Consider the following 83,541-nt stretch of genomic DNA (forward strand, 5'->3'; position numbering starts at 1 on the left):
ACCCCCACCCGCCTCGACTGACCGGATTTCAGTGGAAATCCGACCCCCGATCTCCACTGAAATCCGGTACCCCGGGGACCGGACTCCCACCGAACCCCGACACCCGCGACCCGAGGCCCGATTTCCACTGAAACCGGGTGCCTGATTTCCACTGAAGTCCGGTACCTGATTTCCACTGAAATCCAGTCATGGGCGTGACGAAGCCGAGGCCGCGGCTCCGGAGTGGAGTCGCGGCCTCGGCTGGTCGTTCTGGGTGTCAGGACTGGGTCTTGGCGTCCTTGGTGTCCGTCTCGGACTTCGTGGCCTCGCCGTCGTCCTGCTTCGAGGTGGTGCTCGGTTCCGCGGGCACCTCGTCGGTTTCCTTCGACGCGTCCTCGTCGCCGTCGGAGCCCTTCGACTCAGCCTCGTCGGCGTTCTTCGACTCGTCCTCGTCGGAGTTCTCGGGCTCGTCGCCGTTGTTGCGCTTCGGTTCGGGATCGTCGCCGTCAGCGGTGCGGTCCCGGGATTCCGCGTCGGAGTCTTCGGTTCCGCCCGACTCGCCGGGGGCCGTGGTGGAGGGGATGTCGTCCGGATAGGGCTTGCCCGCCAAAAGGGCCGGGTCTTCTCGCTTGCCGCGGACGACGAGGAGGTAGATGACCGCGCCGAGGAAGACCACCAGCGAGGTGAAGACGTTGATGCGGATGCCCAGGATGTGCGTGGCCTCGTCGCTGCGCATCATCTCGATCCAGACGCGACCGGCCGTGTAGCCAGCGACGTAGAGCGCGAACACGCGGCCGTGGCCCATCCGGAACTTGCGGTCGGCCCACAGCACCAGCAGGAAGACGCCGACGTTCCACAGCAGCTCGTACAGGAACGTCGGGTGCACCACGGTGATCGGCGTCGGGTCGACCGCCACGCCCGCGATCGGGTCGGCGAGCCCGGTGTCCGGGTCGATGCGCCGGTAGATCTCCAGGCCCCACGGCACGTTCGTCGGACCGCCGTAGAGCTCCTGGTTGAACCAGTTGCCCAACCGGCCGACGGCCTGCGCGAGCACCAGACCGGGCGCGACGGTGTCGGCGAACGCGGGCAGCGGCACGCCGCGCTGGCGGCAGCCGATCCAGGCGCCGACGGCACCGAGCGCGACCGCGCCCCAGATGCCGAGGCCGCCCTCCCAGACCTTCAACGCGTCCAGCGGGTTCCGGTCCGGGCCGAAGTACTTGTACCAGTCGGTGGCCACGTGGTACAGCCGCCCGCCGATGAGGCCGAACGGCACCGCCCACACGGCGACGTCGACGACCGTGCCCTCGCGACCGCCGCGGGCGATCCAGCGACGGCTGCTGATCCACACCGCGAGCACGATGCCGGCGATGATGCACAGCGCGTACGCGCGCAGCGGGATCGGTCCGATGTACCAAACCCCCTGCGGAGGGCTCGGAATGTTGGCCAGGAGCGGACTAGCCGAAGCGGCAACCGTGGCATTCACGACGCTTACGGTATCGGGCGCCCCACCACGGGTGAGCACCCCCCGTGCAGCATCACGGCAGGACAACGAACCCGTGACCCGTTGGCGAAGAACGTTTCGCGATCACGTCCCGCAATGACTTCGCCAAGCCGGCCGGTCGCTCAGGTGGGGGCGAGGAGGAAGCACCTCCTCGCCTGGCGTTCAGCCTCCGCGCACGCCCGATGCGAGGTCCGCGGCGAGGGCACGGACGCCCTCCGGGCCGTCCTGCTCCGCCCTGGTCACGAACGCCGAGCCGACGATCACGCCGTCGGCGAAGCGCGCCACCTCGGCGGCCTGCTCGCGGGAGCGCACGCCCAGACCGACGCCGATCGGCAGGTCGGTGTGCGCGCGGGTGCGCTCCACCAGGCCGGACGCGGCGGAGCCGACGGAGTCGCGCGCACCGGTCACGCCCATCACGGAGGTGGCGTAGACGAAGCCGCTGCTGGCCTTGGCGGTCAGCGCGAGCCGCTCCTCGGTGGACGACGGCGCGACCAGGAAGATCCGGTCCAGCTCGTGCTCGTCGGTGGCGGCGATCCAGTCCTCACCCTCGTCGGGGATGAGGTCCGGGGTGATCACGCCGAGCCCGCCCGCCGCCTTGAGGTCGCGGGCGAAGGCGTCCACGCCGTAGCGGTGCACGGGGTTCCAGTAGGTCATGACCACCGCGTTGCCACCGGCCTCGGCGATGGTGGAGACGATGTCGAACACCTGCCGGACGCGGAAGCCGGCGCGCAGCGAGGTCTCGCTGGCGGCCTGGATGGTCGGCCCGTCCATCACCGGGTCGGAGAACGGCAACCCGACCTCGACGAGGTCGCAACCACCGTCGATCATCGCCTTGAACAGCTCGTGGCTGTCCTCGACGGTCGGGTAACCGGCGGGCAGGTACCCGATCAGAGCCGCCCGGGATTCGTTGCGGCACGCCTGGAAAACCTCACGCAGGCTCATCACGCCTCCTCGTCGACGAGCCCGAAGTACTTCGCCGCAGTGTCCATGTCCTTGTCGCCCCGGCCCGAGAGGCTGACCACGATGAGCCCGTCCGGTCCCAGCTCCTGGCCGAGCTTGATCGCCCCGGCCAGGGCGTGCGCGGACTCGATCGCCGGGATGATGCCCTCGGTGCGCGACAGCAGCTGGAACGCCTGCATCGCCTCGTCGTCGGTCACCGAGCGGTACTCGGCCCGGCCGGTGTCCTTGAGGTAGGAGTGCTCCGGGCCGACGCCCGGGTAGTCCAGCCCCGCCGAGATCGAGTAGGCCTCGATGACCTGCCCGTCCTCGTCCTGCAGCAGGTAGGAGCGGGCACCGTGCAGCGTGCCCGGGGATCCCTCGCCGAGGGTCACGCCGTGCTCGCCGGACTCGATGCCGTGACCGGCGGGCTCGTAGCCGACCAGCCGCACGTCGGCGTCGTCGATGAAGCCGTGGAAGATGCCGATCGCGTTCGATCCACCGCCGACGCAGGCCACGACCGCGTCGGGCAGCCGACCGGCCATCGCCAGCGTCTGCTCGCGGGCCTCGTCACCGATGACGCGGTGGAAGTTGCGCACCATCATCGGGAACGGGTGCGCCCCGGCGGCCGTGCCCAGCAGGTAGTGGGTGTGGTCGACGTTGGCGACCCAGTCGCGCAGCGCCTCGTTGATGGCGTCCTTGAGCGTCGCCGAACCGTTGGCCACCGGGATGACCTCGGCGCCCAGCAGCCGCATCCGGGCGACGTTGAGGGCCTGGCGCTCGGTGTCGACCTTGCCCATGTAGACCACGCACTCCAGGCCCAGCAGCGCGCAGGCGGTCGCGGTGGCCACGCCGTGCTGACCGGCACCGGTCTCGGCGATGACGCGGCGCTTGCCCATCCGCTTGACCAGCAGCGCCTGCCCCAGCACGTTGTTGATCTTGTGCGAGCCGGTGTGGTTGAGGTCCTCGCGCTTGAGCAGCACGCGGGCCCCGCCCGCGTGCTCGGAGAAGCGCTTGGCCTCGGTCAGCAGCGACGGGCGACCGGCGTAGTTGCGCAGCAGGTCGTCGAGCTCGGCGAGGAACTCCGGGTCCTGCTGGGCCTTGGCGTACTCGGCCGCGAGCTCGTCCTGAGCCGCGATCAGCGCCTCCGGCATGAACCGGCCGCCGTACTCGCCGAAGTGCCCGCGCTCGTCCGGATCGTGCCCCTCGGGCACGGGTGTGCCCTGGCGGTGGGCGCGCGCGGCGTCAGCCCCGACGGTCATTGCCTTACCTCCTGTGCTTCGCACGCCGCACCGTCGAGCCTCAGCGGCTCGGACGCGGACATGCCGGGTGCGACCCGGCCGTCACCAGCTGGTTGACCGCCGATTTCGGGTTGTCGCTGGTCACCAGGCCCTCGCCGACCAGAACGGCGTCGGCGCCCGAACCCGCGTAGGCCATCAGGTCGCTGGGGCCGCGAACGCCGGACTCGGCGACCTTGAGGATGTCCTGCGGCAGCCCCGGAGCGATCCGGCCGAACACGTCGCGGTCGACTTCGAGGGTATGCAGGTTGCGCGCGTTGATGCCAATGATTTTCGCCCCGGCCTCCAACGCGCGGTCGGACTCCTCGGCGGTGTGCACCTCCACCAGCGCGGCCATGCCCAGCGACTCCACCCGATCGAGCAGCGCCTCCAGCACGTTCTGCTCCAGGGCGGCCACGATCAGCAGCACCATGTCGGCGCCGTGCGCGCGGGCCTCGTGCACCTGGTACGGGCTGACCACGAAGTCCTTGCGCAGGACCGGCGTGGCCGGAACCCGCTTGCGCACCGCGTCCAGATCGGCCAGCGAGCCGCCGAAGCGGCGCTGCTCGGTGAGCACGCTGATCACGCGGGCACCCGCATCGGCGTAGTCGGCGGCGAGATCCGCCGGTTCGGCGATCTCGGCCAGCTCGCCCTTCGACGGGCTGCGCCGCTTGACCTCGGCGATCACGCCCACGCCCTGCGATTTGAGCGCGGCCAGAACGTCGTGCGGCGGCGTCGCCGCCGCGGACAGCTGCTTGATCTCGTCGAACGGAATCGCCGATTCGCGCACCGCGAGATCCTCGCGAACGCCTTCGATGATGTCTTCCAGAACGGTCACGCGAACACCTCGCCGGCTGTGCCCCGAACACTCACCCGCAATGCCCAGACCTTGCTGAATGCGCAGTTGAACTCATTGCGCTCGATCACGACACTCCCCTTCCCGCCGTGCCGTCGCATGGCCGATGCTAAACCTCACCGACCGACCCCCTTACCAAGGGGTGGGCCGGGAGTCCCAGCGCAGCAAGGACCTTTGGCCCTGTCGCGAAGAGGACGCACCGGCTCCGGACGACGTCGAACAGCAGTTTTGGCAACCCTGGAGATCTTTCAGCGATCGTCTTCGTCCGTGGGATCGCGACCGGCGTCCAGTTCGTTCCACAGTTGCGTGTCCGGATCCTGGGATTTCTGCTCCTTCGCGGCCCCCGGCGCCGAGTAGCGCGCGCCCATCGCCGGCATCCGGCCCGCACGCACGATCACTAGCACACCCGCGATCACCAGCAGTAACGCACCCAGCGCCATGAGCAACGGCCCGATCGGCGAGCTGGAGAGCTCACCGATCGGCGTGCTGCCCGTCGGGAGGTCGCCGCCCGCGTGGGTGAACCAGCCGACGCTGAAGCTCCCGAAGGCGCGCCAGGCCAGCAGCGCACCGGCCAGCGCGATCAGCACGCCGACCAGCCGTCGCAGCAGCCCGCCGGTGGCCAGCACCGCGGCGACGGCGGCCAGCGCCGCCAACGCCATCGGACCCAGTTCCGGGCGGAGCACCGCGCCGGTCATGCCGCTGGTCGTCTCGGTGCCCATCGGCGTGCGGAAGCGCTGGCTCAGCCAGGTCAGGCCCGAGGCTCCCCACAGCGCACCGGCACCCGCGAGCACCAGCAGCAGCACCGACCACAGCAGCCCCTTCGAGGGCGGCCGGGGCTCAGACTCGCTGGTCAACGGCCGCCTCCCGGTCGCTCGGCGCCGCCAGCGTCTCGGCCGTGGCCACGGCGTTGAGCACCGCCCGGGCCTTGTTCAAGCACTCCTGGTCCTCGGCGACCGGGTCCGAGTCGGCGACGATGCCGCCACCGGCCTGCACGTAGGCGCGGCCGTCGCGGATCAGCGCGGTGCGGATCGCGATCGCGGTGTCGGCGTCCCCGGCGAAGTCCAGGTAGCCGACCACACCGCCGTACTGGGCGCGCCGCGTCGGCTCCAGCTCCTCGATCAGCTCCAGCGCGCGCGGCTTCGGCGCGCCCGACAGCGTCCCGGCCGGGAAGCAGGCGGTGATCGCGTCGAACGCCGTCTTGTCGTCGGCCAGCTGACCGGTGACCGTGGAGACGATGTGCATGACGTGGCTGTAGCGCTCGATGCGGAAGAAGTCGACCACCCGCACCGAACCCGGCTTGCAGACCCGGCCCAGGTCGTTGCGGCCCAGGTCGACCAGCATCAGGTGCTCGGCGCGCTCCTTCTCGTCGCTGAGCAGGTCCTTCTCCAGCAGCGCGTCCTCGTCCTCGTCGGCGCCGCGCCAGCGGGTACCGGCGATCGGGTGCGTCGTGGCCTGCCCGTCGTGCACGGTGACCAGCGACTCGGGGCTGGAGCCGACGATGTCGAAGGGCGTGCCGCCGTTGGGGTCGTCGAGCCGCAGCAGGTACATGTACGGGCTCGGGTTGGTGGTGCGCAGCACTCGGTAGACGTCCAGCGCGTCGGCCTGGGTGTCCATCTCGAAGCGCTGCGAGACGACCACCTGGAACGCCTCGCCCGCGCGGATGGCCTCCTTGGCCTTCTCCACCGCCGCGTGGTGCTCCTCGGGAGCTCGCTTGCGCTGGAAGTCCGGCTTCGGGCGGGAGAACGTCGCCACCGTGGGAGCCGCCGGGGTCTGCAGCCGCTCGGTCATCTCGTCGAGCCTGCGCACCGCGTCGTCGTAGGCGGCGTCCACCCGCTCCGGGCTGTCGTCCCAGTTCACCGCGTTGGCGATCAGCGTGATCGTGCCCTCGTGGTGGTCCAGCGCCGCCAGGTCGGTGGCCAGCAGCATCACCATCTCGGGGATCTGCAGGTCGTCCTCGGTCAGCTCGGGCAGCCGCTCCAGCCTGCGCACGGCGTCGTAGCCCATGTAGCCGACCATGCCGCCGGTCAGCGGCGGCAGGCCGGGAAGCGGGTCGGTGTGCAGCAGGCGGACGGTCTCGCGCAGCGCCTGCAGCGGGTCGCCGCTGCAGGGCAGGCCCACCGGCGGGGTGCCGGTCCAGTGCGCCTCACCGTCGCGGACGGTCAGGGCGGCGGCGCTGCTGGCTCCGATGAACGACCATCGCGACCAGGATCGACCGTTCTCGGCGGACTCGAACAGGAAGGTGCCGGGGCGGTTCCCGGCGAGCTTGCGGTAGACCCCGAGCGGGGTCTCGTCGTCCGCGAGCAACCGCCGCACCACCGGAATCACCCTGCGGTCCGCCGCCAGGGTTCGGAACTCCTCGCGTCCTGGGCTGATACTGCCGATCTCACCATCGCCGACCATGGGTGTCATTGTGCCGCGCACCCGTCGGGCCCGGTGCGGGACCTCCGCTTTGCCTCGCCGGTACCGGTGCCGCCAGGATGGGTGGGTGAGCACGACCGAACCGAAGCGGCGGGGCCGCAGGCCCAACGGCGCCGACACCAAAGCGGCGCTGCTGACCGCGGCGCGCGAGGTGTTCGCCGAGCAGGGCTACGACGCGGCCACCGTGCGCGCCATCGCTGGCAGCGCCGGAGTCGATCCGGCCATGGTCAAGCACTGGTTCGGCGGCAAGGAGGGGTTGTTCACCGCCGCGGTTCAGATCCCGATCAACCCGGCCGAGATCCTCAAGCAGGTCCTCGACGGACCACGGGAGGAGATCGGCGAACGGATCATGCGCCGGTTCGTCACCTCCTGGGACACGGTGGGAGGCGGGCAGTTCGCGGCGCTCATGCGCAGCGTCGCGGGCAACGAGCAGGCCGTCACCATGCTCCGGGAATTCGTGCAGAACGTGCTGTTCAACCGTCTGGTCAAGGTCCTGGACGTCGACAACCCGGAGCTGCGGGTGGCGTTGTGCGGCTCCCAGCTCGTCGGCCTGGGCATGGCCCGCTACGTGGTCCGCATCGAGCCCCTGGCCTCCGCCAACGCCGACACCGTCGCGGCCACCATCGGCCCCAACCTCCAGCGCTACCTCACCGGAGACCTGGGCGGCCTCACCTGAGCCCCACCCTCGAATTTCGCGCGAAATTCGAATCCCGAGCCGGAACAGGGCCTTGACCTGCAACGACACACCCGAACGCGGGGGCGGATTCGCACTTCGCGCGAAGTTCGCGGGTGGAGCTCCGGACTTGAACTTCGCGCGAAATGGGGAAACGCCTGGTGATCAGCCCTCGGGCAGCAGGACGTCGGCGTCGAAGCAGGTGTGATCGCCGGTGTGGCACGCAGCTCCCTGCTGGTCGACGACCAGCAGCAGGGTGTCGCCGTCGCAGTCGAGGCGGACCTCGTGGACGTGCTGGGTGTGCCCGGACGTCTCGCCCTTGACCCAGTAGGTGCCGCGGCTGCGGGAGAAGTAGGTGGCGCGGCGGGTGGTGAGGGTGCGGTGCAGGGCCTCGTCGTCCATCCACGCCATCATCAGCACCTCGCCGGTGCCGCGCTGCTGCGCGATGGCGGCGACGAGCCCGTCGGCGTTGCGCTTGAGCCGGTCGGCGATCTTCGGGTCGAGCTCGCTCATCGGACCGTGATCCCTTCCGCCCGCATCGCGTCCTTGACCTCGCCGATGCGCAGTTCTCCGAAGTGGAAGACGCTGGCGGCCAGCACCGCGTCCGCCCCGGCGTGCACGGCGGGAGCGAAGTGCTCGACCGCGCCGGCGCCGCCGCTGGCGATCAGCGGCACGTCGACGACCTCGCGCACCGCGCGGATCATCTCCAGGTCGAAACCGGCCTTGGTGCCGTCGGCGTCCATCGAGTTCAGCAGGATCTCGCCGACGCCCAGCTCCTCGCCCTTCGCGGCCCACTCGACGGCGCAGATGCCGGTGCCCCGGCGTCCGCCGTGCGTCGTGACCTCGAAGCCCGACGGCGTGGGCTGCCCGCCCTCGGGAACCCGGCGGGCGTCCACCGACAGCACGACGCACTGCGCGCCGAACCGCTTGGAGGACTCGTTGAGCAGCTCGGGCCGCGCGATCGCCGCGGTGTTCAGGCTGACCTTGTCGGCCCCGGCGCGCAGCAGCCGGTTGATGTCCTCGGTGCTGCGCACGCCACCACCGACGGTCAGCGGGATGAACACCTGCTCGGCGGTGCGCCGGACCACGTCGAAGGTCGTCTCGCGGTCCGAGGAGGACGCGGTGACGTCGAGGAAGGTCAGCTCGTCGGCGTGCTCGGCGTCGTAGGCGTTCGCCAGCTCGACCGGGTCACCGGCATCGCGGAGATCGGTGAAGTTGACTCCCTTGACGACCCGGCCCTGGTCCACGTCCAGGCACGGGATGACACGCACCGCAACACCCATGCGTCCAGCCTACGGCGACGGTCCGCGAACTTCGTCGTGGCCCCGACCACGCATGATCGAGGCCACGACGACCGATCGTCACCAGGGTGCGGTGGGGTTTCCCGCCGAACTCGCCCCCGCGGGCGCCTCCGGATCGACAGCCGGGCAGTGAGTGCCTTCGGCCGGCATGACGCCGTCGATCAGGTAGGCGTGGGTGGCGTCCAGGGTGCACCGGCTGCGGTCGTAGACGCCGTGGCCCCAACCGTCGTAGGTGAGCAGCGTGGCCTGCTCGATGTGGGAGTCCACAGTGGTCGCCCAGTTGTACCCCGTGGCCGGGTCGTGCAGGGCGTTGAGGATGAGAACCGGTGCGTCCGTGCGGATCTGCGGAACGTGCTGGGGGTTCTGCACCGGAGCCCGCCAGCCGAGGCAGGACGGGGCCACCACACCGCCCACTCCGGCGCGCACGTGCGGGGCCGCCTGCTGCTGCCGCCGGAACAGTTCGGCGTAGTGCTCGGCGGAATCGACCTCGATGCGGTGGTCGTTGCAGAACGCCGCCGCCGGGTTCGGGACCGGTTCCTGCTGCGCGGGGGAGATCGGCGCGCTGTCGCGCAAGGCGCCGAGCTCGGTGGCCAGCGCGTGCCAGTCCGGCCCGTAGAAGCCGCCGACGGTTCCGCGGGAGAGCTCGACCGGCGTCATCGGCCCGGAACCGCCCGGTTTCTGCAGATCACCGGCCTCGGCCCGGGCGTAGAGCCCGTCGTAGACCGCGCCGACGTCCTCGCCGTGCAGCGCGCACGCGGTGTCCCGGTCGCACCACTTCGCGAACTCGCGGAACGAGTCCTCCGCGGCCTCGGCCTGGGTGAGGAGGAATCCGGTGGCGTCCTGGCTGTGGTCGAAGACGCTGTCGAGCACCAGCGAGCGGACGCGCTCGGGGAACTGCTCGGCGTACATCTGCCCGGTCAGAGTCCCGTAGGAGATGCCGTAGAGGTTCAGCTGCTGCTCGCCGAGAGCTGCGCGGAACGCGTCGATGTCGCGGGCGACGCTCGCGGTGTCCATGTGGTCGACGATCGCGCCGCTGCGCGCCCGGCAGTCGTCGGAGGCGCGGCGGTTGTGGTCGAGCAGCCGCTGGAAGTGCTCGGGCCCGTCCGGAAGGGGGTCCGGCGCTTGGTCGATCAGCGCGGGATCGCACTGCACCGGGTGGCTGGCGCCGAACCCGCGCGGGTCGAAGCTGACCACGTCGAAGCGGGCGGCCAGCTCCGGCTCGAAGGGGTTGGCGGCGACCAGCGGATCCACGCCGGTGCCGCCCGGGCCGCCGGGCATGTGAACCAGCGTGCCGACGCGGTTGGTCGGATCGGTCGCGGGACGCCGCGCCACGGCGATGTCGATCTGCTCGCCCTGCGGGTTCGCCCAGTCCAGCGGGACCCGCACGGTCGAGCACTCGACCTCGGCGTTCTGCGCGCAGGGCTGCCAGTCCAGGGCGGGTTCGGCGTAAGCGGGTGCAGCCGCGCCCGCCGTCACCCCGACGGCCAGCAAAGCCCCCAGTAATCGTCGCATCGAGTTCCTCCAGCGGTGGTCGGATCCGTGTTTCGGATCACGACCACCACCGTGGTGATCTCAGGCGACGAAGTCGATCAGGGGATTCCCGGAGAAGGCCCGGGGTTTCAGCGAACGGCCGCCAGCGCTTCTTCGAGGGTGAAGTTCTGGGCGTAGAGGGCCTTGCCGACGATCGAGCCCTCCAGGCCGGCCGAGGCCAGCTTCGACAGCGCGACGAGGTCGTCGACGCTCGACACGCCGCCGGAGGCGATCACCGGTGCGTCGGTGCGGGAGCAGACCTCGCGCAGCAGCTCGGTGTTCGGGCCCTGCAGGGTGCCGTCCTTGCTGACGTCGGTGACGACGTAGCGGCGGCAGCCGGCGGCGTCGAGGCGTGCCAGCACTTCCCACAGGTCGCCGCCGTCCTTGGTCCAGCCGCGCGCGGCCAGGCGGTGGCCCTGCTCGGTGATGCGCACGTCCAGCCCGACGGCCACGTGGTCGCCGTACTCGGCCACGACGCGGTCGGCCCACTCCGGGTTCTCCAGCGCGGCCGTGCCGAGGTTGACCCGCGCGCAGCCGGTGGCCAGCGCGGCTTCCAGGGAGGCGTCGTCGCGGATGCCGCCGGAGAGCTCGACCTGCACGTCCAGCTTCCCGGTGACCTCGGCCAGCAGCTCGCGGTTGCTGCCGCGGCCGAACGCGGCGTCGAGGTCGACCAGATGGACCCACTCCGCACCCGCGCGCTGCCAGGTCAGCGCGGCCTCCAGCGGATCACCGTAGGAGGTTTCGGTACCGGCGGCGCCCTGCACGAGGCGGACGGCCTGCCCATCGGCAACGTCAACAGCGGGAAGCAGAGTGAAGCTCACGCCCACAACCCTAATGACGCCGCGCCGAGCCCGAATACCCGGCCACCACCTCCGCCTCCCCCGAACGGACGACGAATGTCGAATTTCGCGCGAAATTCGAATGATGCGACGTTTCCGCAGGTCAGCGCCGGGATCGCTCGCTGCGAACGATGGCCAGCAGCGGGACCGCGAGCACCAGGAGGCTCAGCGCGATCACCACGAGCAGCGGCACCCCGGCCTGGACCAGGTACGGGCCGCCGACGGTCGAGGCCATGCCGACCGCGAGCACCAGCGCCACCACGCGCACCGTGTTCGGGCCCATCAGCCCGTGCCGGCGGGTCACAGGGCTTCCAGCCAGTTGCGCAGCAGCCGGGCACCGGCGTCGCCGGACTTCTCCGGGTGGAACTGGGTCGCCATCAGGGCTCCGTTCTCGACGGCGGCCACGAACGGCTCGCCGTGTTCGGCCCAGGTCACCTGGGGGGTGGCGATCGTGTCGGAGCTCTCCAGCTCCCACTTGCGGACCGCGAAGGAGTGCACGAAGTAGAAGCGGGTGTCGGCGTCCAGGCCGGCGAACAGCACGCTGTCGCTCGGCGCCTGGACGGTGTTCCAGCCCATGTGGGGCAGCACGTCGGCGTGCAGCCGCTCGACGGTGCCGGGCCACTGGCCGCAGCCGTCGGCCTGCACGCCGTGCTCGACGCCCTGGCCGAACAGCACCTGCATGCCCACGCAGATGCCCAGCACCGGTCGACCACCGGAGAGCCGCTGATCGATGATCTTGTCGCCGCCGACCTCCAGCAGCCCTTCCATGCAGGCCGCGAACGCGCCGACGCCCGGGACCACCAGGCCCTCCGCCTCGACGGCGGCACGATGGTCGGCGGTCACCTCGACGTCGGCGCCCGCGCGCTGGAGAGCGCGTTCGGCGGAGCGGAGGTTGCCTGATCCGTAGTCCAAGATGACGACTCGTGCCACGGGTTCAGGCTACCGGCCTCACGCGACCCGTTTCCCGACCCCGTGCAGGAAGTGCGCCACCTCGCCCGCGATGCCGGTCGGGCCGAGCCCGTGCGCGGCCTCGTGCTCGTCCGCGGTGCCGTAGGCGCGCAGCTCCCGGTCCCGGCGCACCCCCAGCGACAGCACCCGGTGCGGGGTGTCGGCCAGCGCCTCGTCGACCTCGTGGGTGGAGGTGCCCCGCAGGTAGGGCTCGACGAGCACGACGTCCGGGCTCGCGGCGCGGACGGCGGCGCGCAGCCCGTCGGCGTCGAAGGGCCGGATGGTGGCGGTGTAGAGGACGGTGACGTCCATCGCTGCGGTGGCCGCCAGCACCGGCGCGAGCATCGGGCCCACGGCCAGCACCACGCCGTCGCGACCGTGCCGCACCGGGTGCCAGCCGGGCCCGGTCACGAGCGGTTCGGCGTTCGCGCGGTCGGAGAGCCGCAGGTAGACGGGGCCGTCGTGGTCGAACTCGCGGCTCAGCAGGGAGTCGACCTCGTCGGGGTGGCCGGGCACGTGCACGGTCCAGCCGGGCAGCGTGTCGATCAGCGCGACGTCACCGGGGGCCATGTGGGTGCGCCCGGCCGTCGGGTAGTCGTAGGAGGCGCCGGTGCTGACCGCGATCGCCCCGACGCCCTGGTGGCCGAGGTCGAGCTTGAGCTGCTCGAAGGGCCGTTCCACGACGAACGGCGTGATCGAGTGCAGCACCGGCCGCATCCCCGCCAGGGCCAGTCCCCCGGCGACGCCGACCATCGCCTGCTCGCGGATGCCGACGTTGAACACCCGGTCGGTGTGCCGGTCGAGGGCGTCGGTGAAGCGGTCGGCGGAGATCTCAGCCAGCACCAGCGCGACCCTCGGGTCGGCGTCCATGGCTTCGGTGGTGGTGCGCACGAACTGCTCGCGCATGCTCATCGGTTCCCTCCTCGGGGTTCGACCTCGGCGACCACCGCGAGCGGGCGGTCGGTGAAGGTGGCGCTCAGCGCCTGGTGGAGCGCGGTGTGATCGCGGCCGTCGACCACGCGGGTCGCCCAGCCCTCGCGCGCGAAGCGGTCGGCGATGCCGCCGGGCCAGCCGGTGCTGGACGAGCGGTTGTCGATCACCACGGTGGTCAGCCGGCCCAGTCCCCAGCGCCCTGCGACCTGGATGGCCTCGTGGTTGCTGCCCTCGTCCAGCTCGGCGTCGCCGACGAGCACGACCACGCGCGGCCGGTCGAGCCCCCGCGCCCGCAGGCCCAGCGTCACGCCGAGGGCGAGCGGGAGACCGTGCCCGAGCGAGCCGCTGCCGATCTCCACACCGGGAGCGAGCATCCGGTCGGGGTGGAATCCCAGCCGCGAGTCGAACTCGCCGAAGCGGTCGAGTTCGGCCGGGTCCAGGAAGCCCTTGGCGGCCAGGACCGCGTAGTAGGCCATCGGCCCGTGCCCCTTGGACAGCAGGAACCGGTCGCGCTGCGGGTCGTCGACGCGGTCCGGGCCGACCGAGAGAACCTGGTCGTAGAGCACCCACAGCACGTCGAGGGTGGAGGTGGCGGCGGAGTCGTGCTTCTCGTCGCCGGTCATCCTGGTCATCAGCGGACGCAGGTCCGCGTACTGGTAGTCCGTCTTGATCGCCATGCGCACCAGGATGGGACTTCGAGTTAAGTCGAAGTCAAGGGCGGAATACCTCCACCAATCTGGAGGTTTTCGGCTAATCTGGCCAGCGTGACGAAACTACCCGCCCTGCTGACCATCGGGGAGGTCGCGCACCGCAGCGGAGTCGCCCAGACCGCGCTGCGCTTCTACGAGGAACGCGGCCTGATCAGCTCCACCCGCACCACCGGGAACCAGCGCCGCTACCAGCGGGCCGTGCTGCGCCGGCTGGCGTTCATCCGCGCCGCGCAACGGGTCGGCCTCAGCCTGGAGCAGATCTCCGAGGCCCTCGCCACGCTCCCCGACGACCACGCGCCCACCAAGACCGATTGGGCGCGCCTCTCCCGCCGCTGGCGCGACGAGCTCGATGCCCGCATCGACGGCCTGCAACGCCTGCGCGACAACCTCACCGGGTGCATCGGCTGCGGCTGCCTCTCGCTGCGCACCTGCATCCTCAACAACCCCGACGACCGCCAAGCCGAGAACGGCCCAGGAGCTCCCCTCCTCCGCCCCAAGACCGACCACGCGGGATGACCCCGGAATACCGCCGTAATCCGTCCCCCGACTACGGCGGTAATCAGGCACCCCCACGAGACAGGACGGTTCCCGGGGCCAGGACACCCGGATTACTGCCGCAATCAGGTACCCGATTACGGCGGTATTTCCGTCCCCTGATTACTGCGGTGATCAGGTACCCGCCACGGGACGGGAGGGCTCGAGCCTGGGGGTTCACGAATACCGCCGTATTCCGGTACCTGATTACGGCGGTATTCCGTTCACTGATTACGGCGGTAATCGGGTGCCCCGTGCGGGACCGGGGTTCGTGGGTGGGGTTCGTTGCTGACGGCGGGTTTCGATGTGGTCGGAACCCGCGGGGGTGGTCAGGATTCGCCCGTCCAGGTGTAGGTCATCTCCGGGCGACCGACCGTGCCGTAGGTGGGGAGACGTTCGACCATGCCCGTGCCGGAGAGGTATTCGAGGTAGCGGCGGGCGGTGACTCGGGAGACGCCGGCCGCCTCGCCCACGGCGCCCGCGGAGCCGCCGGAGGGCATGGCGCGGAGGGCGGTGACGACCGCGGCGAGGGTTTCCTCGCCCATGCCCTTGGGCAGGGCCGCGCGATCCACTCCCCGCAGCGTGGAGAAAGCGCGGTCGATCTCGGCTTGGCCCTGGACCTCGCGGTCCTGGCCGAGGGTGGCGCGGAAGCGGGCGTAGTGCTCCAGCTTCTCGCGCATGGCGGCGAAGGTGAACGGCTTGAGCAGGTACTGCACGACCCCGCTGGACACCGCCGCGCGCACCACCTTCAGATCGCGCGCCGAGGTCACCGCGATGACGTCGATGGGCAGTCCGGCGGTGCGCAGCGCGCGGGCCACCTGGAGCCCGTCCATGTCCGGCAGCCGCAGGTCCAGCAGCACCAGGTCCACCGAGGTGTGCTCGACGAACCGCAGGGCGGCCTGACCGGTGCGGACGCGCCCGGCCACGGTGAAGCCCTCGACGCGGTTGACGTAGGCCTCGTGCGCCTCGCCTGCGACCGGGTCGTCCTCGACCACCAGAACCGAGATCACCGCGACGCCCCCGGGAGCCGGACGGTGAACACCGCACCGTCGTCGCCGCCGACGTCGACGGTGCCGCCGTGCCGCCGCACGCTCTGCCCGACCAGCGCCAGCCCGAGGCCGCGGTCGCCGGACTTCGTCGACCAGCCGCGGCGGAACAGCTCGGAGGTGTCGGCGGGGACACCGGGCCCGTTGTCGGCGACCCGGATCAGCAGTCCGTCCGATGTGGACCGTATGGTCACCTCGACGCGCGGGCCCGGCCGGTCGGCCACGGCCTCCACGGCGTTGTCGATCAGGTTCCCGAGGATGGTCACCAGGTCCCGGGAGTCGAGGTGCTCCAACGTGGTGTCGTCGACCTCGGTGTCCTCGCTGAGCACGACCTCGACACCCCGCTCCCCCGCCTCCGCGCTCTTGCCCAGCAGCAACGCGGCCAGCACCGGTTCGCCGACGGAGCCGACGACCTGGTCGGTGAGCCGCTGCGCGAGGTCCAGCTCGGCGGTGGCGAACCCGACGGCCTCCTCGGTGCGGCCGAGTTCGATCAGCGAGACGACGGTGTGCAGCCGGTTCGCCGACTCGTGGGCCTGGGAGCGCAGCGATTCGGCGAAGCCGCGCATCGAGTCGAGCTCACCGCTGAGCGCCTGCAGCTCGGTGTGGTCCCGCAGCGTGACGACGCTGCCCAGGTCGCGGTCGCCACTGCGCACCGCGGAGACGTTGACCAGCAGCACGCGGTCGTCGGTCAGGTGCACCTCGTCGCGGACCGCGCGGCGCCCGAGCGCGTCCACAAGGGACGGTGGCAGGTCCAGCTCGGACACCTGCGCACCTTCGACCTCGGCGGAATCCAGCGAGAGCAGCACAGCGGCACCATCGTTGCACAACGTCACGCGGCCGTCCGGCGCCACCAGCAGCAGGCCTTCGCGCACCGCGTGCAGGATCGCGTCGTGGTACTCGTACATCCGCGACAGCTCCGCCGGGCGCATGCCGTGGGTGTGCCGCCGGATCCGCGCGTTGACCAGGTAGGTCAGCGCCCCGCCGAGCAGCAGCGCGCCGCCCGCGACGAGCACCAGCACGGTCACCTGCCTGCTCAGCTCGGCGGTGATCACGCGCACGGTGATGCCGTCGGCCACCAGTCCCACCATCTGGGAACCCCGGTGCACCGGCACGACCGCGCGCACCGACGGGCCCAGCGTTCCGGTGTAGGTCTCGACGAGCGTCCGCTCGGGGTCGATGTTGCCGCGGAACGGCTTGCCGATGCGCGACGGGTCGGGGTGGGTGTAACGGATGCCCTGCGGGGACATGATCGTGATGAAGTCGACCCCCGCTTCGGCCCTGACCCGGTCCGCCAGCGGTTGCAGGCTCGCGGTGGGGTCGGGCGCGACCAGGGCGTCGGCGACGGCCGGCTGAGCGGCCAGCGTGCGCGCCACGGCCACGACCTTGTCGCGCGCGGCGTCCTCGGTGCGGCGCCCGGCGTCGTACCAGGCCAGAGCGGCTCCGGCGAGCACGACGAAGGCCACGACGAAGATCTGGAGCACGAACAGCTGACGTGCCAGGCTCCACCGCGGGGAGAACCGGTTCCGGTATCTGGACATCACTTACTCATGTCGACGATGTGAACACAATGAACAGAAGCGAGACGGGGTCGATACAAAGCTCGCATAGTCTCCGTCCAGATCTTCCCGTGACCTGGGACACGCACGGTGAATCGTATGTGACCCGGAGACACCGGCCCCGCAAGGAGTTCAACAGTGGCTAGCAATGATGCTGCGCCGACGCAACGTCGGGACAGAACGCACTACCTCTACATCGCGGTGATCATCGCCGTGGTGGCGGGCATCGTCGTCGGCTTCGCAGCCCCCGATGTCGGCAAGGCGCTCAAACCGTTGGGCACCGGGTTCGTGAACGTGATCAAGATGATGATCTCGCCGATCATCTTCTGCACGATCGTGCTCGGCGTCGGCAGCGTCCGCAAGGCCGCCAAGGTCGGCCGGGTCGGCGGTCTGGCGCTGGCCTACTTCATGATCATGTCGGTGGTCGCGCTGGTCATCGGCCTGATGGTCGGCAACGTGCTGCACCCGGGCGAAGGGCTGCAGATCACCGAGGAACTGCGCGGCTCGGGCGCCGAGCAGGCCGGTGAGGAAGCGCAGAGCACCACCGAGTTCCTGCTCGGGATCATCCCGCAGACGCTGGTGTCCGCCCTGACCGAGGGCGAGGTGCTGCAGACGCTGCTGGTGGCGCTGCTGGCCGGTTTCGCGCTGCAGAGCATGGGCGAGAAGGGTCAGCCGATCCTCCGCGGCATCGAGCACGTCCAGCGCCTGGTGTTCAAGATCCTGGCGATGGTCATGTGGGCCGCCCCGATCGGCGCGTTCGGCGCCATCGCGGCCGTGGTCGGCGCCACCGGCGTGGACGCGCTCAAGGGCCTGGCGGTGATCATGCTCGGCTTCTACACGACGTGCGCGGTGTTCATCTTCGTCGTGCTGGGCGCGGTGCTGTGGATCTTCGCGCGGGTCAACATCTTCTCGCTGCTGCGCTACCTGGGCCGCGAGTTCCTGCTGATCGTGTCGACCTCGTCGTCGGAGGCGGCGCTGCCGCGGCTGATCGCGAAGATGGAGCACCTCGGCGTGAGCAAGCCGGTCGTGGGCATCACGGTTCCCACCGGCTACTCGTTCAACCTCGACGGCACGATGATCTACCTGACGATGTCGTCGCTGTTCATCGCCAGCGCCCTGGGCGACCCGCTGTCGATCGGCGAGCAGGTCGGTCTGCTGCTGTTCATGATGGTCGCGTCGAAGGGCGCGGCGGGCGTCAGCGGCGCCGGTCTGGCGACCCTGGCCGGCGGTCTGCAGTCGCACCGCCCGGAGCTGCTCGACGGCGTCGGTCTGATCGTGGGCATCGACCGGTTCATGTCGGAGGCCCGCGCGCTGACCAACTTCGCGGGCAACGCGGTGGCCACGGTCCTCATCGGCTCGTGGACCAAGGAGCTCGACCGCGCCCAGATGCAGCAGGTCTTCGCCGGCGACTCGCCGTTCAACGAGCAGACGTTCGTCGACGACGGTGGCGTGACCGAGGAGAAGACCCCCGAGAAGGTCTGACCCCCTCGCTCGGAACCGCCCCTCGCCCAGCGCGAGGGGCGGTTTCGCGTTTCCCGGGTACTACTCGGCTTTGCCAACGATCCTGCGGTGGAAGGACTCGTCCTCGGCAGCGGTGACCTCGAGGTCGTAGTGGCCCTGCGGAGCGGGCCAGAACACCGGCAGGGCTCCGCCCGCGGCGATGCGGATGCTCTTCTCGTGCTCGGCGTGGGCGAGGGCGCGCAGGTCGAGCTGGAGCTCGTGCAGTCCGTTGTTGCGCAGTTCGAGCCTGAGCCCTCGGTCGGTGTGGCGGGCCTGGACGTCGATCGCCGCGGCACGGCCGTCCACCGAGCCGCTGAGCACCATCCGGAGGCCCTCGGGGCCGTCGATCGTGCAGTGGTAGTGCGAGGTGACCGGGACCGGCACGTACTTCTCGCCTAGCACGTCCACGTGGTGCGGCTCGCCGTGACCGGTGCGGATCGCGAAGCGCGCGAAGCCGGGGCCCACGCAGCCCAGGCGCAACGAGAGGGTCTCACCGACCACGACCCCGCCGACCTGCGGCTGAGCAGTCGCGGCGGCGAGCCGCCCGGTCACGTGGGTCTCGGAGGAATCGCGCACACGCCCGATCGTCACCCCGCCCGGACACGACCAGGAGACCTGCCGGTGTCCTGGAGGTGAACCGGATCTCCCCGCGAAGCGACATGACCCTCCGTCACGACGCGACGACCTGCGGTGACGCTGCGGTGCACTCGAATTTCGCGCGAAATTCGACCCCCGAAGTTCAGGGTCGAACTTCGCGCGAAATTCGAAACGTGCCCCGTCGGAGTGACGGTGGTCGTTACAGGGCGCCCTTGGTGGAGGGGACGACCCCGGCGAAGCGGGGGTCGGGTTCCACGGCCGCGCGCAGGGCGCGGGCGATGGCCTTGTACTCGGCTTCGGCGATGTGGTGCGGGTCGCGGCCGTGGATCACCCTGGTGTGCAGGTTGATCTGGGAGTGGAAGGCCAGCGACTCGAACACGTGCCGGTTGAGCACGAACGGGTAGTTCCCGCCGATGGTGAAGGAGTTGTACTCCTCCGGCTCACCGGTCATCACGCAGTAGGAGCGGCCGGAGACGTCCACGGCGGCGTGCGCGAGGGTCTCGTCCATCGGGATCCAGGCGTCGCCGAAGCGGCGGATGCCCTTCTTGTCGCCCAGCGCCTGGCGCAGCGCCTGGCCGAGCACGATCGCGGTGTCCTCGACGGTGTGGTGGGCGTCGATGTGGATGTCGCCGGTGGACTTGACCTTGAGGTCGAACGCGGCGTGCGTGCCCAGCGCGGTGAGCATGTGGTCGTAGAACGGGACCGTGGTGTCGATGTCGACCTGCCCGGTGCCGTCGAGGTCGAGCTCGACCACCACCGACGACTCCTTGGTGGTGCGCTCGACGCGACCGACCCGCGTGCCTGGCTGAAAACTCACCGTTCGATCTCCTCAATGACTGCCTTGCTCGCCGCCAGGAACGCGTCGTTCTCGGCGGGCGTGCCGATGGTGACCCGCAGGTGGCCGGGGATGCCGACGTCGCGGATCAGCACGTCGGATTCCAGGTAGCGCTCCCAGGCGCGGTGCGCGTCGGTGAAGCGCCCGAACAGCACGAAGTTGGCGTCGCTGGGGGCCGGGGTGAACCCGAGCTCCCGCAGCGCGGCCACGACCCGCTCGCGCTCGTCGATCAGCGCGCGCACCGAACCCAGCGTGGCGTCGGCGTGCCGCAGCGCGGCGCGGGCGGCGGCCTGGGTGACCGCGGAGAGGTGGTACGGCAGCCTGACCAGCAGCAACGCCTCGATCATGGCCGGAGCCGCCGCCAGGTAGCCCAGCCGTCCGCCCGCGAAGGCGAAGGCCTTGCTCATGGTGCGGCTGACGATGACCTTCGCCGGGTAGCGCTCGATCAGCTCGACCGCGCTGGGCTGCGCGGAGAACTCGGCGTAGGCCTCGTCGACCACGACCACGCCGGGCGCGGCGTCGAGGACGGCCACCAGGTCGGCCGGCGAGATCGACGCGCCGGTGGGGTTGTTCGGGCTGGTCACGAACACCACGTCGGGCTGCTTCTCGGCGACCAGGCGGGCCGCTTCGGCACCGTCGAGGCTGAAGTCCGCGCGGCGCGGCGCGGGCAGCCAGTCGGTGCGGGTCCCGGCGGACAGGATCGGGTGCATCGAGTACGAGGGCTCGAAGCCCAGCGCGCTGCGCCCGGGGCCTCCGAACGCCTGCAGGATCTGCTGCAGAACCTCGTTCGAGCCGTTGGCGGCCCACACGTTGTCCATCGCGAGCCCGACACCGGTCGCGGTGGACAGGTAGGCGGCGAGGTCGCCGCGCAGCTGCCTGGCGTCGCGGTCCGGGTACCGGTGCAGGTCAGCGGCAGCTTCCTGGACCGCCGCGGTGACGTCGGCGACGAGTTCCGGCGGCGGCGGGTAGGGGTTCTCGTTGGTGTTCAGCCGGACCGAGACGTCCAGCTGCGGCGCGCCGTAGGGGCTGCGACCGCGCAGGTCGTCCCGCAGCGGCAGGTCGGCCAGCGTCGTGTCGGCGCCGAGCACGTCACTCATGGGTGTCCTTCGTCGTCATGTCGCCACCTCGGTCAACGGAGGTTCTCACCTGCACCGTTGCGGCGGCCGAGGTCTGCATCGTCTCTAGAAGCGGGCGGTCACGGCTTGGCCGTGGGCGGGCAGGTCCTCGGCGTCGGCGAGTGCGACGACCTGGTCCGCGACGTCGCGGAGCGCCTGCTCGGTGTAGGAGATGACGTGGATGCCGCGCAGGAAGCTCTGCACGCTCAGGCCCGAGGAGTGCCGGGCGCAGCCACCGGTGGGCAGCACGTGGTTGGAGCCGGCGCAGTAGTCGCCGAGCGAGACCGGCGCGTACGGACCGACGAAGATCGCGCCCGCGTTGCGCACCCGCGCGGCGACCGCGTCGGCGTCGGCGGTCTGGATCTCCAGGTGCTCGGCGGCGTAGGCGTTGACCACCCGCACGCCGTCGTCGAGGTCCGAGACCAGGATGCAACCGGACTGCTGCCCGGTCAGGGCCGTGCGGATGCGCTCGACGTGCTTGGTCCGGCCGACCTGGCGCTCCAGCTCGGCGTCGACGGCGTCGGCCAGCTCCGGCGAGGTCGTGACCAGCACGCTGGCGGCCAGCGTGTCGTGCTCGGCCTGGCTGATCAGGTCGGCGGCGACGTGCACCGCGTCAGCGGTGCCGTCGGCCAGCACCGCGATCTCGGTGGGACCGGCCTCCGAGTCGATGCCGATGAGGCTGCGCAGGTGGCGCTTGGCGGCGGTGACGTAGACGTTGCCGGGGCCGGTGACCATGTCGGCGGGCAGCAGCTCGCCGTCGTCGGTGTCGCGGCCGCCGTAGGCCAGCAGCGCGACGGCCTGCGCACCGCCGACCGCCCACACCTCCTCGACGCCCAGCAGCTGCGCGGCGGCCAGGATCGTCGGGTGCGGCAGACCCCCGAACTCGGCCTGCGGCGGGCTGCACACCACCAGCGATTCGACACCGGCGGTCTGGGCCGGGACGACGTTCATGACGACGCTCGACGGGTAGACGGCGAGGCCGCCGGGCACGTAGAGGCCGACGCGCCCGACCGGCACCCAGCGCTCGGTGACGGTGCCACCGGGCACGACCTGTGTGGTGCTGTCGGTGCGCTGCTGGTCGGCGTGCACACGGCGAGCGCGGGCGATGGACTCCTCCAGCGCGGAGCGCACGGCCGGGTCGAGCTCGTCGAGCGCGCGGCTGAGCTCCGCCGCGGGCACCCTCACCCGTTCGGGGCGGACTCCGTCGAACTTGTCGGTGTAGTCGAGCACGGCGTCGACGCCGCGGTCGCGGATGTCCTCGATCACCGGACGGACCCGATGCAGCACGTGCTCGACGTCCATCTCGGCGCGCGGCAGCGTGGCGCGCAGCGTAGCGGTGGACGGAACACGACCGCGCAGGTCGGTACGGGTGAGCATGAGCATCCTTCCAACACCTCGGGACTACACCTACCAGGGTAATCGCAGCCCACCCCACCCGTCCGCGAACCCAGCCCAGGGTCACAGAAGCAGAGGAACAAGCAACCAACGTCAGGCAAGCACCGAAGGTGCTTTCTCAGTACCCCACCTGAGCAACCGGCACCGCCGCGGGTTCTGACACGTCTTCTGGGGAGGACAGCCGTAGCGCCGTGTGTTGGACATACATCAGTCTCGGATCCCGGAGCCAGAAGGCGTGTCAGGTTCCGCTACCCGCACCGCCACGCAAGAAGACCACTGAGTAGTTGCAGGTGAAAGCCCCCAGAGATCCGCCGAGCTTCCCCGGCCAACAGAACCACCGAGTATTTGCAGGTGAACCCCCGAACCGACACACGGACGAATCGCGGACCACCGATCCCAACCGGGAAAATGTTCAACTCCGACCAGAGTTCGCCAGACAGTTGCTAACGGTCACAACCTCCTGGACTCTGCCAACGTCACCTCCAGTGATCGATCGGAGATCCGATGTTCAGTTCCCGGCGCAAGGCAGCACTGGTGGCCGCGGCCGCCGGTCTGGTCCTGCTGGCACCGGTTCAGGCGGGCCTGGCCGCAGAACCGACCGGTGCATCCGCACAGGACCGTGCGATCTACACGGTCCCCAACACCGACAGCGCATCCCGCACGGAGATCAACCGCAGCGGCGCGGAGGTCCTGGGCGTCACCAAGGACCGGGTCGCCAGCGTGGAGGCGACGGCGGCGGAGGCCGAACAGCTGCGCGCTCGCGGCTTCCAGCTCACCGAGCAGACGAAGGTCGCCGACGCGCTGCAGCGCCGCAACGGCGTGCTGCCGAAGGCTCCGGGCGATTTCCCGCCCGGTGACGAGGCGTACCACAACTACGACGAGATGGTCGCCGAGCTCGACAAGACCGTGGCCGACCACCCGAACATCGCGGCGAAGGTCAGCGCGGGCAAGTCGTTCGAGGGCCGCGACATCCCGGTGCTCAAGGTCAGCGACAACGTGGCGACCGACGAGGACGAGCCGGAGGTCCTCTTCGACTGCAACCAGCACGCCCGTGAGCACCTGACCACGGAGATGTGCCTGCACGTCGCCCAGCGGTTCACCGACAACTACGCGGACCCGGCCGTGAAGGACTCGGTCGACAACCGCGAGATCTGGATCATCCCGTCGGTCAACCCGGACGGCTCGTCGTTCGACGTGGAGTCGGGCGAGTACCAGGGCTGGCGCAAGAACCGCCAGGACCAGGGCACCGACACCAACCGCAACTGGGGCCACAAGTGGGGCTGCTGCGGTGGTTCCAGCGATGACCCGGCCGACGAGACCTACCGGGGCACCGCGCCGTGGTCCGCGCCGGAGACGGCTGCGATGCGCGACTTCATCGACTCGCGCGTGGTGGGCGGCACCCAGCAGATCAAGGCCGCGGTGGACTTCCACACCTATTCCGAGCTGGTCCTGTGGCCCTTCGGCCACACCCCGGACGACGTCACCGAGGGCATGACCCAGCAGGAGTACGACCGGTTCGCCAAGGTCGGCACCGAGATGGCGCAGACCAACGGCTACACGCCGCAGCAGTCCAGCGACCTGTACGTCACCGACGGCGACAGCCTGGACTGGATGTGGGGCCAGCACAAGATCCTGGCGTTCACCTTCGAGATGTACCCGTCGAGCAGCGGTGGTCTCGACGGCTTCTACCCGCCGGGCGACGTGATCGAGCGGGAGACCGCCCGCAACGACGCCGCAGTGGACATCCTGCTGCGCGAGGCGGGTGCCTGACCCGTCCAGGAGGGGGATCGGGAAGGCCCCGGGGTGTGCGCACCCCGGGCCCTTTCTCTCGCGATAATGAGGCCATGAGCACCGCGACGACGATTCATCCCCCCGCGCTGGTGCGCCGGGGCTCGTGGATCTACTGCCCGCTGCTCGGCGCGGTGGCGGGGTTCCTGCTGCGGATCGTCGCCGCGTGGGTGGCGGGCCTGCCGTGGGCGCCGTTCCAGGGCGTGTTCGAGCTGGCGGCTTCCGGGGCGGACCCGTGGGGGATGTTGGTGGCGATCGCGCTGGGCCTGATCATCGGCCTGGGGTTCGCGGGGTTGTTCGCGCAGGAGCGGCTGACGGTGACGGTCGGGCCTGAGCAGGTGGTGCTGGCGACCGGCCGCAACGCGCACGAGATCGCCGGCGCCGAGGTGGACGCGGTGTTCACCGAGCGCGGGCACCTGGTGCTGCTGGACGGCACGGGCGCCGAGCTGGCCCGCCGCAAGTCGGGGCTGGACCGGCTGGCGCTGCGCGACGCGTTCCGCGAGCACGGCTACGCCTGGCGGGAGTCCGACCCCTACGCGGGCCGGTACGTGCTCTGGACCGAGGACACCGGTGAGCTCTCGCTGCGGGTGAACGCGCTGATGACCGAGCGGGACCGAGCGTTGCGCAGGCGCGACCACAAGGAGGCCGCGCTGCTGCGAACCCAACTGGCGGAGCAAGGAATCGTCCTCAGAGACGGCCACCGCAAGCAGTACTGGCGCCGCATCGACTGAGAAGTGCCCAGACACCAGGCAACGTCAGGCAAGCGACGAAGTCGCTTTCTCAGTACCCCACCTGAGCAAACGGCACCGCCGCGGGTTCTCAGACGTTCTCTGGGGAGGACAGCCGTAGCGCCGTGTATTGGCCATACACAAGTCTCGGATCCCGGAGCCAGAGGACGTCTGAGGTTCCGCTACCCGCACCGCCGAGCACGCCGAGTCTGGAACGGAGAATCAGGAAAGCATCAGCACGATCGAGCCGATGACGATGCCTGCTACCACCACTGCCGCGGCCACGATCATGAGCATGCGCATCTGGGGGCGGTCGTCGGCGACCTCGCTCTGCGCGCGCTCCCGCCACTGGACGAACGTGGTGCCTTCTTGCTCGCTCACTTCAGCTCCTGAGAGTCGTTCGTACGTCTTCGAAGCGGCTCCCCGAATACCGCATTGCGCCACGATGTCATATCAACTCAGATACGGAAACCACACGGTGCGCCCAGCGCTCCAGCAGCGCCTCGTCGTGGCTGATGGCCAGGACTCCGGTGCCGTTCTCCCGGGTTCGGCGGTCGACGACGCGCACGAGCGCGGCGGTGGTGGAGGCGTCGAGCATGGCCGTCATCTCGTCGCACACCAGGTAGCGGGGTTGCGGGGCGAGCGCGCGGGCCAGGCAGGCGCGTTGCAGCTGGCCGTCGCTGACCTCGTGCGGGCGGCGGGTGAGCAGTTCGGCGGTGAGCCCGACTTCATCGGCCAGTTCGGCGATGTCACCGGCTTCCCCGCGCGCGAGCAGCGGTTCCGCGATGATGTCGCGGAGCGTGAAGCGCGGGTCGACGGCGGGTCTGGGGTGCTGGAAGACGATTCCGATCGCCTTTCGCGTTTCCGGGGGTGTGCGGTGCCGAAAACCGCTGATATCGCCGCCATCGAGGGACACCCGTCCGGACCAAGGCCGGTGCAGCAGCGCCAGAACACGTCCCAGCGTCGACTTGCCCGAACCGCTGGGACCGGCCAGACCGAGCACTTCACCTGCGGACACGTCGATGCTCACGCCGTCCAGGACCGGCTCGCCGCGCCGGTAGCCGACGACGACGTCGCGGGCGCTCAGCACGGCGTGTGAGCGGCGATCCACCGCTCGCCCCGGGCGAGAAGTTCCGGATCTCCCGTGCAGGGCGCGAATCCGGGCTGGTCCGGACGGCGTTGGCAGTACACGCAGCCCCACTCCTCTTCGATGCGGTCTAGTTCGGTCAGCGACGGCGGGTGGCCCGGGATCGGTTCGAACCCGCCCTCCGGCAGGGCGGCCAGCAGACCGGCGGTGTACGGGTGCCAGGGATCGTTGAGCACCTCGTCGGCGGGCCCGGCTTCGACGATGCGGCTGGCGTACATCACGGCCACGTCGGTGGCCACCCGGCGGGCGGCGGCGAGGTCGTGGGTGATCAGCAGGACCGCGCGACCGTCGGTGGCGGCCTCGGCGAGCAGGTCGACGGTGCGGTGCACCAGCGGCCGGTCCAGGCCGGTGGTCGGTTCGTCGGCGAGGATGATCCGCGGGTCCCCCGCCAGCGCCAGCGCGAGCGCGACGCGTTGCGCCATGCCACCGGACAGCTCGTGCGGGTAGCGGTCGAGATCGGCCGGGTCGAGCCCGACGCGGCGAGCGAGGTCGTCGGCACCGCTGGGGCCGCGCAGGGCGTCGACGGTCTCGACGAGCTGCGCGCGGGCCGTGCGCACCGGGGTCAGGTGGGTGCTCGCCGACTGCGGCACGAGCCCGATGCGACGACCACGAATCCGCCCTGCCAGCACCGGTTCCGGTGCCGAGAGCAGATCGGTTCCGTCGTCGAGCAGCGCGTGGCCGCGGGTTTCGGCGTTGCCGGGCAGCAGACCCAGCAGCGCGGAGGCCAGAACGGACTTGCCGCAACCGGATTCGCCGACCAGCGCCAGCACGCGTCCGGGCCGCAGCCGCAGCGCGGCGTCGCTGACGGCGCGCACCAGCACACCGCGCGGCAGCCGGAAGCGGACCGAGAGGTGTTGCAGCGTCAACAGATCCGTCACCTCGGGTGCTTCGACATCGGTCACAGCGACAGCTCCGATCGTCGTCGCGGCACGATCCGGTCGCGCCAGGTCGCGGCCAGCCCGGACACCGCCAGCGTGGTGGCCACCAGCAGGCACGACGGGAACAGCACGATCCACCAGGCGCCGAGGAGCACGGCGTCGCGACCGTCGCCGAGGATGTTGCCGATGCTGGCCAGGTGCGGCGGCAGCCCCAGCCCGAGGAAGCTCAGCGCGGTCTCGTGCCACACGGCGTGCGGCACGAGCAGCACCGCCGACAGCGCGGCCTGCGGCACGATCGCCGGCAGCAGGTGCCTGCGCAGCACGCGCGTCCGCGACGAACCACCGGCGATGGCGGCCTCGACGTGGGGGCGCTGCCGCAGCGACAAGACCTCGGAGCGCACGACGCGCGCGACCGTCGTCCAGTGCGTCAGGGCGATCGAGCAGATCACCGCGACCAGGCTCCCCCTGTACAGCGCGACGATGACCACGCCGAGCAGCAGGTGCGGCACCGAGTTGACGGTGTCGACGAGCCGCATCAGCAGCCGGTCGGCCCAGCCCCCGAGGCCTCCGGCCACCACGCCCACCAGCGAACCGAGCACTGTGGACACCAAGGCGCTGAACGCGGCGACCAGCAACGACACCCGCAGTCCCGCCATCGACTGCACGAACAGGTCGCGGCCGTTGGAGTCGGTGCCGAAGGGGTGCGCGAGACCGGGCGCGAGGCGGATCTCGTCGTAGCTCACGGCCTGGCCGCCCATGAGCATCGGCACGAACACCGCGCCGAGCACCAGCAGCACCAGGACCGCCAGCGACGCGCGCAGGCGGATGTGCGGGCGCGCGCGGGCGATTCCCGCGCGGCCGGCCGGTTTCCAGGTCAGCTCAGCCATCCGCGGCCACCCTCGGGTCGAGCAGGATCGCGGCGACGTCGGCCAGCAGCGAGCCCAGCAGCACCGCCGCCGTGGCCACCAGGGTCACCATCGCCAGCAGCGGGTAGTCCACGGCGGTCGCGGCGGTGACCACCGCACCCGCCAGCCCCGGCCAGGAGAAGACCTCCTCGACCAGCACCGTACCGGTGACCAGCTCCGGGATGCGGGCGCCGATGAGCGTCACGAACGGCAGCAGCGCGGTGGGCAGGGCGTGGCGCAGCACCACGACCCGCTCGGCCAGGCCGCGCGCACGAGCGCCGGTGACGTGGTCCTCGGCCAGCGAGCCCAGCATCGACTGCCGGACGTGCAGCACCAGCCACGGGGTCTGGGACACGCCGAGCACGAGCGCCGGCAGCGCGAGGTGCTCGGCGACCTGCCCGAAGGAGACGTCCTCCCCGGCGTCGGTCAGGCCCGCCACGGGCAGCCAGCCGAGGCCGAGCGAGAACACCGCGATGGACAGCAGCGCCAGCACGAACGGCGGGACGCCTTCCAGCGCGTGCCCGACGGCGGTGATCAGCCGGTCCACGGCGCCGCCCTGGCGCCACGCGGCGATCGTGCCGCCGACCAGCGCGAACAGCACCGCCAGGACGAGACCGGTGGCCGCGAGCAGCGCGGTCCACGGCAGCCGTTCGGCGACGACCTGCGCGACGGGCTGGCGCAGCGACCGGGAGATCCCGAGGTCACCGGTGAGCACACCGCCGAACCACTGCCAGAACTGCTCCAGCACGGGCCGGTCGAGGCCGAGCTCGGCGCGCACCCGGGCCACGTCAGCAGCCGATGCGGTGAACAGCCGCACCCCGAAGTACTGGTCGATCGGGTCGAACGGCGAGGCCGAGGCCAGCAGGAACACGCCGAGCGCGACGATCACCAGCACCGGGACGGCGAACGCCAGGCGCCGCAGCACCAGGCGCGAGATCGCCCGGGTCATGCGCTGGGCTTCCAGGTCTCGACGTTCCACCACGGACCCCAGGTGGTGCCGTGGGTGTGCGGTTCGACGGGCGCCTGGTAGCCGGTGAAACCGCCGTCGCGCAGCACGTAGCTGTGGTCGATGAACGCCAGGTAGACCAGGCCGGGGTCGGCGACGTAGGCGCGCTGGACCTGCCGGTAGAGCTCGGCGCGCTTGGCCGGGTCCAGCTCGCGGCGGGCCGAGTCGAGGGCGGCGTCCACCTCGGCGTTGCGGTACTGGCCGGGGTTGTTGTAGGTGCCGGTGCCGATCGCCTTGGAGCTCAGGCTGGAGTAGACCTGCGGGTCCGGATCCATCGGGTTGCCGCCGCCGAGCACGATGCCGTCGGTGGCCAGCCTCCCGGCGACCGCGGAGCGGTCCACCCCGGCGAGTTCGACCTCGATGCCGACCTTGCGGGCGTCGGAGGCGAAACCCGTTGCCAGGTCGCGGCGGAGGCTGTCGTCGGCGAAGTACATCACGGTGAACTTCGCGCGGACGCCGTTGCGCTCGCGGATGCCGTCGGCGCCGACTCGCCAGCCCGCGTCGTCGAGGATCCGGCCCGCCTGCTGCGGGTCGTGGGCGAAGGTCGCCGCGGGCTCGTGGTGAGCGCCCATCGACGGCGGGATCGGGGCGTAGGCGGGCTTTCCGTGACCGCCGAGCAGCGCCTTGATCATGCCGTCGCGGTCCACGGCGAGGTTCAGCGCGGTGCGCACGGCGCGGTCACCGGCGACGGGATGGGTGTTGGGCAGCGCGATGCTGCGGTAGTCGGCTGTCTCGTGGTGCACGACGCGGAACCCGTCGCGCGCGGCGCCCTCGGCGAGCACCGGGGGCAGCACCGTGCCGTCGAACTCGCCCGCTGCTAACCGCTGCGCTCGCGTGTTGTCGTCCTTGGCGAACACGACGGTGATGTCGTGCACGGCCGGTGCGCCGCCCCAGTAGTCGGGGTTGGCGGCCCAGGTCATCTGGTCGCCCTGGCGCCATTCGACGAGCCGGTACGGGCCGGTGCCGACGGGCCGGGTGTTGAGCGGTGAGTTCTCCTGCGAGGCGGGGGTTTTCAGCGCCTCGTTCGGGACGATGCCCAGGACCATCTTGGAAGGCCAGGCGGAGTAGGGGAATTTCAGGTCGAAGCGCACGGTGCGCGGATCGACGGCCTGGACCCCGGCGAGCATGTCGTAGTCGGAGGAGACCGTGGAGGCGTAGGCCGGGTCGATGGCCGCGCGGTAGGTGGCGGCGACGTCCTCGGCGTCGAACGGCGTTCCGTCGTGGAACTTCACGCCGTCGCGGAGCTTCACGGTCCAGCTAGTGGCGTCGGCGTTGGCCTGCGGCTGCTCCACCGCCAGGGCGGGCCGGAGCTGCGCGCGACCGTCGAAGGTCAGCAGTCCGTCGTAGAACTTCGCCGCTCCCTCGGCTCCGTACCCGAGCAGCGGGTTCAAGCTCTCCGGCTCGTACCCGTCGGCGAGCAACATCGCGCCGGACTCCCCGGGCTGGGAAGGCGCAGCGCACCCGGCAGCCAGGACCCCCACCACGACCGACAACCCGACGACCACACTCCGACGTTTCAGCACTCAGGCACCATAAGGGCTATTGCAATACATTCTCAATAACCTGAGATCTTCCTCGCCACCTCCACCAACACGCCCGACCGCAGGCGGGGAACCGGATCACGGCGGTGTTCGGAACCCGGATCACCCCCGTGATCGGGGGACGGAATACGGGAGTAATCCGTCCCCCGAGCCGGGAACGCTCCGAAGGCGACCGGTCCCGGCGGTCGTCAGGCGACTGGTTCTGGCATGACTTCCACCGCGTAGGTGCAGGTGATCGTGTCGTCGGTGCGGGGGTCGGTGAGGTCCACGCGCCAGGTGGTGGCGAACTGGTCGACGTCGGGGGTCATGGGGATGGTGCCCGAGATCAGGACCGTGCCGGGCTGGGCGAGGCCTCGGGCGCGGAGCTCCTCCAGCCAGTAGTGCGGGGTGAGCAGGTCGGCGAGGGTGCCGTCCTGGATCTTCTCGCCGCCGGCCCAAGCCGTGAGCGCGATCTCGTCGAGGTGGTCCTCGACGTCGGCCAGCCGCCACGCCTTGCGGCCGAGGACGTCCGGTCCGGCCTGCTTGCTCCAGGCCACGCCGTGGACCTCCAGCTCGCGGTCGGTGTGGTCGCAGGCGACGGTGAGCAGCACGTCGTCCTCGGTGATCACCAGCGCCCACTCGGCCTCGCCGGACGTCCGGCCGTGCTGCACCGGGACCACGTCGGCCTGCATCGCCAGGTAGGGCGCGACCGGGTAGAGGCAGGGCGTGCGGGTCGGGGCGGGGACGCCGAGCTCGGCCAGTTCCGCGACGTGGGCGGCCACGTCCTCCTGGCTGCGACCGGCGTACCCGGCGTTGAGCAGCGTCGTCACCGAGACCTCGACCGTCCGGCCGCCGACATCGAAATGAAGTGGAAACACAACACCCTCCCGTTTGGCATACCTCTTGTATACAGTTCGTATCACACTGTGCCGGCCCACCTGGAAATCGAGGGAGCCCATGACGAACGCGTCCGCGACCGCCGCAAGACCGGCGCGCAAGGACCTGATCAAGGCATTCGTGGCGAGCCTGAGCGGCACCTCCCTGGAGTGGTACGACTTCGCCGCCTACTCGGTCGCCTCGGCGCTGGTGTTCGGCCAGCTGTTCTTCCCCAGCCACGACCCGCTGTCAGGGACGCTGCTGGCGTTCTCCACCTACGCCGTCGGCTACGTCTCGCGCCCGCTGGGTGGATTCGTCTTCGGCCGCCTCGGCGACGTGCTCGGCCGCAAGCAGGTCCTGGTGATCACGCTGCTGATCACCGGCATCTCCACCGTCCTCATCGGACTGCTGCCCACCCACGACCAGGTCGGCGCGCTCGGCGCGGTGCTGCTGGTGGTGCTGCGATTCGCCCAGGGCGTGGGCATCGGAGGCGAGTGGGGCGGCGCCGTCCTGCTCTCCAGCGAGTACGGCAGCGACGAGCACCGCGGGTTCTGGGCCTCCGCCGCCCAGATCGGACCGCCGGCCGGAAACCTGCTGGCCAACGGCGTCCTCGCGGGTCTGGCCGCCGGGCTGACCTCGGAGCAGTTCATGTCCTGGGGCTGGCGGGTCGCGTTCCTGCTCTCGGCCGTGCTGGTGATCTTCGGCCTGTGGATCCGCGTGAAGCTGGAGGAGACCCCGGTCTTCCAGGAGATCCAGCAGAAGGGCGAGCAGGCGGGCGCCCCGGTGCGCGAGGTCCTCACGCAGGAACCGCGCGCGCTGATCGCCGGGATCCTCTCCCGCGTCGGCCCGGACGTGCTCTACGCGCTGTTCACCGTCTTCGTGCTCACCTACGCCACCCAGCAGCTGGACATGCCCAAGAGCTGGGCGGTCACCGGCGTCATGCTCGGCTCCTCGCTCCAGCTGTTCCTGATGCCGCTGGCCGGGGCGCTGTCGGACCGCTTCGGCCGCCGCCGCGTCTACGCGGTCGGCGCCGTCGGCGGCCTAATGTGGCCGTTCGTGTTCTTCCCGCTGGTCGGAGGCGGATCCGCGGGGCTGCTGATCTTCGGCGTCATCGTCGGCCTGATCTGGCACGCGCTGATGTACGGGCCGCAGGCCGCGTTCATCGCCGAGCAGTTCAGCCCGGCGCTGCGCGCCACCGGCGCCTCGCTGGCCTACACGCTCGCCGGGATCATCGGCGGAGCCCTGGCCCCGCTGCTGTTCACCTCGCTGTACGCCTACTTCGACACCTGGGTCGCCCCCGCCTGCTACCTGGCGGCGACCTGCGTGGTGACGCTGATCGGCCTGTGGCTCAGCCGGACTGCAACACCCGCCGGGTCGCGCTGAGGTGTTCGGTGATCGCCGCGGTCGCGGCCTCCGGGTCGCCCGCGGCGAGCGCCGAGCAGATCGCCTCGTGCTCGGACAGCACGGACTTGCGCCGCCCGTCGGACCGGAACAGCGCCTCGACACCGGCCCGGATCTGCCGGGCGCGCAGCCCGTCGTAGGTCTTGGACAGCATCTCGTTGCCCACGGCGGCCACCAGCGCCGAGTGGAACCGGTGATCGTGGTCGATGAACTCGCGGGCCTGGTCCTCACCGAGCTCGCGCTGCTCGTCGAGCTGCCCGCGCATCTCGGCCAGCGGCACCGCGTCGAGCTCGACGGCGCGGCGGGCGGCGTAGCACTCGATCATCGTGCGGATCTCGAACAGCTCCCCGATCTCCCGGCCGCCGATCGGGGCGATGTAGGCGCCGCGCTTGGGCACCAGCTGGACCAGTTCCTCGGCGGCGAGCAGCAGCAAGGCCTCGCGGATGGGCGTGCGCGACACGCCGATCTCGTCGGCCAGGGCCTGTTCGTTGACGAACTGACCCTGCATGCTGGGGTCGCTCAGGACGGTGTCCTTGAGGTGGGCGTAAGCGAGTTCACGTCCGGACGGCACTTTGACCCCTTGCTTGCATATCATCGGTATACAAGCATCGTAACGGCCTCGGACCGGCACCACTCGGCTTGCCCAGCGGTGCGGGTGGGGAACCTGAGCGACTTCGTCGCTTCGAAGCAGAACTCGTCGAAGGATTGGTTGTGGCTATGCGAATCGCGTTGTGCCAGATCGTGTCGGGCCCCGACCCGAAGGCCAACCTGGAACTGGTCGCCGACGGGATCCGCCGGGCCGCCGAGGAAGGCGCCGACCTCGCGGTGTTCCCCGAGGCGACGATGGCCTGCTTCGGCGTGAAGCTGGCACCGCTGGCCGAGCCGCTGGACGGCCCGTGGGCCACCGAGGTCCGCCGCCTCGCTCGCGAAGCCGGCATCGCCGTGGTCGCGGGCATGTTCACCCCCGCCGACGACGGGCGGGTCACCAACACGCTGCTGATCACCGGTCGCGGCGTGGAGGCCTCCTACGACAAGATCCACCTGTTCGACGCGTTCGGCTTCGCCGAGTCCAACACCGTCGCCCCCGGCGCGGAGACGGTCGTGGTCACCCTCGACGGCGTCGGCATCGGCTTCACCACCTGCTACGACGTGCGGTTCCCCGGGCTGTTCCAGAAGCTCGCCGACGAGGGCGCGTCGGTGATCGTCACCCCGGCGTCGTGGGGTTCCGGCGAGGGCAAGCGCGAGCAGTGGGAGCTGCTGGTGCGCGCCCGCGCGCTCGACTCGACCTCGTGGATCGTGGCCTGCGGCCAGGGAGACCCGCGCAGCATCGGCCGCGAACCCTCCGGCAAGGCCCCCACCGGCATAGGCCACAGCCTCGTCGCCACTCCCCTCGGCCTGGTCCACGCGCAGCTCGGCGCCGAACCCGGTGTCGAGGTCGTCGACGTCGACCCGGACGCGGTCGAAGGAGCCCGTCAGGCCGTCCCGGTGCTCACCAACCGGCGCTTCTGAACGGCGCGGAACGCCAGCGCCGTCGAGACGAGCAGGACGGCCGTGGTGATGATGCTGCCCTCGACGCCGAAGCCGCCGCCGGTGAGCAGTTCCGCGGTTCCCGGCTCGGGGTCGAGGCTCAGCAGCGTGGCCTGGATGTCCATCCCGGACACCTGGATCCCGGCCACGTTGCCCTGGCACCAGTTCCACACGACGTGGAAGGCGCACACGCCCCACAGCGATCCCTCGGCCACGGCCCACAACCCCAGCGTCAGGCCGATCAGCAGGACGTTGACCAGCGGCAGCACGCCGACGTCGAAGTTGGCCCCGTGCAGCAGCGCGAAGACCAGCGCCTGGAAGATGATCGCCGCCGTGAGCCCCCACTTCCGGTAGGCGGTCTGCAGCAGGTATCCGCGGCTGACGACCTCCTCCGTGCACGCCTGGACGGCGAACCCCACCAGCGCCAGCAGCACCGCCCCGACCTGCGCGAACCGCACCGGCCCGACCAGGTACTGCCCGCCGACCAGGTTCACCACCACGGGCACCGCCAGCAGCACGACCGCCGCACCGGCGCCGAACGCCAGGTGCGCGCCGATCCGGGAAGCCGGGAAGAACCCGAGGCTCGCCAGCGGACGCCGCTCCTTGACCACCACCCAGAGCGCGAGCAAACCGCTGGCCCCGAGGAAGCTGAACAGCAGCACCAGCTGAGTCCCGATCCCCATCGGCCCGCCCACCAGGGCCAGCGCGGAAACCCCGAACACCGGCAGCAGCGCCAGCGTCACCACCGCGGGCCCGACCAGCAGGCACACGATCACCACCAGCAGGCCCAGCACCGGACCGGTGGGCCGCCGCGCCGCCGAGGCACCGCCCAACAAAGCCGAATCCACGCCCATCTCCCGTTCCACGCACCCGATCATGCCGCAACACCAACACCCCCACCGCCGTACACCTCCTGACCAGGGGGATTCGAATTTCGCGCGAAATTCGAACGCCGAAGTTCGGGCTCGAATTTCGCGCGAAATTCGAAAAGCGTTGCGCAGCCGGGTGAACTTGAGCGCCTGGGAGGGTGATGTTGGTCCGGGTCACATGTCCAGGCCGAGGTCCAGGGACGGGGAGGAGTGGGTCAGGGCTCCCACCGCGAGGTAGTGCACGCCGGTTCCGGCGTAGGCCGCTGCCACGTCGAGGGTCAGACCGCCGGAGGCCTCCAGCTCCGTGCCCGGCGAGAGCGCCCGGGTGCGCGACACCGCTTCGGCGCACTGGTCCGGGGTGAAGTTGTCCAGCAGGACCAGGGAGACGTTCTCGGCCAGGACCTCTTCGAGCTCGGCGAGGTCGCCGACCTCGACCTCCATCGGGAGGTCCGGGGCGTGGGCGCGGCAGGCCCGGACGGCGGCCGCCGGGGAACCGGCGGCCACGACGTGGTTGTCCTTGATCAGGATCGCGTCACCCAGGCCCATGCGGTGGTTGACGCCACCACCGCAGCGGACCGCGTACTTCTGCAGGTCGCGCAGGCCCGGGAGGGTCTTGCGGCTGTCCCGGATCTTGCATCCGGTGCCTGCCACGGCGTCCACCCACGCCGAGGTCGCGGTGGCGATGCCGGAGAGGTGGGTCAGCAGGTTGAGCGCGGTGCGCTCGGCGGTGAGCAGGCCCCGGACCGGCGCCTTCACCCGCAGCGCGCAGTCACCGGGAGCGAGCCGATCACCGTCGGCGCGTTCGTCGAGCACCTGGTAGGCGTCGGCGCCCAGCACCTCGTCGAGCACCAGGCGCGTCACCGGAAGTCCCGCCAGCACACCGGCTTTGCGGGTGTTGAAGCCCGCCTCGGCGACCGCGTCCTCCCCGACGGTGGCCTCGGTGGTGGCGTCCGGCCCGTAGCGCAGGTCCTCGGCCAGGGCCGTGCGGACGATCTCGCGGGCGCCGTCGAAGTCGAAAGTCATGCCGCTGTCCTCGCAATTCCGGTCTCGGCGTGGATCAACCACCCCGAGGCGTCGAGCCGGAGCACCGTGCTGCGCCGCCAGCGCAGGTCGTCGGTGTCCGGGAAGTCGGTGCGGCGGTGGCAACCGCGCGATTCCGCGCGGAGCCTGGCCGCCGCCAGCAGGGCCTGCGCGGTCAGCGTCAGCGACGCGTCCTCGACAGCCTGACGCGTCCGCAGCGGACGGACGACGGAGGCGCGGTCCAGCACCGAGCACGCCTCGGCCATCCCGTCCTCGCTGCGGCCGATGCCCGCGTGCGTGCTCATCGTGCGCTGCAGCAGGTCTCGCTCGACGACAGCGAACGCGGGCGGCTCGACCTCGCCCACCGGCGTGCGCGACAGCAGGCCGCACCCGAGGTCCTTGGCCACGGCCGAGGCCGCTCGCCCGCCCACGACCAGCCCTTCCAGCAGGCTGTTGGAGGCCAGCCGGTTCGCGCCGTGCAGGCCCGTGCAGGCCACCTCGCCCGCCACGTACAGGCCGGTCACCGCGGTACGACCATCCACATCGGACACCGCGCCGCCGCACGAGTAGTGCGCCGCGCTGGCCACCGGGATCGGCTCGGCCGTCGGATCGATCCCCGCCTCCCGGCACGAGGCGTGCACGGTCGGGAACCGCTCGGCGAAACCGGGGATCCCGGTGGCGTCCAGGAAGACGTGCCCGGCACCGGTCTCCGCCGCGCGGCGGGTGATCGCCGCCGACACCACGTCGCGCGGCGCCAGGTCGCCCAGCGGGTGCACCCCGTCCATCACCCGGTCGCCGCGCACGTCCAGCAGCACCGCGCCTTCGCCGCGCACCGCCTCGGTGACCAGCGGACGACGCCCGCGCGCCTCGCCCTCGGCGTAGAGCACGGTCGGGTGGAACTGCACGAACTCCAGGTCCGCCACTCCCGCCCCGGCGCGCAGCGCCAGCGCCACACCGTCCGCAGTGGACACGTCGGGGTTGGTCGTCGCGGCGTAGAGCTGACCGAGACCGCCGGTGGCCAGCAGCACCGCGGGCGCGTGCAGCACACCGGGACGGCTCTCGGAGTCCATCGCCAGCGCCCCGGCGATCGCGCCTCCCTCGCCGCGCAGCAGCTCGACCACGCAGTGCTGCTCCAGCACCGGGATCCCGCCACCGCGCACGGCCGACACCAGCGCCCGCTGCACCTCGGCACCGGTGGCGTCCCCACCTGCGTGGATGACGCGGAACGCCTGGTGCCCGCCCTCGCGGGTGCGGGCCAGCGCGCCGTCGACGGCGTCGAACTCCGCCCCCGCCGCGCGCAACCGGCCGATGGCCTGCGCGCCGTCGGCGAGGATGTCGCGCACCGCCTGCGGCGAGCACAGCCCGACGCCCGCGGTCAGCGTGTCCTCGACGTGCTTGTGCAGGCTGTCGCCCGGGTCCAGCTCGTCCGGCCGCACCACGGCGATGCCGCCCTGCGCCCAACCGGTGTTGCCGGCCGCGACCGAGTCCTTGCTCAGCACCAGTACGCGCAGACCGGCTTCGCGGGCGCGCAGCGCGGCGGTCAGCCCGGCCACACCGGTGCCGACGACCAGCAGGTCAGCACCGGCTTCCCAGGTCACTCGCCACCGCCGGGCTTGCCGATGGCGATCATCCGCTCCACGGACGCCCGAGCGCGGTCGGCGACGTCGGTGGGCACGTGCACCTCGTCGGCGCCTTCGCGCAGGCAGCGCAGCAGCGCCGCCGGGGTGATCATCTTCATGTAGCGGCACGAGGCCCGGTCGTTGACCGCGCGGAAGTCGATCTCCGGAGCGGCCTTCCGCAGCTGGTGCAGCATGCCGACCTCGGTGGCCACCAGCACCGAGCGCGCGCCGGTGTCCCTCGCCGCGGTGAGCATGTCGCCGGTGGACAGGATCTTCACCCGCTCCGGCTCCACCGTGCCCTCGCCCGCGAGGTAGAGCGCGGAGGTCGCGCAGCCGCACTCGGGGTGGATGAACAGGTCCGCCTCCGGCGACGCGGCGGCGCGCTCGGCGAGCTCCGGCCCGTTGATCCCGGCGTGCACGTGGCACTCGCCGGCCCAGATGTGCAGGTTCTCCCGGCCGGTCTCGCGCTTGACGTGCGCGCCCAGGAACTGGTCCGGGCAGAACAGCACCTCGCGGTCCTCCGGGATCGAGCGCACCACGTCGACCGCGTTGGAGGAGGTGCAGCAGATGTCGGTCTCGGCCTTCACCTCCGCGGTGGTGTTGACGTAGGAGACGACGACCGCGCCCGGGTGCTCGGCCTTCCACTCGCGCAGCTGCTCTGCGGTGATCGAGTCGGCCAGGGAGCAGCCCGCCCGCTCGTCGGGGATCAGCACCGTCTTCTCCGGGCCGAGGATCTTGGCGGTCTCGGCCATGAAGTGCACGCCGCAGAAGACGATCGTGCTCGCGTCGCTGTTGGCCGCGATGCGGCTCAGCGCCAGCGAGTCACCGGTGTGGTGGGCGACGTCCTGGATCTCGGGCAGCTGGTAGTTGTGCGCCAGCAGCACGGCGTCGCGCTCCTCGGCCAACCGCCGGACCTCCTCGGCCCAGGCGGCATCGGCTTCGACACCGGTGTAGCCGGCATCGGTCCGCTGCCACGTCGCAGTCGCCATCTCGTCCTCCTCGCCGGGGGCTCCGAGACGCGCCGGAGACCCCGCAACTCACCCCGGATCAAGGTCCCGAGGTTTTCGCCTTACAATCGAAAACGTGCCACATAGTAACACCGCGCCAACGGCGGACGGCAGAGACGCAGGTCACGAAGTGCTCGCCGGGGTCCTGCAGATCCGCGACGAACGACTCCAGGTGATGCTGTGGCAGCGCGCCAAAGAGCCCGCGCTGCACCGCTGGTCGCTCCCCCGGGGCTGGCTGGCCGCCGACGAGGACGTCGAGGCGTCGATCCGGCGGCAGCTCGCCGAGAAGGTCGACGTGCACAAGCTCTCCCACGTCGAGCAGCTCTCGGTGTTCAGCGCCCCCGGCCGGGTGCCGGACCGGCGGGTGATCGCCACCGCGTTCCTGTGCCTGGTGCCCGCCGACGTCGACCCCGAAGTGCCCACCGACACCCGCTGGTTCCCCGTCGACGACCTGCCCGCGACGGCCTTCGACCACGAGGAGATCGTGCTCGCCGCGCGAGACCGGCTGCGCGCCAAGCTCTCCTACACCAACATCGGGTTCGCGCTGGCCCCGGCCGAGTTCACCGTGTCCGAACTGCGCGGGATCTACTCGGGCGCGCTCGGCTACCAGGTCGCCGCGACGAACCTGCAGCGCGTGCTGTCCCGGCGAGGCGTCCTGGAGCCCACCGGCCGCACCGTGCCCGCCGGGCGCTCCGGCGGCAGACCGCCCGCGCTGTTCCGCTTCACCTCACGAGACCTGCAGGTGACCGACCCGTTCGCGGTTTTCCGTCCCCCGGCCTGACATCGCCTGTTTCACTTGGAGCAGCCTCGTTGCGTCGATCGAAGTAGTTTGGGAGGCGTGTTGGACACGTTGCCGCTGTTCCCCCTGGGGTCCGTGCTGCTCCCGGGCGGGCACCTTCCGTTGAACATCTTCGAGCCGCGCTACCGCGACCTCGTGCAGGACCTGCTCAACGAAGCCGTGCCCGACCGCCGGTTCGGCGTGGTCACCATCCGGCAGGGATGGGAGGTCGGCGAGGACAACGTCGACTCGCTGTACGACGTCGGCTGCACGGCGGTGCTCGACGAGGCCCGGCAGCTGCCCGGCGGGCGCTACGACGTCACCGCCTTCGGCGAGCGGCGCTTCCGGCTGCTGCAGATCGACCGCGAGTCCGCGCCCTACCTGCTGGCACGCGTGCAGTGGCTGCCCGACACCGAACCGGAGCCCGACAATCCGGGTCGCCGCGAACGGCTCACCGCGGGGGCGCGCGACGCCCACCAGCGCTACCACGCCTCGGGCATGCGCAGCGGACCCCGCGACGTTCCCGGCGAGGACTCCGAATCCGCCGACCTGTCGTACCTGCTGGCCGACGACTGCGTGCTCACCACCGAGGACCGCCAGGCGCTGCTGGAGGAGACCGACCCGCTGATCCGGCTGCGCAACGTGCGCAAGCTGCTGCTGCGGGAGGCCGAGTTCCTGCGCGAGCTGCGCGCGGTTCCTGCGCCGCTGGCCGACTTCGCGCAACACCCCAGCCTGAACTAGCAGGGGTCGGTAGGGGGTCTGCCCGATCTAGGATCGGCGCATGTCCTCACCTGGTGGCCCCTGGGAGCCGCAACGGCAGTACCGGGGCTTCGACGCCTTCCAGCAGCCGCAGCAGCCGCCTCGCAGGAAGAAGCGCGGGTGGCTGATCTTCGCCCTCTCGGCCGGTGCCGTCGTGCTGATCGGTGCGATGGCGGCGGTGCTGGTGTTCGGCCTGCGGAGCCAGCAGGCGGAATCGCAGCCGCCCGGCCCGGCCCCGCTGCCCACGACCTCGGCGGAGCCCGTCGTGGCCGGGTGGCACGTGGTCGCCGTGCCCAAGCGCCAAGCCGTCTACGACGTGCCGCAGGACTGGGAGGTCGACCCGAACCCGGAGAACGTGCACGCCGTCGGACCGCCGGAGGACGCGGTCACGCTCACCGGGGTGGCGCACCGGCAACTGGGTTTCTGCCCGGGGGACGACAACAGCTTCCGCGCGATGGCCGGCGCCAGCGCCCGGCTCGGGCCGGACAACACCGCCGTCGCCGGCGAGACCATCGGCACCTTCGTCGGCCACGCCTTCACCCGCGACGGCGTCGCCCCGCTCGTCGAGCAGTCACCGCCCGAGCAGCTGCGGCTCGGCGGCGGGCTGCCCGCCACGCGCATCAACGCCCGGGTCACCCTGCCCGCCCCGGCGGGCTGCGACGCCCGCTCGGTCGCGGTCACGACCGTGGCCACCAACAACGACGGCAAGAGCTCGGTGGTCTTCATCGCCGCGGCCGACCAGGGCGTCCCGAGCGCGGTCACCCCCGAGACGCTGAACGCGATCGGCGGCTCGTTGCGTCCGAGGTGACGGGCGATAGGGCGGTTCTCGTCCGAACCGTCCGCTTCTGCCAGTCCGGACCAGGACCGCCTTACCGCAGACGTCGGCCCAGGTCGTCGAAGCCGTTCCAGGACGTCGCGATGCCGTATCCGAGGGAGAGCGCCAGCGGCATGGCGACCAGCACCCACATCGTGGTGATCTCCGGGGCGACCGTGATCAGGTCGCCGAGCTGCGGGTTCGACGGCATCGGGTAGAGCCCGGCCGCGAGCGAGCCGCCCATCTGGATCCCCAGCCAGGACGCCACCAGCGAGCCCAGCACCCCGCCGATGAGCAGCACCGGGCCGCGCCTGCCGCGGATCCGCCACAGCACCGCGGCGGTGAGCAGACCGGCGGCGAAGGCCAGCAGCGTGAAGATCGCGATGCCGTCGAACTCGTGGTAGCTCTCCACCAGCAGCGGGCTCACGGTGCCGCCACGCCCCAGCACGCTCTCCTGCGGAGGTGCCAGCCGCGACCACGACCAGCCCATCGGCAACCCCAGCAACGCGATCAGCGAGATCGCGCTGATCGCCGGCAGCAGGTCGGCCTTGACCACCACCTTCGGACGAGGTGGGGTCAGGACCGAGAGCAGCGCGGCCTCCGCGGGCTCGACCCGCTCCGGGAGAGCACGCGTCGTGCCCGGATCGTCCACTGGGCTGTCGGACACCCGCCGACCTCCTCCTCGCGTTCGCCGCCACCGGCCCGGCTTGCGAAATTTTCCGGTCACCATAGCGTTTCCTCGCACCCCGCCCGGTCACCCGATGGGCGGGAGCGGGGCGCACATCAACTATTCTGCGCGAGCCCTCATGTCGGCTACGCCGAAGGACTAGTGAAGTGGTGGGAATCCTGCCGTCTCCCCAGTTGACCGGACCGAGCCCGATCGACGAGCCGCGGCAGAACTCGGCCGTCCGGCTCCCGCTGCGCAACACGGTAGCCGAACTGGTCGCCGGTTCCGCGGTCGCCGCAGTGGTGAGCTTGGTGCTGCAGTTCGCCGCCGCGCGGCTGAGCATCAGCGAACCCAGCTACGCGCCCGAGGCGCTGACGATGCTCAGCAGCGGTCTCGTCCTGGCAGCCCTGTTCGCGCTGCTGGCGTTCGGGTACCGCGCCACGCGCATCGGCCGCTGGGGCAAGCTCGCCGCGACCTGGGTCGCGCTGAGCGCCTTCAGCACCTTGTCGCTGGCCATCCCGCTGCAGTCCACGCGCTTCTACTACGGCGGATCGTCGACCGACAACGGCTTCCGCATGCAGCTGATGACGCGCATGGCCTCGACGCTGGGCCTGGCCGACATGAACTACGCGGAGACCGCGCCCTACTACCCGAGCGGCTGGTTCTGGCTCGGCGGGCGCTTCGCCAACCTCCTGGGCTGGGAGGGCTGGGCGGCCTACAAGCTCTACGCGCTGTGCTGGGTCGCGGTGACCGCCGTCGTGGCGTTCACGCTCTGGAGCGTGGTGCTGCGTCGTCGGCTCGCGCTGCTGGCCGCCGTCGTGACCGCGCTGTCGGGCATGCTGCACGGCGTCGTGGAGCCCTACGCCTGGCCGTCGGCCGCGTGGCTGCTGCCGGTGGCGGTGCTGGCCTGGCGCTCGCTGCGGATGACCGAGGGACCGCGCTGGACGCTGATCTGCATCGGCGGCTACGTCGGTTTCGCCGCGATCACCTACACGCTGCACTTCGGCTTCGCGGTTGCGATGATCATGCTGATGGCGCTGATCACCGGCGTGCACCGGGTCCGCCAGGGCGAGGGCGTGGGACCGGTGGTCAAGCAGCTGTTCCTGCGGCTGCTGCCGATCGGCGTCGTCAGCCTCGTGATCGCGCTGCTCGTGTGGCTGCCCTACCTGCTGTCCACCGGCTTCCTGCTCAACAACCCGCGCAGCGCCGCGCAGCACTACCTGCCCGAGGACGGCGCGTTCCTGCCCGTGCCGATGACCGAGGCGACCGCGTTCGGCGGGCTGTGCCTGGCGGGCTTCGTGTGGTTGTTGTTGCGCTGCCGCCACAGCGAGATCGCCGCGTCGATGCTGGCGATCGTGCTGGCGATCTACGGCTGGTTCGCGCTGTCCACGCTCGCCCTGCTGGCCAAGACGACGTTGCTGGCGTTCCGGCTCAACGTCGTCCTGGACCTGACGCTCGCGGTCGCCGGCGTGCTCGGCCTGCTGGAGCTCATCGGCTACCTGCGGCGCAGGATCGACCCGCGGTACGCGGTGCAGATCAGCCTCGTCGCCTGCGCGCTCGGCCTGATCGGCGCGGTGAGCGTCACCCAGGAGGCGCTCAGCGGCAAGCTCCTCGGCTACACCGAGCAGGCCTACACCGACTACTACCCGACCGGCGACAACGCCAAGGGCAACAAGGACCCCGGGCAGCGCGGTTCCTGGTTCGACGACGAGATCCGCGCGGTCGCCGCGCTCACCGGGCGCGAGCCCGACCAGAACGTGCTGCTGAGCACCGACTACAAGCTCATGTCCTTCCAGCCGTACTGGGGTTTCCAGCAGGAGACGCCGCACTACGCCAACCCGCTGGCCGACTACGACGCCCGGGCGGCCGAGGTCGAGCGCTGGAGCAAGGCCACCAGCAGCGAGGAGCTGCTGCGGATGGTGCGCGGCTCGAAGTTCAAGAGCCCCAACGTGTTCATCCTCGACAACCCGCAGAGCCGCTACTCCGAGGTGGAGCCCCCGCCGGAGCACGAGGGCGACCTCGGCCTGCAGCTCAAGGGCGACGCGTTCCCGCAGAACCCGAACGTGCGCGACTACCACGTCTACTTCGACCGCGCGCTCTTCGACTCCCCGGCCTTCGTCAAGCGCGACGTCGGCCCGTACACGATCATCGCGACCCGCTGATCCGGCTGCCGGGCACGGCCTTGCGAGGGCGTTCATCGGACGACCTCCACCGCGGACCGCGCCCGGCGGAATCGGTAGTGCATCGCCGCGGCGGCGAGCGCGACCGACCACAGCGGCCAGAGCACGATCGGCAGCCAGACCAGCGGGTGGTTCGGGATCCCGGGGTTGTCGGCGAGCACCTGCAGCACCAGCAGCCGGCTGCCCGCCATCACCAGCACGGCGACGAACAGCGCGGGCAGCACCGCCATCCGCACCGGCACCGGCCTTCCCGCCAGCCCGACCATCCAGCGCGGGAAGCGCTCGCCCCACGGGCGGATCAGCCCCCAGGTCAGGACGGCACCGCCCGCAGCGGCCACCGCGAGCCCGAGACCGCCTGCGGCGCTGGAGTTCTCCATCGAGAGTCCGGGGAACCCGATCGCCATCAGCACCCGGCTCGCGGCGTACGCCAGCGGCACGCCGATGGCGATCCACGTCCACAGCCGTCCTCGGCCCGGCGACACCGCTCCACCACCGCGCACCGCCTGCTCGATCCACGTCCACAGCATCGTCACGACCAGCGCCACGACGACCAGCTGGAGCACCAGCGCCACCGACAGGTACTTCCGCAGGGGATCAGGATCTCCCGCCAGCGCCGAGATGAGCAGGAACGGTAAGTACCCGACAGCCGCCAGCACACCGGGGCCGAGCAGCACCAGCAGGCCGACGATCGCGGCCGTCCGGAGCGGGACGGCAGCACGGCCCGAGGACACCAGCGCCGCCGCCCCGGTCACCGCACCGATCACCGCGACCACCAGGTTCGCGGCCGGCTGCGGCAGCAGGGTCAAGGCGGAATCGAAGAAGTCGGCCGGGTCAGCCATCGGGCTGACCGCGCCGGTGACCGCGCACACCGACGCGACCAGCACCAGCAGAGCACCACCGACGAGGACGAAACCTCGTGCGAACTTCCGTTGTTCAGTCATACCGGTAATGGTCGTGATTCCGGCGGCGCGCGACCTCCACCGCGACGGAGAGACCTTCTCCTCCTCGAGGAGGAGATTTCGGAGACCTCGCGGACGATCCGAGGAATCCTCAGACGACGCCGTTGTCGTAGGCCCAGATGACCGCGTGCAGCCGGTCGCGGACGTCCAGCTTGCGCAGGATCGCCGCGACGTGGGTCTTCACCGTCGTCTCCGCCAGGTGCAGCTCGGCGCCGATCTCGGCGTTGGACGACCCGCGCGCCAGGGCCGCGAGCACGTCCCGCTCCCGGCCGGTCAGCGAGTCCCAGCGCGGATCGGGACCGCGCGGCGCCGCCCGCCTCGCCACCTCCAGCAGGGTGCGGGTGGCGCGCGGCGAGACGATCGAGTGTCCCTTGTGGACCTCCCGCACGGCAGCCGCGACCTCCTCCCCCGGCGTGTCCTTGGTGAGGAAACCGCCTGCCCCGGCACGCAGCGCGGCGAAGAGGTTCTCGTCCAGGTCGAAGGTGGTCAGGATCAGCACCCGCGTCTCCGGGTGCTCGGCGGTGATCAGCTCGGTCGCGGCGATGCCGTCCATCCCGGGCATCCGGACGTCCATCAGCACCACGTCGACACGGTGCCTGCGGCAGGCCTCCACCGCAGCCGCACCCGAATCCACCTCGGCCACGACCTCGACGTCCTCGTGCAGGCCGAGCACGATCCCGAGCGCGGAGCGGATCAGCTCCTGGTCGTCGGCGACGACCACGCGGATCGCGGTCACCGCTCCCCCAACTCGAACTCAGCCCGCACCGTCGTGCCCGCACCGGGCTCGCTGCGCACCACGAATCGCCCTCCGATCTGCCGCATCCGCTCGGCCATCCCGACCAGGCCGTACCCACCGCGCGCGGTGAGGTCGTCGGCGGTCCCGGGGCCGTCGTCCGTCACGATCACGGTAAGCCGCTGCGGTTCCCAGACCTGGAAGATCCGGCACCTCACCTCCGGTCCGACGTGCTTGAGCGCGTTGGTGACCGATTCCTGGACCACCCGGTACACCGCGTGCCGCTCAGCGGTTCCGAGATCGTGCCTGGTCCCGGAGCTGCGCAGCTCCACGTCCGCCCCGGCCTGGCGGAAGGAACCGATCAGCGAGTCGAGATCGCGGTCCTGGTCCCCACTCACCGGGTCGTCACCCGAACGCAGGACTCCGAGCATCCCGCGCATCTCCTGCATCGCGTCGCGGCCCACCGACAGCGCGGTCGAGAGCATCTCCCGCGCGCGTTCGGGATCGCGGTCGAACAGCACGCGCGCGGTGTCGGCCTGGGTGAGCACCACCGCGAGCGAGTGCGCCGCCACGTCGTGGATCTCGCGCGCGATCAACCGCCGCTCCGCCGCGATCGCGGCGCGCACCTGCTCCTGCCGCAGCTGCTCGGCGCGCTCGGCGTTCTCCTCCAGCGCGCGCACGTAGGACACCCGGATCCGCCGGTACCGCCCGAGCGCCCACGCCGAGAGCACCGAGGCGACCGCGACGGCCCCGAGCACGACCGGCGGCTCCCCGGCGCCGGGGAAGCTCACCACCATCCGGGCCACCACCAGCGCCGATCCGATCAGCCCGCAGGCCACCGGAAGCACCTGATGGTCGGTGTAGGCGATCACCGAGTACAGCAGCACGGGGTAGAGGGCGGTGAACGGCAGCAGCACGGGCGGAACGCCACCGGGCAGGTCCGGCAGGGCGACCAGCGCGAGCATGCAGGCGCTGGCCACCGGCAACGTCGCGAACGGCCGGATCCTGCGCAGAGCCACGCACACCGCGAGACCGATCAGCGCGATCACCGAGGCGATCCACAGCCACGGCGCCGCACCCCGCAGCGCGCTCAGCGACGCGCCCGCGGCGAGGACGAGCACGAGCGCGGCAGCGACGCCGTCGAGCGCCAGCCGCTGGTCAGGCCGCCACGAGGTGAGCATCGGCCCACCGTAGGCGCGTGGGGACGAGCCCCACCTCCTCCTCACGGATGAGAAGCCGGGCGGACCGGGAGCGCGCGGAGCCCGTGGATGAGGCTGGAGTTCCGGCGGCCGAGCTCCTCCGCCGAGGTGGCCAGCGTCAGGTCCGGGAAGTGCGCGACCAGACCGCGCAGCGCGATCTGCGCCTCCATCCGGGCCAGCGGGGCGCCGAGGCAGAAGTGGATGCCGTGCCCGAAGGCCAGGTGGCCCTGGGTGTCCCGGGAGATGTCGAACGAGTCGGCGTCCGGGAAGCGCTCCGGGTCGCGGTTGGCGGCGGCCAGTCCCGCCCAGACGAACTCGCCCGCGGGGATCTCGGTCCCGCCGATGGTGATCGGCTCGGTCGTGAAGCGGAACGTGGTGTGCATGAGCGGGCCGTCGAAGCGCAGCATCTCCTCCACGGCGCCGTCGACCAGGTCCGGGTTCGCGCGCAGCGCGGCGAACTGGTCCGGGTTGGTCAGCAGCGCCAGGATGCCGTTGCCGATCAGGTTCACCGTCGTCTCGTGCCCTGCCACCAGCAGCAGGAACACCATCGAGATCAGCTCGGACTCGCTGAGCCGGTCCTCGTCCTCGGACACCTCGATCAGCGCCGTGAGCAGGTCGTCGCCTGGGTTCTCGCGCTTGGCGGCGAGCAGTTCGGTCAGGTACTTCGACATCTCGCCGACGGCCTGCACGGACGCCTCGGCGTCGAGGTCGTCGAGCAGCTGGTTGGTCCAGCGCCGGAAGTCGTCGCGGCGGCTCTCGTCGACGCCCAACAGCTCGCAGATCACCCGGATCGGCAGCGGGAACGCGAACGCGTCCAAGATGTCCACTTCGGACTCACCGGCCATCGCGGTCAGCAGTTCCTCGCTGATCCGCTCGATCCGCGGCCGCAGCGACTCGATCCGGCGGGCGGTGAACGCCTTGACCACCAGCTTGCGCAGCCGCGAGTGGTCCGGCGGATCCATGTTGAGCATGTGCATGTCGAAGCCGCCGCCGGCGAACCTGCCGTCCTCCGACTCCGACGGGTCCGGCCGCTCGGCGCCGGGCGCGAAGCGGTCCATGACCAGCCGGAAGATGGTCTGCGCGTCCTTGCCCAGCCGAGGATCGGCCAGCAGCGCGCGAGCGTCGTCGTACCGGGTCACCACCCAGACCGGCAGACCGCTCTCGTTGACCAGCCGGTGCACCGGTCCGGCGGCCCGCAGCTGGGCGTAGCGGGCGTGCAGGTCCTGCGCGAACCCGGCGTCGAAGGGAATCGGGTCGGTGTGCGCCGTCATGGAACTCCCATCCACGAGTTGTGAGTCCAGTAAACCGCGCGCGCACCGACCCTCGCCGCGCAAACGCCGGAACCGAGGCGCACCGCCGCGGGTTCTGACACGTCTTCTGGCGAGCACGCCGCGACGCCGATGTCCACCCCGGGGCAAGCGGAAGACATCAGGAGCGGCGCACGGGGTCCAGAAGACGTGTCAGGTTCCGCTACTGGACCGCCGAGAAAGCCGATTCCAAGAACAGCTCCTACGCCAGCCGGACCGGCAGCCGCTGCAGGCCGTGGATCAGCGTGGAGAAGCGCCATTCGACGTCGTCGAGCTCCCCGGCCGCGCTCAGCCCGGGAAAGCGCTCGGCGAGCTGGCGCAGCGCGATCTGCGCCTCCATGCGGGCGAGCTGCGCACCGAGGCAGAAGTGGATGCCGTGCCCGAACGACAGGTGCCCGTGCGGGTCGCGGCCGATGTCGAACCGCTCGGGCTCCGGGAACTTCTCCGGATCGTGGTTGGCCGAGGCCAGGCCCACCCACACGATCTCGCCGGCCGGGATCTCCACGTCACCGATGACCACGGCTTCGGTGGTGTGCCGGAAGGTCCCGTGCATCACCGGGCCGTCGAAGCGCAGCACCTCCTCCACCGCCCCGGTCACCAGGCTCGTGTCGGCGACCAGCGCCGCCCACTGCTCGGGGTTGCGCAGCAGCGCCAGCACGCCGTTGCCGATGAGGTTCACCGTCGTCTCGTGCCCTGCCACCAGCAGCAGGAACACCATCGAGATCAGCTCGCCCTCGCTGAGCCGGTCCTCGTCCTCGGACACCTCGATCAGCGCGGTCAGCAGGTCGTCGGCCGGGCTCTGGCGCTTGGCGGCGACGAGCTCGACCAGGTAGGCGGCCATCGCCTGACCGGCCTGCGCGCGCGATTCGTCGTCGGAGGCGTCCAGCAGGGTGTTGGTCCACTGCCGGAAGTCGTCGCGGCGGCTCTCGTCGACGCCCAACAGCTCGCAGATCACCCGGATCGGCAAGGGGAACGCCAGGGCGTCGAGCAGTTCGACCTCGCCTGCCCCGGCCATCGCGTCCAGCAGTTCGGCGGTGATCTCCTCCACGCGGGGCCGCAGCGACTCGATCCGGCGGGCGGTGAACGCCTTGACCACCAGCTTCCGCAGCCGCGTGTGGTCCGGCGGGTCCAGGTTGAGCATCTGCTCGCTGAGGTCGTCGCTGTTGAAGGGCCGACCGGTTCCGCCGGCCTTGGCCAGGATCACCTCGCGACTGCGGCGGAAGTCCTTCGCCAGCCGCGAATCCGTCAGCGCCGCCTTGACGTCGTCGTGCCGCGTGATCGTCCAGACCGGCAGGCCGTGCGGGGTGATCATGCGCTGAACCGGTGTGGCGGAACGGATCTCGCCGTAGCGGTCGTAGAGGTTCGAGACGAATTCGCTGTCGAACGGCACGGCGTCGAGGTGCGCCTCAGTGGTGGGCATGGAGCTTCCTTCGGGTAGGCGGGGAGAACCCTCAAAATCCAGTGAACACCGTTCACAACGGCTTGTCACACCGGACTGAGGGCCCTCTCAGCGCAAACCCGACGAATCACGCCACTTCGAAGCAACCCGCCCCGAGAAGCCCCTTGAGCTCGCCCTGCAAGCCGTTCTCCGTCGACACGAAGAAGTCGCTCGACAGCGCCAACCGCGTCGTCCCGCGCGGGCTCTGCAGCTTCAGGTGCACCGGGGTCGTGCCGGAATGCGCCTGCAGGGTCCGCTTGAGCTCGTTGACCAGCGACTGGTCCACCCTGCCCACCGGCACCTTGATCACGAACGCCGAATCGCCGCCCTGATCGGTCTCGGCCGCCGAGATGTCGACCGGGACCGCGTCCGAGGCGAAGATGCTGATCGTGCCCTCGCGCTCGTTGATGCGGCCCTTGACCGCCAGCGCGGTGTCCTCCACCAGGCAGTCGGCGAACATCTCGTAGGACTTCGGGAAGAACAGCACCTCGACCGAGGCGTCCAGGTCCTCCAGCGTCACGATCGCCCACGGGTGGCCGTTCTTGTTGATGCGCCGCTGGATCCCCGAGATCATCCCGGCGATCTTGATCTGCTCCTTGCCTCCGCCGGACTCCCGCTCACCGCCGACGAGCTCGGCGATCCCGGTGTCCTGGTAGGGCGCCAGCAGCCGCTGCGCACCGTCGAGCGGGTGCGCCGACACGTAGAGCCCCAGCATCTCGCGCTCGTAGGCCAGCAGCTGCTTGCGCGGCCACTCGTCGTCGCCGAACTGCAGGTGCGCCAGCGGCGATGCTTCTGCGCTGTCGTCGGATTCGTCCGACCCGAACAGGTCGAACTGGCCCATCGCCCGCTGCCGCTTGAGCCCGATCACCGCGTCCACCGCGGCCTCGTGGTGCTGCGACAACGACATCCGGGTGTGCTGCAGCGAGTCGAACGCGCCCGCCTTGATCAGCGATTCGATGACCCGCTTGTTGCACGCCAGGATCTCCGACTTGTCCAGGAAGTCGGTGAACGACGTGTAGCGCCCGTGCTCCTCGCGGCTCTTGACGATCGAGGCCACCACGTTCGAACCGACGTTGCGGACCGCGCTCATGCCGAAGCGGATGTTGCCGGAGACCGCCGCGAAGGTCTCCTTCGACTCGTTGACGTCCGGGGACAGGACCTGCACGCCCATCCGGCGGCATTCCGCCAGGTAGACGGCCATCTTGTCCTTGTTGTCACCGTTGGAGGTCAGCAGCCCGGCCATGTACTCGGCCGGGTAGTTGGCCTTGAGGTAGGCCGTCCAGTACGCCACCAGGGCGTAACCGGCCGCGTGGGACTTGTTGAACGCGTAGCCGGCGAACGGCAGGACCGTCGCCCACAGCTTGTCGATCGCCTCGTCGGAGAAGCCCTGGTCGCGCATCCCGGCCTGGAAGCCCTCGAACTCCTGGTCCAGGACCTCCTTCTTCTTCTTGCCCATCGCGCGACGCAGGATGTCCGCTCGACCGAGGCTGTACCCGGCGACCCGCTGCGCGATCGCCATGATCTGCTCCTGGTAGACGATCAGACCGTAGGTCTCGGCCAGGATGTCCTTGAGCGGCTCGTCGAGCTCGGGGTGGATCGGCTCGACCGGCTTCTTGCCGTTCTTGCGGTCGGCGTAGTCCAGGTGCGCGTTGACCTCCATCGGGCCCGGCCGGTACAGCGCGTTCGCCGCCACCACGTCGCCGAACTCGGTGGGCTGCATGCGCTTGAGCAGCTCCCGCATGCCGCCACCTTCGAGCTGGAACACGCCCAGGCTCTCGCCGCGCGCCAGCAGCTCGTAGGTCTTGGCGTCGTCGAGCGCGAGCTTGGAGAGGTCGATCTCCAGGTCGTGGTTCTCCTTCACCATCTCGAGCGCGTCGCCGAGGATGGTGAGGTTGGACAGGCCCAGGAAGTCCATCTTGAGCAGGCCGATGGCCTCGCACGACGGGTAGTCCCAGCCGGTGATGATCGAACCGTCGTCGCGCGCCCACAGCGGCACCGTGCCCATCAGCGGCTGCGAGGACAGGATCACCGCGCAGGCGTGCACACCGGCGTTGCGGATCAGGCCCTCCAGCCCGCGCGCGGTGTCGAAGATCTGCGACACCGACGGATCGGTCTCGATCAGCGTGCGGACCTCGGAGGCCTCCGTGTAGCGCTCGTGCTGCGGGTCGACGATGCCCGACAGCGGGATGTCCTTGGCCGCGATCGGCGGCGGCAGCGCCTTGGAGATCTTGTCGGCGATCGCGAAGCCCGGCTGACCGTGGTGGACGCGGGCGGCGTCCTTGATCGCCGCCTTCGTCTTGATCTTGCCGAAGGTGATGACCTGGGCGACCTTGTCCCGGCCGTACTTGTTGATCGCGTACTGCAGCACCTCGTCGCGACGGCGGTCGTCGAAGTCGAGGTCGATGTCGGGCGGGGAGTCGCGCTCCGGGTTCAGGAACCGCTCGAAGATCAGGCCGTGCTCCAGCGGGTCCAGGTTGGTGATGTGCAGGATGTAGGCCAGCAGCGATCCCGCGGCCGAACCGCGGCCCGGTCCGACGTGGATGCCCTGCGACTTGGCCCACCGGGTCAGGTCACCGACCACCAGGAAGTACGCGCAGTAGCCCTTGGTGTCCAGGACGTCGAGCTCGGTCTTGATCCGGTCCAGGCACTCCTGGCTCGCGCCGTCCGGGTAGCGGGTCGGCAGGTACTGCTCGACCTCGGCCTCCAGCAGCTCCCGCTCGGACTTGCCGCTGCCGTCGGTCACGCGCGGCATCCGGTCCTGGAAGGACCAGACGTCCTCGTAGGACTCCACCATCTCGGCGACCAGCAGCGTGTTGTCCGCCGCGCCCGGGACCTCGGAGTCCCAGTACTCCCGCATCTCCTCGGCCGACTTGAGGTAGTAGCCGTCGCCGTCGAACTTGAACCGGCTGTCGTCGGACAGCGTCTTGCCCGACTGCACGCACAGCAGCGCACCGTGCGAATCGGCCTGGTCAACGGTCACGTAGTGGCTGTCGTTGGTGGCCAGCGGCTTGAGATCGAGCTCAGCGGCGATCTTCAGCAGCCCCTCGCGCACGGACCGCTCGATCGGCAGCCCGTGGTCCATCAGCTCCAGGAAGAAGTGGTCCTTGCCGAAGATGTCCCGGTAGTCGGCCGCGGCCTGCAACGCCCGGTCGTACTGCCGCAGGCGCAACCGCGTCTGCACCTCACCGGACGGGCACCCGGTGGTCGCGATGACCCCCTCGGAGTGCTCGCTGATCAGCTCCCGGTCCATGCGCGGCTTGCGGTACATGCCCTCGAAGCTCGCGCGGCTGGACAAGGTGAACAGGTTGCGCAGGCCGGTGGCGTTGCGGGCGAACATCGTCATGTGCGTGTAGGCGCCCGCGCCCGAGACGTCACCGCCCTCGCCGAACTCGTCGGTGCCGCGCTGCTTGGCCTCGCCCCAGAACACCGGCTTCTTGTGGAATCGGTTGTGCGGCGCCAGGTACGCCTCGATCCCGATGATCGGCTTGATGCCGGTCTTGCGCGCCTGCTGGTAGAACTCGTCCGCGCCGAACATGTTGCCGTGGTCGGTCATCGCGACCGCCGGCATCCCGAGCCGCTGCGCCTCCGCGAACAGCGCACCCACCTTCGCCGCACCGTCGAGCATGGAGTACTCGGTGTGCACGTGCAGGTGAACGAAGGGGTCGACAGACACGGAGAAGTCCTCCTTCGCGGCGGTATTCGAGAGCTGCCAGCCTAACTCCGGGCACCGACGTCACCGCCGATTCCCCCAGGCGTTGCGCGGTGTTCACGCGCCCGGCGTGTCGCAGATCATGCGCAGGTCGGCGTCGGTGTCGCGGAACTCGTGCCTCACCACCACGCGCCTGCCCGACCGGGTAGCGTGGGACGACGTGACTGGCCCTGATCCCGTGGATGTGCGCCTGCTGAGCGTCGTGGCAGAGATGGGCCGAGCGGCGGTCCCGGACATCGCCGGGCGGCTCGGCATGGACGTGCGCGACGTCGCGGCGCGACTCGCCGCGCTGTCCACCACCGGGCTGCCCCTGATCGTCGGGGTCGAGTGCGATCAGCAGGGCATCCGCAACGCCGTCGCCGCAGCTCAGCAGTGGGCGGCGCAGAACGCGGCGAGCGGTCCGTACCCGGTGGCACCCGGTCAGCACCCGATGTCCGGTCCGTACCAGGTCTCGGGTCCGCACCAGGTGTCCGGTCCGTACCCGGTCTCCAGCCCGCACCAGGTGCCCGGGCCGTACCCGGCCTCAGGGCCGTACCCGGTCTCCGGGCCGTACCCGGTCTCCGGGCCACATCAGATGCCCCACCCGCAGCAGCCGGTCGCGCCGACGCCGCCGATGAGCACGTGGGGGCCTCCCGGCTCGGCCGCGTGGGCGCGCGGTGATCAGCCGGCGGCTCCGGCACCTGCCCCGACCGGCAAGGTCGGCACCAAGCTGGACGTCCAAGGCGTCTCGGGCGAGCAGATCAGCATCCAGCTCATCGAGGTCGTCGACCCGGCGGACTTCCTGTTCACCGCGGCCGGGTACGAGCTCCAGCCCGGTGAGCGCTCCGTCGTGGTGCACACCGAGCTGACCAACCACGGTCAGGTGCCGTTCGCGTCGCTGCCCGACATGTACCTGGAACTGGTCACCGAGGACGGTTCTCCGGTGGCCAAGGCCCCGGTGTCGATGTCGTCGCGCCCACCGCACCGGATGGGCGTGCAGCCCGGCGAAACAGCCGGTGGCCACACGGTTTACGTGCTCCCGGAATCCACGGTGCTCTCAGCGGTCCGCTGGACCCCGCAACCCGGCGACCAGCAGCGCACGCTCCTCTGGGACATCACCGACCTCTAGGGTCGCGCGAGAAGCGCGACGCAGCTGCGGTTTCCGCCGCTCGCACCGCCGAGTGAGCGGATCTCAGGAGTCGCGGCGGAAGAAGTCCAGCGGGTTGCGCCGGGACTTCTCGGGACGCTGCTTGCTGCGGTACTGCAGCGTCGGCCAGTCGCCGGCGTCGTTTTTGGGGAGGTCGGGCTCGGGCTCGCCGATGACCGAGGGCGTGGCCGGGCCGACGTCCTGCGCGCTGATCACCTCGCCGAGGCTGTTCAGCCCCTCCGGCGGAGTGTCCAGATCGGCCTGCGGGTCGATCACCGGCATGCCGCGTGGCGGGGTCGGCGTGTCCGATCCCTGAAATTCCTGAGCCATCGGACCCCCTTCGTCGCGCGATCCGATCACCACGTTACCCGGTCCAGCCGTCCTGATCGCGCAACTCGTCCAGTGCGTTCTGCAAGTCGTCCGGGTACTCGCTCTCGAACTGGACCCACCCGCCCGAGGGGTGTTCGAAGGCCAGGCTCCGGGCGTGCAGCCACTGCCGGGTGATGGCCAGCCGCCGGGCCAGCACCGGATCGGCGCCGTAGGTGAGGTCGCCGACGCAGGGGTGCTTGATCGCCGAGAAGTGCACCCGGATCTGGTGGGTGCGGCCGGTTTCCAGCTTGACGTCGATCAGCGAGGCGGCGCGGAACGCCTCCACCGTCTGGTAGTGGGTGATGCTCGGCTTGCCGCCGGTGACCACCGCGAACTTGTAGTCGTGCCGCGGGTGCCGGTCGATCGGGGCGTCGATGGTGCCCCGGCTCGGGTCGGGCAGGCCCTGCACGACCGCGTGGTAGCGCTTCTCGACGGTGCGCTCCTTGAACGCGCGCTTGAGCACCGTGTAGGCGTGCTCGCTCTTGGCGACCACCATCACGCCGGTCGTGCCCGCGTCGAGGCGGTGCACGACGCCCTGGCGCTCCGCGGCGCCCGAGGTGGCGATCTGCACGCCCGCCGCGGCCAGGCCGCCGACGACGGTCGGGCCCTCCCAGCCGGGGCTGGGGTGGACGGCGACGCCGATCGGCTTGTCGATCACGACGATGTCGTCGTCCTGGTGCAGGATCTTCATGCCCTCGACCGGCACGGCCACCACCTGCAGCGGCTGCTCGGCGGCAGGCAGGGTGATCTCCAGCCAGGAGCCGGCGATCAGCCGGTCGGACTTGCCCGCCGGGCTGCCGTCGACCAGCACGTCACCGGCCTCGGCGAGTCCGGCCACGGCGCTGCGGGACAGGCCGAGCAGCTTGGACAGGCCCGCGTCGATCCGCATGCCTTCCAAGCCCTCCGGCACGGGGAGGTTGCGGAGTTCGCTCACGACTTGTCGGCCTTCTGCTTGCGGTGGATCGTCCCGTCGAAGTCGCGGCCCAGCAGCGACAGCAGCACCACGAGGATGCCGCCGCAGGTGATGCAGCTGTCCGCGACGTTGAACACCGGGAACACCTGGCCACCGGGCGCCAGGAAGGACAGGAAGTCCACCACGTGGCCCTGCAGCGGGCCGGGGGCCCGGAACAGCCGGTCGCCGAGGTTGCCGCAGGCACCGCCGAGCACCAGGCCCAGGCCCACGGCCCAGCCCGGCGAGCGCAGCTTCGGCGCCAGCCACACGATCACGCCGACCACGGCGATGGCGAGCAGCGCGAGCAGCCAGGTCAGGCCGGTGGCCATCGAGAACGCGGCACCGGGGTTGCGGAGCACGTCGAGGTAGAACAGGCCGCCGAGCACCTTCACCGGCGGGTTGCCCTCCAGGTTGGCGACCACGGCGATCTTGGTCACCACGTCCAGGGCCAGCCCGACCGCCGCCACTCCGAACAGCAGCGCCAGCAGCTTCCGGGGCGCACCCTTCGGTGCGTCCGCGGGCGGGTTGGTCCCGGCGGACTCCGACGTGGAGGACGCCTGCTCAGAGGGTGGGTGCTCGGTGCTCACGCCACCATTGTCCCCGACCCGGATGAACACCGGCGCACCAGGACCGCCACGCCCGGGCTCAGTCGAACTTCGCGCGAAGTTCGACGCCGAAACTTCACCTTCGAATTTCGCGCGAAATTCGAATCCCCCCACGCGCCCGGGAGTGTCTGTGCAGTTCAAGGCCCGATTCGAGCCTGCGTTTCGAATTTCGCGCGAAATTCGACCTTGGGGCGCCGCCGTCGAATTTCGCGCGAAATTCGACTTCTGTCGCTCGTTCAGGGCAGGAACGGCGGTAGCGGGCGCTGGTCGTCGACGGGCTCCCAGCGGCCGTCCACCTGCCGGTAGGTCGTCGCGGGCCCCTCGGCGACCAGGGACTTCAGGGCCGCGACGAGGCGGTCGACGTGCTCGGCCGTGGTGCCGAGACCGATGCTGACGCGCAGCGCCCGCTCGGCGTCCGCACCCGCTCGGGCCAGCAGGTTCTTGGTGCCCAGGTGGGCGCAGAACAGGCCGTCGCGGACGCCGATGGCGTGCTCGGCCGACAGCGCGGCGGCGATCAGGCCCGGGTCCTGCCCGTCGATGGTGAAGCTGACGACGCCCACCCGGTCGTGCCCGGTGCCGAACAGGCTCAGCTCGCGCAGCCCGGGGATCTCGGCCAGACCCGCGCGCAGGCGGCTGAGCAGCGAGGACTCGTGCTCGACGACGCCCTCCCACCGGGTGGCGAAGGTGCGGCAGGCGGTGGCCAGGGCGTGCACGCCGACGGTGTTGGGCGAGCCCGCCTCGTGCCGCTCGGGACCGGTGGTCCAGCTGACCGCGCGCTCGTTGACCGCGCGGGTCGCGCCACCCCCGGCGAGGTAGGGGTCCGCGGCGTTGAGCCAGTCGGCGCGGCCGATCAGGGCCCCGGCGCCGAAGGGGGCGTAGAGCTTGTGGCCGGACAAGGCGGCGTAGTCGACGTCGAGCTCGGCGAGGCGGATCGGGCGGTGCGGCGCGAGCTGCGCGGCGTCCAGCACGGTCCGGGCTCCCCGGCGGCGGGCGACGCGGGCGAGCTCGGCGACCGGCCACAGCTCGCCGGTGACGTTGCAGGCCCCGGTCAGCACGGCCAGCCGCGGCCCCTCCGGGCACTCGCCCAGCGCCGCGTCCAGGGCGGCGACCGCGTCGGCGGGCGTCTCGGGAGCGGGGATGCGGCGGACGTTGCGCCAGGGCAGCAGCGCGGCGTGGTGCACGGTGTCGAACACGACCACCGAGGTGCCGCGCGGGACGGCCGAGGCCAGCAGGTTCAGCGCGTCGGTGGTGTTGCGGGTGAACACGACCTCGTCGCCCTGGCGGGCTCCGGCGAAGTCCAGCAGCACCTGGCGCGCGCCCTCGTAGACCCGGGTGCACACCTGCGAGGCGAACCCGGCACCCCGGTGCACGCTGGCGTAGTACGGCAGCAGCTCGTCCACGGCGTCGCGCACGGCCGACAGGCAGGGGGCGCTGGCGGCGTGGTCGAGGTTGGCGTAGTTCGCGGTTCCGCCGGTGACCAGGGGAACTCGCAGTCCGGATCCGACCACGCCGGGAACGGCGACGGACTGGCTCGGAACATCGATGACGGCTGAAGACATCGCGACCCTCCCGGGGCCTCGAGGGCCCTCGGCGGGCCCGCGCTTGCCGAGCCGCACTGCGCGACCGGCCAGGTCTTCACCCGGGGCACCCCACCGCGGTAGGAGGGTTGCCGGCCAGCAAGCCGGGGCTTGACGCTGGCACTCATGACCTTCGCGGCGAAGGCTAGCGCCTCACCCCGCTCCACGACAACGCCGTCCCACTTCGTGGGCAACGGGCGATCGAGCCCGATCATGAACGGTTCATCCCTGTCGCGCGAAAGAGGCCCCGGGAGCGGGCTCCCGGGGCCTCGACGCGCGAAAGCGGGATCAGACGCGGGAGACCGCGACCTTGACCTCCACGCCGTCGCCGACGGTGCCGATGGCGGCGTCGGCCGCGTCGCCGGGGTTGACCGCGTCGGCGAGGGTCTCGCCCGCGATGAACTCGCGGTGCGCCTCGACCGCCTCGACCACCTCGGCCGGGGCCTCGACGACGACCGTGATGCGGTCCGAGACCTCGAAACCGGCGTCCTTGCGGGCGTTCTGGATCACCCGGACGACGTCGCGGGCCAAGCCCTCGGCCGCCAGCTCCGGCGTGACGTCGGTGTCCAGCACGACCAGCCCGTCACCGCCCGGCAGCGCCGCAGCGGCACCGGAGTCGGTCGAGACCAGCCGCTCGGTGAACTCGCCCTCCTGCAGCTCGATGCCGGCGGCGACCACAGTGGACCCGCGGTGCTGCCAATCACCGGCCTTGACGGCCTTGATCACGGTCTGCACGTCCTTGCCCAACCGCGGACCGGCCGCGCGGGCGTTGACCGCGATCTCGAAGTGACCGTGCGCGGCCACGTCGGTGCTCAGCTCCAGGCCCTTGACGTTGACCTCGTCGCTGATCAGGTCGGCGAACGGGCGCAGCGCCTCGGCCTCCGGCGTGGCCACCACCAGCGAGGCCAGCGGCAGCCGGACCCGCAGCTTGTTGGACTTGCGCAGCGCCAGCGCCGAGGAGCACACCTGCCGCACCTGGTCCATCGCCGACACCAGCGCGGCGTCCGCGGGCAGCTCGTCCACGAGCGGCCAGTCGGTCAGGTGCACCGAGCGGCCGCCGGTGAGCCCGCGCCACACCGCCTCGGCGGTCAGCGGCAGCAGCGGGGCCACCACCCGGCAGGTCACCTCCAGCACGGTGTGCAGCGTGTCGATCGCGTCCTTGTCGCCCGCCCAGAACCGGTCCCGGGAGCGGCGCACGTACCAGTTGGTCAGCACCTCCAGGAACTCCCGCACGTTCGCGGTCGCGGTCGCCAGGTCCAGCGAGTCCATCGAGGACTGCACGTCGCCGACCAGCTCGTGGGTCTTGGCCAGCACGTAGCGGTCGAGCACGTGCTCGCTGTCGGTGCGGAACTCCCCGCTGACGCCCTCGGCGTTGGCGTAGAGCGCGAGGAAGTACCAGGAGTTCCACAGCGGCAGCACCGCCTGGCGCACCGCGTCCCGGATGCCCCGCTCGGTGACGACCAGGTCGCCGCCGCGCAGGATCGGGCTCGACATCAGGAACCAGCGCATCGCGTCGGAACCGTCGCGGTCGAAGACCTCGTTGACGTCCGGGTAGTTCTTCTTGGACTTCGACATCTTCAGCCCGTCGTGGCCCAGCACGATGCCGTGCGCCACCACGTTGCTGAACGCCGGCCGGTCGAACAGCGCCGTGGCCAGCACGTGCAGCGTGTAGAACCAGCCGCGGGTCTGGCCGTGGTACTCGACGATGAAGTCACCCGGGAAGTGGTGCTCGAACCACTCCGCGTTCTCCATCGGGTAGTGGACCTGCGCGAACGGCATCGAGCCCGACTCGAACCAGCAGTCCAGCACCTCCGGCACCCGGCGCATCGTCGACTTGCCGGTCGGGTCGTCCGGGTTGGGCCGGGTCAGCTCGTCGATCTCCGGGCGGTGCAGGTTCGTCGGCCGCACCCCGAAGTCGCGTTCGAGCTCGTCCAGCGAACCGTAGACGTCGGTGCGCGGGTGCTCGGGGTCGTCGGAGACCCACACCGGGATCGGCGAACCCCAGTACCGGTTCCGCGAGATGTTCCAGTCGCGGGCGTTCTCCAGCCACTTGCCGAACTGGCCGTCGCGGATGTGCGAGGGAACCCAGTTGATGTGCTTGTTGAGCTCGACCATCCGGTCCTTGAACTGGCTCACGGCCACGAACCAGGACGACACCGCCCGCTGGATCAGCGCGTTGTCGCAGCGCCAGCAGTGCGGGTACTGGTGGTCGTAGGTCTCGTGGCGCAGCAGCAGACCGCGGTCCTTGAGGTCGCGGGCGATGTGCTTGTTGGCGTCGAAGACCTGCATGCCCTCGAACGGCGGCACCTCGGCGGTGAACTTGCCGTGCGCGTCCACCGGGACGACCGGCACGATGTCGGCGGCGTCGGTGACGAGCTTGTCGTCCTCACCGAAAGCCGGTGCGATGTGCACGATCCCGGTGCCGTCGTCGGTGGTGACGTAGTCGGCGGCCAGCACCTGGTGGGCGTTCTCCCGGCCGACGAAGAAGTCGAACGGCGGCTCGTAGCCAGTGCCCAGCAGGTCCGAGCCCTTGTACCGGGCCACGACGCGGTCGGCGATGTCCTCGCCGAGCTCGCGGGCGTAGGCGGGCAACCGCGCTTCGGCGAGCAGGTAGCGCTCGGTGCTCTCGGCGGGCGCGACCAGCGCGTAGTCGACCTCGGGGTGCACGGCGGCGGCCAGGTTGGACGGCAGGGTCCACGGCGTCGTCGTCCACACCAGCGCCAGCGCGCCGTCGAGGTCCGTCCCGGGCGCGGTCAGGCGCAGGCCCACCGTCACCGCCGGGTCCTGGCGCGGCCGGTAGCCGTCGTCCATGCGGGTCTCGGTGTTGGACAGCGGCGTCTCGCAGCGCCAGCAGTACCAGAGGACCCGGTACCCCTCGTAGACCAGACCCTTGTCCCACAGGGTCTTGAACGCCCACATGACGCTTTCCATGTAGTCCAGGTCGAGCGTCTTGTAGTCGTTCTCGAAGTCCACCCAGCGCGCCTGGCGGGTGACGTAGTCCTCCCACTCGGCGGTGTAGCGCAGCACGGAGGTCTTGCACGCCTCGTTGAACGCGGCGATGCCCATGTTGTCGATCTCGGACTTCGAGGTGATGCCGAGCTGCTTCTCCGCCTCGACCTCGGCGGGCAAGCCGTGGGTGTCCCAGCCGAACCGGCGCTCGACCCGCTTGCCGCGCATCGTCTGGTAGCGCGGAACCGCGTCCTTGACGTAGCCGGTGAGCAGGTGGCCGTAGTGCGGCAGGCCGTTGGCGAACGGCGGGCCGTCGTAGAAGACGTACTCGTTGGAGCCGTTGTGGCCCGCCTCGCGCGCGTCGATGGAGGCGCGGAAGGTCTTGTCGTCGGCCCAGAAGTCCAGCACCTGGCGTTCGATCGCCGGGAACGCGGGCTGGGCCGCCACGCCGCGCTCATCGGACGCGCCGAAGGAAACCTTGGGGTATGCCATCGCGGAGCTGCTCCTCGCAATGTGTCGTTGCCGCCCTGGAGGACGGGGACGACGTCCCGGACTCACCGGGCACCGCGGTACCACCCCGCTTGCCGGCGGCGCGAACGCCGACGGCCACTCGATTGCCGGCTGTGACGGGCCGGACCCGTCCGGTTCTACTGAGGCGCCCGCAGGTGCCCGTTCTTCCGGAGGCTCCCCGGTGATGGCCGGATCAACGCCTGGTCTTCACAGAGTACCGGGATCTCGCCAGTGGTTTTCACCGGCTCCGGCCGGACTCCGCCGCGATCGTCGCGTTGGGCGCGCACCGGGCGCACGGCGTGAAGCCGAGCTCCCGCGCCTCGCCGAGCTTCAGCGACAGCGTCTCCGCGTCACCGAGCCACTCGCAGGTCCGCACGTGGTAGCGCGGACGTTCGTCGACCACCACGACCTCGGCGTCCGGATCGGCCGCCTCGGCCGCGTTGCTGCGTTCCTCACCCGGCTCCGCGCCCAGAGGCCGGGCCGGGGCGGTCTTCGTGCTCCCTCGACGGGCCCTGATCCGGTCTGCGATCAGCAGCGCCGCCCCGAGAGCGCTGGCCAGGACCGAGATCCACGCGAGGCCGGAGCCTCCGCCGAGCACCGCCGCCACCAACGTCGCGGCGGCCACCAGGACCAGCAGCAGAACGACCAGCAGCACTAGCTTTCCCGTCTCTCGCCGTTCCCCTCTCGACAGACACCGGCGGTGACGGGCCACGACCCATCACCGCCGGTGTGCCAAGTCTTGAACGGGGAATCAGCCCGCTTCGGCCGCCCTGGCCCCGAAGCTGTAGCTGGTGGCCTGCTGTCCCGAACGGCTTCCGCTGCTGCTGCTCTCCGCTGGCGCGGCAGAGCCTCGGTCCTGCAGTTCGCGAAGCTGAGACTCCAGGTAGGTCTGCAGTCGAGTGCGGTACTCGCGCTCGAACGTGCGGAGAGTCTCGATCTTCTTCTCGAGGGCGTTCTTCTCGTTGGTGATGTTGCCCATCACCTCAGCGTGCTTGCGCTGCGCATCGCGTTCCAGGCTGGCGGCCTTGTCGCGCGCCTGCCGCTCAAGCGTTTCCGCCCGGGTTCGGGCGTCGTTGAGCATCGTCTCGGCTCGGGTCCGAGATTCGTTGACCATGCTGTCGGACTTCGAACGAGCCTCCGACAGCAGCTGCTCCGACTTCGTCCGGGCCTCGGACAACATGCCGTCGGCCTCGGCCTTGGCCTCACCGGTCAGCCGGTCGGCCATCTCCTGCGCGAGGCCCAGAACCTTGGCGGCCTGCACGTGGTGATCACCGCCCGGAGAGGTCTGCTCGGCAGCGGTCGGCGCCGGGACCGGGGTGAGCCGGCGCGGTTCCTCCGGTGGGGCGGCTGGGGTCGAGGCAGCAGCGGACGCAGCCTGGCTACGGGCGTCGTCCAGGTCGACCTGGGCCGACTGCAGCTGGGACTCCAGCTGCTCCACCTGGCCACGCAGGTCGTTGTTCTCCTCAACCAGCCGGGCAAGCTCGGCTTCAACCAGGTCGAGGAATGCATCCACCTCGTCCTCGTTGTAGCCCCGCTTGCCGATCGGAGGTTTGCTGAACGCGACGTTATGCACGTCGGCGGGGGTCAGGCCCACAAGATCACCTCACGCACTCCTTCGGCAGCTGCGGGTCGGTCGGGTTCCCCGTCACCCGGCCGGTTGCACCAGTCGCATCAGTATGAACACGACCAGCAGCAGCACCATAATCGATAGGTCCAGTCCGACGCCGCCGATCCGGACCGTCGGAATCACCCGACGCACCAACTTTACGGGTGGGTCGGTCACTGTGTAGATGCTCTCCAACGCGATTGCAACCCCCCCAACGGGTCGCCAATCGCGGGCGAACACTCGCACGAGTTCCACCACGATACGCGCCGTGAGCAGGAGCCAGAAGAAGAACAGAACGTAGAACAGGACGATCTGCACCGGGTTCACGCCTTCAACTGTGCCACCACTCACCCGTAGTTGAAAAAGGCCCCCTCTGCTAGCCGTCGCTTGTCCTCCGCCGCGACGTCGACGTTCGGCGGTGAGAGCAAGAACACCCGGTTGGTGACCTTCTCGATCGAACCCCGCATCGCGAACGCCAGACCTGCGGCGAAGTCGACCAGACGCTTCGCGTCGGCCTCCTCCATCTCGGTCAGGTTCATGATCACCGGCGTGCCGTCTCGGTACTGCTCGCCGATGGTCCGCGCTTCGCTGTAGCTGCGCGGATGCAGAGTTGTGATCTTACTCAAGTTGAACTGAGTACCTGTGTCGGTCACCGCCCGCAGACGCGAAACGCTGTCACTTCGCGGCTGATCGTTGGGCAGAGTGCTGCGCGACGGCGTCTCGGACGCCCACTGCCGCCGCGGTCGCGGCGGCTCCCGGAACTCCTCGGCGTAGGACTCGGTCTCCGCGTCGGCTTGAAAACCGCCGCGGGTGCCGGCCGACCTGCGCCGGGGCGCTCCCCGGGCTTCGTCGTACGCGGCCCGGTCGCTGTAGGTCGGACGGGAGTCGTACGCAGGACGATCATCGTCGTACCGCTCGCGGTAGGCGATCTCGTCCTCGTACTCGTCCACCTCGTCGGCCGGGACCATGCCGAAGTAGGCCTTCAACTTGTGCAGAGCGCTCATCGGCATGCCCTTCCTCTGCGGCTCCCTGACACCGAGCACGAGGTGGCCGGCCTTCGACCCCCTTTTGACGGCTACGGCGAGGTTAACCGCCGCCCGCCGAGCAGCGCGGTTCCGACACGCACCCTGGTCGAGCCGTGGGCAACGGCACTTTCCAGGTCACCGGACATCCCCGCCGACACATCCACAGCTTCCGGGTGATCAACGCGCAAGCGCTCGGAGATCGACGAAAGTGTGTCGAACGACACGTCCGCATCGCCGCCGAGCGGAGCGACTGCCATCACTCCCCGCAACCGAAGATCGCTCGTTCGCGTGATCATGTCGGCGAGTCGGGGAACATCCTCCGGCGCGCAGCCGCCTCTTCCGGTGGTTCCGTCCAAGCTGACCTGCACCAACACGTCCAAAGGGCGCTCCCGCTCGCCCGTTTCGAGGGCGTTGGTGGTTGCGCGGGAAAGCGCTTCGGCGAGCCGTTCGCTGTCGACAGACTCGACGACGTCCGCCCAGCGGGCCACCGCGCGAGCCTTGTTCCGCTGCAACTGACCGACCATGTGCCAGCGCCGCGCGGCCTGCGGCCGGAGCTCGGCGAACTCCGAAACCTTGCCGCGCGCCTCCTGCTCCCGGTTCTCGGCGAAGGCCGACAGCCCGAGATCGGAGAGAAGAGCCACATCGGACGCGGGGAAGGTCTTGGTCACAGCGAGCAGCTCGACGTCCTCCGGAGACCGGCCGGCGGCGTGGCACGCCTTCGCCAAGCGCTCCCGGACCTCCGCCAGCGACTCGGCCAGCTCCGCGCGACGTTCTTCGGGCGTCACGACTCGTCCATCCAGATCACCGAGGCGAAGCGCCCGGTCTTGCCGTTGTCGCGGCGGTGGCTGAACAGCTCCCGGGTCTCCATGGTGCAGCGCGGATCGACGCCGATCTTGGCGATGCCGACCTGCGCGAGCTGCTCGAACAACCCGGCCCGCAGGTCGAGCCCGGCGGTGCCCTTGCGGGTCTTGCAGGCGCTGCCCGGAAGGTGCTCCTCCACATCGGCCTGCATCTCCGGCGGCACCTCGTAGCAAGCACCGCAGGCCGCGGGCCCGATCAGGGCCTCCACCCGGTCGAGCTGCGCACCGGCCTCGCGCATCGACTTCAGCGCCGCCGGAAGGACTCCCACGCGCGCGCCCACGCGCCCGGCGTGCACCGCGGAGATCACCCCGGCCTCGGGGTCGCCCAGCAGCACCGGAACGCAGTCAGCGGTCAGGGCGACCAGCGCGAGCCCCGGCTGAGCCGTCACGAGCGCGTCGGAGGCCTCCACCGCCGCCGGCTGCGGGCCGTCCACGATGGTCGCGGTGCGGCCGTGGATCTGCTCCATCCACACGAGGTGGTCCTCGGGCAGGCCGATCCCCTCCGCCAGCTTGCGCGTGTTGGCCGCGAGCGCCTCCGGCTCGTCGCCGACCCTGCCGCCGAGGTTGAAGGAGTCGAACGGAGCCTTGGAGCTACCGCCCTCCCGCGTGGTGGTCACGCGCCGAATCCGCACTTGCCCAGCCTCCTGAAAAAGAAAAATCGACACCGGGAACCCGCGGTCCCCGGTGTCGATTCTCGCTCATGCGTCAGCGCCGCATGAACGGCGGAATGTCGACGTCGTCGTCGGTGTCGTCACTCACCGGCACGGCGCGGTTCGGCAGCCCACCGGGGCGCGAGACGCCGGTGGAGTGCGTCGGGTAGCCGCCGCTGGGGCGACCGGGCACCGACACGCCCTGCTGCCCGGTGGACGAACCGTCGCTGCCGTAGGACCGCGGCTGCGGGCTCTGCGGCTGGCTCGGCTGCGGGCTCTGCTGCGGGAAACCGGTCTGCTGCGGCGTGGTCGGCTGCTGCGGAGCCGGGGGCTGCTGCTCGGTCTGCGGAGCCGCCGGAGCCGGTGCGGGCGCCGACTGCTGGACCGGCTGAGCCGGAGCCGGCTGCGCGGGCGCCGGGGCGCTCGGCTGGGCCGGGGCGGCCTGCTGGGTCTCGGTGCTCTCCGGGGCAGCGGGCTTCTCGGCCTTCGGCGCGGGCGCCTCGGCCTCCTCGCTGCGACCACCGACGCGCGTCGGTTCGAGCTTCTTGTGCGTCGGCGTGCCGGAGTCGAACCCGGCGGCGATCACCGTGACCCGGACCTCGTCGCCGAGCGAGTCGTCGATGACCGTACCGAAGATGATGTTGGCCTCGGGGTGCGCGGACTCCTGGACCAGCGACGCCGACTCGTTGATCTCGAACAGGCCGAGATCCGAACCGCCCGCTATGGCCAGCAGCACTCCGTGGGCGCCTTCCATCGACGCCTCCAGCAGCGGCGAGTTGATCGCCTTCTGCGCGGCTTCGACGGCTCTGCCATCACCCCTCGCCGAGCCGATGCCCATCAAGGCGCTGCCCGCTCCGGACATGACGCTCTTGACGTCGGCGAAGTCGAGGTTGATCAGACCCGGCGTGGTGATCAGGTCGGTGATGCCCTGGACACCGGAGAGCAGGACCTCGTCGGCCGAGCGGAAGGCGTCCATCAGGCTCACGCCGATGTCGCCGAGCTGCAGCAGCCGGTCGTTCGGGATGACGATCAGGGTGTCGCAGCAGTCGCGCAGCTCCTTGATGCCCTGTTCGGCCTGGGACGCGCGGCGCTTGCCCTCGAAGGAGAACGGCCGGGTGACCACACCGATGGTCAGCGCACCGAGCTTGCGCGCGATGTTGGCGACCACCGGGGCGCCACCGGTTCCGGTGCCACCGCCTTCACCAGCGGTCACGAACACCATGTCGGCGCCCTTGAGGACCTCTTCGATCTCCTCGGCGTGATCCTCGGCGGCCTTGTGACCGACCTCCGGCGCCGCACCGGCACCGAGACCGCGAGTGAGCTCGCGTCCGATGTCGAGCTTGACGTCGGCATCGGACATCAGCAGGGCCTGCGCGTCGGTGTTCACCGCGATGAACTCAACACCTTTGAGCCCGACCTCGATCATGCGGTTCACGGCGTTGACGCCGCCGCCACCGATGCCGACGACTTTGATCACCGCGAGATAGTTGTGCGGGGGCGTCATCGGATCCGCCTTCCTGATCGTGGCTGGTGTGCTCTCTGCATCGACCGCCGGGACGGCCGCTGAGCCGGTGCCGCCGATGCGGCTCCCCCTGGTCGTCGGCGCGGGATTCGACGTGCATCCGACCCCGTGCCCGGTCCGGACCGTAGGCGCGATCGCACCCCTGCGTCCAGCAGCCACGCCGGTTTCGGTAGCAGCAGTTCTGTGCTGTGCACCTCGTCGTACCGCCCGACGTCATCCGTGTTGCTCAGCGGGTCCGCCCGTTGCCGCAGCGAGCCCAGTTTCTCGTTCCTCCCCTTGCGATGACCGCGTCCGCGAACGTGATCACCACAACGAACACCGTACCTGGCCACCCGCTCACTCGTTTGAGGCAGTCGCGATTCCACAACGGGCTTCTTCGCAGCGGACAGCGCCGGGGAATCCGGACTGCAGGTGTCTGGATTCCCTGCGACCGTCTCCGCTCGCAGGGAACGAGACATCGGGAAGGAAGCCATGGCAGCGGATCTGCGAGACAGGGTCGTGCTGGTCGCCGGGGCGACGCGGGGAGCCGGACGCGGGATCGCGGTGGAGCTCGGCGCGGCCGGCGCGACGGTGTACTGCACCGGGCGCACGACACGCACCCAGCGCTCGGACTACGACCGCCCGGAGACCATTGAGGACACCGCCGAGATGGTCACGCGCGCCGGCGGGACGGGCATCGCGGTCCGGGTCGACCACACCGTCCCGGACGAGGTCCGGGACCTGGTGCGCCGCGTGGAGTCCGAGCAGGGGCGGCTGGACGTCCTGGTCAACGACCTCGGCGGCGAGAACCTGCACGACTGGCACAGGCCGATCTGGGAGCAGGACCTGACCAGGGGGTTGCAGCGGCTGCGCACCGGCATCGAGGCGCACATGATCACCGCGCACTTCGCGCTGGCGCTGCTGAGCAGGCGTCCGGGCGGGCTGGTCGTGGAGCTCACCGACGGCACCGCCGAGGTGCACGAGCGCTTCTACCGCAGCGAGTGCGGCGCGTTCTTCGACGTCGCCAAGACCGCGATGCACCGGCTCGCCCGCGCGCAGGGCGAGGAGCTGGCGCCGCTGGGCGGCACCGCGGTGTCGCTGACGCCCGGCTGGCTGCGCTCGGAGATGATGCTGGAGCACTTCGAGGTCACCGAGGAGAACTGGCGCGAGTCCACCGTCGCCCCACCGGGTTTTGCGATCGCCGAATCCCCCGCCTACGTGGGCCGCGCGGTGGTGGCGCTGGCGGGCGACCCGGACGTGGCGCGCTGGAACACCCAGTCGCTGTCCAGCGGGTTCCTGGCCAAGGAGTACGGCTTCACCGACACCGACGGCTCGCAGCCGGACGCCTGGCGGTTCGTGCAGGAGGTCGAGTGGGCCGGCGGCGAGGGCGACGCGGCCGACTACCGGTAGAGCGCGGCGAAGCGCTCGGCGGCGCTCGCGAGGTCCTGGCGCAGCTCTTCCGGTGCCAGGACCTCGGCTTCCGGTCCCAGCGCGAGGATCTGGGAGAACGCGACCTGCAGCGATTCGGCCCGGAACGTGGTGCGGACCCAGCCGTGCTCGTCGGGTTCTCCGGCGGCGGCCTCGGCTTCGGCGGCGGCCGGGCCGTCGACGGTGCCGCGCAACCTGCGGAGCCCGGCGGAGCTGAGCCGGATCTCGACGTCGAGGGTGAGCAGCGAGCGGGAGAACTCCTCGGCGGTGCGGTCCCAGAACTCGGCGAGGTCGAAGGTCTCGTCGCGGACGAACTCCTCCCCCTCGCTGACCTCGCGGAACCGGTCGACGCGGTAGGTCCGGAACCGCCCGTCGCAGCGCGCGGCCAAGTACCAGACACCGGCTTTGAGGACGAGGCCGTGCGGTTCGAGTTCGCGCCGGACCAGGCGTTCACCGCGCTGGTAGCCGACGGTGATGCGCAGGTCGCGCCACACCGCGCGGCCGATTTCCGCCAGCAGTGCGGGCGTTTCGGCTTCGCGGAACCAGCGGGGAGCGTCGAGGTGGAACCGCTGCCCGACCCGCTGCGGCGCGTCCTGGAACGGTGGCGCCAGCGCCGCTGCGGCCTTCAGGCGGGCGGCCTCGACCGCCTCGCCCAGCCCCATGTCGATCGCGGCCCCGGGCACCCCGGAGAGGAACAGCGCCTCGGCCTCCTCGCGGTGCAGGCCGTTGAGCTTCGACCGGTAACCGCCGAGCAACCGGTACCCGCCGCCGCGCCCGCGCTCGGCGTAGACCGGCACCCCGGCCTCGGCCAGCGCCAGCACGTCGCGCGCCACGGTCCGCTCGGAGACCTCCAGCTCGCGCGCCAGCTCAGGCCCGTTCATCGACCCCCGGACCTGCAACAAGCACAACAACGACACCAACCGAGCCGCCCGCACGTCCACACCGTACGACCAATCCCCGACAACCCGAGGCAGAACGCGCCCCACCACCCGATCACGACGCCGCTTCGTGAACCCGGAACACCGCCGTAATCAGGCCCCCGATTACGGCCGTAATCAGGGTGGTGGGTCGGGGTCAGCGGAGGCGCGTGGTTGTGAGGGATTGAACGACCGGGCCTGCTGATAAGCGTATTGACTTCCACACGGTGTGGTGACCGGTGCTTCCTACCGCGTCTGGATGCAAGGGCTTCGCCTCGCCAGATCGCCTCGGTGGGTTCCTGCTTCGACGCGCTTCGCCACTCTGACAGGTGGTCTTACTTGCGCTCCACAGGCTGTCACCGCCAGTCCGGCGGCCGCTGCGACGTTCACAGCTGCGTTGATATCCCGGTCGAGCCACACCCCGCACGCCTTGCACTGCCAGATGCGTACGCGCAGCGGTTTGGGACCATCTTTGGACTCGCAGTTCGAGCAGGCCTGTGAAGTCGGTTCGAACCGGCCTATCCGGATGAACTTCCGCCCGTAGAGCGTTGCCTTGTACTCCAGCATCGCCGTGAACGACGACCACCCGGCATCAAGCACCGACTTCGCCAAGCGAGTACGCGCTAGCCCCGACACCGACAGGTCCTCCACTGCGATCGCTTGGTTCTCGCGAATCAGATGTGTGGAAAGCTGGTGGTGGAAGTCCCGGCGCGCGTCGGCAACGCGAGCATGCGCGCGCGCCAACTTGGTTCTGGCCTTCTCCCGATTCGCCGACCCCTTCTTCTTGCGTGTCAGATTCCGCTGAGCCCGCTTGAGCTTCTCCTCTGCCCTGCGCAGGATCCTCGGGGCATCGATCTTGGTGCCGTCGGACAACACGGCGAAGTGCTCCAGCCCCAGATCAACACCAATCTCTGGCGCCTCAACAGCGATCGGTTCGGGCTCGACGTCGACGACGAACGACGCGAAGTATCTCCCGCTCGCATCCTTGATCACGGTCACGCTCGACGGGGTGGAAGGCAGCAGGCGGGACAGCTTGATCGGCACAGAGCCGATCTTCTGCAATCGCAGTTTCCCACCGCGCGTGATCGAGAACTTCGCATTGGCAGTGAACCGGATCGACTGGCGTCGATCACGTCGACCCTTGAATCTCGGTGCCCCGGACTTGCGCCCCTTGCGCTTCCCGCTGATCGAGTCGAAGAAGTTGCTGTACGCCTGATCCGCGTCACGCAGGGCCTGTTGCAGCACCACGGACGACACGTCCCCCAGCCAGGACCGTGCTGAGGTTCTCTTCGCATCGGTGATCAGTCTCTTCGACAACTCCGCTGCGGAGGGGAACTTCTCCCCGGCTTCGTAAGCATCCCGACGGGCAGCGATGACGTCGTTGACTGCGTCACCCACTCCGGTTGCACTACGCAGGCCGATGAAGGACCCATACCCACGCCGAAGCCCGAGGGCTCAGGCGAAGTGGGGTGGGCCTCCGGTGAGGGCGCGTTGGGTGGCCTCGTCGTCGGCGTAGTAGTTCGGGCCCGGCGCTTCGGTGTCGTAGTAGCGGTGGAAGACCGGGGTCTGGGCGCCCGACATCGGCGGGACGATCCAGGACCAGTCGACCGGGCACTTGCGCCCCGCCGACTCCTCCTTCGCCAGGTGGGTGAGGAAGCGGTGCGACTCGGTGTGGTGATCGGTGATCGTCACGCCGGCCTGCTGGTAGGAGTGCAGGACGGCGCGGTTGAGCTCGACCAGCGCGCGGTCGCGCCACAGGGTGTCCTCGCGCGAGGTGTCCAGGCCCAAGCGCTCGGCGACGACCGGGACGAGGTTGTAGCGGTCGTTGTCGGCGAAGTTGCGGGCACCGATCTCGGTGCCCATGTACCAGCCGTTGAACGGCGCGGCCGGGTACGAGACGCCGCCGATGCTCAGCCGCATGTTGCTGATGACCGGAACCGCGTGCCAGCGCAGCCCGAGCTCCGCGAACCACGGCAGGTCGGGATGGGTCATCGGGACCTCGTGCACCGCGTCCGGAGGCAGCGCGAACATGTGCGCGCCCTCCTCGCGGGTCTCCACCACCAGCGGCAGCGGATCGAACCCCGTGCGGCGGGCCGGTGCTCGCCAGCCGAAACCGGTGACGGTCTCGGTGAACCGGGCGTAGCGCGGGTCGCCGAGCACCTTGCCGTCCTGGCCGCGGTAACCGGCGTAGCGGATGAGCTGCTCGTTCCAGATCCGCGGCGCGGGCCGCTGCGGGGTTTCCGGCGGGAAGACGCTGATCACCGGGCGGATCTTGCCGCCGTTGGTGGCCATCCGCAGGTGCTCGACGCAGTGCGCGGCCACGCCGGAGACGGTGTGCACGTCGCGCAGGTCGCGGACCTTCAGGCTGCGCCAGTACAACCGGCCGATGCAGCGTGCGCTGTTGCGCCAGGCGACCTTCGCGCCGTAGGAGAGCTCGTCGGGGGTGTGCCGGTAGGTGCCGGTCGTCTCGACCTCGTAGCGCATCCGCGCCAGCCGCTGCTGGATCGGGACCTCGACCTGGTTCTCGGCGTGGAACAGCCGCAGGAACTCCTCGGCCTCGGCGAGGTTGACCGCGGGCGCCCTGGGCGCGGGTGGCGGTGGGACGGGTCGTAATCGGCGGGTCCGCTCCGCCGCACCTGATCCCCCGGAGAAGACCGCCTCCGGCGCTTCACCACTCACCCTGAACACGCCGCCCACGTTAGCGCGACGGAAACGATCTTGAACCGGTGCCGGTCGGTGGCGGCCGTTCAGGCGACCGTCGGCAGCGCGGGTGTCGTAACGTCGTAAACCGTGCCGGGGCGGGTCAGCAGCGGCGGCAGGATCAGCGCTTTGCGCTGGGTGTCCTTCAACGAACCCCAGTCGACGGTGCGACCGCCGGTGAGCTCCAACCGCACGTCGCTCGGGCTGCGCGCCAGCACAGCAGTCACCTCACCCCGCACCGGGACCGGCAGCGCCACCAGCACCGACAGCGCGGCGCGGGTGGTGGGGTCGTCGGCGGCGGCCTTCGGCGCCCGCAGCTCCGGCACACCGGCGGGCGGTTCGGCGACCGTCTCGAACGGCACCCCGGCCACGTCGAGCACCCGGATCCCGTCGGTGGCGCGGAAGTACGCCGCCGGGGTCCGCTCGGTGACCTGGATGATCACCGTCGACGGCCAGTCCAGCACCGCCGTCGCGTCGGCGACCTTAGGCACGCCGCGCAGGTGCTCCCGGATCCGCTCCGGATCCACCCGCAGCATCGGCGTGCCCTCGGCGACCTCGGCGGCCTGGACCACCGCGTCGGAGGACAGACCGTCGTTGCCCTCCACGCGCACCGTCCGCACGCCCAGCAGCGGCGAGAAGTAGACGACCAGGAAACCGATGGTCGCCACCGCCAGCACGCCCGGCAGCAGGAAGCGCCGCCAGGCTGGAGCGGGCGGCGCGCTCCGGCGCACCGGACGGCGCCGCGCTCGCTCCGCCACGCTCCGGTCCGTCACCCGTGGTCCTCCCCGTTGCCGTTGCCGCCGGAAGCGAGGGCCCGGTCGAGCTCACCGAGGATCTCCGGGCCGAGCATCGTCACGTCGCCCGCGCCCATGGTCAGCACCAGGTCGCCGGGACGCACCAGGCCCGCGACGCGCGGACCCGCGTCGGTGAAGGACGGCTCGAAGTGCACGTTCTCGGCGGGCAGCGGGATCGCGTCGGAGATCAGCTTGCCCGTCACGCCCGGCTGCGGGTCCTCCCGCGCGCCGTAGACGTCGAGCACGACGACCTCGTCGGCCAGGCCCAGGGCCTCGGCGAACTCGGCGGCGAAGGTCGCGGTCCGGGAGAACAGGTGCGGCTGGAACACCACGACCAACCGGCCGGCACCGGCGACCGGGCGGGCCGCGCGCAGCTGCGCTGAGACCTCGGTCGGGTGGTGGGCGTAGTCGTCGTAGACGCGGACGCCGTTGACCCGGCCCTTGAACTCGAACCGGCGCCGCACGCCGCCGAACGCGGCCAGGCCTTCCAGCATCCCCTCCAGCGGGGCTCCGAGCTCCAGACCGGCCAGCAGGGCCGCGACGGCGTTGCCCGCCATGTGCTCACCAGGGACGGCGACCTGCACGTCGACCAGCTCGCCGGCCACCAGCTCCACCGACACCACGCCGACGCCCTGGGTGGCGCGGTAGCCGGCCAGCCGGGCGTCGCCGTCGGCGGTGGCGTTCGCGCCGTAGCGGCGGACCCGCACGCCGGCGGATTCCGCCTGCACCGCAAGGGCTTCCGCGCCGGGGTCGTCGGAGCAGGCGATGAGCACGCCGCCCGGTTCGATGCGGCCGATGAAGTCCTCGAAGACCTTGGTGTAGGCCTCGGCGGTGCCGTGGTGGTCCAGGTGGTCGGGTTCGACGTTGGTCACCACCGCCACCGACGGGGCGAACACCAGGAACGATCCGTCGCTCTCGTCGGCCTCGGCGACGAAGACCCCGCCGTCGCCGTGGTGCGCGTTGGCGCCGGACTCGTTGAGGTCGCCGCCGATGGCGAACGACGGGTCGATCCGGCAGTGCTGCAACGCCACGGTGAGCATCGAGGTCGTCGAGGTCTTGCCGTGCGTGCCCGCGACGCAGGCGACGCGGTGGTCGGACATCAGCCCGGCCAGCGCTTCGGCCCGCCGCAGCACGGTGATGCCGCGCTCCTGCGCGGCGACCAGCTCGGCGTTGTCCGGGCGGATCGCGGTGGAGACCACCACGGCCGTCGGCTCCTGGTCGAGCAGATCGAGGTTCTCGGCGTGGTGCCCGATCCCGATGCTCGCGCCCTGGGCGCGCAGCGCCATGACGGTGCGCGAGTCGCGCGCGTCGGAGCCGGAGACCTGGCGGCCGCGGGCGAGCAGGATGCGGGCGATGCCGCTCATCCCGGCCCCACCGATGCCCACCAGGTGAACCCGATCGAGCAGTCGGTCCATGTCGGCGGTCATTGACCCGCCACCTCCATCACGATGCGGGCGAGCACCTGGTCGGCCTCGCGGTGGCCGCTGCCCATGGTGGCCTGGCTCATCATCTGCAGCCGCTGGGCGTCCAGCGCCATCGGGATGATCTCGTCGATGACCCGCTGCGGCGTCAGCTCCGCGTCGGCGACCAGCCGGGCTCCCCCGGCGCTGACCACCGGCTGAGCGTTGAGCGCCTGCTCACCGTTGCCGTGCGGCAGCGGCACGAACACGGCGGGCAGGCCGACGGCGGAGACCTCGGCGACGGTCATCGCGCCGGACCGGCACACGACCATGTCGGCGGCGGCGTAGGCGAGGTCCATCTTCTCCAGGTACGGAACGGTCCGGTAGATCGGCGCGCCCATGACCTGCTGGATGGCGACGCTGTTCTTGGGTCCGTGCGCGTGCAGCACGCCGATGCCGGCGCGGCCGAGCGCCTGCGCGGCACCGGAGAAGGCCGTGTTGAGCGTCTGCGCGCCCTGCGAACCGCCGAAGACCAGGATGGTCGGGGCGTGCGGGTGCAGCCCGAAGTGCTGGCGGGCCTGCATCCGCAGCTTCCAGCGGTCCAGCCGGGTGATCGACTCGCGCAGCGGGATGCCGATGGCCTGGGCGCCGGGCAGGCCGCTGTCCGGCGTCGCCGCCAGCACGCGGGCGGCGAGCTTGGCGCCGACCTTGTTGGCCAGTCCGGCGCGGGCGTTGGCCTCGTGCACCACGATCGGCACCCGGCCGCGGGCGGCCAGGTAGGCGGGCAGCGAGACGTAGCCGCCGAAGCCGACGACGACCTGGGCGCCGACCTTGTCGAGCACGTCGCGGGTCTGGTGCACCGACTCGCGCACCTTCAGCGGCAGCTTGAGCAGGTCGGCGTTGGGCTTGCGCGGCATGGGCACCGGCGGGATCAGCTCCAGCGGATATCCGCGAGCCGGGACCAGCCGGTTCTCCAGGCCTCGTTCGGTGCCCAACGCGGTGATCTGGGCGTCGGGGCGGACGCGTCGTACCGCGTCGGCCAGCGCCAGGGCCGGTTCGATGTGCCCCGCGGTGCCGCCTCCGGCGACCACCACCGACAGCCGGCGCATGCCCATCGCAGCGCCCTGCGGTTCGCCCAGGCGCTGGATGCGGACCGTCTGGTCCCCGCTCAACGGTGTCCTCCTCGTGTCTGAGCCCGGGATCCGGGCCCGCTGCGCGCACCACGTGCGCGGGGTTCTGCTCCGCTCCGGCGCGTTCCGGATGCGCCCGAGCTCTTGGCGCCGGGCCGGGTCCGGGGAACGGGCCGGGAAGTCTTACGCCTCGCCGGCGGACGGTAGGGCGTCGGGGTGGGCAGTCGCAGCAGCTTGCCGACCCGCCCCGGTCCCAGAGACCGTAGCGCGGCGATGGCTTCGGGTTCGTGCCGGGCGAAGTTCGCGAGCAGCCCGAACACCAGCATGCTGGTCACCACCGAGGACCCGCCCGAGGAGATCAGCGGCAGCGGCAGGCCGGTAGTGGGCAGCAGGCCGACCACGTAGCCGATGTTGATCACGGCCTGGCCGACCAGCCAGGTGGTCAGGGTCGCCGCGACCAGCCGGATGAACGGGTCGGTGTTGCGGAAGGCGATGCGCATGCCCACGTAGGCCGTGGTGGCGTACAGCATCAGCACTATGGCGCAGCCGATGAACCCGAGCTCCTCGCCGATGACCGCGAAGATGTAGTCGTTGTGCACGTTGGGCAGGTACTGCCACTTCGACCAGCCCTGACCGAGGCCGCGACCCATCAGCCCGCCGTCGGCCAGCGCGAACAGCGCCTGCATGGCCTGGTAGCCGTTGCCGGAGGGGTCCGACGCCGGGTCGAGGAAGGACGTCAGCCGCGCCATCCGGTACTCGGCGATCATGGCCAGCACGATGCCGCCGGTGACCGCGCCCAGCGCCATCACGAGGAACAGCCTCAGCGGCGCTCCGGCGAACCACAGCAGCGCCAGCAGCACGACGAACAGCGTGATCGTCGAGCCGAGGTCGGGCTGCATCATCACGAGCGTGAACATCAGCAGCGCGGCGGGCACCACGGGCACCAGCAGGTGGCGGTACTGGGTCATCAGGCCGCGCTTGGTGACCAGCACGTGCGCGCCCCAGAGCGCGAAGGCGATCTTGGCGAACTCGACGGGCTGGAACGACACGCCGGCGACGAAGAACCAGCTGCGGGCGCCGTTGAGCTCGGTGCCCACGCCGGGGATCAGCACGAGCACCAGCAGCCCGAGGCAGACGGCGAGGATGCCGAGGCTGTAGCGGCGCAGCAGGCGCACCGGGGCGCGCAGCGCGATGTAGAACAGCACGAGCCCGGCGCCGCAGTACATGACCTGCTTGACGAACACGCTGTAGGACGAGCCGTCCTTGTTGAACGAGTCGACGCTGGACGCCGAGAGCACCATCACCAGTCCGAACACCGTGAGCAGGCCGAAGACGGCCAGCAGCAGGTGGAACGAGGCCAGCGGGCGGGTCAGCCAGGCGGTCAGCGTGGACAGCACCGTCACCCCGGCTCGCCTGCGGGGGTCTCGCGCGGCAGCGCTCTTCGTCGCAGCGGTGGTCACCGGATCACCCGCCGCGCGTCGTCGCCGCCGGGGTTTCGGACAGCACGTCGCGCACCGCGTCGGCGAAAGCCCTGCCGCGGTGGGCGTAGTCGGTGAACATGTCCATCGACGCTGCCGCGGGTGCGAGCAGCACCACCGAGCCGGGCCGCGCGCTGTCGTGCGCCAGGCGAACCGCTTCCAGCATGCCCGCATCGTCCCCCGATGCGACCTCGTGCACGGGCACATCCGGGGCGTGTCGGCCGAGTGCGGCGGAGAACTCGCCCCGGTCGCGGCCGATCAGCACCGCGGTCGCGAGCCGTCCGGCGTTGACGCGGACCAGCTCGTCGACGTCGGCGCCCTTGAGCAGGCCGCCCGCGATCCACACGACGGAGTCGTGGGCGCGCAGGGCGGCGTCGGCGGCATGCGGGTTGGTGGCCTTGGAGTCGTCCACATAGGACACGCCGTCGGCTTCGGCGATGAGCACCGAGCGGTGCGCTCCGGGCTCGAAGTCGCGCAGGCCCGCCGCGACGGCCGCCGGTTCGACGCCGTGCGCGCGGGCCAGCGCCGCCGCGGCCAGCGCGTTCGCCACGTTGTGCGGGCCCGCCGGGCGGATCTCGGACAGCAGGGCGAGCTCCACGTCCTCACCGAAAGCGCGGTCGACCAGCCGGTCTTCGTCGACGCCGAGCTGACCGGCCTGCGGGACGCCGAGGGTGAACGACACGCGCCGGTCCCCGGCGGCCTCCACGAGGCGGGTGGACCACTCGTCGTCGGCGTTGAACACCGCGACGTCGTTGCCCGCGAACACCTTCGCCTTCGCCTCGCCGTAGGACTCCAGCGAGCCGTGCCAGTCGAGGTGGTCGTCGGCGAGGTTGAGCACCGCACCGGCCTTCGGGCGCAGCGCCCGCTGCCAGTGCAGCTGGAAGCTGGAGAGCTCCACCGCCAGCACCCGGTGCCCCGCGCGGACCGCGTCCACCACGGGCAGCCCCACGTTCCCGCAGGCCACGACGTCGGCGCCGGCGGCGCGCAGGATCGACTCCAGCATGCTCACCGTGGTCGTCTTGCCGTTCGTGCCGGTCACCGCGAGCCACGTCGCGGGGCCCTCGGGCCGCTCCTGGTCCAGCCACCAGGCGAGCTCGACCTCACCGATCACCTCGATCCCGGCCGCGGCGGCCGCGGCGGGCAGCGGCGCGTCGGGACGCCAGCCGGGGCTGGTGACGACCAGGTCGGTGCCCTCCGGAGGGGTGTTGAGCCCGGGAACGAGCTGCGCGCCCTGCGATTCCAGCGAGGCGAGCGCGGCGAGCCGGTCGGCCGAGCCGTCGGTGACCGTCACCTCGGCGCCCGCCGCCAGCAGCGCCTCCGCCGCCGACCGCCCGGACACCCCGGCACCGGCGACCAGCACCCGCAACCCTCGGTACCGGCTGTCAGCCACTGCGCCTCCTTCAATCGGTCTTCAACGGCGAAGCCGTTAGCCCACCTGAGCAACCCGCACCGCCGCGGGTTCTGACACGTCGTCTGGCGAGGACGCCGGGACGCCGTGTATTGGCATACATCAGGAGCGGCGCCCGGAGTCCAGACGGCGTGTCAGGTTCCGCTACCTGCACCGCTACGCAGAACGATCAGGTCCTCTTTCCATTCCTACCTGGCCAGGGCCAGCCAGTCGGCGTAGAAGAGCCCTACGCCGAACATGCAGCTGATGCCCGCCAGCACCCAGAACCGGATGATGACCGTGGTCTCGGCCCAGCCCGCCAGCTCGAAGTGGTGGTGGAACGGGGCCATCCGGAACAGGCGTCGCCGCGTCGTGCGGAACACCACGATCTGCAGCACCACCGACAGCGCCTCGACGACGAACACGCCACCGATGATGATCATCAGCAGTTCGGTGCGGGTCGCCATCGACAGGCCCGCCAGCAGACCGCCCAGCGCCAGCGAGCCGGTGTCACCCATGAAGATCTTCGCGGGCGCGGCGTTCCACCACAGGAACCCGACGCAAGCGGCCATCGCCGCTGCCGCGACGACCGCGATGTCCAGCGGGTCGCGCACGGTGTAGCAGCCCGGGGCCGGGCCAGCGCCGAAGCAGTCGTTGCGCAGCTGCCAGAACGCGATGAGCACGTAGGTCGCCAGCACCATCGCCGCCGTGCCACCGGCCAGGCCGTCCATGCCGTCGGTGAAGTTGACCGCGTTGGACCAGCCGCTGATCGCGATGTAGGCGAAGATCACGAACCCGACCGCGCCGAACGAGATCACCGTGATGTCCCGCAGGAACGACAGGTCCACCGACGCCGGGGTGACGTCGTTCTGGTTCGGGAACTGGATCGCCAGGATCGCGAACAGCACCGAGGCGACCAGCTGGCCGACGAGCTTCGCGGTCTTGTTCAGACCGAGGTTGCGCTGCTTGCGGATCTTGATGAAGTCGTCGAGGAACCCGACGATGCCCAGCGCCGTGGTCAGCCCCAGCACCAGCAGCCCGGTGGCGGTGGGCGGCTCGCCCATCACCAGGTGCGTGACCAGGTAGCCGCACCACATCGCGACCAGGATGGCCATGCCGCCCATCGTCGGCGTGCCGCGCTTGGCGGCGTGCTGGCCCTGCACCTCTTCGCGGATCTCCTGTCCGAAGCCCTGCCGGGAGAACACCCGGATCAGGTAGGGCGTGAACAGGATCGAGACCACCAGCGCCACCGCGGCGGAAATCAGAATCGGCTTCACTGCTGCTGCTCTCCATTACCGCCATCGGCGAACAAGGCTTCCGCGACTCGCCACAGCCCGGCCGAGTTGGACGCCTTGGTCAAGACCACATCACCCGGACGCAGCTCGGCGCGCAGGAGCGCGACGGCCTCGTCGATGTCCGCAACGAGCACCGATTCCTCTCCCCACGACCCTTCCAGCGATGCGGCCTGGTGCATCGCCTGGGCCTGTTCGCCGACCACCACGAGCCGGTCGATGTTCAGCCGGACGGCCAGCCGCCCGATCTCGTCATGCGCCTCCACGTCGGCGTCGCCGAGCTCGGCCATCGGCCCGAGCACGGCCCACGCCCGCGCGGGGCGGCCCCTGGTCATCGCGGCCAGCGTCTTCAGCGCGGCGCGCACCGACTCGGGGTTGGCGTTGTAGGCGTCGTTGACCACGGTGACGCCGCTGGGAGTCTCGGCGACCTCCATGCGGCGCGCGGAGACCCGCTGGATCGAGCCCAGCCGCTCAGCGACCTGCGGCAGCGTCGCGCCCAGCTCCAGCGCCACGGCGGCGGCCGACAGGGCGTTGCCGACGTGGTGCTCGCCGAACAGCGGCAGCGTCACGCGCTCCTTGCCGGCCTCGGTGACCAGCGTGAACGTCGGTCGCGCGAGCTCGTCGACCTCGACGTCCTCGGCGCGCACGTGCGCGTTCGGGGACTCGCCGACGAAGACCACCCGCGCCCGGGTGCGCTCGGCCATCGCCGCGACCAGCGGGTCGTCGGCGTTGAGCACCGCGACCCCGTCGGCGGGCAGCGACTCGACGAGCTCGCCCTTGGCCTGCGCGACCGCCTCCTGCGAGCCGAACTCGCCGAGGTGCGCGTGGCCGACGTTGAGGACCACGCCGATGCGCGGCGGAGCGACCTCGCAGAGGTTCGCGATGTGGCCGACACCGCGGGCCGACAGCTCCAGCACCAGGTGCCGGGTCTGCTCGTCGGCGCGCAGCACCGTCCACGGGTGCCCGAGCTCGTTGTTGAACGAGCCGGGCGGCGCGACCGTCGGCCCCATCGGGGCCAGCAGCTGCGCGATCAGGTCCTTGGTGGACGTCTTGCCGGACGAACCGGTCACGCCGACGACGGCGAGCTCCGGCAGCCGGTCCACGACGTGGCGGGCCAGCTTCGCCAACCCGGCCAGCACGGCCGCTCCGGTGCCGTCGGTGTCGCCGGCCAGCGCCATGGCGCTGGAGCGCTCCTCGACCGGCACCGTCGGCACCAGCACTGCGGGGGCGTCCACCTCGCGCGCGGCGAGCACGCCGATCGCGCCGTCGGTGATGGCCTGCGCGGCGAAGTCGTGCCCGTCGACGCGTTCTCCCGGCACGGCCACGAAAAGCCCGCCGTCGGTGATCTTGCGCGAGTCGAACTCGACCCCGGCGCTGACGATCTCCGAACCTTCCGCACGGTGAAGCCTGCCGTCCACCGCCGAAGCGATGTCAGCAAGGCTGAGCCGGATCAACCTGCCTCCTCGGTGTTCTTGCGGGACATCCGCGTCCGGCAGGCCGGGCTGCCACCCGGCCTCCTGATCTGCTGCTACGCCAGCGCCTCGGCGCTCACGCGCCCGCTGTCGTGTCCCGCCCCCGACGATCTTGGGTTTCTTCGTTGTGGCCAAGCCTATGGCGCAGCGCGGCGGCCAACTCCTCCCGGTCCGAGAAGGGGTGCACCACGCCCGCCACATCCTGTCCTGTCTCGTGGCCCTTGCCCGCGACGACCACGATGTCGCCGGGCTTGGCACGTTCGACCGCCGCGACGATGGCCGCTCGGCGGTCGCCGATCTCGATCACCTCACCACGCTCGCCGGTGGGGACCTCCTGGGCCCCCGCCAGCATCGCGGCCCGGATGTCGGCCGGGTCCTCGCTCCGCGGATTGTCGTCGGTGACGATCAGCAGTTCCGACCGCCGTGCGGCGGCCTCGCCCATCAGCGGGCGCTTGGCGGTGTCCCGGTCGCCTCCGCAGCCGAGCACGACGACGACATCACCGTCGACCTGCGCTCGCGCGGCGTCCAGCACGGCCGAAACCGCACCGGGTTTGTGCGAGTAGTCCACCACAGCGGTGAAGTCCTGCCCGAGCGCGACACGCTCCATCCGGCCGGGCACGTCGACCTCGGCGAGCCCCTTCTCGATCGCGGCCAGCGGCACCCCGGCGGCGTGCAGCACACCGATCGCCAGCAGCGCGTTCGCGACGTTGAACGGGCCCGGCAGGCGCAGCCGGATCGGCATCTCGACACCGCCGGGACCGTGCGCGGTGAAGGTCTGCTCGCCGGTCGGGTAGGCGGTGACGTCGGTGGCGGTCCAGTCGGCGTCGGCGCTCTCGGTGGAGACCGTGACCGTGCCGGAGGTGACCAGCCTGCGACCCCAGTCGCCGTCCACGCAGACCACCTCGTGGTCGGCGCGACCGTCGAACAGCAGCGCCTTGGCCTGGAAGTAGTCCTCCAGGTCGCGGTGGAAGTCCAGGTGGTCCTGGGAGAGGTTGGTGAAGGCTCCGACGGCGAAGCGGGTGCCCGACACGCGACCCATGGCCAGCGCGTGGCTGGAGACCTCCATGGCGACCGTGGTCACGTCGTGCTCGACCATCACCGCCAGCAGCGCCTGCAGGTCGGGGGCCTCGGGCGTGGTGAACGCGCTGTCCAGGCGCTCACCGGCGATCCGCGTCTCCACGGTGCCGATCTGGCCGGTGGTGAGGCCCGCGGCGTTGAGCGCGGATTCCAGCAGGTAGCTGGTGGTCGTCTTGCCGGAGGTGCCGGTGACGCCGAGGATCTTGAGCTTGCTGGACGGGTCTCCGTAGATCAGCGCCGACGCCCTGCCGAGGACGCCGCGCGGGTCGTCGTGCTCCAGCAGCACCACGCGTCCCTCGCGGACCGCGGGATGCTCGGTCAGGTTCGCGCGGAGGATTCCGTCGGCGTCGGTGAGCACCGCGTGCGCGCCCGCGTCGAGCGCCTGCTCGGCGAAGTCGGCGCCGTGCACGCGGATGCCGGGTAGGGCGGCGAAGAGGTCGCCGGGACGCACGTGTTGGGCGCGCAGTGTGGCACCGGTGACGGCCGCTTCGAAGGCGGGCTGACCAGGTACGCGCACCACGCGCGCGCCGATTTCATCGGCGAGCTTGTTGATCTGCACCGGCTCGACGCGGGTGGGTCGAGGCGGGGCAGTCGCGACCGCGGAAGGCACGTCGCGCAAGGCTACCGGTACCACCGTCGGCCGCATCCCCATGGTCGCCCACCCGTTCGGCCGCACGACCGTTGCGCCGAACCGAGCAGTGCCGCTCCGGGCGTTGCGCGGTTCGGGGCGCGCGTTTCGACGCCCCGTGCACGCCCGTTCCGAAGCGTGACGGACGCGGGGTGGGTTGTCCGTTTTCACGGGGAGCGGGCGCCGTGGCGAGAAGTCGACGAACCCCTGGCTCACGACATTCCGGACCTATAACGTTCCGATGCCCGTTGGAGATTCACCAGTCTCTGGAGGAAGTCGTGAGAAACCATCGCCCCGGCCGCGTCGCCGCCACCGGTCTCGCCGCCGCCCTGATCCTCGCTCCCCTGACCGCCCAGGCCGCCTTGGCCACGCCCGCGCCGGCCGCCGCACCGGCCGCCATGGCACCGGCCGCCGTCACCCCGTTCGACGCCGGAGACGGCACCGCCCAGGGCGCCGTCGAGTGGTTCGAGGCCCGCGCGGGAGACACCTCCTACGAGGGCATGTGCGAGATGGCCGCCGAGAACGCCTGGGGCGTCACCGGCGTCTGGCCCTCCGCCATCGACCACTGGAACGGCGCGGTCGCCGCGGGCAAGGCCCACACCGACGGCTCCACTCCCCCGGCCGGTGCCTTCGTCTACTGGAACATCAGCGAGTACGGCCACGTCGGCATCGCCGACGGCAACGGCGGCTTCCACAGCAGCAGCGTCAACGGCGCCATCGGCCACGCCGACAGCACCTCCTACTTCGCCAACTACCTCGGCTGGAGCGACCCCCAGGTCCCCGCCGGCCTCTGAC

Annotated in this window: 76 protein-coding genes and 1 riboswitch; of the genes, 14 read left to right on the forward strand and 62 right to left on the reverse strand. The window is 70.7% G+C overall.

The genetic code is table 11. The annotated features are described in order from the left end of the window. Positions 1-256 precede the first annotated feature (256 nt). The 6 genes from lgt to E1181_RS14570 all read right to left on the reverse strand — a co-directional run bounded on the left by lgt (position 257) and on the right by E1181_RS14570 (position 6,949). The gene (gene lgt / locus E1181_RS14545; RefSeq protein WP_132675036.1) at positions 257-1,462 is read right to left on the reverse strand and encodes a prolipoprotein diacylglyceryl transferase; all 1,206 of its coding nucleotides are present in this window, start codon (positions 1,460-1,462) and stop codon (positions 257-259) included. A gap of 180 nt (positions 1,463-1,642) precedes the next feature. After that, positions 1,643-2,425 carry a tryptophan synthase subunit alpha gene (trpA, locus tag E1181_RS14550; RefSeq protein WP_165944628.1) on the reverse strand — a complete coding sequence of 261 codons (783 nt, stop codon included), beginning with the start codon at positions 2,423-2,425 and terminating at the stop codon, positions 1,643-1,645. After that, entirely contained in the window at positions 2,422-3,678 is a 1,257-nt protein-coding gene (gene trpB, locus E1181_RS14555) for a tryptophan synthase subunit beta (RefSeq protein WP_132675040.1), read from the reverse strand. Before trpB ends, trpA begins: the two co-directional genes overlap by 4 nt. A gap of 40 nt (positions 3,679-3,718) precedes the next feature. Beyond that, complete coding sequence (trpC, locus tag E1181_RS14560; RefSeq protein WP_132675042.1) at positions 3,719-4,531, reverse strand: indole-3-glycerol phosphate synthase TrpC; 813 nt, start codon at positions 4,529-4,531, stop codon at positions 3,719-3,721. Between the two features lie 266 nt (positions 4,532-4,797). Then, entirely contained in the window at positions 4,798-5,403 is a 606-nt protein-coding gene (locus E1181_RS14565; RefSeq protein WP_132675044.1) for a Trp biosynthesis-associated membrane protein, read from the reverse strand. Then, positions 5,387-6,949, reverse strand: coding sequence for an anthranilate synthase component I (locus E1181_RS14570; protein ID WP_132675046.1), 1,563 nt, complete (start codon positions 6,947-6,949; stop codon positions 5,387-5,389). The genes E1181_RS14565 and E1181_RS14570 overlap by 17 nt, the downstream gene beginning before the upstream one ends. Before the next feature lie 85 nt (positions 6,950-7,034). On the opposite strand from E1181_RS14570, the gene E1181_RS14575 reads away from it, so the two are divergent. Next, positions 7,035-7,643, forward strand: a complete 609-nt coding sequence (locus tag E1181_RS14575; RefSeq protein ID WP_235876773.1) for a TetR/AcrR family transcriptional regulator — start codon at positions 7,035-7,037, stop codon at positions 7,641-7,643. Between the two features lie 162 nt (positions 7,644-7,805). Here the strand turns inward: E1181_RS14575 and hisI are convergent, their stop codons facing one another. From hisI to E1181_RS14615, 8 genes are all read right to left on the reverse strand, one after another. Then, the gene (gene hisI / locus E1181_RS14580; RefSeq protein WP_132675050.1) at positions 7,806-8,153 is read right to left on the reverse strand and encodes a phosphoribosyl-AMP cyclohydrolase; all 348 of its coding nucleotides are present in this window, start codon (positions 8,151-8,153) and stop codon (positions 7,806-7,808) included. Next, the gene (hisF, locus tag E1181_RS14585) at positions 8,150-8,923 is read right to left on the reverse strand and encodes an imidazole glycerol phosphate synthase subunit HisF (protein WP_132675052.1); all 774 of its coding nucleotides are present in this window, start codon (positions 8,921-8,923) and stop codon (positions 8,150-8,152) included. The genes hisI and hisF overlap by 4 nt, the downstream gene beginning before the upstream one ends. A 78-nt stretch (positions 8,924-9,001) precedes the next feature. Then, complete coding sequence (locus tag E1181_RS14590) at positions 9,002-10,453, reverse strand: alpha/beta fold hydrolase (RefSeq protein WP_132675054.1); 1,452 nt, start codon at positions 10,451-10,453, stop codon at positions 9,002-9,004. 107 nt (positions 10,454-10,560) lie between these two features. Next, complete coding sequence (gene priA / locus E1181_RS14595; RefSeq protein ID WP_132675056.1) at positions 10,561-11,292, reverse strand: bifunctional 1-(5-phosphoribosyl)-5-((5-phosphoribosylamino)methylideneamino)imidazole-4-carboxamide isomerase/phosphoribosylanthranilate isomerase PriA; 732 nt, start codon at positions 11,290-11,292, stop codon at positions 10,561-10,563. Between the two features lie 121 nt (positions 11,293-11,413). Next, positions 11,414-11,614: a hypothetical protein gene (locus E1181_RS14600; RefSeq protein ID WP_207922154.1), complete on the reverse strand. Its 201-nt coding sequence runs from the start codon at positions 11,612-11,614 to the stop codon at positions 11,414-11,416. Then, positions 11,611-12,240: an imidazole glycerol phosphate synthase subunit HisH gene (gene hisH / locus E1181_RS14605; RefSeq protein ID WP_132675058.1), complete on the reverse strand. Its 630-nt coding sequence runs from the start codon at positions 12,238-12,240 to the stop codon at positions 11,611-11,613. The genes E1181_RS14600 and hisH overlap by 4 nt, the downstream gene beginning before the upstream one ends. A gap of 18 nt (positions 12,241-12,258) precedes the next feature. Further along, the gene (locus E1181_RS14610; protein WP_132675060.1) at positions 12,259-13,170 is read right to left on the reverse strand and encodes a transketolase family protein; all 912 of its coding nucleotides are present in this window, start codon (positions 13,168-13,170) and stop codon (positions 12,259-12,261) included. After that, positions 13,167-13,868 carry a thiamine pyrophosphate-dependent enzyme gene (locus E1181_RS14615; RefSeq protein WP_132675062.1) on the reverse strand — a complete coding sequence of 234 codons (702 nt, stop codon included), beginning with the start codon at positions 13,866-13,868 and terminating at the stop codon, positions 13,167-13,169. The genes E1181_RS14610 and E1181_RS14615 overlap by 4 nt, the downstream gene beginning before the upstream one ends. Before the next feature lie 87 nt (positions 13,869-13,955). On the opposite strand from E1181_RS14615, the gene soxR reads away from it, so the two are divergent. Then, positions 13,956-14,417, forward strand: a complete 462-nt coding sequence (gene soxR, locus E1181_RS14620; protein WP_132675064.1) for a redox-sensitive transcriptional activator SoxR — start codon at positions 13,956-13,958, stop codon at positions 14,415-14,417. A 347-nt stretch (positions 14,418-14,764) separates the two neighbouring features. On the opposite strand, the gene E1181_RS14625 is transcribed toward soxR, so the two are convergent. Then, positions 14,765-15,445 carry a response regulator gene (locus tag E1181_RS14625; protein WP_132675066.1) on the reverse strand — a complete coding sequence of 227 codons (681 nt, stop codon included), beginning with the start codon at positions 15,443-15,445 and terminating at the stop codon, positions 14,765-14,767. After that, positions 15,442-17,019: a sensor histidine kinase gene (locus E1181_RS14630; protein ID WP_132675068.1), complete on the reverse strand. Its 1,578-nt coding sequence runs from the start codon at positions 17,017-17,019 to the stop codon at positions 15,442-15,444. Before E1181_RS14630 ends, E1181_RS14625 begins: the two co-directional genes overlap by 4 nt. Before the next feature lie 156 nt (positions 17,020-17,175). Between E1181_RS14630 and E1181_RS14635 the strand changes: the two genes are divergently transcribed. Continuing rightward, positions 17,176-18,519, forward strand: coding sequence for a cation:dicarboxylate symporter family transporter (locus E1181_RS14635; protein WP_132675070.1), 1,344 nt, complete (start codon positions 17,176-17,178; stop codon positions 18,517-18,519). Between the two features lie 60 nt (positions 18,520-18,579). Here E1181_RS14635 and E1181_RS14640 read toward each other — a convergent pair whose 3' ends face one another. From E1181_RS14640 to hisD, 4 genes are all read right to left on the reverse strand, one after another. Further along, positions 18,580-19,113 (reverse strand): phospholipase domain-containing protein, encoded by a 534-nt coding sequence (locus tag E1181_RS14640; protein ID WP_132675072.1) that lies wholly within the window; start codon positions 19,111-19,113, stop codon positions 18,580-18,582. A gap of 220 nt (positions 19,114-19,333) precedes the next feature. Beyond that, positions 19,334-19,951, reverse strand: a complete 618-nt coding sequence (gene hisB / locus E1181_RS14645; RefSeq protein ID WP_132675074.1) for an imidazoleglycerol-phosphate dehydratase HisB — start codon at positions 19,949-19,951, stop codon at positions 19,334-19,336. Next, a complete protein-coding gene (locus tag E1181_RS14650; RefSeq protein WP_132675076.1) occupies positions 19,948-21,066 on the reverse strand; it encodes a histidinol-phosphate transaminase in 1,119 nt (372 codons plus the stop codon). Before E1181_RS14650 ends, hisB begins: the two co-directional genes overlap by 4 nt. Positions 21,067-21,150: 84 nt before the next feature. Then, complete coding sequence (gene hisD, locus E1181_RS14655) at positions 21,151-22,461, reverse strand: histidinol dehydrogenase (RefSeq protein WP_132675078.1); 1,311 nt, start codon at positions 22,459-22,461, stop codon at positions 21,151-21,153. Positions 22,462-22,983: 522 nt separating this feature from the next. Between hisD and E1181_RS14660 the strand changes: the two genes are divergently transcribed. Next, entirely contained in the window at positions 22,984-24,249 is a 1,266-nt protein-coding gene (locus E1181_RS14660; RefSeq protein WP_132675080.1) for a M14 family metallopeptidase, read from the forward strand. A gap of 74 nt (positions 24,250-24,323) precedes the next feature. Continuing rightward, the gene (locus tag E1181_RS14665) at positions 24,324-24,998 is read left to right on the forward strand and encodes a YqeB family protein (RefSeq protein ID WP_132675082.1); all 675 of its coding nucleotides are present in this window, start codon (positions 24,324-24,326) and stop codon (positions 24,996-24,998) included. Positions 24,999-25,217: 219 nt separating this feature from the next. Here E1181_RS14665 and E1181_RS31450 read toward each other — a convergent pair whose 3' ends face one another. From E1181_RS31450 to E1181_RS14695, 7 genes are all read right to left on the reverse strand, one after another. Next, positions 25,218-25,376, reverse strand: a complete 159-nt coding sequence (locus E1181_RS31450; protein WP_165944629.1) for a hypothetical protein — start codon at positions 25,374-25,376, stop codon at positions 25,218-25,220. 67 nt (positions 25,377-25,443) lie between these two features. After that, positions 25,444-26,106 (reverse strand): ABC transporter ATP-binding protein, encoded by a 663-nt coding sequence (locus E1181_RS14670; protein ID WP_235876774.1) that lies wholly within the window; start codon positions 26,104-26,106, stop codon positions 25,444-25,446. After that, positions 26,079-27,020 carry an ABC transporter ATP-binding protein gene (locus E1181_RS14675; RefSeq protein ID WP_132675084.1) on the reverse strand — a complete coding sequence of 314 codons (942 nt, stop codon included), beginning with the start codon at positions 27,018-27,020 and terminating at the stop codon, positions 26,079-26,081. Before E1181_RS14675 ends, E1181_RS14670 begins: the two co-directional genes overlap by 28 nt. 20 nt (positions 27,021-27,040) lie before the next feature. Next, the gene (locus E1181_RS14680; RefSeq protein WP_132675086.1) at positions 27,041-27,907 is read right to left on the reverse strand and encodes an ABC transporter permease; all 867 of its coding nucleotides are present in this window, start codon (positions 27,905-27,907) and stop codon (positions 27,041-27,043) included. Then, positions 27,900-28,907: an ABC transporter permease gene (locus E1181_RS14685; protein WP_235876775.1), complete on the reverse strand. Its 1,008-nt coding sequence runs from the start codon at positions 28,905-28,907 to the stop codon at positions 27,900-27,902. The genes E1181_RS14680 and E1181_RS14685 overlap by 8 nt, the downstream gene beginning before the upstream one ends. Continuing rightward, the gene (locus E1181_RS14690) at positions 28,871-30,355 is read right to left on the reverse strand and encodes an ABC transporter substrate-binding protein (protein WP_235876776.1); all 1,485 of its coding nucleotides are present in this window, start codon (positions 30,353-30,355) and stop codon (positions 28,871-28,873) included. The genes E1181_RS14685 and E1181_RS14690 overlap by 37 nt, the downstream gene beginning before the upstream one ends. Before the next feature lie 305 nt (positions 30,356-30,660). Then, a complete protein-coding gene (locus E1181_RS14695; protein WP_132675090.1) occupies positions 30,661-31,329 on the reverse strand; it encodes a DUF2848 domain-containing protein in 669 nt (222 codons plus the stop codon). Positions 31,330-31,408: 79 nt separating this feature from the next. Between E1181_RS14695 and E1181_RS14700 the strand changes: the two genes are divergently transcribed. Continuing rightward, positions 31,409-32,710, forward strand: a complete 1,302-nt coding sequence (locus E1181_RS14700) for an MFS transporter (RefSeq protein WP_132675092.1) — start codon at positions 31,409-31,411, stop codon at positions 32,708-32,710. Here the strand turns inward: E1181_RS14700 and E1181_RS14705 are convergent. Beyond that, entirely contained in the window at positions 32,676-33,299 is a 624-nt protein-coding gene (locus E1181_RS14705) for a GntR family transcriptional regulator (RefSeq protein ID WP_132675094.1), read from the reverse strand. The genes E1181_RS14700 and E1181_RS14705 overlap by 35 nt on opposite strands. A 146-nt stretch (positions 33,300-33,445) precedes the next feature. On the opposite strand from E1181_RS14705, the gene E1181_RS14710 reads away from it, so the two are divergent. Further along, entirely contained in the window at positions 33,446-34,237 is a 792-nt protein-coding gene (locus tag E1181_RS14710; RefSeq protein ID WP_132675162.1) for a carbon-nitrogen hydrolase family protein, read from the forward strand. On the opposite strand, the gene E1181_RS14715 is transcribed toward E1181_RS14710, so the two are convergent. The 4 genes from E1181_RS14715 to nadA form a co-directional block, all read right to left on the reverse strand. Beyond that, positions 34,201-35,121 carry a CPBP family intramembrane glutamic endopeptidase gene (locus E1181_RS14715; RefSeq protein WP_235876777.1) on the reverse strand — a complete coding sequence of 307 codons (921 nt, stop codon included), beginning with the start codon at positions 35,119-35,121 and terminating at the stop codon, positions 34,201-34,203. The genes E1181_RS14710 and E1181_RS14715 overlap by 37 nt on opposite strands. A gap of 177 nt (positions 35,122-35,298) precedes the next feature. After that, entirely contained in the window at positions 35,299-36,147 is an 849-nt protein-coding gene (gene nadC, locus E1181_RS14720) for a carboxylating nicotinate-nucleotide diphosphorylase (RefSeq protein ID WP_132675096.1), read from the reverse strand. Next, positions 36,144-37,742 carry an L-aspartate oxidase gene (locus tag E1181_RS14725; RefSeq protein ID WP_132675098.1) on the reverse strand — a complete coding sequence of 533 codons (1,599 nt, stop codon included), beginning with the start codon at positions 37,740-37,742 and terminating at the stop codon, positions 36,144-36,146. Before E1181_RS14725 ends, nadC begins: the two co-directional genes overlap by 4 nt. Continuing rightward, on the reverse strand, positions 37,739-38,752 hold the full coding sequence (nadA, locus tag E1181_RS14730; RefSeq protein WP_132675100.1) for a quinolinate synthase NadA: 1,014 nt from the start codon (positions 38,750-38,752) through the stop codon (positions 37,739-37,741). The genes E1181_RS14725 and nadA overlap by 4 nt, the downstream gene beginning before the upstream one ends. A gap of 148 nt (positions 38,753-38,900) precedes the next feature. Between nadA and E1181_RS14735 the strand changes: the two genes are divergently transcribed. From E1181_RS14735 to E1181_RS14745, 3 genes are read left to right on the forward strand one after another with little or no spacing between them, the layout of a single operon-like run. Continuing rightward, a complete protein-coding gene (locus E1181_RS14735; RefSeq protein WP_268952464.1) occupies positions 38,901-39,551 on the forward strand; it encodes an NUDIX hydrolase in 651 nt (216 codons plus the stop codon). Between the two features lie 60 nt (positions 39,552-39,611). Next, positions 39,612-40,289 (forward strand): LON peptidase substrate-binding domain-containing protein, encoded by a 678-nt coding sequence (locus E1181_RS14740; RefSeq protein WP_132675168.1) that lies wholly within the window; start codon positions 39,612-39,614, stop codon positions 40,287-40,289. Positions 40,290-40,329: 40 nt separating this feature from the next. Then, positions 40,330-41,115, forward strand: a complete 786-nt coding sequence (locus tag E1181_RS14745; RefSeq protein WP_132675102.1) for a hypothetical protein — start codon at positions 40,330-40,332, stop codon at positions 41,113-41,115. A 61-nt stretch (positions 41,116-41,176) separates the two neighbouring features. Here E1181_RS14745 and E1181_RS14750 read toward each other — a convergent pair whose 3' ends face one another. Beyond that, a complete protein-coding gene (locus E1181_RS14750; protein ID WP_235876778.1) occupies positions 41,177-41,788 on the reverse strand; it encodes a DUF2567 domain-containing protein in 612 nt (203 codons plus the stop codon). 194 nt (positions 41,789-41,982) lie between these two features. Here E1181_RS14750 and E1181_RS14755 point away from each other — a divergent pair, with 194 nt between their 5' ends. Beyond that, positions 41,983-43,950: an arabinofuranosyltransferase gene (locus tag E1181_RS14755; RefSeq protein ID WP_207922156.1), complete on the forward strand. Its 1,968-nt coding sequence runs from the start codon at positions 41,983-41,985 to the stop codon at positions 43,948-43,950. A gap of 32 nt (positions 43,951-43,982) precedes the next feature. On the opposite strand, the gene E1181_RS14760 is transcribed toward E1181_RS14755, so the two are convergent. From E1181_RS14760 to dnaE, 6 genes are all read right to left on the reverse strand, one after another. Then, the gene (locus E1181_RS14760; protein WP_132675108.1) at positions 43,983-44,909 is read right to left on the reverse strand and encodes a hypothetical protein; all 927 of its coding nucleotides are present in this window, start codon (positions 44,907-44,909) and stop codon (positions 43,983-43,985) included. A 109-nt stretch (positions 44,910-45,018) separates the two neighbouring features. Beyond that, positions 45,019-45,663 (reverse strand): response regulator transcription factor, encoded by a 645-nt coding sequence (locus E1181_RS14765; protein ID WP_132675110.1) that lies wholly within the window; start codon positions 45,661-45,663, stop codon positions 45,019-45,021. Then, entirely contained in the window at positions 45,660-46,841 is a 1,182-nt protein-coding gene (locus tag E1181_RS14770; RefSeq protein ID WP_132675112.1) for a sensor histidine kinase, read from the reverse strand. Before E1181_RS14770 ends, E1181_RS14765 begins: the two co-directional genes overlap by 4 nt. A 41-nt stretch (positions 46,842-46,882) precedes the next feature. Beyond that, positions 46,883-48,130 carry a cytochrome P450 family protein gene (locus tag E1181_RS14775; protein WP_132675114.1) on the reverse strand — a complete coding sequence of 416 codons (1,248 nt, stop codon included), beginning with the start codon at positions 48,128-48,130 and terminating at the stop codon, positions 46,883-46,885. 238 nt (positions 48,131-48,368) lie between these two features. Beyond that, positions 48,369-49,586 carry a cytochrome P450 family protein gene (locus tag E1181_RS14780; RefSeq protein ID WP_132675116.1) on the reverse strand — a complete coding sequence of 406 codons (1,218 nt, stop codon included), beginning with the start codon at positions 49,584-49,586 and terminating at the stop codon, positions 48,369-48,371. A 106-nt stretch (positions 49,587-49,692) separates the two neighbouring features. Next, on the reverse strand, positions 49,693-53,277 hold the full coding sequence (gene dnaE / locus E1181_RS14785; protein WP_132675118.1) for a DNA polymerase III subunit alpha: 3,585 nt from the start codon (positions 53,275-53,277) through the stop codon (positions 49,693-49,695). 196 nt (positions 53,278-53,473) lie between these two features. Here dnaE and E1181_RS14790 point away from each other — a divergent pair, with 196 nt between their 5' ends. Continuing rightward, on the forward strand, positions 53,474-54,421 hold the full coding sequence (locus tag E1181_RS14790; protein ID WP_165944631.1) for an AsnC family protein: 948 nt from the start codon (positions 53,474-53,476) through the stop codon (positions 54,419-54,421). Positions 54,422-54,484: 63 nt separating this feature from the next. On the opposite strand, the gene E1181_RS14795 is transcribed toward E1181_RS14790, so the two are convergent. From E1181_RS14795 to ftsZ, 12 genes are all read right to left on the reverse strand, one after another. Continuing rightward, entirely contained in the window at positions 54,485-54,769 is a 285-nt protein-coding gene (locus E1181_RS14795) for a hypothetical protein (RefSeq protein ID WP_132675120.1), read from the reverse strand. 34 nt (positions 54,770-54,803) lie between these two features. Further along, complete coding sequence (locus E1181_RS14800) at positions 54,804-55,697, reverse strand: RluA family pseudouridine synthase (RefSeq protein ID WP_132675172.1); 894 nt, start codon at positions 55,695-55,697, stop codon at positions 54,804-54,806. Positions 55,698-55,738: 41 nt separating this feature from the next. Then, positions 55,739-56,347, reverse strand: a complete 609-nt coding sequence (gene lspA / locus E1181_RS14805; RefSeq protein ID WP_328590887.1) for a signal peptidase II — start codon at positions 56,345-56,347, stop codon at positions 55,739-55,741. Between the two features lie 254 nt (positions 56,348-56,601). Further along, a complete protein-coding gene (locus E1181_RS14810; protein ID WP_132675124.1) occupies positions 56,602-57,924 on the reverse strand; it encodes an aminotransferase class V-fold PLP-dependent enzyme in 1,323 nt (440 codons plus the stop codon). A 34-nt stretch (positions 57,925-57,958) separates the two neighbouring features. Further along, a riboswitch (SAM riboswitch) is annotated at positions 57,959-58,074 on the reverse strand. A gap of 156 nt (positions 58,075-58,230) precedes the next feature. Further along, on the reverse strand, positions 58,231-61,383 hold the full coding sequence (gene ileS / locus E1181_RS14815) for an isoleucine--tRNA ligase (protein ID WP_132675126.1): 3,153 nt from the start codon (positions 61,381-61,383) through the stop codon (positions 58,231-58,233). 256 nt (positions 61,384-61,639) lie between these two features. Beyond that, complete coding sequence (locus tag E1181_RS14820) at positions 61,640-62,056, reverse strand: hypothetical protein (protein WP_132675128.1); 417 nt, start codon at positions 62,054-62,056, stop codon at positions 61,640-61,642. A 96-nt stretch (positions 62,057-62,152) separates the two neighbouring features. Continuing rightward, complete coding sequence (gene wag31 / locus E1181_RS14825; RefSeq protein WP_132675130.1) at positions 62,153-62,995, reverse strand: DivIVA-like cell division protein Wag31; 843 nt, start codon at positions 62,993-62,995, stop codon at positions 62,153-62,155. 51 nt (positions 62,996-63,046) lie between these two features. Continuing rightward, positions 63,047-63,334 carry a YggT family protein gene (locus E1181_RS14830; protein ID WP_093413156.1) on the reverse strand — a complete coding sequence of 96 codons (288 nt, stop codon included), beginning with the start codon at positions 63,332-63,334 and terminating at the stop codon, positions 63,047-63,049. A 20-nt stretch (positions 63,335-63,354) separates the two neighbouring features. Then, the gene (locus E1181_RS14835) at positions 63,355-64,011 is read right to left on the reverse strand and encodes a cell division protein SepF (RefSeq protein WP_132675132.1); all 657 of its coding nucleotides are present in this window, start codon (positions 64,009-64,011) and stop codon (positions 63,355-63,357) included. Positions 64,012-64,082: 71 nt separating this feature from the next. Next, positions 64,083-64,817 (reverse strand): YggS family pyridoxal phosphate-dependent enzyme, encoded by a 735-nt coding sequence (locus tag E1181_RS14840; RefSeq protein ID WP_132675134.1) that lies wholly within the window; start codon positions 64,815-64,817, stop codon positions 64,083-64,085. Further along, complete coding sequence (gene pgeF, locus E1181_RS14845) at positions 64,814-65,524, reverse strand: peptidoglycan editing factor PgeF (protein ID WP_132675136.1); 711 nt, start codon at positions 65,522-65,524, stop codon at positions 64,814-64,816. The genes E1181_RS14840 and pgeF overlap by 4 nt, the downstream gene beginning before the upstream one ends. A 73-nt stretch (positions 65,525-65,597) precedes the next feature. Continuing rightward, positions 65,598-67,046 carry a cell division protein FtsZ gene (ftsZ, locus tag E1181_RS14850; protein WP_132675138.1) on the reverse strand — a complete coding sequence of 483 codons (1,449 nt, stop codon included), beginning with the start codon at positions 67,044-67,046 and terminating at the stop codon, positions 65,598-65,600. A 489-nt stretch (positions 67,047-67,535) separates the two neighbouring features. Here ftsZ and E1181_RS14855 point away from each other — a divergent pair, with 489 nt between their 5' ends. Then, positions 67,536-68,453, forward strand: a complete 918-nt coding sequence (locus E1181_RS14855) for an SDR family oxidoreductase (RefSeq protein ID WP_132675140.1) — start codon at positions 67,536-67,538, stop codon at positions 68,451-68,453. On the opposite strand, the gene E1181_RS14860 is transcribed toward E1181_RS14855, so the two are convergent. The 11 genes from E1181_RS14860 to E1181_RS14910 form a co-directional block, all read right to left on the reverse strand. Beyond that, positions 68,444-69,460 (reverse strand): transcriptional regulator, encoded by a 1,017-nt coding sequence (locus E1181_RS14860; protein WP_328590888.1) that lies wholly within the window; start codon positions 69,458-69,460, stop codon positions 68,444-68,446. The genes E1181_RS14855 and E1181_RS14860 overlap by 10 nt on opposite strands. A 174-nt stretch (positions 69,461-69,634) precedes the next feature. Further along, the gene (locus E1181_RS14865; RefSeq protein WP_132675144.1) at positions 69,635-70,786 is read right to left on the reverse strand and encodes an RNA-guided endonuclease InsQ/TnpB family protein; all 1,152 of its coding nucleotides are present in this window, start codon (positions 70,784-70,786) and stop codon (positions 69,635-69,637) included. 57 nt (positions 70,787-70,843) lie between these two features. Next, the gene (locus tag E1181_RS14870) at positions 70,844-72,076 is read right to left on the reverse strand and encodes a nitric oxide synthase oxygenase (protein ID WP_235876780.1); all 1,233 of its coding nucleotides are present in this window, start codon (positions 72,074-72,076) and stop codon (positions 70,844-70,846) included. A gap of 59 nt (positions 72,077-72,135) precedes the next feature. Next, on the reverse strand, positions 72,136-72,861 hold the full coding sequence (locus E1181_RS14875) for a cell division protein FtsQ/DivIB (RefSeq protein ID WP_235876781.1): 726 nt from the start codon (positions 72,859-72,861) through the stop codon (positions 72,136-72,138). Next, positions 72,858-74,309, reverse strand: a complete 1,452-nt coding sequence (gene murC / locus E1181_RS14880; RefSeq protein ID WP_132675146.1) for a UDP-N-acetylmuramate--L-alanine ligase — start codon at positions 74,307-74,309, stop codon at positions 72,858-72,860. Before murC ends, E1181_RS14875 begins: the two co-directional genes overlap by 4 nt. Continuing rightward, positions 74,306-75,397: an undecaprenyldiphospho-muramoylpentapeptide beta-N-acetylglucosaminyltransferase gene (murG, locus tag E1181_RS14885; protein ID WP_132675178.1), complete on the reverse strand. Its 1,092-nt coding sequence runs from the start codon at positions 75,395-75,397 to the stop codon at positions 74,306-74,308. The genes murC and murG overlap by 4 nt, the downstream gene beginning before the upstream one ends. Before the next feature lie 53 nt (positions 75,398-75,450). Continuing rightward, positions 75,451-76,872, reverse strand: coding sequence for a putative lipid II flippase FtsW (gene ftsW, locus E1181_RS14890; RefSeq protein ID WP_132675148.1), 1,422 nt, complete (start codon positions 76,870-76,872; stop codon positions 75,451-75,453). A gap of 4 nt (positions 76,873-76,876) precedes the next feature. Next, the gene (murD, locus tag E1181_RS14895) at positions 76,877-78,280 is read right to left on the reverse strand and encodes a UDP-N-acetylmuramoyl-L-alanine--D-glutamate ligase (protein ID WP_132675150.1); all 1,404 of its coding nucleotides are present in this window, start codon (positions 78,278-78,280) and stop codon (positions 76,877-76,879) included. Positions 78,281-78,486: 206 nt separating this feature from the next. Further along, entirely contained in the window at positions 78,487-79,554 is a 1,068-nt protein-coding gene (gene mraY / locus E1181_RS14900; protein ID WP_132675152.1) for a phospho-N-acetylmuramoyl-pentapeptide-transferase, read from the reverse strand. Further along, a complete protein-coding gene (locus tag E1181_RS14905) occupies positions 79,551-81,023 on the reverse strand; it encodes a UDP-N-acetylmuramoyl-tripeptide--D-alanyl-D-alanine ligase (protein WP_132675154.1) in 1,473 nt (490 codons plus the stop codon). The genes mraY and E1181_RS14905 overlap by 4 nt, the downstream gene beginning before the upstream one ends. Positions 81,024-81,117: 94 nt before the next feature. Next, positions 81,118-82,764, reverse strand: a complete 1,647-nt coding sequence (locus tag E1181_RS14910) for a UDP-N-acetylmuramoyl-L-alanyl-D-glutamate--2,6-diaminopimelate ligase (RefSeq protein ID WP_132675180.1) — start codon at positions 82,762-82,764, stop codon at positions 81,118-81,120. Positions 82,765-83,024: 260 nt separating this feature from the next. On the opposite strand from E1181_RS14910, the gene E1181_RS14915 reads away from it, so the two are divergent. After that, entirely contained in the window at positions 83,025-83,540 is a 516-nt protein-coding gene (locus E1181_RS14915; RefSeq protein WP_235876783.1) for a CHAP domain-containing protein, read from the forward strand. Position 83,541 lies beyond the last annotated feature (1 nt).

The organism is Saccharopolyspora terrae, from assembly GCF_004348435.1.
GTDB lineage: Bacteria > Actinomycetota > Actinomycetes > Mycobacteriales > Pseudonocardiaceae > Saccharopolyspora > Saccharopolyspora endophytica.

What these genes read in the sequence shown, in the direction of transcription:
- trpB (WP_132675040.1), bottom strand. Translation starts at nt 3,678, where the DNA reads ATGACCGTCGGGGCTGACGCCGCGCGCGCCCACCGCCAGGGCACACCC.
- E1181_RS14570 (WP_132675046.1), bottom strand. Translation starts at nt 6,949, where the DNA reads ATGGTCGGCGATGGTGAGATCGGCAGTATCAGCCCAGGACGCGAGGAG.
- hisI (WP_132675050.1), bottom strand. Translation starts at nt 8,153, where the DNA reads ATGAGCGAGCTCGACCCGAAGATCGCCGACCGGCTCAAGCGCAACGCC.
- hisF (WP_132675052.1), bottom strand. Translation starts at nt 8,923, where the DNA reads ATGGGTGTTGCGGTGCGTGTCATCCCGTGCCTGGACGTGGACCAGGGC.
- E1181_RS14590 (WP_132675054.1), bottom strand. Translation starts at nt 10,453, where the DNA reads ATGCGACGATTACTGGGGGCTTTGCTGGCCGTCGGGGTGACGGCGGGC.
- E1181_RS14610 (WP_132675060.1), bottom strand. Translation starts at nt 13,170, where the DNA reads ATGAGCATGCGCGAGCAGTTCGTGCGCACCACCACCGAAGCCATGGAC.
- E1181_RS14615 (WP_132675062.1), bottom strand. Translation starts at nt 13,868, where the DNA reads ATGGCGATCAAGACGGACTACCAGTACGCGGACCTGCGTCCGCTGATG.
- E1181_RS14630 (WP_132675068.1), bottom strand. Translation starts at nt 17,019, where the DNA reads ATGTCCAGATACCGGAACCGGTTCTCCCCGCGGTGGAGCCTGGCACGT.
- E1181_RS14650 (WP_132675076.1), bottom strand. Translation starts at nt 21,066, where the DNA reads ATGAGTGACGTGCTCGGCGCCGACACGACGCTGGCCGACCTGCCGCTG.
- hisD (WP_132675078.1), bottom strand. Translation starts at nt 22,461, where the DNA reads ATGCTCACCCGTACCGACCTGCGCGGTCGTGTTCCGTCCACCGCTACG.
- E1181_RS14660 (WP_132675080.1), top strand. Translation starts at nt 22,984, where the DNA reads ATGTTCAGTTCCCGGCGCAAGGCAGCACTGGTGGCCGCGGCCGCCGGT.
- E1181_RS14665 (WP_132675082.1), top strand. Translation starts at nt 24,324, where the DNA reads ATGAGCACCGCGACGACGATTCATCCCCCCGCGCTGGTGCGCCGGGGC.
- E1181_RS14680 (WP_132675086.1), bottom strand. Translation starts at nt 27,907, where the DNA reads ATGGCTGAGCTGACCTGGAAACCGGCCGGCCGCGCGGGAATCGCCCGC.
- E1181_RS14690 (WP_235876776.1), bottom strand. Translation starts at nt 30,355, where the DNA reads ATGTTGCTCGCCGACGGGTACGAGCCGGAGAGCTTGAACCCGCTGCTC.
- E1181_RS14700 (WP_132675092.1), top strand. Translation starts at nt 31,409, where the DNA reads ATGACGAACGCGTCCGCGACCGCCGCAAGACCGGCGCGCAAGGACCTG.
- E1181_RS14710 (WP_132675162.1), top strand. Translation starts at nt 33,446, where the DNA reads ATGCGAATCGCGTTGTGCCAGATCGTGTCGGGCCCCGACCCGAAGGCC.
- nadC (WP_132675096.1), bottom strand. Translation starts at nt 36,147, where the DNA reads ATGACTTTCGACTTCGACGGCGCCCGCGAGATCGTCCGCACGGCCCTG.
- nadA (WP_132675100.1), bottom strand. Translation starts at nt 38,752, where the DNA reads ATGGCGACTGCGACGTGGCAGCGGACCGATGCCGGCTACACCGGTGTC.
- E1181_RS14745 (WP_132675102.1), top strand. Translation starts at nt 40,330, where the DNA reads ATGTCCTCACCTGGTGGCCCCTGGGAGCCGCAACGGCAGTACCGGGGC.
- E1181_RS14760 (WP_132675108.1), bottom strand. Translation starts at nt 44,909, where the DNA reads ATGACTGAACAACGGAAGTTCGCACGAGGTTTCGTCCTCGTCGGTGGT.
- E1181_RS14770 (WP_132675112.1), bottom strand. Translation starts at nt 46,841, where the DNA reads ATGCTCACCTCGTGGCGGCCTGACCAGCGGCTGGCGCTCGACGGCGTC.
- E1181_RS14775 (WP_132675114.1), bottom strand. Translation starts at nt 48,130, where the DNA reads ATGACGGCGCACACCGACCCGATTCCCTTCGACGCCGGGTTCGCGCAG.
- E1181_RS14780 (WP_132675116.1), bottom strand. Translation starts at nt 49,586, where the DNA reads ATGCCCACCACTGAGGCGCACCTCGACGCCGTGCCGTTCGACAGCGAA.
- E1181_RS14795 (WP_132675120.1), bottom strand. Translation starts at nt 54,769, where the DNA reads ATGGCTCAGGAATTTCAGGGATCGGACACGCCGACCCCGCCACGCGGC.
- E1181_RS14800 (WP_132675172.1), bottom strand. Translation starts at nt 55,697, where the DNA reads ATGCGGATCGACGCGGGCCTGTCCAAGCTGCTCGGCCTGTCCCGCAGC.
- E1181_RS14810 (WP_132675124.1), bottom strand. Translation starts at nt 57,924, where the DNA reads ATGTCTTCAGCCGTCATCGATGTTCCGAGCCAGTCCGTCGCCGTTCCC.
- ileS (WP_132675126.1), bottom strand. Translation starts at nt 61,383, where the DNA reads ATGGCATACCCCAAGGTTTCCTTCGGCGCGTCCGATGAGCGCGGCGTG.
- E1181_RS14835 (WP_132675132.1), bottom strand. Translation starts at nt 64,011, where the DNA reads ATGAGCGCTCTGCACAAGTTGAAGGCCTACTTCGGCATGGTCCCGGCC.
- ftsZ (WP_132675138.1), bottom strand. Translation starts at nt 67,046, where the DNA reads ATGACGCCCCCGCACAACTATCTCGCGGTGATCAAAGTCGTCGGCATC.
- E1181_RS14855 (WP_132675140.1), top strand. Translation starts at nt 67,536, where the DNA reads ATGGCAGCGGATCTGCGAGACAGGGTCGTGCTGGTCGCCGGGGCGACG.
- murC (WP_132675146.1), bottom strand. Translation starts at nt 74,309, where the DNA reads ATGACCGCCGACATGGACCGACTGCTCGATCGGGTTCACCTGGTGGGC.
- murG (WP_132675178.1), bottom strand. Translation starts at nt 75,397, where the DNA reads ATGGGCATGCGCCGGCTGTCGGTGGTGGTCGCCGGAGGCGGCACCGCG.
- E1181_RS14910 (WP_132675180.1), bottom strand. Translation starts at nt 82,764, where the DNA reads ATGCGGCCGACGGTGGTACCGGTAGCCTTGCGCGACGTGCCTTCCGCG.